This is a genomic window from Aureimonas sp. N4, assembly GCF_001463925.1.
GTDB lineage: Bacteria > Pseudomonadota > Alphaproteobacteria > Rhizobiales > Rhizobiaceae > Aureimonas > Aureimonas ureilytica_A.
This window is the reverse complement of sequence record NZ_BBWS01000057.1, coordinates 54,092-147,800: the sequence shown is the minus strand read 5'-3', so window position 1 is coordinate 147,800 and position 93,709 is coordinate 54,092. Positions and strand designations below refer to the sequence as shown.

88 protein-coding genes, 4 tRNA genes and 1 pseudogene (1 of these 93 only partly in view) are annotated in these 93,709 nt (G+C 65.5%); 51 read left to right on the top strand and 42 right to left on the bottom strand.

Features of this window, described 5'->3' with window-relative positions; translation table 11 throughout:
- The 6 genes from AUL28_RS23100 to AUL28_RS20300 all read left to right on the top strand — a co-directional run.
- A partial coding sequence (locus AUL28_RS23100) for a hypothetical protein (protein WP_192843502.1) occupies positions 1-1,839 on the top strand: 1,839 nt, incomplete at its 5' end.
- Entirely contained in the window at positions 1,836-3,428 is a 1,593-nt protein-coding gene (locus AUL28_RS20320) for a hypothetical protein (RefSeq protein WP_062236371.1), read from the top strand. The genes AUL28_RS23100 and AUL28_RS20320, both read left to right, overlap by 4 nt.
- 3 nt (positions 3,429-3,431) lie before the next feature.
- Positions 3,432-4,319, top strand: a complete 888-nt coding sequence (locus AUL28_RS20315) for a hypothetical protein (protein ID WP_062223071.1) — start codon at positions 3,432-3,434, stop codon at positions 4,317-4,319.
- Positions 4,319-6,019 (top strand): glycine-rich domain-containing protein, encoded by a 1,701-nt coding sequence (locus AUL28_RS20310; RefSeq protein ID WP_062236368.1) that lies wholly within the window; start codon positions 4,319-4,321, stop codon positions 6,017-6,019. The genes AUL28_RS20315 and AUL28_RS20310 overlap by 1 nt, the downstream gene beginning before the upstream one ends.
- Positions 6,019-6,426, top strand: a complete 408-nt coding sequence (locus AUL28_RS20305) for a hypothetical protein (protein ID WP_062236365.1) — start codon at positions 6,019-6,021, stop codon at positions 6,424-6,426. Before AUL28_RS20310 ends, AUL28_RS20305 begins: the two co-directional genes overlap by 1 nt.
- Before the next feature lie 191 nt (positions 6,427-6,617).
- Positions 6,618-11,192, top strand: coding sequence for a hypothetical protein (locus tag AUL28_RS20300; RefSeq protein WP_062236362.1), 4,575 nt, complete (start codon positions 6,618-6,620; stop codon positions 11,190-11,192).
- A gap of 69 nt (positions 11,193-11,261) precedes the next feature.
- Here AUL28_RS20300 and AUL28_RS23585 read toward each other — a convergent pair whose 3' ends face one another.
- Complete coding sequence (locus AUL28_RS23585; RefSeq protein WP_280137300.1) at positions 11,262-11,384, bottom strand: hypothetical protein; 123 nt, start codon at positions 11,382-11,384, stop codon at positions 11,262-11,264.
- Between the two features lie 108 nt (positions 11,385-11,492).
- Here AUL28_RS23585 and AUL28_RS20295 point away from each other — a divergent pair, with 108 nt between their 5' ends.
- The 7 genes from AUL28_RS20295 to AUL28_RS20270 are packed head-to-tail and all read left to right on the top strand — an operon-like array spanning position 11,493 to position 14,239.
- Positions 11,493-11,726: a hypothetical protein gene (locus AUL28_RS20295; protein WP_062223065.1), complete on the top strand. Its 234-nt coding sequence runs from the start codon at positions 11,493-11,495 to the stop codon at positions 11,724-11,726.
- The gene (locus AUL28_RS20290) at positions 11,713-12,351 is read left to right on the top strand and encodes a lysozyme (RefSeq protein ID WP_062236358.1); all 639 of its coding nucleotides are present in this window, start codon (positions 11,713-11,715) and stop codon (positions 12,349-12,351) included. The genes AUL28_RS20295 and AUL28_RS20290 overlap by 14 nt, the downstream gene beginning before the upstream one ends.
- Positions 12,351-12,698 carry a DUF6527 family protein gene (locus AUL28_RS20285; protein WP_062236399.1) on the top strand — a complete coding sequence of 116 codons (348 nt, stop codon included), beginning with the start codon at positions 12,351-12,353 and terminating at the stop codon, positions 12,696-12,698. The genes AUL28_RS20290 and AUL28_RS20285 overlap by 1 nt, the downstream gene beginning before the upstream one ends.
- Positions 12,695-13,144 (top strand): hypothetical protein, encoded by a 450-nt coding sequence (locus AUL28_RS20280; protein WP_156420108.1) that lies wholly within the window; start codon positions 12,695-12,697, stop codon positions 13,142-13,144. The genes AUL28_RS20285 and AUL28_RS20280 overlap by 4 nt, the downstream gene beginning before the upstream one ends.
- Entirely contained in the window at positions 13,035-13,271 is a 237-nt protein-coding gene (lysC, locus tag AUL28_RS23780) for an Rz1-like lysis system protein LysC (RefSeq protein WP_441294091.1), read from the top strand. The genes AUL28_RS20280 and lysC overlap by 110 nt, the downstream gene beginning before the upstream one ends.
- A 46-nt stretch (positions 13,272-13,317) precedes the next feature.
- Entirely contained in the window at positions 13,318-13,647 is a 330-nt protein-coding gene (locus tag AUL28_RS20275; protein ID WP_062236353.1) for a hypothetical protein, read from the top strand.
- Complete coding sequence (locus AUL28_RS20270) at positions 13,640-14,239, top strand: hypothetical protein (RefSeq protein WP_062236350.1); 600 nt, start codon at positions 13,640-13,642, stop codon at positions 14,237-14,239. The genes AUL28_RS20275 and AUL28_RS20270 overlap by 8 nt, the downstream gene beginning before the upstream one ends.
- On the opposite strand, the gene AUL28_RS20265 is transcribed toward AUL28_RS20270, so the two are convergent.
- From AUL28_RS20265 to AUL28_RS20200, 14 genes are all read right to left on the bottom strand, one after another.
- Positions 14,212-15,600, bottom strand: coding sequence for a tyrosine-type recombinase/integrase (locus AUL28_RS20265; protein ID WP_062236347.1), 1,389 nt, complete (start codon positions 15,598-15,600; stop codon positions 14,212-14,214). The two genes, AUL28_RS20270 and AUL28_RS20265, sit on opposite strands and share 28 nt — an antisense overlap.
- Positions 15,601-15,731: 131 nt before the next feature.
- Positions 15,732-15,821, bottom strand: a tRNA-Ser gene (locus tag AUL28_RS20260).
- A 372-nt stretch (positions 15,822-16,193) separates the two neighbouring features.
- Positions 16,194-17,267: an ABC transporter ATP-binding protein gene (locus AUL28_RS20255; RefSeq protein WP_062236344.1), complete on the bottom strand. Its 1,074-nt coding sequence runs from the start codon at positions 17,265-17,267 to the stop codon at positions 16,194-16,196.
- Positions 17,268-17,446: 179 nt separating this feature from the next.
- Positions 17,447-18,265 (bottom strand): carbohydrate ABC transporter permease, encoded by an 819-nt coding sequence (locus tag AUL28_RS20250; protein ID WP_062236341.1) that lies wholly within the window; start codon positions 18,263-18,265, stop codon positions 17,447-17,449.
- Between the two features lie 203 nt (positions 18,266-18,468).
- Entirely contained in the window at positions 18,469-19,395 is a 927-nt protein-coding gene (locus AUL28_RS20245) for a carbohydrate ABC transporter permease (RefSeq protein ID WP_062236338.1), read from the bottom strand.
- Entirely contained in the window at positions 19,395-20,729 is a 1,335-nt protein-coding gene (locus tag AUL28_RS20240; RefSeq protein WP_062236335.1) for an ABC transporter substrate-binding protein, read from the bottom strand. The genes AUL28_RS20245 and AUL28_RS20240 overlap by 1 nt, the downstream gene beginning before the upstream one ends.
- A gap of 70 nt (positions 20,730-20,799) precedes the next feature.
- Positions 20,800-21,477, bottom strand: coding sequence for a GntR family transcriptional regulator (locus tag AUL28_RS20235; protein ID WP_058634470.1), 678 nt, complete (start codon positions 21,475-21,477; stop codon positions 20,800-20,802).
- Positions 21,478-21,491: 14 nt separating this feature from the next.
- Positions 21,492-22,379 carry a dihydrodipicolinate synthase family protein gene (locus tag AUL28_RS20230; protein ID WP_062236333.1) on the bottom strand — a complete coding sequence of 296 codons (888 nt, stop codon included), beginning with the start codon at positions 22,377-22,379 and terminating at the stop codon, positions 21,492-21,494.
- Between the two features lie 115 nt (positions 22,380-22,494).
- Entirely contained in the window at positions 22,495-23,400 is a 906-nt protein-coding gene (locus AUL28_RS20225; RefSeq protein WP_062236330.1) for a DMT family transporter, read from the bottom strand.
- Between the two features lie 119 nt (positions 23,401-23,519).
- Complete coding sequence (locus tag AUL28_RS20220) at positions 23,520-24,251, bottom strand: amino acid ABC transporter ATP-binding protein (protein ID WP_062223787.1); 732 nt, start codon at positions 24,249-24,251, stop codon at positions 23,520-23,522.
- On the bottom strand, positions 24,229-24,888 hold the full coding sequence (locus tag AUL28_RS20215; protein ID WP_062236327.1) for an amino acid ABC transporter permease: 660 nt from the start codon (positions 24,886-24,888) through the stop codon (positions 24,229-24,231). Before AUL28_RS20215 ends, AUL28_RS20220 begins: the two co-directional genes overlap by 23 nt.
- On the bottom strand, positions 24,885-25,556 hold the full coding sequence (locus AUL28_RS20210) for an amino acid ABC transporter permease (RefSeq protein WP_062236324.1): 672 nt from the start codon (positions 25,554-25,556) through the stop codon (positions 24,885-24,887). The genes AUL28_RS20215 and AUL28_RS20210 overlap by 4 nt, the downstream gene beginning before the upstream one ends.
- Before the next feature lie 99 nt (positions 25,557-25,655).
- Entirely contained in the window at positions 25,656-26,444 is a 789-nt protein-coding gene (locus AUL28_RS20205) for a transporter substrate-binding domain-containing protein (protein ID WP_062236320.1), read from the bottom strand.
- Between the two features lie 13 nt (positions 26,445-26,457).
- Positions 26,458-27,177, bottom strand: coding sequence for a GntR family transcriptional regulator (locus AUL28_RS20200; RefSeq protein WP_062236318.1), 720 nt, complete (start codon positions 27,175-27,177; stop codon positions 26,458-26,460).
- Between the two features lie 214 nt (positions 27,178-27,391).
- On the opposite strand from AUL28_RS20200, the gene AUL28_RS20195 reads away from it, so the two are divergent.
- Together AUL28_RS20195 and AUL28_RS20190 are read left to right on the top strand one after the other, a co-directional pair.
- Positions 27,392-32,641 carry a DUF4011 domain-containing protein gene (locus AUL28_RS20195; RefSeq protein WP_062236396.1) on the top strand — a complete coding sequence of 1,750 codons (5,250 nt, stop codon included), beginning with the start codon at positions 27,392-27,394 and terminating at the stop codon, positions 32,639-32,641.
- Positions 32,642-32,976: 335 nt separating this feature from the next.
- Positions 32,977-33,474, top strand: a complete 498-nt coding sequence (locus AUL28_RS20190; RefSeq protein WP_058601632.1) for a DUF3617 domain-containing protein — start codon at positions 32,977-32,979, stop codon at positions 33,472-33,474.
- A gap of 85 nt (positions 33,475-33,559) precedes the next feature.
- Here AUL28_RS20190 and AUL28_RS20185 read toward each other — a convergent pair whose 3' ends face one another.
- On the bottom strand, positions 33,560-34,462 hold the full coding sequence (locus AUL28_RS20185; RefSeq protein WP_062236315.1) for a LysR family transcriptional regulator: 903 nt from the start codon (positions 34,460-34,462) through the stop codon (positions 33,560-33,562).
- A 100-nt stretch (positions 34,463-34,562) separates the two neighbouring features.
- Here AUL28_RS20185 and AUL28_RS20180 point away from each other — a divergent pair, with 100 nt between their 5' ends.
- The 3 genes from AUL28_RS20180 (at position 34,563) to AUL28_RS20170 (ending at position 36,194) form a co-directional block, all read left to right on the top strand.
- Positions 34,563-35,798 (top strand): MFS transporter, encoded by a 1,236-nt coding sequence (locus tag AUL28_RS20180; RefSeq protein WP_062236313.1) that lies wholly within the window; start codon positions 34,563-34,565, stop codon positions 35,796-35,798.
- 199 nt (positions 35,799-35,997) lie between these two features.
- Positions 35,998-36,074 (top strand) — tRNA-Met (locus AUL28_RS20175).
- 43 nt (positions 36,075-36,117) lie between these two features.
- A tRNA-Met gene (locus tag AUL28_RS20170) sits at positions 36,118-36,194 on the top strand.
- 75 nt (positions 36,195-36,269) lie between these two features.
- On the opposite strand, the gene AUL28_RS22860 is transcribed toward AUL28_RS20170, so the two are convergent.
- Together AUL28_RS22860 and AUL28_RS20155 are read right to left on the bottom strand one after the other, a co-directional pair.
- Positions 36,270-37,298, bottom strand: a complete 1,029-nt coding sequence (locus AUL28_RS22860; protein ID WP_156420107.1) for a hypothetical protein — start codon at positions 37,296-37,298, stop codon at positions 36,270-36,272.
- Positions 37,299-37,544: 246 nt separating this feature from the next.
- Positions 37,545-37,730: a hypothetical protein gene (locus AUL28_RS20155; RefSeq protein WP_156420106.1), complete on the bottom strand. Its 186-nt coding sequence runs from the start codon at positions 37,728-37,730 to the stop codon at positions 37,545-37,547.
- A 179-nt stretch (positions 37,731-37,909) separates the two neighbouring features.
- Between AUL28_RS20155 and AUL28_RS20150 the strand changes: the two genes are divergently transcribed.
- From AUL28_RS20150 to AUL28_RS20115, 9 genes and pseudogenes are all read left to right on the top strand, one after another.
- Positions 37,910-38,281 (top strand): hypothetical protein, encoded by a 372-nt coding sequence (locus AUL28_RS20150; RefSeq protein ID WP_062236301.1) that lies wholly within the window; start codon positions 37,910-37,912, stop codon positions 38,279-38,281.
- Positions 38,278-39,165 (top strand): NAD(P)-dependent oxidoreductase, encoded by an 888-nt coding sequence (locus AUL28_RS20145; protein WP_062236299.1) that lies wholly within the window; start codon positions 38,278-38,280, stop codon positions 39,163-39,165. Before AUL28_RS20150 ends, AUL28_RS20145 begins: the two co-directional genes overlap by 4 nt.
- Before the next feature lie 113 nt (positions 39,166-39,278).
- Positions 39,279-40,238, top strand: coding sequence for a TRAP transporter substrate-binding protein (locus AUL28_RS20140; RefSeq protein ID WP_058601650.1), 960 nt, complete (start codon positions 39,279-39,281; stop codon positions 40,236-40,238).
- The gene (locus tag AUL28_RS20135) at positions 40,238-42,091 is read left to right on the top strand and encodes a TRAP transporter large permease (protein WP_062236296.1); all 1,854 of its coding nucleotides are present in this window, start codon (positions 40,238-40,240) and stop codon (positions 42,089-42,091) included. Before AUL28_RS20140 ends, AUL28_RS20135 begins: the two co-directional genes overlap by 1 nt.
- Positions 42,092-42,837: 746 nt before the next feature.
- A pseudogene (locus tag AUL28_RS23725) lies at positions 42,838-43,215 on the top strand (hypothetical protein); the annotation flags it as partial.
- 99 nt (positions 43,216-43,314) lie between these two features.
- Positions 43,315-43,824, top strand: coding sequence for a GGDEF domain-containing protein (locus AUL28_RS23415; protein WP_244493579.1), 510 nt, complete (start codon positions 43,315-43,317; stop codon positions 43,822-43,824).
- 429 nt (positions 43,825-44,253) lie between these two features.
- Positions 44,254-44,796: a TadE/TadG family type IV pilus assembly protein gene (locus AUL28_RS20125; RefSeq protein WP_062236291.1), complete on the top strand. Its 543-nt coding sequence runs from the start codon at positions 44,254-44,256 to the stop codon at positions 44,794-44,796.
- A complete protein-coding gene (locus tag AUL28_RS20120; protein ID WP_062223816.1) occupies positions 44,793-45,368 on the top strand; it encodes a TadE/TadG family type IV pilus assembly protein in 576 nt (191 codons plus the stop codon). Before AUL28_RS20125 ends, AUL28_RS20120 begins: the two co-directional genes overlap by 4 nt.
- Before the next feature lie 22 nt (positions 45,369-45,390).
- Positions 45,391-46,854: a pilus assembly protein TadG-related protein gene (locus AUL28_RS20115; protein WP_062236288.1), complete on the top strand. Its 1,464-nt coding sequence runs from the start codon at positions 45,391-45,393 to the stop codon at positions 46,852-46,854.
- A gap of 348 nt (positions 46,855-47,202) precedes the next feature.
- Here the strand turns inward: AUL28_RS20115 and AUL28_RS20110 are convergent, their stop codons facing one another.
- From AUL28_RS20110 to AUL28_RS20095, 4 genes are all read right to left on the bottom strand, one after another.
- Positions 47,203-48,225: a transketolase family protein gene (locus AUL28_RS20110; RefSeq protein ID WP_202814774.1), complete on the bottom strand. Its 1,023-nt coding sequence runs from the start codon at positions 48,223-48,225 to the stop codon at positions 47,203-47,205.
- An 11-nt stretch (positions 48,226-48,236) separates the two neighbouring features.
- Complete coding sequence (locus AUL28_RS20105) at positions 48,237-49,094, bottom strand: transketolase (RefSeq protein ID WP_058634493.1); 858 nt, start codon at positions 49,092-49,094, stop codon at positions 48,237-48,239.
- 97 nt (positions 49,095-49,191) lie between these two features.
- Positions 49,192-50,067: a sugar phosphate isomerase/epimerase family protein gene (locus tag AUL28_RS20100; RefSeq protein ID WP_062236285.1), complete on the bottom strand. Its 876-nt coding sequence runs from the start codon at positions 50,065-50,067 to the stop codon at positions 49,192-49,194.
- A 127-nt stretch (positions 50,068-50,194) separates the two neighbouring features.
- Positions 50,195-51,118, bottom strand: a complete 924-nt coding sequence (locus AUL28_RS20095) for a LysR substrate-binding domain-containing protein (RefSeq protein ID WP_062236282.1) — start codon at positions 51,116-51,118, stop codon at positions 50,195-50,197.
- Positions 51,119-51,310: 192 nt separating this feature from the next.
- Here AUL28_RS20095 and AUL28_RS20090 point away from each other — a divergent pair, with 192 nt between their 5' ends.
- The 6 genes from AUL28_RS20090 (at position 51,311) to dhaL (ending at position 56,747) form a co-directional block, all read left to right on the top strand.
- Positions 51,311-52,063 (top strand): SDR family NAD(P)-dependent oxidoreductase, encoded by a 753-nt coding sequence (locus tag AUL28_RS20090; protein ID WP_062236280.1) that lies wholly within the window; start codon positions 51,311-51,313, stop codon positions 52,061-52,063.
- 104 nt (positions 52,064-52,167) lie between these two features.
- Complete coding sequence (locus tag AUL28_RS20085; protein ID WP_062236278.1) at positions 52,168-53,172, top strand: TRAP transporter substrate-binding protein; 1,005 nt, start codon at positions 52,168-52,170, stop codon at positions 53,170-53,172.
- Positions 53,169-53,750: a TRAP transporter small permease gene (locus AUL28_RS20080; protein ID WP_082640600.1), complete on the top strand. Its 582-nt coding sequence runs from the start codon at positions 53,169-53,171 to the stop codon at positions 53,748-53,750. Before AUL28_RS20085 ends, AUL28_RS20080 begins: the two co-directional genes overlap by 4 nt.
- Positions 53,747-55,006, top strand: a complete 1,260-nt coding sequence (locus tag AUL28_RS20075; protein ID WP_058601614.1) for a TRAP transporter large permease subunit — start codon at positions 53,747-53,749, stop codon at positions 55,004-55,006. Before AUL28_RS20080 ends, AUL28_RS20075 begins: the two co-directional genes overlap by 4 nt.
- An 86-nt stretch (positions 55,007-55,092) precedes the next feature.
- Positions 55,093-56,091, top strand: coding sequence for a dihydroxyacetone kinase subunit DhaK (locus tag AUL28_RS20070; protein WP_062236276.1), 999 nt, complete (start codon positions 55,093-55,095; stop codon positions 56,089-56,091).
- 14 nt (positions 56,092-56,105) lie between these two features.
- Complete coding sequence (gene dhaL / locus AUL28_RS20065) at positions 56,106-56,747, top strand: dihydroxyacetone kinase subunit DhaL (RefSeq protein WP_062236391.1); 642 nt, start codon at positions 56,106-56,108, stop codon at positions 56,745-56,747.
- A gap of 398 nt (positions 56,748-57,145) precedes the next feature.
- Here dhaL and AUL28_RS20060 read toward each other — a convergent pair whose 3' ends face one another.
- On the bottom strand, positions 57,146-58,159 hold the full coding sequence (locus AUL28_RS20060) for a zinc-dependent alcohol dehydrogenase family protein (RefSeq protein ID WP_082640604.1): 1,014 nt from the start codon (positions 58,157-58,159) through the stop codon (positions 57,146-57,148).
- A 106-nt stretch (positions 58,160-58,265) separates the two neighbouring features.
- On the opposite strand from AUL28_RS20060, the gene AUL28_RS20055 reads away from it, so the two are divergent.
- Complete coding sequence (locus tag AUL28_RS20055; protein ID WP_062236270.1) at positions 58,266-59,252, top strand: LysR family transcriptional regulator; 987 nt, start codon at positions 58,266-58,268, stop codon at positions 59,250-59,252.
- Positions 59,253-59,256: 4 nt separating this feature from the next.
- Here the strand turns inward: AUL28_RS20055 and AUL28_RS20050 are convergent, their stop codons facing one another.
- The gene (locus AUL28_RS20050) at positions 59,257-60,243 is read right to left on the bottom strand and encodes a phosphoribosylaminoimidazolesuccinocarboxamide synthase (RefSeq protein WP_062236267.1); all 987 of its coding nucleotides are present in this window, start codon (positions 60,241-60,243) and stop codon (positions 59,257-59,259) included.
- A 380-nt stretch (positions 60,244-60,623) separates the two neighbouring features.
- Positions 60,624-60,698, bottom strand: a tRNA-Gly gene (locus tag AUL28_RS20045).
- A 313-nt stretch (positions 60,699-61,011) separates the two neighbouring features.
- On the opposite strand from AUL28_RS20045, the gene AUL28_RS20040 reads away from it, so the two are divergent.
- The 5 genes from AUL28_RS20040 (at position 61,012) to AUL28_RS20020 (ending at position 64,300) form a co-directional block, all read left to right on the top strand.
- Positions 61,012-61,608 carry a prolyl-tRNA synthetase associated domain-containing protein gene (locus tag AUL28_RS20040; protein WP_082640599.1) on the top strand — a complete coding sequence of 199 codons (597 nt, stop codon included), beginning with the start codon at positions 61,012-61,014 and terminating at the stop codon, positions 61,606-61,608.
- The gene (gene trxA, locus AUL28_RS20035; protein WP_062236265.1) at positions 61,605-62,594 is read left to right on the top strand and encodes a thioredoxin; all 990 of its coding nucleotides are present in this window, start codon (positions 61,605-61,607) and stop codon (positions 62,592-62,594) included. Before AUL28_RS20040 ends, trxA begins: the two co-directional genes overlap by 4 nt.
- Positions 62,595-62,697: 103 nt before the next feature.
- Complete coding sequence (locus tag AUL28_RS20030) at positions 62,698-63,378, top strand: LON peptidase substrate-binding domain-containing protein (protein WP_058634529.1); 681 nt, start codon at positions 62,698-62,700, stop codon at positions 63,376-63,378.
- A 135-nt stretch (positions 63,379-63,513) separates the two neighbouring features.
- Positions 63,514-63,708 (top strand): Trm112 family protein, encoded by a 195-nt coding sequence (locus AUL28_RS20025; RefSeq protein ID WP_058601609.1) that lies wholly within the window; start codon positions 63,514-63,516, stop codon positions 63,706-63,708.
- A gap of 127 nt (positions 63,709-63,835) precedes the next feature.
- The gene (locus AUL28_RS20020; RefSeq protein ID WP_062223841.1) at positions 63,836-64,300 is read left to right on the top strand and encodes a nuclear transport factor 2 family protein; all 465 of its coding nucleotides are present in this window, start codon (positions 63,836-63,838) and stop codon (positions 64,298-64,300) included.
- Positions 64,301-64,385: 85 nt separating this feature from the next.
- Here AUL28_RS20020 and AUL28_RS22855 read toward each other — a convergent pair whose 3' ends face one another.
- The 8 genes from AUL28_RS22855 to AUL28_RS19985 all read right to left on the bottom strand — a co-directional run bounded on the left by AUL28_RS22855 (position 64,386) and on the right by AUL28_RS19985 (position 72,250).
- Complete coding sequence (locus AUL28_RS22855; RefSeq protein WP_156420105.1) at positions 64,386-64,556, bottom strand: hypothetical protein; 171 nt, start codon at positions 64,554-64,556, stop codon at positions 64,386-64,388.
- On the bottom strand, positions 64,556-66,346 hold the full coding sequence (gene cysN, locus AUL28_RS20015; RefSeq protein WP_062236262.1) for a sulfate adenylyltransferase subunit CysN: 1,791 nt from the start codon (positions 66,344-66,346) through the stop codon (positions 64,556-64,558). Before cysN ends, AUL28_RS22855 begins: the two co-directional genes overlap by 1 nt.
- The gene (gene cysD / locus AUL28_RS20010) at positions 66,346-67,317 is read right to left on the bottom strand and encodes a sulfate adenylyltransferase subunit CysD (protein ID WP_280137301.1); all 972 of its coding nucleotides are present in this window, start codon (positions 67,315-67,317) and stop codon (positions 66,346-66,348) included. Before cysD ends, cysN begins: the two co-directional genes overlap by 1 nt.
- Positions 67,318-67,359: 42 nt before the next feature.
- Complete coding sequence (locus AUL28_RS20005) at positions 67,360-68,139, bottom strand: phosphoadenylyl-sulfate reductase (RefSeq protein ID WP_062236256.1); 780 nt, start codon at positions 68,137-68,139, stop codon at positions 67,360-67,362.
- Positions 68,136-68,654, bottom strand: coding sequence for a DUF934 domain-containing protein (locus tag AUL28_RS20000; protein WP_062236252.1), 519 nt, complete (start codon positions 68,652-68,654; stop codon positions 68,136-68,138). The genes AUL28_RS20005 and AUL28_RS20000 overlap by 4 nt, the downstream gene beginning before the upstream one ends.
- Positions 68,651-70,354, bottom strand: a complete 1,704-nt coding sequence (locus AUL28_RS19995; RefSeq protein ID WP_062236249.1) for a nitrite/sulfite reductase — start codon at positions 70,352-70,354, stop codon at positions 68,651-68,653. The genes AUL28_RS20000 and AUL28_RS19995 overlap by 4 nt, the downstream gene beginning before the upstream one ends.
- An 85-nt stretch (positions 70,355-70,439) precedes the next feature.
- A complete protein-coding gene (locus AUL28_RS19990) occupies positions 70,440-70,778 on the bottom strand; it encodes a DUF2849 domain-containing protein (RefSeq protein WP_062236246.1) in 339 nt (112 codons plus the stop codon).
- A 230-nt stretch (positions 70,779-71,008) separates the two neighbouring features.
- On the bottom strand, positions 71,009-72,250 hold the full coding sequence (locus AUL28_RS19985; RefSeq protein WP_062236243.1) for a ubiquinone biosynthesis hydroxylase: 1,242 nt from the start codon (positions 72,248-72,250) through the stop codon (positions 71,009-71,011).
- A gap of 616 nt (positions 72,251-72,866) precedes the next feature.
- Here AUL28_RS19985 and AUL28_RS19980 point away from each other — a divergent pair.
- From AUL28_RS19980 to AUL28_RS19965, 4 genes are all read left to right on the top strand, one after another.
- The gene (locus AUL28_RS19980; RefSeq protein ID WP_062236241.1) at positions 72,867-73,991 is read left to right on the top strand and encodes a GGDEF domain-containing protein; all 1,125 of its coding nucleotides are present in this window, start codon (positions 72,867-72,869) and stop codon (positions 73,989-73,991) included.
- Between the two features lie 108 nt (positions 73,992-74,099).
- Positions 74,100-74,966, top strand: a complete 867-nt coding sequence (locus tag AUL28_RS19975; protein ID WP_062236238.1) for an acyl-CoA thioesterase — start codon at positions 74,100-74,102, stop codon at positions 74,964-74,966.
- A gap of 242 nt (positions 74,967-75,208) precedes the next feature.
- Entirely contained in the window at positions 75,209-75,547 is a 339-nt protein-coding gene (locus tag AUL28_RS19970; protein ID WP_062223871.1) for a P-II family nitrogen regulator, read from the top strand.
- A 17-nt stretch (positions 75,548-75,564) separates the two neighbouring features.
- Positions 75,565-76,953: an ammonium transporter gene (locus AUL28_RS19965; RefSeq protein ID WP_058601598.1), complete on the top strand. Its 1,389-nt coding sequence runs from the start codon at positions 75,565-75,567 to the stop codon at positions 76,951-76,953.
- 78 nt (positions 76,954-77,031) lie between these two features.
- Here AUL28_RS19965 and AUL28_RS19960 read toward each other — a convergent pair whose 3' ends face one another.
- Positions 77,032-77,343: a GNAT family N-acetyltransferase gene (locus tag AUL28_RS19960; RefSeq protein ID WP_062236234.1), complete on the bottom strand. Its 312-nt coding sequence runs from the start codon at positions 77,341-77,343 to the stop codon at positions 77,032-77,034.
- Between the two features lie 311 nt (positions 77,344-77,654).
- Between AUL28_RS19960 and AUL28_RS22850 the strand changes: the two genes are divergently transcribed.
- The 4 genes from AUL28_RS22850 to AUL28_RS19940 all read left to right on the top strand — a co-directional run bounded on the left by AUL28_RS22850 (position 77,655) and on the right by AUL28_RS19940 (position 83,560).
- Entirely contained in the window at positions 77,655-80,918 is a 3,264-nt protein-coding gene (locus tag AUL28_RS22850; RefSeq protein WP_062236231.1) for a DNA translocase FtsK, read from the top strand.
- A 232-nt stretch (positions 80,919-81,150) separates the two neighbouring features.
- Entirely contained in the window at positions 81,151-82,296 is a 1,146-nt protein-coding gene (locus AUL28_RS19950; protein ID WP_156420103.1) for a hypothetical protein, read from the top strand.
- A 285-nt stretch (positions 82,297-82,581) separates the two neighbouring features.
- Complete coding sequence (locus AUL28_RS19945) at positions 82,582-83,238, top strand: outer-membrane lipoprotein carrier protein LolA (RefSeq protein WP_062236226.1); 657 nt, start codon at positions 82,582-82,584, stop codon at positions 83,236-83,238.
- Positions 83,239-83,302: 64 nt separating this feature from the next.
- Positions 83,303-83,560: a hypothetical protein gene (locus AUL28_RS19940; protein WP_062236223.1), complete on the top strand. Its 258-nt coding sequence runs from the start codon at positions 83,303-83,305 to the stop codon at positions 83,558-83,560.
- Positions 83,561-83,567: 7 nt separating this feature from the next.
- Here AUL28_RS19940 and AUL28_RS19935 read toward each other — a convergent pair whose 3' ends face one another.
- The 4 genes from AUL28_RS19935 to AUL28_RS19920 all read right to left on the bottom strand — a co-directional run bounded on the left by AUL28_RS19935 (position 83,568) and on the right by AUL28_RS19920 (position 85,939).
- The gene (locus tag AUL28_RS19935; RefSeq protein ID WP_062236220.1) at positions 83,568-84,188 is read right to left on the bottom strand and encodes an ATP-dependent Clp protease proteolytic subunit; all 621 of its coding nucleotides are present in this window, start codon (positions 84,186-84,188) and stop codon (positions 83,568-83,570) included.
- A 150-nt stretch (positions 84,189-84,338) separates the two neighbouring features.
- Entirely contained in the window at positions 84,339-84,680 is a 342-nt protein-coding gene (locus tag AUL28_RS19930) for an SRPBCC family protein (RefSeq protein WP_062236217.1), read from the bottom strand.
- Positions 84,677-84,991 (bottom strand): ArsR/SmtB family transcription factor, encoded by a 315-nt coding sequence (locus AUL28_RS19925; RefSeq protein WP_062236215.1) that lies wholly within the window; start codon positions 84,989-84,991, stop codon positions 84,677-84,679. The genes AUL28_RS19930 and AUL28_RS19925 overlap by 4 nt, the downstream gene beginning before the upstream one ends.
- Positions 84,992-85,057: 66 nt before the next feature.
- A complete protein-coding gene (locus tag AUL28_RS19920) occupies positions 85,058-85,939 on the bottom strand; it encodes an alpha/beta fold hydrolase (protein WP_062236212.1) in 882 nt (293 codons plus the stop codon).
- A gap of 144 nt (positions 85,940-86,083) precedes the next feature.
- On the opposite strand from AUL28_RS19920, the gene AUL28_RS19915 reads away from it, so the two are divergent.
- Positions 86,084-86,887 (top strand): exodeoxyribonuclease III, encoded by an 804-nt coding sequence (locus tag AUL28_RS19915; RefSeq protein WP_058636800.1) that lies wholly within the window; start codon positions 86,084-86,086, stop codon positions 86,885-86,887.
- Between the two features lie 46 nt (positions 86,888-86,933).
- Here the strand turns inward: AUL28_RS19915 and AUL28_RS19910 are convergent, their stop codons facing one another.
- Together AUL28_RS19910 and AUL28_RS19905 are read right to left on the bottom strand one after the other, a co-directional pair.
- Entirely contained in the window at positions 86,934-89,261 is a 2,328-nt protein-coding gene (locus tag AUL28_RS19910) for an FdhF/YdeP family oxidoreductase (RefSeq protein WP_062236209.1), read from the bottom strand.
- Between the two features lie 66 nt (positions 89,262-89,327).
- A complete protein-coding gene (locus AUL28_RS19905; RefSeq protein ID WP_062236206.1) occupies positions 89,328-89,888 on the bottom strand; it encodes a L,D-transpeptidase family protein in 561 nt (186 codons plus the stop codon).
- A gap of 79 nt (positions 89,889-89,967) precedes the next feature.
- Here AUL28_RS19905 and AUL28_RS19900 point away from each other — a divergent pair, with 79 nt between their 5' ends.
- Both AUL28_RS19900 and AUL28_RS19895 read left to right on the top strand, forming a co-directional pair.
- Positions 89,968-90,651: a response regulator transcription factor gene (locus tag AUL28_RS19900; RefSeq protein ID WP_058636803.1), complete on the top strand. Its 684-nt coding sequence runs from the start codon at positions 89,968-89,970 to the stop codon at positions 90,649-90,651.
- 252 nt (positions 90,652-90,903) lie between these two features.
- Positions 90,904-91,398: a cyclic nucleotide-binding domain-containing protein gene (locus AUL28_RS19895; RefSeq protein WP_062236184.1), complete on the top strand. Its 495-nt coding sequence runs from the start codon at positions 90,904-90,906 to the stop codon at positions 91,396-91,398.
- A gap of 9 nt (positions 91,399-91,407) precedes the next feature.
- On the opposite strand, the gene AUL28_RS19890 is transcribed toward AUL28_RS19895, so the two are convergent.
- The gene (locus AUL28_RS19890; RefSeq protein ID WP_062236181.1) at positions 91,408-91,914 is read right to left on the bottom strand and encodes a DUF2244 domain-containing protein; all 507 of its coding nucleotides are present in this window, start codon (positions 91,912-91,914) and stop codon (positions 91,408-91,410) included.
- A 284-nt stretch (positions 91,915-92,198) separates the two neighbouring features.
- On the opposite strand from AUL28_RS19890, the gene nth reads away from it, so the two are divergent.
- Positions 92,199-93,014 carry an endonuclease III gene (nth, locus tag AUL28_RS19885; RefSeq protein ID WP_062236178.1) on the top strand — a complete coding sequence of 272 codons (816 nt, stop codon included), beginning with the start codon at positions 92,199-92,201 and terminating at the stop codon, positions 93,012-93,014.
- On the opposite strand, the gene AUL28_RS19880 is transcribed toward nth, so the two are convergent.
- Positions 92,944-93,709, bottom strand: partial view of a sulfate transporter family protein gene (locus tag AUL28_RS19880; RefSeq protein ID WP_058636806.1) — the 3' portion only. The gene runs 14 nt beyond the window's last position; 766 of the gene's 780 nt are visible here — the last part of the coding sequence; its start codon lies off the right edge, out of view; its stop codon occupies positions 92,944-92,946. The two genes, nth and AUL28_RS19880, sit on opposite strands and share 71 nt — an antisense overlap.

The following is a 93,709-nucleotide window of genomic DNA, read 5'->3' as shown; positions in this document are numbered from 1 at the left end:
AAGGCGCGCCGCGCCGCGCAGGATCAGGCGCTTTCGGTGCTCAACCCGCCGAAGGAGCTTTCTGCCGTCGAATCCAACTTCCGCTCGCTTCAAGGGGCCGCGCAGCAGTTGCTGCCGACCCTTCAGAAGCTTGGGATGAACGCGGCGGACGCCGCGCGGCGTATCGGCGAGGAACTGAACAGGGCCCTCGCCAAAATGGCCGCCGACTTCGTCGACGGGTTCGGCCGAAAGATCAACGATCTGACGGGAAAGGGCTATCTGAACGACGTGGCCGACCTCTTCACGGAGTTCGACACGGCGCTCTCGAACGCCTCGCTCCTCAATGTCGATCCGGCCATCGTCAATCGGTGGTTCTCGCTGTCGGCCCAGAAGATCGTTGACGGATCAGAACTGGCAGGTGATGCCTTCGCCGACCTCGTCAGTGTCTTCCCGCGCCTCTCAGGCGTGGTGACGGAAGCCGGGCGATCGATTTCCGCATCGGCATCTGAGATCGAAGCCGCGATCAGGGGCTACGAGGATCGTCTGTTCGACGCCCAGAACGCGGGCGACGAACTGGCGGCTTTCGAGCGCCGGGCGGCGAAGGAGCGGTTGGAAGCGGCGAAGTTCGGCGCGGATGCCGTTGCCAAGCTGGAAAAGGCATTGTCGGCCGAACGCGCCGCCACGGTCCTTTCGGCGGCTCGCAGCAATCTGGATCGCAGCTACCAACACGAAACGGATCGCATCAACGATCTGCTTTCGGCCCGCCGCAACGAGGCGAGCGAACTGGAGTCGACCGTCGGCAGCCTGAAGGACTTTGCGAGCAACATCGCGCAGTTCAGGAAGTCGCTGCTGGTCGATGACAGTCTCTCGACCCTCACCCCGGAAGCGCGGGTGGCGGAAGCCCGCCAGCAATTCCTCGACCTCGCCATGAAGGCGCAGGGCGGGGATGAGGACGCGCGGTCCAAGCTCACGGGTGCCGGCCAGGAATATCTGGCCGAAGCCCGGTCGTTTTATGCCAGTTCCGAGCGCTATCACGACGCCTTCGACGAGGTCCGCAGGATCCTCGACCAGAGCGAAACGGCGGCGCGCGGCCAGCTTTCGACTGCCGAAAGCCAGTTGGTGGCCCTCAAGCGCCAGATCGCGCTCGACGAAGCCCAGCTGGAGCAGAACAAGAAGGACTACGAAGCCCTCCTTGGCATCAACGACGGCATCAAGTCGCTCGCGGTGGCCATGAAGGACTATGCGGCAGCGGCAGCGGCAGCCCGTCAGCAGGGGATCACGGTTCCGGGGACCAACCCGGCGACCACGGAAACCCCGCGCAATGGCGGGTGGACTTACGAAAGCGCCGCCCCCTACCTCGCCAAGAACAAGGACGTCGCGGCGGCCATCGCGGCCGGCGAGACGTTCGGGCTGCCGAAGGGCTACTCGGCCGAGGTCTACGCCTCCGCGCACTACGGTCTCTTCGGCCAGGCGGAAGGCCGGGGCTGGGCGACCGGCGGCTACACGGGCGCCGGTGGCGTCCATGACGTCGCTGGCCTTGTCCATCGCGGCGAAGTGGTCTGGTCGCAGCGCGACGTCGCGTCGTGGGGCGGCCCGGCCGTGGTGGACACCATGCGCATGACGCGGGGTATGCCGACCCTCAACATGCAGGCCGCGCCCCGCGCGGTCATGACGGCCAACGACAACTCAGCCGTCGTTGCGGGTCTCTCTCGCCTGCAAGCTTCCTTCGAAAGCCGCTTTGCCACGCTCGCGAAGGCGACGGCACAGGGCGCGATCGAGGTGAAGGGATCGGTGGACGAAGGCAACCGTCTGACCGGGCGTCAGTCGGCTAGAGAGAAGCGAAAGGCGATGGCAGCATGATCTACCTGGTGGAGTTCGAAGCCTTCGACCCCCACCCGGAGGTCAATGCCGTCGTCGTAGAGCGCCTCGCGACCGACGGCTACACGACCGGAACGAACGACAACCCGCCCCATCGGCATTACGAGGGACGGGTCATCAACCCCGGCAACTTCGAGCAGTCGATCTTCGACGACGGGACAACCTCGGGCGAAGCGCGCGTCGGCTACGGCTTCATCGAGGTGGCGATCGGCGACGACGGCGCGGGGGAAAACCTTGACCGTCTGGCTCGCTACGCCGTCGATGGCCGGCGGGTGACGATCTGGGCATTGGAGGACGTGGACGCGCGCTTCACCTCGCGCGCCCTGGTGCTGACCGGCATCATGGAGCAGATCGAAGTGTCCTGGACCGTCGCCACGATCCGCATTCGCGACCGCCTCGATGACCTGCGCGTCCCGATCCAGACCGAGACCTACAAGGGCACGACGACGGACGGAACGAAGACAGACGCCGAAGGAACGCCCGAGGACCTGAAGGACAAGCCCAAGCCGCTGGCCTGGGGTGTCAACCGAAACGTTCCCGGCATCGTCTCCAATCGCTTCAAGCTGGTGTTCGACTTCGCTTCGAACGGCTGCGAGTTCGACGAGGTGCGGGATGACGGTGTGCCGCTGACGAAGGGGGCGAGCTACTCGACCTTCGCCGCGCTGATGGCCGCTACCATTCCGGAGCGCGCCTATGGGCGGTGTCCGTCCACGGGGCAGATCAGGATAGGCGATAATCCGAAAGGCGCGATCACGGCCGATATCACCGAGGGCGCACCGGGCGCGCGTTCGGTCGGTAAGGTCGCGCGCCGGATGCTCGACGCTTCGGGCTTCGACGCCGGGGCCGACTACAACGCTGATGAACTCGACGCCCTCCACGCGCTGAACGGCGCGGAAGTTGGCATCTGGATCGGTGCCGACACGCGAAACGTCCTGCCGGCCGTCACGGCCGTTCTGGCCTCTATGGGCGCTTGGATATGCCCCGACGCAACAGGCGTGTTCCGGTTCGGCCAAGTGGACGTTGCGGCCGGCGCAAGGGGGCCCGTGCTCGACCTCAGCGTGATCCTCGATCGCGGGCAGGGGATTGAGCGCATCGTCACGAACGACGCGCAGGCTGGCGTGCCGGCCTGGAAGGTGACGGTGACCTATGCGCCGGCCTGGCTCGTCCAATCGGAAGCCGATTTGAACAAGACGGCGGCCACGACGGCTTTGAAAGCGTTCGTCACCAAAGAATCTCGCTCGGTCTCAGTCGAGAACGAGCCGCTGAAGACCGTCCATCTGCGCGCATCGGAACTGACGTTTCCCTCGCTCTTCGCGAGCGAGGCGGCTGCCAAGGCGGAAGCCGGCCGGCAGCTCGCTCTTCGCGGTCAACGACGCCAGCGCTATCGCGTCCCGCTGAAGGACGAGGTGGCCATCGGCATTCGTCTCGGCAGCATCGTAACGCTTCAGCTGCCGCGCTTCGACCTCGACGCTGGCCGGCCGATGCTCGTGATCGGCAAGGAAGTCGTGTTGCCGCGCCGAAGCGGCGACAAGGTGGAGGCCGGCGTCATCACTCTCGACATTTACGGATGACGCATGGACTCGCGGATCACCCTCGGAAGCGAGAACTGGCTTGATACGCTGGACGCGAGCGCACTGTCAGGCGGCTCCTGGCAGCCGACGCTGCCGCTCTCGAACCTTCTCAGCCGGCAATACGCCAAGGTCGCGCGATCCGTGGGTCTTTCCCAGAGCGAGGCGACATTGACGATCAACTTCGGCAAGCCGCGCACGGTCAGCCTGATCTCGCCGATCAACCATGGCGGCACGCTGACCTCGCGCATGCTCGTCGAACTCAGCGAGAAGCCGGATTTCTCGACCTACCTTCATTACGACGTCTACGACCTCTGGCCGGGCCTGTTCTCGTCGCCCTGGAGCCTCGACACTCTGGAATGGGAAGACGACAGCTTCTGGCTAGGCGGCTTCACGGCCGAGGACATCGAAGGGTTCCGCACCTGTCCGGCTATCCTCCTTCCTACGCCCATCACGGCGCAATACATGCGTCTGACCTTCATCGATCCCGGCAACCCGGACCGCTTCTTCAAGCTCGGCCGGCTTTTCGTCGGGCCGACCATCCGCCCACGCATCAACTATAGCTGGGGCGATACGCTGACCTTCGAGTTCGCCACGGCGATCGAGACGGCGCTCAGCGGTGACGAGTTCTTCGACCCGCGCCGGCCGATCCGCGTCCATCGCTTCGGCCTGCAGCATCTCTCGGCAGACGAGGCCTATGGACAGTTCCTCAAGATGGTCCGCCGGCAGGGCGTCCACAGGGAAGTCTTCGTCATCCCCGACCCCACGGATCTCTTCAACGGGATCACACGGAATTTCGTGGGCCGCCTTCGCGCTCCCTCGCCCTTGGAACAGGTGCAGTGGGAGGGCGACGGGCCCGGCCTCTCCATGCCTTTCGAAATCAAGGAACTCTGATGGCGCTCCCGGCTCTCATCCAGGCGGCAATCACCCGCATCCGCGCCGCCAACAATGACCAGTGGGACGCCACGAAGAACCCGTCCGGTCTCGGGCAGGGTGGCCACCGTCAGAACCTTGTGAAGGACTTCAACGCGGTCGCCGATGTCGGCGAGTTCACGGCCGAGAATGCCGAGAGCACGGCCGCCGATGTCGTGAAGACCGCCGCCGATCGCGTGCAGACGGGCAAGGATGTCACGACGGCGGGCACCGCGCGGGATAAGGCAAAATCCTGGGCGAATGCGGCCGAGGGTGTGGAAGTCGAAGCGGGCCTTTTCTCGGCGCTTCATTCGGCGCTGAAGGCGGCGGCCTCGGCCGTGCTCGCCTCGCGCTGGTCCAACGAGGCAGAAGACAGCGAAGTCGCGTCCGGCAAGTTCTCGGCTTATCACTGGTCCCCAAAGGCTTTCGCACAGGCCGAGCGAGCGAAGGGTTTTGCGCAGGGGCTCAACATCCCCGCGCTGAACTCCAGCACGGCCTTACAGTTTCTGCGGTCCAACGCGGCCGGGACCGCTTATGAATTCGCTGCGGTTGATTTCTCTGCGGCCACTGATCTCAACCGGGACGCCCGCACGTCGAACACGGCTCTCACCAAGGCCGACAAGGGCAAGCTGATCGACATCACGGCGGGCACCTTCACGCAGACCTTCGAAGCGGCTGCTTCGCTGGGGAACGGGTGGTGGTGCCGCTACCGGAATGCCGGCACGGGCGACGTGACCTTTGATCCGATCGGCTCGGAGACGATCGACGGTCTTGCATCCTTCGTGTCCTATCCCGGCGAGACCCGAGTGCTCATCTGCGACGGCACGGCACTGCGGTCGTTCGTTCTGACGCCTGGGACGAAGACGTTCTTCGAATCCGGCAACCTGATCTGGCCGCCGGGTGTCAACGGCGCGATCGTGGATTGCTTCGGCGGCGGTGGCGGCGGTGCTCGAATGGAGCCCAACCAAGGCAACGGTGCTTTCGCGCATGGCGGAGGCGGCGGGGCGCGGACGACGGAAATCGTATCGGGTCAGACGCCGGGTCAGGCGATTTCGGCAACCGTGGGAGCCGGTGGAGCCGGCTCGGTGACTAAAGGGGGCAGCGGCCCTCCAGGGGGCGACACGACGCTGGGCAATCTGGTCTGCGCGCGCGGCGGAGGAAACTGGGGATTTGGCGGCACCGCTGGCTTCTTGTCCCTTACCAGCGCCGTCAACAGCCCCAGCGCCGGACATCTGGGAGCTTCCAACAGCTCCTCCATTCCCGCTGCCTGGAACACCGACATGGGAGGCGCCGCTGGCGCGAGCATGGCGGGATATTCCGGTGGTTCGTCCCTTTATGGCGGCGCAGCTGGCGGCGCGGGGGCACCGGGCTCTGACAGCAACCAAACTTCAGGCGGTAATTCTGGCGGAGCTGGGCCTCTTGGCGGCCAGCCGGGCGGTGCTGCAGCAACGTCTGACTCGACCAATGGCAGCGATGGCCGGAATGGAGAGGATGGCGCTTTCGGCCGCGCCGGCAGCGGAGGATCGGGCGGCGGCGGCTCGCGACTGGGGGTCGGAAAGAAAGGCGGGAAAGGCGGGAACGGTGGGTTCCCGAGCGGCGGCGGTGGCGGCGGCGGTGCGGGCAATGATCCCGGCAACGGCGGCAACGGAGGAAATGGCCTTCTGATCGTGAGGTTCTTCTGATGTCTGACCGTTACGCTCTCATCACGAATGGCGTCGTCTCCAATTCGATCGTCGCCGATGCGGACTTCGCCAAGGTGCAGGGGCTGGTTCTCCTGCCCGCCGGGGCTGGCATCGGCTGGCTTTACGACGGCAAGACGTTCTCCGCCCCGCCTGTGCCACCAGAGCCAGTGCCGTCGGCCGTCACCATGCGCCAAGCGCGGATCGCCCTTTCTCGCGCCGGGCTTCTCTCGAAAGCCGAAGCCGCCATCGCGCAGATGGCGGGGCAGGCGGGTGAAGAGGCCCGGATCGAATGGGAATATGCGGCCGAGCTGAAGCGCAATCATCCGCTGATCGCCGCGCTGGGGCAGGCCCTCGGGCTCTCGGCCGAGGCGATCGATGATCTCTTCCGCGAGGCTGCGACCATCTGAAAACAAATCGACCGCGCCACCCTGACACATGAGCCGGGTGGCGCGGTCGGTACATCGCCGGGGAGGAACGGCGCGTCTCGTGGCTGCAAACAGCCGTGAGGGCATTTCAGTTCCCGCCCCTTGCCTGAACCTGACTTCACTCAAGGCCGCCCTGTGCGGCCTTTTTCGTGTCCTGACTTAGGAGGCCCGTCATGGCCCGTACACCTGCGCGCATCAACGCCGCGAAACGCTCTCTGGCCGGCGCGATCGGTGCCGGCATCCTCGTGCCAGGTGGAGGCAAGCGCAACCGCTACATGCTTGCGTCGAACCGCTTCGGTCTGCCAACCGACTATGCCATCAACGACAGCGGTTACGCCTCCAGCGACACGTCTGGCCGATCGGGCGGCAACGGGACGTCCTTCGCCAAGTATCAGTACCGCTCTTGGGCCTTCTCGACCACGTTCGAAGCCCGAAAAGGTTCGTTCCTGTGGGCCAACGTGGTCAACACGATCTTCGGCGTTCGGCCGAACAACTTCCCAGTGACGATCCAGAGGGTGGACGTGCGCCGGTGGTCGGATGGCGCAGTCGTCGCGCAGGTGAAATGGGGCGGCTCAACGTCAAAAATTCTCGCGCCTGCGGAACGCGTCTGGAACGATCCCATGGCGACACTCCCGGCCAATGGTCTCTACTTCCTCGACGTCTATTGGGTCGCCGCCGAGCATGGTGCTTATCCGGCATTGCCGCCGATGTATCAGGCGGGTGAGAACGGCGCGGAAAGTCTGACGAACGACTTTTCGGTGACGGGCCGACCGACCGGATCGGGCACGGCGTCTGCGATCGGAGGCTCGTTCGGCCCTGTCATGTTCGCAGCAGAGGGATGGGAAGGTCAGGTCTGCCCGATCCTGTTTGCAGACAGCATCACGGATCAAACGACGGTCTCGGCCAAGCTTGCAGCCGGTCGCGGGGATGCGGGGTATCTCCAGCAGGCCCTCGGCGACGTCGCCAGCGGTCCCATGAACTGGATGACCACCGCCCGCTATTCGTCCAACTTTTTCGCGACGATGCGCGACGGCGTTAGCTCCGATGCGAACCCGACCGACGCCAAGGGCGTCATCGACTGGATTGCGGACGCCTGCGCCTTGCTCCAGCCCGAGCCCATGTTTGACGTCGCGATCTCGGCTCATGGACGCAATAACCTCGCGACCAACCAGACTTTCGCCGGGATGCAAACCCTGGTCGAAGAGTTCGCCGCCAAGCTGCAATCCCGCTATCCTGGTATGCCGCTGGTGCAGCTTGCGACGCCGCCATCGGTCACCGTTCCGGCGAATAGCTTCATCACCCCTGGCGTAACGCAAACTCCGTCAGGTGCTGGGAATTCGGCTGGCGGGACGATCGAGCGTTGGCGGAACTGGATCGTCGGCAACGGCGGCGGCAAGATCGAAAACACCACCCGCGATGCGCCGATCTTCATCGGCATCGATCCATGGTCGGACAGCCGCGACCCCTCCGACTTTGGGAAATGGGTCGTGGATTCCTGGCAGGCGACGCTCCTCGAGGCGGTCGCGGCCAACAGCACGAATGTCATCCACCTCTCCGACAAGCCGGACGTCGGCGACACCTTGGCCTTCGAGTCTGGGACGTCGAACTTCGAAACGGGCGCTCGCATTTTCACCGTCGCATCTGTCGTGGCACGTCAGGGCGGAGGATGGACGGTGACGGGTGTCGGCGGCGCACGAAACTCGCAGGCCGATGCAACGGCTCCGAATGTCAATGGTAGGCTCGCCAAGGCTCACGACGTTGGCGCGGTCGTCAACCGTGTCGCATCCGCGGACATTCCGGGGGCAGCTATTGTCCACCCCGCGCACAAATACCAGCAACTGGCGAAGACGCGGATCGTACCTTTCAAAGATGCCATCGCGGTCGCTGCTCGCACCTTTTTGCCGGCTGGCAGTTTCGGGCTCGGTCCGGCATCGGCGTCATTCGCGGCCAACTCCACCGCTGGTCTGCCGATCTCCGCCATCGACGGCTTGAACACTGGTGAGACTATCGCCACCATCGCGCCGAACGATGGGAGGCTGACCCTGGACGCTTCGCGCCGCACCCTACTGGTCGGTCTGACGGCCTCGGCCGTCGGCACGATCGCTGCGAGGCTGACGACAACTAGCGGACGCAAGCTCTCGATGTCGATCGCCGTTGCTGCCAGCGCCCCGATTACACTGGGCAACCTGTTCCAGACGGCGCAGGCCAACTCCTATTCCGTGTATGCGGACGAGGCTGAGAACACACCGCTGTTCCGCGTCGCACGACGCGCCATCGGCTCGACCCTTACGCTCACGGTTTCGGGCAACAAGCTGAAGCTCGTGGACGACGGGACGGACGCTTTTGTCGTGAAGGGGCCAGGATCTCTAACCCTCGGAGAATCCATCCCGATCACCGTCACCGAGACGCACCCCAACGCGACCAATAGCGGGTTGCAAAGTTCGTCGCAGGTCGGCGTGAATGCGAAGGGCAACTGGCCCGCCGTGCTCGCGGCTGGCTACAAGAACGTCGCGATGGCGGGGCAGGTGAACAATGCCTCTCGCGGCGCCTTCGGCACCCGCACTCGCACCTATGCGCGCAAGCCGATGAAGCTCGGCCGGCGCTCGCAGAAGTCGCTGTACGTTGGGTTCTCGACCGTTCGGATCGAGGCTTTGACCAGTTCGGAAGAGTTGGCGGGACCGGGGACGCCGATCGCGGCGGCATCGGTCGAAATCCCTGGCGCGCCCACGCCGGTCGTTCGCCTCCTCTTCGGCGGCTCGCAGACCTTCACCATTCCGGGTGGCTGTGACCTCTACTTCGCGGACGAGCTGACGCCTTCCATGTTCGGCCTGACGGAGTTCGAGGACTCGACGGAGGTCATCACGAATACCATCGTGGACATCCCCGATGGCGCGGTCGTCTACACCTGCGGCCAGACCCTCGGCACTTCCTACATTTACGATCCGACCGTGGACACTCGCGCCCCGGCTGATCTTGTGATGATCCAGGGCGGGATCGGCCAGCCTTCGGGCGGCGCCACGCTGCCCGGCCCGGCTCCGGTGATGATCGCCGGCCTTCCGGTTGATGGAAAGACGCAGGTGCCGTCGCTCTTCGTCGCTACCGACTCGATCGGCGACCGCCTGTCGGACGGTGGCGGTGTGGGCGACAATGGCGGCGGCTATGCCAAGCGGGCCGCCTTCGCGGCTGGTATCCCGTTCTTCTCGCACTCGCTCGGTGGCCGTCAGATTGGCCACTGGAATGCCAACAATTACTACAGCCGCGTCTACGCCCGTTTCTGCAGCATGGCCTACTGCAGCCTCGGGACCAACGATGTGGGCGGCGGGCAGACCGATACGCGCATCTGGTCGAGCCTTCAGAAGTTCTACGCCCAGATGCGCTCGCTCGGGCACACGCGGGTCACGCAGGGCACCCTTCCGCCTCGCGTCTCGACCGGCACGCGAAATGGTTCGATGGAGAACATCCTTACGAACTATCGATGCACTGACCTCGCCAACCAGTTCCCCTGGTACACGTCGGGCGTCGGCGGCATCGGCTACGAGCTCGGAGGCTACAAGGATCAGGTCAACACCCGCATTCGCAACGGGATCGGCGCGAGCGGCGGCCCTGACGCGCTTCTCGACCTCGCCGCGCTCTGTTCCGACGCGGACTCGGGTCCGTCGAAGTACAAGCTGCGCTCGTTCACGTCGTCGCTGACATCGGCTTCGGCCGTGGGAGCGACGACGCTGGTCATGGCCGACAAGCCCGATGTGGACGAGACGTTCGTGATTGAGCCCGGCACGGCCAATGTCGAGCCGGTCCCGACGCAGAACTTCCCCTTCAAGGTGGTCAGCGTGACGGGCTCCGGCCCCTACACGGTGACGATCACGGGCGGGACGTTGACGCTGGCGCATCCGGTCGGGTCGGTAATCCGGGCCACGAACTGCAACGACGAGACGCATCCGACGACGCCGATCCACAAGGAAGCGGCGGCGATCCTGCGTGATCAGCTGCTCGCGACATACCCGGCCTACAGCTTCACGAACTCGGAAGCCTCGGCCTATGTCGCGCGCATGACCTCGCCGCCGAGCGACAAGCGGCGCGCGCTGGTGGACAAGCTGTTCGGCGACCTGAAGACGGCGGGCGTTCTGTCCGTTCTGGACGAGTTGCATATCGTGGCGGCTCATACCCAGCAGGCCGCGAACGAGAACCTTGTCTCGTCTGCCTACACGCTGACCTCGACGGCCTTCCCGACCTGGACGAAGGATCGGGGCTACAAGGGCAACGGCTCCAACCAGTTCGCTTCGACCAACTTCAACCCGTCCACCGCGACGGGCGCGAAGCATCAGCAGGATAGCGCCCATATCGGCGTCTTCACGCTGATGGACGGCACCACGGGCGAGGACTACGGCTCGGCCAACGGCCGGACCAACGTCCATTCCCGCGCGTCGGGGCATGGTGGCCGCGTCAGTCAGACCACGGGCGGCCTCGGCGGCTCGGGCTCCACGGCCTCGCCACACCATGTCGTCGCCAACCGCACGGGCGCGAGCGCGTCCGAGCTTCTGGTCGACGGCGCTCAGGCCGCTACGCTGACCACGGCCTCGACCTCGCTCGCGACGGGCCTCGACCTCCTGCGCAACAACAGCTCCTATGGCGACGCGCAGGTGGCCGTGATCCACACGGGCGGCGCGCTCACGTCGACCGCGCAGAAGACCGGGCTTTACAACGCCCTGAAGTCCTACCTGCAGGGCGTCGGCGCGATCGCCGCCTGACCCAACTAGCCCGGCCATAGCGCCGGGCCCTCAACGGAGCGCGGGTGCACCGCGCTACCATCGACGCCGCTACTTAGCCGACTTCCCGCCGGCCAGAACGCCGCCCTTCAGGCTGGGGGCTGCAGCGATCGTCTTCTCGACCGCCTTCTTGGGCTTGCGGCCCTCTTTGGAGCCTTTGCGCTTCTCACCCATGTGCCGATCCTTTCGAGGTTGCCCGGCAGCCTCGCACGCTTCGGCGACTCCACCACCATCAATTCGTCAGCTTGTTTTCACGAGCCCACTTTACGCCCCGGAGACACCATGACCCTCGTCGCCAACTGGCGGGCGGTGATCAGGCGCGCCTGGTCGCTGCGCTTCATCGCGGCCGCCTTCCTCTTTTCCCTTCTCGAAGTCGCGCTGCCGGCCTTCGACGGCGCGCTGCCGATCCAGCCGCGCATCTTCGCGCTCATCTGCGCCTTCGCCTCGGCCGGCGCCTTCGTCGCCCGCATCGTCGCGCAGAACTCGCTGCCGGAGGATGACGATGCCCGTCCATAAGATCGTCGCCACCAAGCGCGGAAAAGCCGCTCTCGCGGGCGCGGCCGTGCTCGCCATCACCAGCGGCTGGACCACCTGGACTGCACGCACGCCGGCCGAAACGCCGGCCACGATCCGCGCCGCGATCGACAAGGGGCTGACCCCGCCGGCCGTCGCGCTGGCCGTCGATCGGCTGATCAAGCCGTGGGAGGGGCTCGCCCTGAAATCCCATTGGGACCGCTACGCCAAGATCTGGGACATCTGCTACGGCGAAACCCGGATCAACGGTCAGCCCGTGAAACCCGGCATGGGCTTCACGCCGGCCGAGTGCGAGGCGATGCTCCGGCGCCGCGTCGCGCGCGACTATTACCTGCCGCTCGTCGATGGGGTTCCGGGGTTTCTGGCCGCGCCGGTCAGCTTGCAGGCATCGATGACGTCGGGTGCCTATAACTTCGGCGCGCCGGCCATGATCCGATCCACGGCCGCCCGGCATCTGACAGCGCGGCGCTACCGGCCGGCCTGCGAAGCGCAGACGGCCTTCAACAAGGCGGGCGGGCAGATCGTCAATGGGCTTGTGAAGCGCCGCGAGATGGGCGACGCGCAGCGCCTCGGCGAGGCCGAGCTTTGCGTGTCGGGGCTCGAATGATGGGCGCGCGGGGTGTGCTGCGCTTCGGAGCGGACGGGCATCTCTTCCTTCAGTGCCCAGGGTGCAATCAACGGCACGGCATTCGGGTGGGAGAGGGGGCCGGGCCGCGCTGGACCTGGAACGGCGACTATGGCCGGCCGACCTTCCAGCCTTCCGTCCTGGTGCAGGGCGTGCAGCCTTTGACCGACGACGAGCATGGGCGTGTGATGGCCGGCGAAGCGATCGATCCCCGTCCGCTCGTCTGCCACTCCTTCATCAGGGACGGACACATCCAGTTTCTGGACGACTGTACCCACGCGCTGGCCGGGCAGACCGCCCCGCTCCTCCCGATCGGGGACGAAGGATGATGGGCCCGCTCGACAGGTTCAAACTCGCCGCGGCCTTCGTCGCCGGCCTCGCGGTCGGTTGCTGCACCGTCGGCGCCTACGGCGTCTTTGTCGCCTTGCCGGCCGCTCGCGAATACGGGCGCAAAGCCGAGAGCCTCGCCAACGCCGAACGGCAGATCGAAGCGACCCAAGCGGCGGCGGCCGACCGGGCCGCCCGGCAGACCAAAATCAACGCGATCGAGGCGGACTATGCCCGACGCACCGCCGAGCAGGAGGCCCGCCTCGTCTCCCTCGAGCAAGCCCTTCAGGAGAAACCCGATGACGCTCCTCCGGCCGGCGGCGCTGCTTGCCGCGTCCTTGTGCCTCGCCGCGTGTCGAACGAGCTCGACCGTATCGGTCGCGCCCCTGCCACTCCCGCCGCCTCGCATCCCGCCCAGCCTGACGCAGCCCTGCCGGCCCGTCGCTGACATTCCGCTGCGCGACCTGACGATGCCCGAGGCCGTGCGCCTTTGGGGGCGGGACCGCCAGTCGCTCGGAGAATGTGGGGCGCGGCACGACGCGCTGGCCGGCGCGGTCCGCGCGGCCGGCTCCTGATCGCGCTCGCCCGTCGACTCAGCCCCAACAGAAGGACGGGCAGCACATGGAATGGCTTTTCAGCGCCGACGCGCGGTTGGCGCTCGGCGGCGCGCTGGGCGGCGCCGTCGGTTGGATGACCCGGCGCGGCAGCTTGACGGATGGCGTCATCCAGGTCGCGGTCGGCGGGATCTGCGCCGTCTATCTCGCGCCCATCGCGATCCCGACGCTCACGGCTCAGCTGGGGCCGATCACCGGCACGACCGAGGAACTGGCTCGCCTGTCGGCCTTTGTCGTCGGCATCGGCGGCGTCTCGTTGAGCGGCTTCATCATCGACCTCTTCCACTTCTGGCGCGTTCGTCGCGGCCGCATCGCAAAGGACACCAGCGATGAATGAGCATCTGCAGGCATTGCGGCGCGCGGCGAAAAGGGCCGTCCTGACGATCGGCTGCGGCGTGGTGGCGCTCGTCGCCTACTTCTCCGCCCAGGGGCTTCGCTATGAGGCCGGCCGGCTCGAGGTGAGCTATGCCCCGGTCCTCGCGCCGGTCACCATCTGCGACGGGCGGGTCAATCCTGACACCGGAGAGTGCTCCGGCTCGGTCGTCGTGTTCGAGGCCTTTACGCAGACGAACGCCGTCTGCGACGGCCGCGACGCGCTGGTCTCGGGCGTCATGAGCAAGGTGCGCTCCGACGCGCGCTATATCGACGGCCGGCAGCAGATCTATTTCGGCGATCCGGCCGGCCGGTTCCGGCGCGCCATGTTCGAATTCGAGGATCAACAGGACGGGACGCCGACCAATCGCCCGCCGGGCGTTCAGGACTGGGGCCCGTGGCGCCTGCGTGGCGGATGCGTGACCGAATTCACGACCTGGTTCACGTCGGTGGAGCATCGGCCGTGGCACGGGTTCTGGCCGTTGCCGACCGTGACCGGGCCGTTTCCGTTGCCGCGTGCGACGATCGATCAGGGCGGCTCGTCCGAACGCCGATAGATCGCGATTTTCTTGATCCATTCGAGCTTCTTTTCAAGCGTCGGTCCGCGTCCATAGTCGGGGCGGTCGAACTTGTGGCCCATCAGTTCAGAATCAATCAGGTCCGGCGCATCGGCCGCTGTCAGCCGATCCTTGAAGGAATGGCGAAACGAATAGAGCGTCTGTCCCTTGACCGCATAGAGGTCGTGGGTCCGGAAAAACTTGCCGACAAGAGACGAGAGGGCGCCGCTTCTGTCTTTGTATTCGCCTGCCGTTTCATGAAGGAGCTTGGCACCTTCTAGGGACGGGCCCACCAATGGCAGATCTCGTTTGGAGAAGGGCGTTTTGAGCTTGCGCCCCTGATAGTCCACGATCGCGATGTGAGGAATTTCGGCCTCCAGACGGATGTCCGCTTTTCGCAATCCGGTGAGCTCACTCGGCCGCGCACCGGTGTTGACCATCGTCAGGATGACGCCTCGCACGGCAGGATTGAGGCGCTCCAGAAGGCCGGGCGCGAGGATGCGATCTCTGATCCATTCGGTCGCAAACGGTACGCGGCCCTCCTCGTCATCATCGGCGGAGAAGCGAAGACCCTGGAAACGTCTTGGAAGGTCGAGATCAAGCCGGTCCGAAAGAAGGGCGATCATCTTCCCGATGTGCGTCACGTCCTTATTCGCAGATTCTGCTTTCAGAACCCGCAAGACCTTCTCACCGTCTGGACCATCGACCAGCTTGCCCACGCTGATCCACTCGAACCATTGATCCCGAAACCTAATGGCATCAGCACGGGTCAGGGAGGTGACGGGCTTGTCGCCAATAACGTCGATCAGGTTGCGAACAGCGCGTGTCAGGGGCAGGCGCCACTTGTGCACCTGCGCGTCCGACATCTTCAAACGCTTGTCCTTGGAAGCCTTCTCGTATTCCTCAACGATGTTCGACAGCAGGATTGGGGGTTCTTCCGCGGTTCCCATAACGGCCGCAAATAGCTGCTGCTGGTCCGCTGCCGCAGCCTTGGTTGACAATTGCCCTTCCAGTCCCGCTGCAGCCCGCTCGAGACGCGCGAACCGTTCCTCTCGGGATACCCCCATGAGATCCTCGGCAGGCACATAGGAGAACCCCTCCAGTCGTGCCCGAGCGACCGTAGATCGGTAGCGCTCTTGAGCGTCAGGGCCGACGCTGTGCACCAGCGAGTGCCAATGCGCTTCGACGATCTTATTCAGCCGATCCCGCGCGATCATGGCTTGGGTCAGGTCGTCGGTCTCGCAGCTGAGGCGGACCATGAGACGCGGATCTAGATGCTTGTAGCGATCGGGAACGCGCCGTTGATAGTACCAGATGCCCTCTCGGAGGGTCAGCCATTTGAGCTTCGCCTTGGTCGCCATCGCGTCCGAATGTACCCCGATTTGTAACCCGGTTTGTGACCCGGTTCGGAGAACAGGGTGGCCGGAAACGCCGCATTTCTGGGGAAATCCCTGTCAGACAGGGGCGGGGAGCGCAAGAAAAGAGTCATAAATGGCGGAGAGGGAGGGATTTGAACCCCCGATACGGTTGCCCGTATGCCGCATTTCGAGTGCGGTGCATTCAACCACTCTGCCACCTCTCCGTTTGAGGTTGGCTCCGAAGAGCCGCAGGCGACGAGCGCCTTGTGTGGTCGACGCCATGTGGCGTTGGAGGCTGATTAATGAAATCGCGGGGGGATGGCAAGGGCCAAACGGCGCTCGTGTCGGAAATCTGTCATGGGTGGTCAGCTTGGCGCAAGCTGCGCCATGGAACTGCCGGACGCGAGGCTGGATGATGGGCGCGCCGTGCTGAAATTTTTTCGGTTGGCGGGCGCGCCGTGGTGGACGCGGGCGATCCTCGAAGCAGACGGAAAGGGGCTTTCCGGCGCATGGAAGGCATTCGCCGGAAGTCGTCCACCAAAAACCTTGCGGGTCGCGGATCGCCCAGCGGTCCGCTCCCTCAGGCGCGTGCTCGGTCAGGCGCGCGCTTCGCCAGCGCCGAGGCGCATGCCGTTGGCGCGGTCGAAGAGATGGCTGGTCTTGGGCTCGACGTGAACCGGCACGATCTCGCCCGGCCGCAAGGTCAAGCGCTCGCGGAAGAGGCAGGAGATCGACTGGTCGCCGAGCTTGCCGGCCACCATGACCTCCGAGCCCGTGGGCTCCACCACCTCGACGCGGATCGGCACGCCGCCTTCGCCGATGCGCACATGCTCGGGGCGCACGCCATAGGTCGCCTCGCCGGGAGGCACCGCGCCGAGCCCGGCGGGGAGGGGGAGGCGCAGGCCATCGCCGGTCACGAATCCGTCACCCTCGACGCGCCCTTGGACGAAATTCATCGACGGCGACCCGATGAAACCGGCGACGAAGGTGTTGGCCGGGCGGTCGTAGAGGTCGAGCGGGGCGCCGACCTGCTCCACACGCCCATCGCGCATGACGACGATCTTGTCGGCCATGGTCATGGCCTCGATCTGGTCATGCGTGACATAGACCGTGGTGGTGCCGAGCCGGCCATGGAGGTTCTTGATCTCGGCGCGCATGGAGACGCGCAGCTTGGCGTCGAGATTGGAGAGCGGCTCGTCGAACAGGAAGACCTGCGGATCGCGCACGATGGCGCGGCCCATCGCGACGCGCTGGCGCTGGCCGCCCGACAGCTGGCGCGGGAAGCGGTCGAGAAGGCTGGAGAGGCCGAGAATGTCGGCCGCCGGCTTCACGCGCTTCTCGATCTCGGCTTTCGGCACGCTCTTGAGCTTCAACGCGAAGGCCATGTTGTCGGCCACCGACATGTGCGGATAGAGCGCGTAGTTCTGGAACACCATGGCGATATCGCGTTCCTTGGCCGGCAGGTCGTTGACGACGCGCCCGCCGATCAGGATGTCGCCGCCCGAAATCTCCTCCAGCCCCGCGAGCATGCGCAGCAGCGTGGACTTGCCGCAGCCGGACGGGCCGACAAGGACGACGAACTCGCCGTCCGCGATGTCGATCGACACGCCATGGATCGTGGTGACGCTGCCGAAGCTCTTCTTCACGTTCCGGATGGTGACGGAGGCCATGAGCGGTTCCTTTTCGAACTGGGGACGAGACCCGCAGGCAAGGGAGAGGCGAGAGACGTTCGCGGTTTCAAACGGGTGCGAAGCTCAAGCGCGGCCTGCGGCGGGCCATGCATTCGTGACAAGGGCGAGGTGGAAAAGACCGGCCGATCCGGCCCGCGTCTTCTCCCCGCGTTTCGAGCTTATTTCACAGCGCCTGCCGTGAGGCCGGCGACGATCTGGCGCTGAGCCAGAAGGGTGAGAATGAGGACGGGCAGGGTGACGACGAGAGCGGCGGCGGCGAGCGGCCCCCAGCTCACCTGCTCGAAGGAAAGCATGTTGTAGACGGCGACGGGCAGGGTGCGCGTTTCGCGGTTGGCCAGCACGATGCCGAAGACGAAATTGTTCCAGGAGAAGATGACGGCGAGGATGAGCGAGACCACGATGCCGGGCCGGGCGATGGGCAGCGCGACCTTGGCGAAGACCTGCCAGGCGGAAGCGCCGTCGATGCGCGCGGCCTCTTCCAGCTCCAGCGGCGTCGTCTCGAAATAGCCGATCATGACCCAGATCACGATGGGCACGGTGACCACGAGGTGGATGATGATCTGCGGCCAGAGCGTGCCGAGCAGGCCGACATTCTGGAACAGGAGGAAGAGTGGAATGAGGAAGGAGAGGCCCGGCGTCATGCGCGCGATCATGATGACGATGGCGGCCTTATCGGCCTTCAGCCGGGCGATGCCGTAGCCGGCGGGCACGCCAACGAGAAGGGCGAGCAGCGTCGCCGTGCCGGTGACGAGAACCGAGTTCCAGAAATAAAGGAGGAAGTCGTTCTCCTGGAAGATCTTGGCGTAATTGCCCCAGGCGATGCGCTCGGGGATCAGGACCGGCGGATAGGCGCCGTTGTCGATCTCGAATTTGAGCGAAAGCGACAGCATCCAGACGAAGAAGAAGACGGCGGGCGAGACGAGGACGAGGCCGAGAAAGAAGAGGCCGATCCGATCGAACTGGCGGCGAAGCGTCATGAGGGTCCTCCGAGCGTCTATCACTACCTCCGGGCGGAGGGTGGTCGAGGGGTTTTCGTCAGTCGTTGCTGCGCGAAGCGCAGTGGATGCCGGGGGCAGGGCCAAGCATTCGGGACAGTCCGAAGGACGGGCGAGATATCAGGCTCGCCCTGGCTGGCGGAAAGACCCGACCAGCCGACACCGCGAGGTGTTGATCGGCGCTCTTAATCGTTCCACTTCGCGCGCTGCTTCAGATGAAGCATGACGAGCGACAGCGCGATGATGACGGCGAAGAAGACGACGGCGATGGCAGACCCGTAGCCGATGTCGTAATAGGAAAAGGCGACGTTGTAGAGATAGATGTTGATCGTCTCCGACGCCGTGCCCGGCCCGCCCTGGGTCATCGCATAGATGATGTCGAAGCTCTTCAGCGCGTCGATCGAGCGGATGATCACGGCGACCATCATGAAGGGCGCGATCAGCGGCAGGGTGATGTAGCGGAACTTCTGCCAGCCATTGGCCCCGTCGATCTCGGCGCCCTCATAGGGCTCGCGCGGCAAGGAGGCGAGGCCGCCCAGCACGATCAGCATGACGAGCGGCGTCCATTGCCAGGTTTCCACCAGCACCAGCGAGGGGATGACGGTGGACTGGTCGTAGATCCAGGACTGCTCGGGCAGGCCGACCACCGACAGGAGATAGTTGAGAACGCCGAGCGAAGGGTTGAACATCATGGTCCAGACCAGCGCGATGGCGACCGGGGTTGCCATCATCGGCATGACGAAGATGGCGCGCAGCACGCCGCGCAGCGGCATCTTGGAATCGAACAGGACGGCCGCGAAGGTGCCGAGCACCAGAGGCGCGACCACCGAGAGGATCGTGTAAAACAGGGTGTGCCCCATCGACTCCCAAAAGCGGGTGTCGGTGAGAAGGCGGCTATAGTTCTCCAGGCCCACGAAGGCGGTGTCGCCGCCGAGCCGCCAGGAATGGGCGCTCATCCAGGCCGTGAAGACCCACGGGAAGACGATCACCGCGCAGGTGACCGCGAGCGCGGGAATGACGAAGGGCCAGTAGAAGGGGCGAAGGCGCTTGGCCTTTCGCGGGGCGGCCGAAGCCGCCCCCGTCTCATCGGCTCGGGAGATCACGGCGCTCATCAGGCCTCGCTTCGCTCCAGAATGGGCTTGAACTGCTCGGTGGCTTTCTTCAACTCGGCCGCCGGATCGCCGCCGCCCAGGAGATTGGTGAGGGCGACGCCGTAGATGTCGCGGAACTCTGTGATCGGGATGATCACCGGCAGCGCGATCTGGCTGACCTTGGCGGAGGCGGCGATCGCGTCGGCCCATTCGGCCGGCATGGTGACGCCCTTGCGCACTTCCGGGTCTTCCACGATCGATGTGCGGAAAGGCACGCCCGCGCCGGCCTGGAACAGGCGCGCGCCCATTTCCTTCGAGACGGCCCATTGGCAATAGAGATAGGCCGCTTCCTTCTTGGTGGAGGCCTCCGTCACCGCGATACCGTCGCCGAGCGTCGGCGCGGCGGCTCCGGCCGGGCCGGCGGGCACGACATGATAGCCGACCTTGCCGACGACGCGGGAGAGTTCGGGGTTCTCCAGCGGCGCGGCGAAGCCGCAGCCGTCGAACCACATGCCGACCTTGCCCTGGAGGAAGGCGGACTGGCATTCGGCCCAGTTGAAGCCGGTGACGCCGCGCGGCGCGCATTGCGTCATGAGGTTCTGATAGAGCTTGGCGGCCTCGACGCCCTTTTCGTCGTCGGCCAGGATCTTGCCGTCCGGCCCGATCGCCTGCTGGCCGAAGCCGAGCATGAGCGAGGTCCAGACCGGTGTGTTGGCGTTCTTCATGCCGCGCGCGACGAAGCCCGATGTGCCGGCCGACTTGTCGGTGAGGGCTTTCGCCGCTTCCAGCATCGCCTCGAACGTCTCGGGGAAGGTGATGTTCTTCGCGCCGAAGAGTTCCTTGTTCCAGTAGACGATCCAGTAGTCCACGGAGAAGGGCAGGGCGCGGATGCGGCCTTCGCGGTCCTTGGCATAGGACAGACCGGCGGGGGCGAAGTCGCTTTCCTTCAGCGAGGCTTCGGTGAGCGTGGGGTCGGCCATGAAGGGCGAGAGATCGGCCAGCCAGCCGGCCTTCTCGTATTGCCGCTTCTGGGCGTGGAAGCTGATATGGATGACGTCGAAGCTCGGCTTGCCGGAGGTCAGCTCGATCACCGCCTTCTGGCGCTGCTGCTGCTCGGGCGTGGCTTCCGCGTTGACCTTGATGCCGGTCAGCGCCTCGAACTCGGCCTGATATTTGCGCAGAAGTTCGCCGCGCGGGTTCTTGGTGAGGTTCACTTCCAGCGTGGTGCCGGCGTGCTTCTTCCAGTCCACACCGGCGGCGAAGCTCGGGCGGACGCCGGCGAGCGCGAAGGCACCGGCGGCAGCGGTGCCGGCCAGGAACTGGCGGCGGGACAGGGCGATCGTGCGATGGGTCATGTGGTCTTCCTCCCCTTTGGTGGCTCCGGGCGGCGTCCTCCAACGACCTGTCCCGGTGCGCTCGTCCGTTTCAGACGGTGAGCGCCAATCGTCTGGCATTGTCGATATGGGCGGCGATCGCTTCCGTGGCGCGCGCCGGGTCGCGGCTTTCGATGGCCGCGATCACCTGGAGATGCTCGCGCATGACGGGCACGACGCGCCCGTCGATGCGATAGCGCTCCTGATGGATGAGGCGCAGTTTCACCGAGTTGACGCGGTAGGCCATGGCGATGATCGAATTGCCGAGCGCGTCGATGAACGTGTCGTGCAGCCGCCAGTCGATCGCCTGCGCCTTGGCCTCTTCCTCTTCCGTCAGCTTGCGCGACAGCGCCAGCGCCAGCATCGCCTCGTGTTCGGCACGCAGGGCGGCGATCGTGGCGTCGCTGGCCTGCGCCGTGAACACGCCGATCGCCTCCTTTTCCAGAAACAGGCGGAACTGAAAGGCCTCGCGGATGAGGTTCAGGTCCACATGGGCGATCTGGATGCCGCGCTGGGGCACAGTGACGAGAAGGCCTTCGGATTCGAGGCGCGGAATGATCTCGCGGATGGCGCCGAGCGGCAGGCCGGTGCGGGCGACGAGCTGGCGCTGCGAGACGAACTCGCCGGGCAAGAAATCCCGCGCCATCAGCTTTTCGATGATGCTCTCGTAAGCTCGCTCGCGCAGCTTGAGAGCATCCCCGCCTCGACCCTTTGCGACGTCGGCGTCCACGCGTCGGCGCTCCGTCAGGCCGCTTGGGACGCGTTGAGCGCGTCGTAAATCGCGCCAAGACGCGCCGCGCCCTCCGCAGGCGTCGAGACGAGCGGCGCGCGCACCCGCGCGAAGCCAGCCTCGCCCGTGCGATGGGCGACCAGCGCCTTGACCGCCGGCGTCACCGGGAAGGTCAGCACCGCGTCCACCAGCTCATGCACACCCTTGTCGTCGCGCCCTTCGCGGATCATCGGCAGAAGCCGCTCGGGCAGGAGATTGGCCATGCCGGAAATCGCGCCTTGTGCGCCGAGCCGCACGCCCGCCGCCAAGCTCCGCTCGTCGCCGATCAGGATGGCGATGTCCTTGTGCTCGGCCAGAAGCCGCTCGGTATAGGGCCAGTTGCCCGAGGAATCCTTGACGCCCGCGATGGCCTTCGGGAAGGCCGCACGAATGCGCCCGATCAGCGGCACGGAGAGTTCCACCGCCGTGACCGAGGGGATGTTGTAGAGGATGATGCCGCGCGCCTTGTCTCCCAGCGCGCCCAAGACCTCGGAGAACCAGGCGAAGACGCCGTCTTCCGACACGTTCTTGAAATAGGAGGGCGGGGCCAGAAGCACACCGCGCGCGCCGGCATCCAGAAGCTCGGCCGCCTGTTCGGTCGCGTCGCCGGCCGCATTGGCCATGACGCAGCCGATCGTCTGGGCGGGTGCGATGCCGGCCTCATGGAAGGCGCGGATGAGGCTGGTGCGCTCCGTGCGCGAGACCGACGAGCCCTCGCCCGTGGTGCCGAACAGCGTGACGCTGGAGCAGCCCTGATCGAGACACCAGCGCGCGTGACGCGCCATGGCGCCGCTGTCGATCGAACCGCTCTCGTCGAATACCGTCACCAGCGCCGCCGACAAACCAAACCCCTGATCGTCCACGAAATCCTCCCGCGTTTCCTAACTGCTAACTGACATGTCAGCATCATGTCAATCTGTGATCGGTCTGCAAATCCTAATTTCCTGTTTCACGTGAAACAGGGTTCGAGCGGATCGATCAGGCGGTGCGGGCGGGACGCCGGGCGGGCAGGGTCATCATCACGACGCTGGCGATGACGAAGACGAGCCCGACCCAGGCGCTCGGCTGCGGCACCTCGCCGAGAAACACCATGGCGATGCCGACGCCGATGGGAACGCGCAGGTAGGCCTGCGCCGTGGTGCCGATCGAGCCGATGCGCGACAGAAGATTGAAATAGAGAACGAAGGCGAGCGCGGTGGAGAAGACTGAGAGTGCCAAGAGTGCCAGGATGGAGCTTTGCGAGGGCGCGAGCGTCCACGGGTGGTCGAGCACGAGGCTGAAAGGCAGGAGCACGATCCCGCCCCAGAGGAGCGAGCCCGCCGCCGGCATCATCGGATCGAGATCCCGAAAGGTGCGTCCGAAGGTGACGGCCGCGCCATAGGCGACGGCGGCGAACACGATGGCGCCTTGCGCCAGCAGCGCCTCGTTCAGCCCGCCGAGCGCCGACGGGCCGATCACCAAACAGATGCCGAGAAGCCCCAACAGGACGCCGACGAGCTTCCGGCCCGTCACCGCCTCGTGCCGCGTGACGAGCGCGTTGATCAGAAAGGCGAAGACGGGCGTCAGCGAGTTCAGGATCGTGACGAGCCCGGCATCCACATATTGCGAGCCCCAGGCGACGAGCGTGAAGGGCACGACCGTGTTCAGCCCCGCCTGGATCAGAAAGCGCTTGGTGTTGCGCCGGTCGGTCGGCAGGCGAAGGCCGCGAAGGTGCAGGATGGCCAGAAGCAGGCTGCCGGCGATCAGCGTGCGCACCGCGATCAGCGTCACCGGGGGAATGGTGGCGACGCCGAGCTTGATGAAGGAATAGGACGCGCCCCAGAGCGTCGCCAGCGACAGCAGCATCAGGAGGCTGACGAAAAGGCGAGGCTGGGTATCAGTCATATCGGGCTCTTTCGGGCATCGGGCGGGGGCGTGCGGGCGGGTCGATCCCGCGCGCCCCGCTCTTGGCCCGAAGGCCTTCGAAATAGCAAGCTTGCCCTATCGCTTCCGCCCGCGCGGCCTCACGCCTGCCCGTGGCCGAGGAAGCGCTGAAGCTCCGGCGTCTTGGGGGTGCCGAACAGCTCTTCCGGCGGGCCGATCTCGTGGACGCGGCCCTCATGCATGAAGACGACGCGCGAGGCGACTTCGCGGGCGAACTTCATCTCATGCGTGACCATCATCAGCGTCATGCCCTCGGCGCCGAGTTCGCGCACCACGGCCAGAACCTCGGCCACGAGTTCGGGGTCGAGCGCCGAGGTGATCTCGTCGCATAGGAGCGCGATCGGCTGCATGGCGAGCGCGCGGGCGATGGCGACGCGCTGCTGCTGGCCGCCCGAGAGTTCGTCCGGATAGGCGTCGAACTTATGCCCCAGCCCGACCCGCTCCAACTGCCGGCGCGCCATGGCCTCGGCTTCTGCCTTGGGCACCTTCTTCACCACGGTCTGGCTCAGCATCACGTTGCGCCCGGCGGTGAGGTGGGGAAACAGGTTGAACTGCTGGAAGATCATGCCGACCTTCAGCCGCAGCGCTTTCAGATGCGTTTCATCCGGCAGAAGCTGCGCGCCGGCCACCAGGATCGAGCCGCCGTCGATCGATTCCAGCCCGTTGATGCAGCGAAGCAAGGTGGACTTGCCCGAGCCGCTCTTGCCGATGATGGCGATGACCTCGCCGGGGGCGACGTCGAGATTGATGCCTTTCAGGACCTCGTTCGAGCCGAAGCGCTTTTTGACCTCAGTGACCGCGATGAGCGACATTGAGCTTCCTTTCGAGGATCTGCGAGGACTTGGACAGCGGCCAGCACAGCGCGAAATAGATGAGCGCGACGAGGCCATAGACGGTGAAGGGCTGGAACGTGGCGTTGGTGACCACCGTGCCGGCCTTGGAGAGTTCGGTGAAGCCGATGATGGAGGTGAGCGCCGTGCCCTTCACCACCTGCACCGAGAAGCCGACGGTGGGCGGCACGGCGACCCGCAGCGCCTGGGGCAGGATGACGTGGCGCATCTGCTGGAGCCGGCCCATGCCGAGGCTGGCGGAGGCCTCCCACTGGCCCTTGGAGACCGATTCCACGCAGCCGCGCCAGATTTCGGCCAGAAACGCCGCGCTCCACAGCGTCAGCGCCGTGCCGGCGGCGAGCCAGGCCGGCACGTCCACGCCGAACATTCCGAGCCCGAAGAAGATCAGAAAGAGCTGCATCAGGAGCGGCGTGCCCTGGAGAAGCTCGATATAGGCCTTGGCCGCGCGCTGGATGGCCTTGCGCGGCGAGATGCGCCCGAACAGGACGAGAAGGCCGACAAGGCCGCCGCCCGCGAAGGAGACGAGCGAGAGAACCACCGTCCAGCGCGCCGCCAGAAGCAGGTTGCGCAGGATGTCCCAGGTCGAGAACTCGATCATGCGGGCCTCCGCTTGGGGAAGAGGGCCGAGCCGAGAAGCCCCATGGCGCGGCGCACGAGAATGGCCAGCACGAGATAGATGAGGGTGGAGACGAGATAGGCCTCGAAGGCTCGGAAATTGCGCGACTGGATGAAATTGGCGACGAAGGTCAGATCCTCGACGGCGATCTGCGAGACCACGGCCGAGCCGAGCATCACGATCACGACCTGCGAGGAGAGCGCGGGCCAGATGCGCTGGAGCGAGGGCACGAGCACGACATGGCGGAACGTTTCCCAGCGCGTCATGGCGAGGCTCGCGCCCGCCTCGTACTGGCCCTTGGGCGTCGCCTCGATGCCGGCGCGGATGATCTCGCAGGCATAGGCGCCGAGATTGATCGTCATGGCGACGTAGGCCGCGCTCATCTCGTCCATCTGGATGCCGAGGCCCGGCAGGCCGAAGAAGATGAAGAAGAGCTGGATCAGGAAGGGCGTGTTGCGGATCATCTCGACATAGGCCGAGACCGGCCAGCGCAGCGCCTTGGGCCCGAGCGCGCGGACCCAGGCGCAGGCGATGCCGACCAGAATGCCCAGCGTGCCGCCCACCAGGATGAGCTGAAGCGTGACCCGCACGCCGTTGAGAAGCGCCGGCGCGTAAGGCGCCAGCCAGGAAAAGTCGAACTGATAGGGCATGAGGCCGGGCCTCTGGAAGCTGAACGAGACGGGAAGCTGAACGGGAACGGCAAAGGCGACCCGCCGCCGAGGCGGATCGCCTTTAGGGTCGGCGTCGGATTACAGACCGGCCGGCAGGTCGGTCTTCAGCCACTTCTGGGCGATGGCGTTCAGCGCGCCGTCCTTCTTGGCATCGGCGATGATGGCGTCCACCTTGGTCTTCAGCGCGTCGGCGCCCTTGGGCAGGCCGATATAGCAGGGCGAGTCCTTGATCAGGAATTTCAGCTCGGGGCGCTTGGGCGGGTTGCGCTCGATGATCGCGGCCGCGACCACGTTGCCCGTGGCGACCAGCGGCACCTGTCCCGACAGGAAGGCCGAGATCGTGCCGTTATTGTCCTCGTAGCGCTTGATGGTGGCGTCGGAGGGCGCGACCTTGGTCAGCTCCAGATCCTCGACCGAGCCGCGCGTGACGCCGATGGTCTTGCCGGCCAGTTCCGCTGCGTCCTTCACCTGGATGTCGGCCGGGCCGAACACGCCGTTGTAGAAGGGGGCGTAGGCGGTGGAGAAGTCGATCACCTTCTCGCGGTCCGGGTTCTTGCCGAGCGAGGAAATCACGAGATCGACCTTGCCCGTCTGGAGGAAGGGCACGCGATTGGCCGAGGTGACGGGCGTCAGCTCGAGCTTCACGCCCATCTTCTGCGCGATCAGCTTGGCCATGTCGATGTCGTAGCCCTGCGGGGTCATGTCAGTGCCGACCGAGCCGAAGGGCGGGAAGTCCTGCGGCACGGCGACCCGCAGCGTGCCTCGGCTCTCGATGTCGGAGAGGGCGTCGGCGCTAGCAGGCAGAGCGAGCGAGACGAGCCCGGCGAGCGCGAGGCCGGCGGCGAGAAGCGAGCGACGATGGATCATGAGGCAGGGTCCTTCAGAGTGTAGGAAAAGCGGGTGAGGCAAGGGCGCCCGTGGGGTCGAGCGAGCGCCGGAGATCGGCGAGAGGGTCGGCCGCCATGTCGAGATCGAGGCCGGCTTCCACCTCGTCGAGATGCCGGATGGCGAGGTCGGACGCGGCCAGCCGGTCGCCGCGCGCCAGCGCCTCGACGATGCGGCAATGGCCGAGATGCGATTCCTCGGCATGGGTCGTGGACTGGTAGAGCATGGAGATCAGGATCGTGCGGGCCGTCAGATCGCGCAGGATTTCGCTGAGCACGGGATTGGCCACGATATCGCCGAGCCGGATGTGGAAGTCGCCCATCAGACAGACGAGGCGGGGATGATCGCCCGCCGCCAGGGCGGCGCGCTCGTCACTCAGATGCGTCTGGAGCAGCGCCAGATGGTCCGGCTCCAGCGCCGGCATGATGCGCATCATGCCGGCTTCCACGGCCCGGCGTGCCTCGAAGACGCGCTTGGCCTCGGCCGACGAGGGCTCCACCACGAACCAGCCCCGGCGCGAGCGCACCTCCACGATATGGCGCGAGGCCAGCCGCATCAGCGCCTCGCGCACGAGGGTGCGCGACACGTTGAACAGGCTCGCCAGTTCCCCTTCGCCCAGCCGCGCGCCGGGGCGCAGACGGCGCGCCAGGATCGAGCGCAGAATCGCGGTGTCGATAGCGGCGGAGGGGGACGGGAGAGAAGGGCGATCTTGCATACAAGACTGAAGTGCAAGCGTCATGCCAAACACTCACGCCTTGCGGCACAGGAACTGTCCACCACGGATGGATGTTTGGCTGCCTATTTTGCAGGCTTTTTGTGCGCTGCATCATCACCTATTGCGGCCCAGCGAAGGGAGCGCGGCGACGCGAGCCCTTCTCAAACGGCGCACGCTGCATAGGATGCGCGCACGAAAGCGAGGGAGCATGGGCATGATGGACGGGACCGAAGGCGTCGAGGGTGAGGATGCCTTGCGGCCGGAGATCGCGGTGGAGGCGCGTGAAAGCCTCACCTACGCCTCGTTCCAGAATGCCGTGCCTCTTCTCTCAAGCCTCGCGCTCCACCATCCCGGCCCGGACGCGCTGGATGGCCTCCGGCTGGAGCTGTCCTCCGTGCCGCCCTTTCTCCGGCCCAAGAGCTGGGCGATCGATCGCCTCGGCGCTGGCGAGACGCTGACGCTCGTCGACCGGCGCGTCGAACTGGACGCCGCCTATCTCGCGGGGCTGAACGAGGCCGAGCGCGGCGAGCTTCGCTTTCGCTTAACGCGCGGCGATGAGATGCTGGCCGAGACGATCCGGCCCGTCCGGCTTCTGGCGCGCGACGAATGGGGCGGGGCGGGCGACATGGCCCAGCTTCTGCCCGCCTTCGTCATGCCGAACGATCCGGCCACCGCGAAGATCCTGCGCGCAGCGGCCGACATGCTGGTGGCGCACGGCCATTCCGGCGCGATGGACGGCTATCAAAGCGGCGATGTCAGGCGCGCCTATATGCTGGCCGCCGCGCTTTATACGAGCGTCGCCGGGCTTGGGCTGCATTATGCCGAACCGCCCGCGAGCTTCGAGCAGCGCGGGCAGAAGATCCGCCGCCCGGCGAGCGCCTTGAGCGACGGGCTCGCCACCTGCCTCGACACGAGTCTGCTTCTGGCCGCCGCGCTGGAGGCGGCGGGGCTGAACGCCGTGGTGGTCTTCGTTTCGGGCCATGCGGCCGCCGGCGTCTGGCTCTCCAAGCGCACCCTGCCGCGCGCGGTGGAGACGGACGCCATGGAACTGCGCAAGGCGCTGGCCGCGCGCGAGCTTCTGGTGTTCGAGACGACGGGGGTGACCTTCCGGCCGGCCATGGGCTTCGAGCAGGCCTGCCGCGACGGCGCGGCGCTTCTGGCGGAGGGCGCGCGCCGCGCCTTTGTCTGCGCGGTGGATGTGGCGCGTTCGCGCAGCGGCGGCATCCAGCCGCTCGCCTCGCACGACCCCGCCGCACCGGGCGAGGCGGAACCAAGCGCCGAGCCCGCCGCGCCGGCCCTGCCCGCCATGCCCGATTTCGGTGCGATGCCGGCGGAAAGCGTCGAGGACAAGCCGACGACGCCGGGCGGGCGCATCGATCGCTGGCAGCGCAAGCTGCTCGATCTCTCCTTGCGCAACAAGCTCCTGAATTTCAGCCAGACCGGCTCCACCGTGCCCTTCCTTTGCCCGGACGCCGCCGCGCTGGAGGATCGGCTGGCGGCGGGCGGGGCCATGCGCCTCGTCTCCATCCCCGAGCAGAATCCAGTGGGCGAGCGCGACGAGACGCTGTTTCGCGAAACGCGCGGCGAGGACTTGCAGGCGCGCTTTGCAGCCGACGCCTTGGCGCGCGGCGAACTCGCCTCCACCCTCGACGCGAAGACACTGGAAGCGCGCCTCACCGCGCTGTTTCGCCAGTCGCGTAGCGACATGGCCGAGGGCGGCACCAACACGCTCTATATCGCAGTCGGCTTCCTGCGCTGGAAGAAGAAGCCCGAGGACGAGCGCGTCTACCGCGCGCCGCTTCTGCTGCTGCCGGCCAAGCTGGAGCGCCGCAGCGCCTCCTCGCCCTTCCGCCTCGTGCACCACGAGGACGATATCCGCTTCAACGCCACGCTGCTCCAGTTTCTGGAGCGCGATTTCGGCCTGAAAGTGCCCTCCCTCCAAGGCGAGTTGCCCACTGATGAGACCGGCATCGACGTGGCGGACGTCCTGTCGCGGATGCGTCAGGCGGTGCGCGACGTGCCGGGCTTCGAGGTGGTGGACGAGACGGCGCTCGGCACCTTCTCCTTCGCCAAATATCTGATGTGGAAGGACCTGACGGAGCGCACCGACGCGCTGCGCCAGAACCGCGTCGTGCGCCATCTCATCGACACGCCCGAAGAGGCCTTCGCCGACCCCGTGCCCTTCCGCGAGGCGCGCGAGATCGACAGGGCCTATGCCCCGGCCGACATCGTGACGCCGCTGCCCGCCGATTCCTCGCAGATCGTCGCGACGCTGGCGGCGGCCGAGGGCAAGGATTTCGTGGTGATCGGCCCGCCGGGCACGGGCAAGAGCCAGACCATCGCCAATATGATCGCCCATTGCCTCGCGCATCGGCGCACGGTCCTCTTCGTCGCGGAAAAGACGGCTGCGCTCGATGTCGTCTATCGCCGCCTGCGCGAGCATGGGCTCGGCGAGCATTGTCTGGAGCTTCATTCCTCCAAGGCCGACCGGCGGCACTTCCTCAGCCAATTGCGCAGCGCCTGGGAAAGCGGCGCGGCGCGAAGCGGGGACTGGGTGGAGCTGAACGGCCGGCTCAAGGTGCAGCGCGACGCGTTGAACAGCTATGCCGAGGCGCTGCACCGCGAGGCGCGCTGCGGCTGGACGCCCTATCGCGCCATGGGGGTGACGCTGCGCGGGGCCGAGCAGCACGCGCCCGCACTTTCCTGGCCCGCCATGGACCAGCACGAGGCCGCCCATTACGCCGCGCTGGAAGACCTCGCCGAGGGGCTGGGCCGCACGGTCGCCGCCGTCGAGGCGCGCCCGAGCCTCGCGCTGGTGGATGTGGACGAATGGACCTCCGCCTGGGCCGAGCGCCTCCTGGCGCAGGCGCGCACCGCGCGCGAGGCGGCCGAGGCGCTGGCGCAGGCCGCCACGGCGTTTCGCGCCCATATCGGCATGGCCCCGGCCGGGTCTCTCAGCCTTCCCGTGACGCGCCGCCTCGCCGCGCTGGCGGCTGCTTTGAAGCCGGGCGAGGGCGCGCTCGCCTTCGACCCCGGCTTTGCGGAGCTGCGCGAGAACTTCGGCGCGCTGGAAGCCGCCGTCTCGGCCTTCCGCACGGAAGAATCGCGCCTCTCGGCCACCTATGAGCGCGAGGAGATGGCGCGCATTCCGGTGGAGGATCTCGACCGCCGTCTGCGCGAGGCCGAGGCGAGCTTTTGGCCCTTCTCCTGGTTCAAGCGGCGCGGCGTCGCCAAGCTCCTGCAAACCTATGCCCGCTCGGGCACGGCCGTTCCGGCGAGCGACCTGCCGATCCTGCGCCGGATGCAGGCCGTCGCGGCCCAAGTGCAGGCGAGCCCGCTCGCCGGGCGGCTCAAGGGCTTTGCCGGGATCGACAGCGATCTTCCGCGCCTGTCCGCCAGCCTCGTCTCGGCCGAGCAACTGCGCGCCGCCGTGATGCGCCTGGGCGAGCCGACGGGGGAAACGGGTGCCATCGTCGCCGCGCTCCTGCGCGCGCTGCCGGAGCTGACCGAGACGAGCCCGCTCAGCGAGGCCGCCCGCGCCGTTGAAGAGGCCCAAGCCGGCTGGCTGGAGGCCGAGCGCCAATGGCGCGAGGTCAGCGGCGGCGTGCCGCTCGGGGCGGCACAAGGCGAGACCTTGGACAGCGTGTCCGCCGCGCTCGCCGATCTCCATGCCAGCGCGGGCCTCCTGCGCGACTGGACCTCCTGGTGCGCCATTCGCCGCCGCGCGCTGGCTGAAGGTCTGGCTCCATTCGTGGCCGATTTGGAAACCGGCGCGGTGCGGCCGGGCGAAGCGCGCGCCGCCTTCGCGCTCGCCTATGCCCGCTGGTGGCTGCCGCTCGCCATCGACGCCGACGCGCGCCTTCGCGATTTCCGCCGCTTCAGCCACGAGCACGCGATCGACGATTTCCGCAAGCTGGACGATCTCGTGCGCAAGGCGGCCTCGCAGCGCATCCGCGAGGCGCTGACCCATGGCCTGCCCGATCCGCAATCGGTGCCGCGCAAATCCGAACTCGGCCTCCTGCGCCATCAGATGGAGCTGAAGCGCCCCAGCCGCTCGATCCGCGAGATGATCGGCGCCATGCCCGAGAGCTTCGCGCGCCTTGCGCCTTGCGTTCTCATGTCGCCACTCTCGATCGCGCAATATCTGCCGCCCGATCAGGCGCTGTTCGATGTCGTGATCTTCGACGAGGCCTCGCAGATCACGACATGGGACGCGGTCGGCGCGGTGGCGCGCGGCCGGCAGACCATCATCGTGGGCGATCCCAAGCAGCTGCCGCCGACCAATTTCTTCGGCCGCACCGAGACGGAGGACGAAGCGCCTGAGTTCGAGCGCGATCTGGAAAGCATTCTGGACGAGGCCAAGGCCTCCGGCCTGCCGGTGCACGATCTTCGCTGGCACTATCGCTCGCGCCACGAATCGCTGATCGCCTTCTCCAACCATCATTATTACGACAACCGGCTGATCACCTTCCCTTCGCCGGTGACGCAGGACCGCGCCGTGTCGCTGCGCCACCTCCCCGACGCCGTCTACGACCGGGGTAAGAGCCGCACCAATCCGACTGAAGCGCGCGCCATCGCGAAGGATGTAGCGAACCGTCTGCGCGCCGCGCTCGATCTGCCGGAGGCCCAGCGGCCGACGCTCGGAATCATCACCTTCAACAGCCAGCAGCAGGGCCTGATCCAGGACCTGCTCGACGAGGAGCGGCGCGACGATCCGGCGCTCGAATGGTTCTTCGAGGACGAGCGGCTGGAGCCTGTCTTCGTCAAGAATCTGGAGAACGTGCAGGGCGACGAGCGCGACGTGATCCTCTTCTCCATGACCTTCGGCAAGGACGCGGCCGGTAAGCTCGCCATGGATTTCGGCGCGCTGAACCGCGAGGGCGGCGAGCGGCGCTTGAACGTGGCGGTGACGCGCGCCCGGCAGGAATTGCAGATCGTCTCCTCTCTCAAGGCCGAGTCGATCGACCTGTCGCGCTCCAAGGCGGCGGGCGTGCGCCATCTCAAGACATTCCTCGACTATGCCGACCGGGGCGCGGTGGCGCTGCCCGCCACGGATCAGGGCTCGCTCGGCGGCGTAGATTCGCCCTTCGAGGCGGCCGTGGCCGAGGCGCTCTCGCGGCGCGGCTGGCAGGTGGTGACGCAGGTCGGCGTGTCCGGCTTCCGCGTCGATCTCGCCATCCGCCATCCCGACCATGCCGGCGCATTCCTGGCTGGAGTCGAATGCGATGGGGCGACCTATCACCGCTCAGCCACGGCCCGCGACCGCGACAAGGTGCGCGAGCAGGTGCTGCGGGGCCTGGGCTGGAATATCCTGCGCGTCTGGTCCACCGACTGGTGGTTCGACCCGATGGGCGCGACCGTGCGGCTCGATCAAGCGCTGAAGGGGCTGGTGGCCGAAAGCCGCGCGCGGGACACGGCGGAGCGGGAGGCGAGCAAGGCGGAGGCGGCCGGCGCGCCCGCTTGAGCGGGGCCTCTCGCAGGAGCCGCCTGTGGAGGGCAACGGCTTATCTCGCCCGCCGCGCTCCGATCGAGAGGGACGTCGTCGCCCTTCTCGCGCCTGTTCCTCGGGCGAATGCGCTTGAGGCGCGAACGCAGGGACAGGCGCGCCCCTCGCGCGTCGGGTCTCGCCGCTCGAAGAGAGCCACGTCGTCGGCTGCGAAGCCTCCCGTCTGAAGGGCAGCGGCCGGTGGCTTCGTAAGGCCAACCTGCAATTTGCCGACGAAATCGGTTGCCGGCTCCGGGCTGTCGCCTAGCTCTGTGTTTCCCCGTGGCTGCGGCCACGCTTTTCAGGGAGTCGTCATGCGAGTTCGCGTCCTTACCGTCTGCCTTGCCGCCACGATCGGAACCATGGGCACGGCTTTTGCCGCCGAAACGCTGCCCATGCGCAAGGCCGGCCTGTGGGAAACCAAGACCCAGTCGCCGGATGGCAACGTCACCGTCCGCCAATGCATCGACGAGAAGACCGACCAACTGGCGCAGGGCGCGTTCGGCGCGTCGCAGAACTGCTCCAAGCGCTCGCTGGTGAAGACGGATACGGGCTACGAGTCCGAGAGCGAGTGCAAGATCGGCACGATCTCGGCCACGGGCAAAGCCCTCATCTCCGGGGATTTCGACAGCAAGATTCACATGAAGGTGGACACGACGCTGACCGGTGTGCCCGACATGAAGGAGCCGGTTCGCCGCCAGATGGAGATCGACGCCACCTATGTCGGCCCCTGCATCGCCGGCCAGAGCCCCGGCGACATCATCATGCCCGACGGCAAGATCGTGAAAATGCCGACCGCGCCCAAGCCATAAAAGGCGCGCGCTCCGGCCCACCTCATCAAACGCGTGGATCAATGCCCGGCCGTGGCGTGTGCCGCGTCGCCGGGCGTCCGTCGTCTTATGCCTCGAACTCGTGCGCGGCCGCGCGAGCCATCTCCGCGAAGTTCATGGCGAGGCGCGAGGGGCGTTGCCGGGGATAGGCGACGGCGAGTTCCACATGCGGCACGGGGGCTTTCAGGTCGCGATAGGCGACGCCCGCGATGCTGAGCTGGCGCAGCGCATCCGGCACCAGCGAGAAGCCGAGTTCGGCCGAGACGAGCGACAGGACGGAGGCGATCTGCGGCGCGGACTGGCCGATACCAGGCTCGAAGCCCGCCGCGCGGCAGGCCTCGATCGCCGCATCGTGCAGGCTGGTGCCGACGCGGCGCGGGGTGAGGAGAAGCGGCTCCTCGCGCAGAAGGCGCAAATCCAGCGGGGTGCTGCCGCTCGCGGCCGGATGGCCCGCCGGCACGGCGGCCACCAAATGCTCGCGCACCAACGCGAAGGCCTGGATGGTGCTCGCCTCCGACAGGGAGGGCCGCAGGATCGCGGCATCCAGTCGGTCCTCCTCCAGCCCACCCAGAAGCACGGCGGAATTGGCCTCCTCCAGGGTCAGTTCGACATCGGGAAAGCGCCGGCGAAAGGCGCGGATGCTGGCGCCGAGCACGGGATGAAGAACCGAGGTGCCGGTGAAGCCGAGCCGCAGCACGCCGGTTTCGCCCCGCTCGGCCCTTCGCGCGGCCTCCGCCGCCTCCAGCGCGCGCTGGGGGATCGGGCGCACCCGCTCAAGGAAGGCTCGGCCCGCCTCCGTCAACTCGGCTCCATGCGGCACCCGGTGAAACAGGCGCGCGCCGATCTCCGTCTCCAGGTCCCGGATCTGAAGGCTGAGCGGCGGCTGGCCGATGCCGAGCCGCGCGGCGGCGCGGGTGAAGTTGCCTTCTTCGGCGACGGCCAAGAAGTAGCGGATGTGGCGAAGCTCCATGCCATTTGCATAAGCTATCGCATTCGCCATTTCCATATATTGGACCGATGGGGAGGGGGAGCCGTATATGCCGGGCATTCCCAGACGAGGTTCGCCCTTCATGGCTTCATCACTCGCCGCCTCAGGCTTTGCCGACCTGACCGCGCCCTCCGGTTTCGTCAGCCATGGCACGCCGGAATATCGAAAGGCGGGCGCGGCGCTCTTTCTTTTGGGGTTTGCCAGCTTCTCGCTGATCTATTGCGTCCAGCCGCTGCTGCCGGCCTTCGCCGAGAGCTTCGGCCTGACACCCGCCGAGAGCGCGCTCGCCCTGTCGCTGACGACGGGCTTTCTCGCGATCTCGATTCTTCTGGCGGGAGCCTTCTCGCAGGCACTCGGCCGGCGCGGGCTCATGTTCGTGTCCATGGCCTTGGCTGCCGTCCTGAACCTTGCCGCTGCGCTCAGTCCCAACTGGCACGGGCTGCTGCTGGCTCGCGCGGCGGAAGGCTTCGTGCTCGGCGGCGTTCCGGCCGTCGCCATGGCCTGGCTCGCGGAAGAGATCGACCCACGCCATCTCGGTCGCACCATGGGCCTCTATGTCGCCGGCACGGCCTTCGGCGCGATGATCGGCCGGGTGGGGCTGGGTGTCGCCACCGAGTTCGTGTCCTGGCGCCTCGCCATGGGCGTTCTCGGCGCGCTGTGTCTTATGGCGGCACTCGGCTTTCTCGCGCTTCTGCCGCCCTCGCGCCATTTCGAGGCCCGGCGCGGCGTCAATGCGCGCTTTCATCTGGCGGCCTGGGGCCGGCATCTCGCCAATCCCGGCTTGCTGCGCATCTATGCGATCGGTTTTCTCCTCACGAGCATCTTCGTCACGCTCTTCAACTACTCGACCTTCCGCCTGATGGGCGCGCCCTATGGGCTGGGGCAGACCGAGGTCAGCCTGATCTTTTTGGCCTACGGGTTCGGCATCGTCTCGTCCTCGCTGGCGGGCCGGCTGTCGGATCGCTTCGGGCGCGGGCCGCTGCTTCTCGCGGGTTTCCTCCTGATGCTGGCCGGCGTCGCGCTGACGCTGCTCGCCTCACTCGTCGCGATCGGGCTCGGTATCGCGCTGGTCACGACCGGCTTCTTCATCGGCCATTCCGTCGCCAGCGGATCGGTCGGCGCGCTGGCGCGGGGCGACAAGGGCCATGCGACCTCGCTCTATCTCCTCATCTATTATCTGGGCGCCAGCGTCACCGGCTGGGCCGGCGGCTGGGTCTGGCAGCATGGCGGCTGGCCCGCCATCGGCGCGATGACGGCGGGTTTCGCCCTGGCCGGCGCACTCCTGGCTGCGACCTTTCTCCGGCGGCGGAGCGCCTAACGGCTTGGGATCGCAAGGGGACTCGCCTTTTGCTCGGTCTGCGATATGATTTCGCCCGTCAGGACATGCCCAGCTCGCAAAACACCTGTTTGGCGAGGCGTCTTCGATTTTTTCATAAAAGCGACATGAGCCTCTTTGCAAAGCCGAAAAGGCCGTCTATATCACCACTCACCGACGGCGACACGCCGACGGGACATGGCGCGGGGTGGAGCAGCCCGGTAGCTCGTCAGGCTCATAACCTGAAGGTCGCAAGTTCAAATCTTGCCCCCGCAACCATTGTATAGAACGGATAGCCGGAGGCTTTGGCCGAAGGTCTTGGCGCGGGGTGGAGCAGCCCGGTAGCTCGTCAGGCTCATAACCTGAAGGTCGCAAGTTCAAATCTTGCCCCCGCAACCAATCCGAGAACACGATACCAGATCACGAGCATCAGCCGCCCAGACCAGGCGGCTTTCTTATGTTCGCAAGTCTTGGTCAATGCGCCCCCGCAACCATCTCGACTTGCGATCGGCCCACCCCTCTGGCAGGCCTTTTGCTTTCGAGCGATACCGCAAGGACACCCGTCAGATCGCCGCGCACGTCGATCTGAAGCTCGCCATTCTCCGGTGTCAGGATGATCTCGCGCCCCAGCGAGCGCAGCACGTCGGCCGCCACCATCCACTTGGCTTCCAAATCCTTCTGAAGCGCCGCGTAGAGTTCGTCGATCTGGATGTGCTGACGGGGCATGTTCGGGTGCGGGAGGGAAGGCGACTCCTTGGCCTCTTGCAGGATTGCCTTCAGGTTCTTCTGACGCCGTTCCAGCCCAACCATCGTCTCATGGAAACGTTCGGCAGCGCCGCCTCCCAGAACGAGATTGAGATGCGTGTCCTGATCTCGGTCGATCTTCTTGATCTCCGCCTCGGCCGCATCGATCGACCCTCCATGAGCAGCCGGTTCATCTCGCGCGTGAACTCGTCGCAAAACTCCTTGCACAGCGCAGGGTCCATCAGCTGATGGCGCAGCGCGTTCAGCACCCGTGCTTCGAGTTGGTCGCGGCGGATCTTCTTTCAGTTGTCTCTGATGCCGTTGTTGCGTGCCATCGAGCAGGCGACCAGATCGGCCGAGATCATCGAATAACCGCCACCGCGGCAGCCGAACCTGGTCAGGCCCGAGAAGAGGATTGGGGACGCCGGCGTTCCCTGACATGGTTCGTGGTGTCGCCGTCGTCGCCGCGATTCCGTTTGGCCGCGCGCTGGCGTTCCTTCGCCATGGCCAGAGGGCGCCATCGAGGATGCGCAGTTCGGGAACGTCCTGCGTGATCCATTCCGGTTCCGGATTCATCCGCCCCTGGCGCTTGCCGGTGTCCCACTTCGGATTGCCGTTGAAGGTGCTGGAGCCCCAGTCACCGCGACCCGGTGTGAGGGTGCCGTCCTTGTTCAGTTCAAAGCGGCTTGCCGGGTTGGTTCTTTGGACGGTGCGGCTCCAACACCGCCCATGCCTCGTCCGATAGCCGAAACAAATCACGCATGATCGCCTCCTATCCGGAAACTCAATTCCGGACGGGATCAATCGGTCTCGGCGATATCTTGGATGCGTCTCGTACCTGTGTCGCCGACCCCACTCGGTCGATCCATTCACCGCGCGAGATGCCGGCTTCCATTGAAGGAGATCGGACGCGCCGAGCCTTGAACCACGCGTCCTGATGCAAAGACCGAACAAGGCAGGAGGTTTCCTCCGAGACCGTCACCCCCCGATCATGGCCTTAGCCCGTCAGCGGCGCGCTGGTCCGTCGCCGTCGAGCGAATGCACACCGCCCGCAAATCGCGCGGCGAGCGCGCCGAAGCGGCGCGCCAGAACGCCGGCCAAACGCCCCATATGCTGAGCCTGCATGCCACGCGCCTCGGCCATGATGTCGGCCTCCCGGCGAAAACTCGACGCTTCAAAGCTCTCACGCATCTCGGTCTCTTTGTACATTCTATTTCTGCTGCGATGCAGCATAGACCTCTCGCCTCCGGGCATCGAGAGGCGAGGCCGCTGTATTTTTACATAGCTGTCATTCGCACAGCGCCAGCTTGGTTTGGCCATCCCATGGGACCCGTCCGTAACTTGTAGGAACGAATGAATCAAATGCATCGATGGTCGAAAAAATCGCGTTTGTCAGATGCATCGGCTCATTGGAGACTGACCGCACATCACGGAGGATTGATGTGTCTTTTCCGCGCCAGATTGCCCTCGTGGCGGGCGTTGCAAGCCTGCCAAATGCTGGTTTTCGCGTAGTCCCTCAGCTCGCCAACCAAGCCGCGCGCGCCGGGGTCGCCGACCTCGACGCCCAAAAAACCGGCGAGTCTCCCGCAAGGTACAAGGGCGACGCCGATATCCGGCTCGTCATCGACGGCTGCTGCCAAGAGATGGGCGATGCCTTTCCGGGGCCAGCCGAGGGCGCGCCGGTGCCGGGGCGTCTGGCGCTTTCCAACTCGGCCTCGCTCACGCGATGGGTCGCAGCATGAGCCCGGCCGAGACGACGATCGGCTTCGTCGGATTGGGCGCCATGGGGCGTCCGATGGCGGCTCATCTTATCGAAAATGGCTTCGTGGTGCAGGGCTTCGACATAAGCCAGGCGGCGCGCGACGCGCTCGAAACGGCAGGTGGCACGCCCGTCTCTTCGGCCGCCGAGGCCGCGACAGGTGCCGACGCGCTCGTCCTGATGGTGGTCAACGCGGATCAAGCCCGCGCTATCTTGTTCGAGGCGGGCGCGCTGGATGCGTTGCGACCGGGCGGCACCGTGGTTCTGATGGCGACGTGCCCGCCCGGTGCCGTCGAATCCATGGCGGAGCGTGTCGTGGCGACAGGCCGCGGTTTCATCGATGCGCCCGTGTCCGGCGGCGTCGCAGGCGCGACGGCGGCAACGCTCACCATCATGGCGGCGGCACCCGCCGACACGCTCGCCGCACTCCGACCCATGTTCGATGCGCTTGGTGGCAAGGTCGTGCATGTAGGAACCCGGCCAGGCCAAGGCGCGCTTGTCAAAGCCGTGAATCAGCTCTTGTGCGGGGTTCATATCGCGGCCGCTGCCGAGGCCTTGGCGCTGGCCGGCAAGGTCGGCGTTGATAGGGCCGTGATGCTCGACATCGTGTGTGGCTCGGCCGCGTCAAGCTGGATGCTGAAGGATCGCGGCCCGCGGATGCTGGAAGCGCAGCCTGTTACGACCAGCGCGGTCGATATCTTCGTCAAGGATCTGGGCATCGTGATCGAGGCCGGGCGGGACGCCAAGGCGGCCGTGCCGCTGGCCGCACTCGCCCATCAGCTATTCCTGGCGACCTCCGGTCAAGGGCACGGGAAGGCCGACGATAGCCAGATCATCAGAACCTATGACGGCTTGAACGGCACCTGAGAGCGCCACGGCCGGCTTCAATCGACAACGGGAGGAATGATACATTGACGACGAAAACACCGAAGGCGGGGCTGAACCGCCGCGCGTTTCTGGCAGGCGCGGCCGCCCTGCCCATGATCACGGTGATCACGAGCCGGAGCTTTGCGGCGGAATTCAGCTACAAGTTCGCGACAGGCCAAGACCCGAGCCATCCCGTCAATGTCAGAGCCGGCGAAGCCTTGAATCGCATTCGGGAGGCCTCAGGTGGTCGACTCGATATCAAGATGTTCCCTGCCAACCAACTGGGCTCCGACACAGACCTTCTGAGCCAGGTACGTTCGGGCGGCGTCGAATTCTTCAATCTCGCGACATCCATCCTCAATACGCTGGTGCCGGCAGCTGGCCTCGTCAACATCGGCTTTGCCTTCAAGGACTATGCCGATGTCTGGAAAGCGGTGGATGGTCCGCTTGGCCAGTACATAGCCGCGCAGATTGCAAAGGTCGGCCTCGTTTCGGTCGTACCGCTCTGGAATAACGGCTTCCGCCAGATCACCTCGTCGACGCGGGATATCATTGCGCCCGCCGACCTTGCGGGGTTCAAAATCCGCGTACCGCCGGCGCCCATTCTGACCTCGCTGTTTCAGGCGCTCGGCGCGTCGCCGACGCCGATCAACTTCAACGAGCTTTATTCCTCCCTGCAGACCAAGATCGTCGAGGGGCAGGAAAATCCCCTGGCCATCATTGCCACGACCAAGCTCTACGAGGTCCAAAAATCCATCAGCATGACGAGCCATGTCTGGGACGGCTACCAGATTCTCGGCAACCGCCGCGCTTGGGAAAGGCTGCCGGCTGATCTCAAGGAGATCGTGCAGCGCGAGCTCGCTCAATCGGGGCAGCAGGAACGCCAGGACATCGTCAAGCTCAGCGAAACGCTGCGCCAGGATCTGACTTCCAAAGGTATGGTATTCCACGACGTCGATCGCGCCAAGTTCCAGGATATGCTCAAGACCACGAGCTATTATAAGGACTGGAAGGCCAAGTTCGGCGATGAGGCCTGGAAGGTGCTGGAGAGCACGGCGGGGAGCCTCACCTGATGGCGGGGATACCCGTCGCGGCAGCGCCCCTTGAGGGGCGCTCGTTCGCATCGGAAGCCGAACGCCTGCTCTTGCGTGCGATGGAGGCACTGGCGGCGATTCTGGTGGTGGCCGAGACGATCATCCTTCTGATGGGCGTCGTGTCGCGATTCGTCTTCGACAATCCCTTGATCTGGAGCGACGAACTTGCGTCGCTCCTGTTCCTGTGGCTCGCCATGGTGGGTTCCGCGATCGCTCTCGCGCGTGGTGCCCATATGCGCCTTTCAACCGTGACCGCCATCATGTCGCCGGTCTGGCAGAGGCGACTGGAGGCTCTTGCGACCATCGTGCCGTTGATTGTCCTGATATTCCTGTTCCAGCCGGCGCAAGACTATGTCGAGGACCAGAGCTTCATCGAGACGCCGGCCCTCGGTTGGCCGGGTTCGGTGCGCGCCTATGCCATGCTGGTCGGTATCGGGTTGATGTTGGCCGTTGCCGCGCTGCGGCTCCTCAAACTGGGGTGGCGCGATGTGGCCCTGTCGGTTCTGGCGCTCGGCGTTCTGGCCGTCGGGCTCTATGCCGCGGCGCCAGTCCTGACGGCGATCGGCAACTGGAACCTCCTTTTTTTCTTCGTCCTGCTTGTGGGCGGCGCGGTTCTTCTCGGGGTTCCGATCGCCTTCGCCTTCGGCCTTGCCACCATAGCCTACCTGTTGACCACCTCCTCGACGCCTCTCTCCGTCGTAGTGGGACGGCTGGACGAAGGGATGAGCTCGCTGATCCTGCTCGCGGTCCCGCTCTTCGTTCTGCTCGGGCAACTCGTGGAGGCGACCGGCATGGCTCGCGCCATGGTGGCCTTTCTGGCCGCTTTGATCGGTCACGTGCGGGGCGGGCTGTCCTATGTGTTGCTTGGCGGTATGCTGCTTGTCTCCGGCATTTCGGGTTCGAAGGCGGCGGATATGGCTGCCGTCGCTCCCGTGCTCTTCCCGGAGATGAAGCGCCGCGGCCTCGACGAGGGCGAGATGGTGTCGCTTCTGGCAAGTTCGGGCGCCATGGCGGAAACGATCCCACCCTCCTTGGTGCTGATCGCCATCGCCTCGGTGACAGGAGTCTCGATCTCAGCGCTCTTCATCGGCGGCCTCCTGCCGGGTGTGGTGCTCGCGGTTGCTCTCGCGATCCTGGCCCGTCATCGCACCATAGAGGCACCCACCGCGCGGGCGCCGCTTGCGGTCGTCGGCAAGACCTTCCTGATCGGCCTGCCGGCGCTGATCCTGCCGGTGCTCGTCCGCACCGCCGTGGTCGAGGGCGTCGCCACCGCCACCGAAGTCTCGACCATCGGCATCGCCTACTGCCTTATCGTGGGCGTTCTCGTCTATCGGCAGTTCGATTGGCGGCGCGCCTATCCCATGCTGATCGACACCGCGACGCTGTCCGGCGCCATTCTGTTCATCATCGGAGCAGCGACGGGTATGGCTTGGGCGCTGACGCAGTCAGGCTTCTCGCACGCTCTAGCGCAGGTCATGGCCAGCGTACCCGGCGAGCAATGGGGCTTCCTCGCGGTGTCCATCCTGGCTTTCATCATGCTGGGGAGCGTGCTCGAAGGCATCCCGGCCATGGTGTTGTTCGGCCCCCTCCTGTTCCCGATCGCGCGAGAGATGGGTGTCAACGAGGTGCATTATGCTGTGGTGATCATCCTCGCCATGGGCATCGGTCTCTTCGCGCCGCCCTTCGGTCTCGGCTACTACACGGCCTGCACGATCGGGAAAGTGAATCCGGATGTCGCCATGCGGAAAATCTGGCCTTATCTCGGCGTTCTCGTACTGAGCCTTCTGCTGCTGGCGGCGGTGCCATGGTTCTCGACGGGGTTCCTGCCGTGACATCTCCGACCACACAGGTCCGGGCGGCTCTTCTCCGTTCGGCCTGTTGAGGTCAAGCGCTCCTGGGCTGGAGATCGGTCTTCAGCTCGGGAATAAGGTGCCGAAGCCTCGCAGGCACGCCAAGCTGCGGGACCACCGGGGGAGGGCCGCGACCCATGCGAACCGGACGTGGGCGACATCGTCCACGACCAACCCGCGACCAGTTGCGACCCTGCGCATCCTGACGGTCATCGACACGTTCTCGCGCGTCCCACCCGCTATCACCCGCGCTTCAGCTACCGTGGCGTGCCGATCATCACCTCCATCATCTCGTCGTCCTGCGGTCGGCCTCGCCTGGCTTCCCAATCGAGGGCGCTGACGATGGAATTTCGCTCCGACAGTTCAACGGCGAATCGCGCCGTTCCCCACCTGTCGTTCAAAGCCGGAATGGCCGGATCGGCCCGCTGCGTTTCTTCTCACCGGCATCGGCTCTGCCGACCCTTCTTTCCGGGGTTCCGTCGCCGTCGCGCCGTCCGGCCGCCGAAGGCGCGATCGAGGCTTCGGCAGCCCAAACCGCTCGCTGGGCTGGGAGCGGCATCCGGAGGCGCAACGCCGGCGATTGGCCATCTCACCAAACTTTAAGGGAATCGTGCCATAATGGATCGTGATGGGCTTGGCGGCACTCTTCCGAAGTGGGTTGAGCGTGCCTGTGTGAACGTCGTCAAGCCAGCCATGACGTGACAGGGATTCAAGCGGGCGTTCAGCCGATGTCGTCGAAGCCGATCGCGAAGTCTCCGGAACCGGATCCGAACGGCGCGACCGCGTCAATGCGCGAGATCGCGCGCCCGGTGTCGCTCTGCGAGCGAAGCCCTCATGATCTCACGGTTCTCAACGCTGCGTTCGCCACCGTGAAGATGGGCGTTTGGGAATGCAGTCTGCCCGACCAGACCCTGATCTGGAGTGATGGGGTCTATGATCTGTTCGATCTCCCCCGTGGCATTCGCCCCGACCGACATTTGATCCTCCAGCAATACGATTCCGAAACGCGCGAGCGGCTGATCGCGCTCCGCGCTCAAGCCATACGAACGGGCTCGGGCTTCGAGTGCGACGCAAGGATCCGGACCGGCACGGGGGCGGAACGCTGGATCCGGATCACCGCCACGGTCGAAATGCGCGATGGCGTTCCCGCTCGCATTTTCGGGGTGAAGCGCGATGTCACGGATGAACTGGCCCTTCTGGAGCGTATGCGCCACCTCGCCGAACACGACGAGATAACCCAGCTTGCCAACCGCCATTCCTTCAATCATCGCCTGCAGGCTCTGTGCGAAGCGGCGGTACGCTGTTCCTCACGCGCCACGCTTCTGCTGCTCGATCTCGACGGATTCAAGCTCATCAACGATCGGCTCGGCCATAGCGCGGGGGACGAGGTCCTGCGCATCGTGGGACAAAGGCTCGCTGACTGCGCCGACGGTCTGGCATTTCCGGCGCGGATCGGAGGAGACGAGTTCGCCTTGTTGACCGACGCCGCGAGCGCCAGGGTCGAGGCCCTGGCCATGCGCGCGATCAGCGAAATCTCGCGGGATATGCGGGTCGAGGGGAGGCTGGCCAAGGTTGGCGCCTCCATCGGCATCGCCACGCGCGGGGATGGTAACGCCATCCAACTCTACCGAGAAGCGGACGCTGCCCTGTATCAAGCCAAAAACGCGGGACGCGGCGTTTATCGGATATTCTCCGGCGTTGCTTCCGCTCGCTGAGAGCATCTGAATCCCCTGGGGTGGAGGGTGGAGGGTGGACGAGGGAATCCCATCAGTCCACGCGAAGCGAAGAGCCATGGATGCGAGGGGCGAGGGCCGAGCATTCGCAGGGCGAATGAGGGATCCTATCTCGACCGGACGATGACCTCCGTTACCCCCGCGGATCCAATTCAGAACCACGAACGCCCCATCCGTCGAACGGCACCAACACGGTCCTTGCGATAAGGGATCCGGGGCACCGCACAATCGAGCAATGTAATAAATATATCAAACAATATACCTTCATCCCTTAGTATTTGCATTTAATCTCAAGTAAATTTCTCGATATAGCTACACGCATAAAGATTTCTTTAATGCAAAGCGCGCTAATTTAGTCTATAGCCACCTATCGATTCAGGCCATCTATCGAACGGTTTCCAAGAGCGAAGTATGTTGGAGTTCCGCGACAGACACCGAGATCGTGCCGCGCGTCGACGCTTTGTGCGAGACAGGCGGGGAGCAACCGCGATCGAGTTCGCCATTCTGGCAGTGCCGTTTTTCCTTCTCATCTTCGCCGTCCTGGAAACTGCAGCGGTTTTCATTGGGGAAATGACGTTGGAGAACGCGACCGCTCAAGTCGGCCGTCAGGTCCGCACGGGCGAGGTCGCGGATGCTCAGGTCTCGGCCCCAGACCTGCGACAGAGGATCTGCGCCACCATGGCCATCCCGATCGACTGCGAGAAATTGCAGATCGATCTGCGCGAGTACGAGCGCTATTCGGACATCTCGTCGGCCGCCCCGGTGAAGAATAACGTGATCGACGTCGACGGCTTGGCTTACGACGAGGGCGAGCCAGGTCGGATCATGGCGTTACGCGCGTTCTACGAATGGCCCATTCACACGGACATCATTCGCCGTTTCCTGTCCAACACACCAAGCGGCAACCACATGCTCGTCGCGGTCGATGTGTTCAAGACCGAGCCGTTTCAATGAAGCCGTTTCGAAGGTTTGCTTGGCAGTTCTCCCAAGCCCCGCTCCTGACAGGTCGTAACGTCGCGAACAGGTCTGGCGTCGCCGCGATCGAGTTCGCGATCATCGCGCCGATCCTGCTCCTGATCTATATCGGCAATATCGAGCTGACGCTGGCCCTGACATGCGACCAAAAGTTGAAGCATGCCACGTCGGTCGTTGGAGATTTGATCAGCCAATCCTCCACTCTCACCTCCGACGACGTTCTGCAAATCTTCACGGCCGCGAACGCCGTGCTCCAGCCCTATTCTCCTAATCCGCTGAAACTCCGGGTTTCCGTTCTATCACCCAAACCGGACGGACAGTCGAAGGTAATGTGGTCCGTAGGGCAGAATATGGATAGAAGAAGCCCGGGAAGCATTTATCAAACTCCGCCCAATCTTTGGACCGACGAGCAGAAGTCTCTCGTCGTGACTGAAACACTTTACGATTACGAGCCTGTGACCAGCGACATTTTCGAGAAGTCGGTCGAGCTCTCCAAAGTCACGTATTCCCGCCCTAGAGGAATGTGGACCATAACCTGTACGGACTGTTGATAGAGCTTTGGGGATCAGCGAGATGCTTTCGAATTTCTCGAGCGATCGGTCTGGAACCTTCGCAATTCTGACGGCGATCATCGTCATTCCGCTGATCTTGATTGTCGGCTTCGCAATCGATGGTACGCGATACTACTCCGCGCGAAGCCAACTCCAAAACGCAACCGATACGGCCGCTCTCGCGCTTGCCGCCTCCATGGAACAGGATCAGCAAAAACTTGAGGCTCTAGCCAAATCCTATCTTCTGGCCAACATGACGGACGCGTCTGTCATAGATCTGAAACTCGACGCCCTCGAAGCAACTTCGAAGGACATCGAACTCACAACATCGGCCGTCCTGCCTTTGACGCTCATGCAGATCGCCAATTTTCACGATCTGGGTCTTCAGACGGCCGCCAAGGCGATACGCGCGCCCGTGCGGAAAGTGGAACTCGCTCTCGTGCTCGACAACACCTGGTCCATGTCAGAAAAGGATCGCAGCGGCATCTCCAAGATCGACACGCTGAAACAGGCTTCTCGCGAACTCGTCGATCAGTTGATTACTGGCGATGACAGTCCGATCCGAATCGGGATCGTGCCCTATGCCGATTACATCAATGTCGGGACGAAGTACCGCAACGAACCCTGGATCGACGTCGGCCGAGACTACACCGAAGCGGCGAAAGACAAAGTCTGCGAAACCAAGACCCAGAAAAAGATCTGTCTTCAGAAGACCCCGGAATATTCTTGCAAGAAATTTGTCGACGGCGTGCCGGAACAATCCACCTGCGGTGGAGACTGTACTGCGTCGGAAATCAGGACGGTCGCGCCTTACGAAGACTGCTCGGGAGGCGGAAAAGGTAAAACCTATAAATGGTTCGGGTGCATCGGTTCGAGAAGGCCGGGAACCTATCGCCTGAACGACCTCGCCAGCACCATTCCCTATCCCGGCTATCTCGAAACGAGCCAGCATTGCCTGAGCCCGATCGTCCCCTTGAGCAACGACAAACCCACCTTGCTCGCTGCGATTCACAACCTCGTCATCAATATAGGAGATAAATACAAGCCCTACACTTATATCCCGGCAGGGATGATTTGGGGCCAGAACGTCCTTTCCGCTACCGAGCCTCTCAGTGAAGCGGCGGACTATGACAAGGACAATATCGATCCGAAGAAGATCTTGGTTCTGATGACCGATGGTGACAATACGCTGCGGTTCGACCCGAATGACGGTCGTCACGTTTCGTTGAGTTCGAAGGCAGACAAGGCCGCGATCGAGGTGAACCAGACAAACAACGATACGTTGTCGATCTGCAGCTACGCGAAGAACAAGAAGATCGAAGTCTACACCATCGCTTTCATGGTGGACAACGCCACCGCCAAGGACATGCTGCGGCGATGCGCGACGGATGCGAAGCATTATTTCGACGCATCGGATCGGAACCGCTTGCTGAGTGCGTTTTCGGGCATCGCGAAGGCCATCAACCAGGTGCGTCTGGCCCAGTAACGTGGAAGGCCGAACCCGAAACGAGTTGAGCGGTTTCAGCGGGCTGTGATTGCATCTGGTTGCGAGGCTTCGTGGCGCCGATCATGCCTTGGACTGAAGCCGCCCGGCGCGATCCGGCGCGTCGAGGGTGGTACTTCAGGTGATCTTCGCGACCGGGAACGGGCGCTGATCTCGCCCCTACCTCAAAGACCGCTCGCCGAACCGACGCCGCTTTTTTGGGTTTCGCGGAGGCGTCGGGTCGTTGAGCGAACGTTCGCGACGGTCCGAAGGACAGGCGAGACATGTGGCCCGCTCTTGGATGGCGAGAAGACCCGACCAGCCGGCCCCGCGAGTTATTGTTGGGTGCTCTTATACCCAGCCCCTGATCTGCTCGGCGATCTTCCCGACGGAGATTCCGTATAGGTCATGAAGCGTCGGCAGGGCACCAGCCTCCAGGAATTCGTCCGGTAGGCCGATCATGCGGAAGGTCGGCGTGACGCCGGCGCGTAGCAGCGTGCCGGCGACGGACTCGCCGAGTCCGCCGACCACCGAGTGGTTCTCGGCGGTGACAACCAGCCGCCCGCCTCGGCCTGCCTCCCGCAAGATCGTCTCCGTGTCGAGCGGTTTGATGGTGGGTGAGTGGAGGACGGCGACGTCGATCCCATCCTTGGCAAGCTGCTCGGCCGCGTCCAGAGCGCGCATCGTCATGAAGCCCGACGAGATCACGAGGACCTGCTTGCCTTCACGGATCACCTGCGCCTTACCAATGGCGAACTGATAGTCCGGCTTCCAGCGGGTCAGCACGGCCGGCACCTTGCCGCGCAGCAGGCGAGAATAGATCGGTCCGGGATGGGCCGCCATGGCTGGCACGGACTGGCGGATGTCCACCGCGTCGCAGGGGTCGATGATCGTCATGTTCGGCAGGCCCCGAAAGATCGCCAGATCCTCGGTCGCCTGATGGCTCGGGCCGTAGCCGGTGGTCAGGCCCGGCAGGGCGCAGACGATCTTGACGGGAAGATTCTCCTCCGCAATCGCCATGGCGATGAAGTCATAGGCGCGGCGGGAGGCGAAAACGGCATAGGTGGTGGCGAAGGGCAGGAAGCCCTCGCGCGCCAGACCTGCCGCCGCCGAGACCATGACCTGCTCGGCCATGCCCATCTGGTAGAAGCGGTCCGGCATCGCTTGGGCGAGGATGTGAAGGTCGGTGTATTTAGCAAGATCCGCCGACAGGCCGACGATCCGTTCGTCCGCCTTCGCCAGTTCCACCAGCGCGTGGCCGAAGGGCGCGTTCTCCGTCTCGTAGCCCTCGGCCGCGAGAGAGGCGATCATGGCGGAGGTCGCCACTCGCTCGCCTTCGGGAGCCGCACGGCGCGGCTGGTACTTGCGGGCCATGGATGCATGGGTCATGCGGGCTTTCCTTCTTCCAGAACGGCCAGGGCCTTCGCCCATTCCTCCTTTTCGACCCGGACGAAATGCGTGATCTCGCGCGTTTCCAGAAACGGCACGCCCTTGCACATCAACGTGTCGAAGATGATCACGCGAGGCTGATCGCCTTGATGCGACCGCGCGGCATCGAGCGCGGCGACGACGGCGTCGAGGTCGTTGCCGTCGACACGCTGGGCATGCCACCCGAAGGCCGTCCACTTGTCGAGAAGCGGTTCGGCCGAGAGCATCTGCGTCGACTTGCCGTCCGCCTGCTGGTCGTTGAAGTCGATCAGGCAGACGAGGTTGTCGAGCTTGTGGTGAGCGCCGGCCATCGCCGCTTCCCAGGTCGAGCCCTCGCCGAGTTCCCCATCCGACATCAGATTGAAGACGAAGCGGTCGCTTGCCTTGCGCTTCAGCCCCATGGCCATGCCGACGGCGATGCCGAGTCCGTGGCCGAGCGAGCCGCCGGTGATCTCCATGCCAGGGGTATAGGAGGCCATGCCGGACATCGGCATGCGACTGTCGTCCATACCGTAGGTCTCGAGTTCATCCTCGGGTAGGATGCCGGCTTCCATCAGAACGGCATAGAGCGCTATCGCATAATGGCCGATCGACAGGAGGAAGCGGTCGCGCCCCTCCCATTCGGGGTCCGTCGGATCATAGCGCAGGGCGTGGAAATAGGAGGCGGCGAGGACATCGGCGATTCCGAGCGCCTGCCCGATATAGCCCTGGCCCTGCACCTCACCCATCAGGAGCGCCTTGCGCCGGATGTTCCAGGCGCGGCGCGCCAGCGAGACGTTGGAAAGGGCGGAAGGGGGGCGGTTGTCATGCTGCATGTGGTCTCCTGTCAGGATGAAGGCCGCGCCGGACACAGCCTCAGCGCAGCGGTGTCATTGGTCGAAACGACCGCCGCAGTTCACTCGACCTTCATCGTCAGACGGCGAGAGCCGTCCGCACGGTGGCGAGGGATCGGGCCACCACCTTCTCTATCTCGGGCAGGGGGACGCGTTCCGCGCGCCGCACCGGCTGTGCATCCGGGCCGCGGTGAAGGCGCAAGGGCAACTCGATACTGACCGGCATCGCGGCAAGGGCAGCCTTGAGGATGCGCTCGCAGCCGATCGTGCCCTCACCGATGGCGGTGAAGTGCCAGCCGGTTTCGCGGCGCACGAGATCCTTGACGTGGATGTGGACGCATGCCGGCATGGCGGCGATCGCGTCGTCGGCGAAGTCCTGCAACTCCGGGCGGTGCGAGGCGGTGTTGGCCGCGTCGTAATTGAGGCCGAGGTGATCGGAGCCGATCCGGCGCACCAGCGCCAATCCGTCTTCGGCGGTGTTCAAGAGATTGTCGCTGCCGTCGCCGGGATTCTCCAGCGCGATCACCACGCCTAAATCCTCTGCCCGACGCAGCAAGAGATCCATATGGGCGAAGAAGGCGTCTTGCCGAACACGGGCTGCGGCGTTGGTGGCGATGATGCGCGCGCCGATCGCGGCGGCAAAGCGCATCCGCCCGGTGAAGACCTCGACGGCCGTGGAGAGGCCTAGATCGATATGCGAAGACATTGCGACGCAACCCAGGCCCTGTTCCTCGATCAGCCGGCGATAGACCCTCGCCCGATCCGGCGCGAAGGCGCTTTCGTCGAACGGCTCCGTGTAGCCCACGATGAACGCGGGCTCGACATGGGTCGCGCCGATCCTCGCCAGGCTCTCGAAGGCCTCGGCCGGACTGTAGCCGTCATAGGGCGCGGCGGACACGGAGACGATTCGTCCACGCGCCCCCGCATCGTTCTGCCCCGGCTCCTTGGTCTCCATCCCCGAACTCCGCACGCTTTGCGGCGTCCATCGCCGCAAACGGGGGTGACGCCTTGACGGCGTCCGGCCCCGTTCTCCCTAGCGCGCAGGATGGGACGGTGGAGCACGCTTCAGCAAACGCGAAGTTCTAAACGTTCGTTGAATGGCATTCATGGATCGCGTCGGCCAGCGGTGCGGGCGTGCCGAGTTCTGCCTGCAACCATTCGACGAAGACACCGACGAGGCGACGTTGCGAGCCGGACTTCGGGTAGCAGAGATAATGGCCGATGTAGCGGAGATCGCGCGTGCGCCCGGCAAGGGGCGCGACGAGCTTTCCCGACAGGATTTCACGCTGGGCAAGGCGGGTCGATTCCAGCGCGACGCCGAGCCCGTCGGCCGCCGCCGCGATGGCGAGAAACGAGCGGTCGAAGCTCATGGCTTGGGTGGCGGGCGCGGTCAGCCCATTGGCGGCGAACCAGTCCGGCCACCGCACGCGCTTGTTGTCGCTGCGGATCAGGATGCGCGTCAGGAGATCGGCCGGCACGCTGATCCCTTCGGCGACCTTGGGCGTGCAGAGCGGCGTGACGATCTCCTCGCCGAGCGGCTCGATCACGAGGTGGTCTCCCTGCGGCTTGCCGTAGACGACGTCGGCGTCGAACTCGCCATCGACGAAGCGGACATATTCGGTGGAGGCGGCGATGCGCACTTCCAGATTCGGATGGGCGGCAAGGAAGGTCGGCAGGCGTGGCGACAGGAACTGGGCGGCGAAGCTTGGCGCGCTGTGCAGCCTCAGAAGGCGGGAACGCCGCGCCGACACGCTTTCGACGCCAATTCGCAGTTCCTCGAAGGCCGCCGATACGTGCCGCATCAAGACCTCGCCGTCGCTCGTCAAGCGGATCGTACGCGCCGAGCGATCGAACAGGGGCTTGCCGAGCTCTCGCTCGAGTTTCACGATCGCGTGACTGACGGCGCTGGGGGACAGGTTCAGTTCGCTGGCGGCGGCCCGGAACGTGCCGTGACGCGCAGCGGCCTCGAAGGTTCGGATGGCGGAAAGCGAGATACCGTTCAACATGCCAATGTTGAACCAGATTCATTCAGGCGTGTAAACTTCGCGTTTGCGGCGCGAATGCAGGCATCTTCTACTCCTCCCCGGAGGCCCCGAACGGCAGGACCGGAACCAGGGGCGGGGAGACGAAGTGCACGGTTGATAGCGGAGGGGGATGGAGCCCTTCCGGCCGGGCCTTACGGTGAGGATGGAAGACGTATGTTGTTGAACGGTAAAACCGCCGTCATCTCGGGTGCGGCCAGCCAGCGTGGCATCGGCCGGGCCACGGCTCAGCTTTTCGCCGAGCACGGCGCGCGTGTGGCGATCCTCGATCTCGACGCCGGGGCGAGCGCCGATGCCGCAAAGGCTTTGCCAGGCGACGGCCATGTCGGCATCGCCTGCGACGTGACGGACAAGTCTTCCTGCGATGCGGCGGCGAAGGCCGCGATCGACGCGTTCGGCCGGGTCGATGTCCTCGTCAACAATGCCGGCATCACCCAGCCGCTGAAGACGCTCGACATCTCACTCGAGAACTGGAGCAAGGTGATCGACGTCAATCTGACGGGCGTGCTGCTGCTCAGCCAGGCCTTCGTGCCGCACATGAAGGAGAAGGGCGGCGGCTCGATCGCCTGCATGTCGTCGGTCTCGGCGCAGCGAGGCGGCGGCATCTTCGGGGGGCCGCACTATTCGGCAGCCAAGGCAGGCGTGCTCGGCCTCGCCAAGGCGATGGCGCGCGAGTTCGGCCCGGCAGGCATTCGTGTCAACTCCGTCACCCCCGGCCTCATCCAGACCGACATCACCGGCGGCAAGCTCACCGACGAGATGCGCACCGACATCCTGAAGGGAATTCCGCTCAACCGCCTGGGCGATGCGGCGGATGTGGCAAAGATCTATCTCTTCCTCGCCTCCGATCTCTCGTCCTACGTCACGGGCGCGACGATCGACGTCAACGGCGGCATGCTGATCCACTAATCAGAACGGAGCCCCGCAGGGGCCCAACCCATCAGATCGCAGGGCCCGGACAGAATGGGAGCCGTCCGGCCCAGACTGCGACTTAGGCTAACGGGAGGATTTCCATGACCATTCACATCACGCGCCGTACGCTCATGGCGGGACTGGGCGCGACGCTTTCCGCACCGGCTCTGCTGAGTCTTCCGACGCGCGCCAGTGCCGCGACGGTTCTGACGCTTGGCCACGGGGCTGCGCCCGGCAATCCGAGAACGCTGGCCGCCGCAAGATTCGCCGAACTCGTGAAGGAAAAGACGAACGGGCGGATCACCATCAATGTCGCCGGCTCCGAGACGTTGGGGTCCGACGCTGCCATGCTCACCAGCCTTCGCACCGGGGCGCTTGACATGACGGCCAACAGCCAGGGCCCCGTCTCGGCGATCGTTCCCGAGATCGCCGTCCTCGGCCTGCCGTTCCTGTTCGAGACCACCGACAAGGCGATCGCAATCCTGAACGGTCCCGTCGGAGAGGCTCTCGCGGCCAAGTTCAAGTCGGTCGGCATCGTGCCGCTCGGCTATTGGAACAACGGCATCCGGCACCTGACGAATTCCAAGCGCGAGGTCACGAAGCCTGGCGACGTCTCGGGCCTGAAAATCCGCACGCCCGCCGATCCGATGACGATCGACATCTTCCAAGCTCTCGGCGCCTCGACCGAGCAGATCGCCTTCGGAGAACTCTATGTCGCGCTCCAGCAGGGCGTTGTGGACGGGCAGGAGAACCCGCTCGTCAACATCGCCAGCTCCAAGCTCTACGAGGTCAACAAGTTCATCGCGCTGACCGCGCACAAGTGGGAATCGACACCATTCCTGATGTCGCAGATCGCAATGGCCCGCATTGGTGGCGACCTCGACGCGGTGCAGGCCGCCGCTGCGGAAGCGGGGAAAATGCAGATCGAACTGTCGGAGAAGGCCGCGAGCGAAGCACTTATCAAATTCAAGGCCGACAAGGCGCTTGTCGTGACCGAAGTCGATCGGGCTGCCTTCGTCGAGGCGACGAAATCGGTCGTGGACATCTGGAAGAAGAAAGACTTCGGCGCTTTCGTCAGTCAGGTAGAGGAGGCGGCGCGCGGATGACCTCCCCCCCGGATCCGGCCGCCCACCCGAGCGGGCCTTTGCGCCCGCTCGGGGTCTCTTTTGTGCTCGCCAACGGGATCGACGCGCTCGTCGGTCAGTTCTCCAAAGCCGTCGTGATCGGGTCGGGTGTGCTGCTGACGGCCATCATGACGGCGAATGTCGTGGCGCGCTACGTCCTTTCGTCTGGTGGATTCCGCTGGGCGCAGGAATTGCCCACCCTCATCTTTCCCTTCTTCATCGTCGCGGGGATCATACTTGCCGCGCAAGGCGGGCTCCATATGGCCGTGGAGTGGCTTTACGACCGCTTCGCAGCGCGCGGTAAGGCGATGCTGTTCGTCTTCAGCCACGTCTGCGTCATCGCGAGCTTCCTGACGCTCGCCTGGCAGGCGCGCGTCGTCGCTGCGATCGCGGGCGTCGAGCGTAGCCCCATCCTCGGCCTGCCCAACAGCATCGGCTATTATGTCGTCTCGGTCGGCGCACTGCTCGTCGCCGTGGTGACGGCCACCGCCACGTTTCGCGTGGCCCGCCTCGGCTGGGACGCTCGTCCGCAGACCAGCGCGGAGGAACTGCCGCTATGACACTCGTCATGATCGGAGTGTTCCTTGTCACCATGCTGCTGGCCATTCCGGTCGGCTACGGCCTCATCATTGCGGCGGGCGCGGCCATTCTCTCGCACGGCTATCTGCCGCTGTCGCTCGTCGCGCAACAGGTCTACGATCAGACCCAATCCTTCCCGATGTTGGCCCTGCCTTTCTTCATGCTGGCCGGCACGCTGATGCTCGGCGGCAAACTCGGGAACCAGCTTCTCGAACTTGCCAGTCACGTCATGCAGCGCTGGCGGGGCGGGGCGCTTTCGACCACGGTCGTCTCCTCCGTCGTCTTCGGCGGTGTATCGGGCTCGGCTGTCGCCAACGCCTCGGCGCTCGGCTCCGTTCTGATTCCCTGGCAGAAGCGGCAGGGCTACCCGGCGCCGCTCTGCGCCGCCAACAACGCGACCTCGGCGGTGATCGACGTCCTGATCCCGCCCTCGATCCCGATGATCCTCTACGCCCTGGTCAGCGGCGTGTCGGTCGCCGACCTCTTTGTCGCCGGCATCCTGCCAGGCATCCTGATGGCGGCCGGTTTCATCGGCGTGTGCTGGTATGTCTCCTGGAGGCGCGGCTACGCGGTCGAGAAGAGCAGCATTCGAAAGCGCGAGCTGGCGCGGCTCGGCCTCAAGAGCTTTCCTGCTATTCTGCTGCCGATCCTCATCATTCTCGGCCTGCGCTTCGGCTTCGCGACGCCAACGGAAGTCGCGGTGCTTTCGGTGGTCTATTCGCTGGTCCTCAGCCTCCTGTTCTACCGCGACCTTACCCTGAAGCGCTTCTGCGACAACATGGTGGAAGCGGGGGTGGCGACCGGCGTTGTGATGCTGGTCATCATGGGCTCGGCCGCCGTCGGCTGGATCTTGACCTTCGATCAGGTGCCGCAGACCTTCGCGGCCTGGGTGTCGGCCAACGTTTCCAACCCGATTCTGATCATCTTGATGATGAACGTCCTGATGCTGATCGTCGGCATGCCACTCGATCTGCCACCGTCGATCCTGCTTCTGGGACCGATCTTCGTACCACTGGCCATGACCATCGGGCTGGATCCGGTACAACTCGGCCTGATGATGGTGATCAATCTCGGCATCGGCCTCTACACACCGCCGATCGGGACGACGCTCTTCATCTCGTCTTCGATAGCCAAGGCACCGCTGGGCGCGACGACAAGGGAGCTTTGGCCGTTCTTCGCCATGGCCATGCTGCTGCTCTTTGCCGTCAGCTACATCCCGGCGCTCACCCTCTATTAAAGAACCCGGCGGACATGCCGCCCCGATTCCGCGACGGTTCCATCGATCCTTCGGGACCGCCGCTTCCGGTTGCCCAGAGAGACCCCATGCAGAGATTCATCAACGATCCCGACAATGTCGTGAACGACACCGTTCGTGGCTTCGTGAAGGCCCATTGCGACATCGTGCGTCTGTCGGAGGCAAACCCGCGCGTCGTGGTCTCGACGCACGCACCGCAGACGGGGCGGGTCGGCGTCGTCACCGGTGGTGGTTCGGGCCACGAGCCGGCCTTCGTGGGGTATACCGGCATCGGGATGGTCGATGCGGTAGCGGTGGGCGAGCTTTTCTCCTCGCCGACCGCCAAGAGCTTCCATGACGCGATCAAGGAAGCCAACGGCGGCGCCGGCGTCATCTGCCTCTACGGCAACTATGCCGGCGACAACATGAACGTGAAGATGGCGCAGAAACTGGCGTCGAAGGATGGTATCGAGGTTGCCGTCGTTGTGGCCAACGACGACGTCTGCTCGGCTTCGGCCACCGAGCGCGAGAAGCGTCGGGGCGTGGCGGGCGAAATCTTCATGTGGAAGATCGGCGGGGCGAAGGCGGCCGAAGGCGCAAGCCTCGAAGAGGTGCGCGCCACCGCACAAAAGGCGATCGACAACTGTCGTTCGATCGGCGTCGGCCTCGGCCCTTGCACGCTGCCGGCTGTCGGCCATCCGAATTTCCAGATCGAGGCCGGCACGATGGAAGTCGGCATCGGCCACCACGGCGAGCCCGGCATTCGGGTGGAGCCGCTGAAGACCGCCGCCGAGGTGGCCCGCGACATGGCGACGATCGTGCTGGACGACCATGCGCTCCCCTCGGGCACGGAGGTTGCGGTTCTCGTTTCGGGCCTCGGCGCGACGCCGCTGAACGAACTCTATATTCTGAACGACACGATCGAGACGGAGATCGCCGCGCGCGGGCTCTCCGTTTATCGCACCTATATCGGCAATTACTTCACGTCGCTGGAAATGGTCGGCGCGACCTTGACCGTCCTCGCGCTCGACGACGAACTGAAACGCCTTCTCGACGCGAAGGCGCGCGCGCCCGGCTTCCAGGCATGACGGAGACCAATGCGATGCAGAGCTTTCCCAACGCGCGCGGTGGGGTGATCGTCGAGGCGATGGCGGCCAGGATCATCGAGAACCGCGACTATCTCTCCGAGATCGACGGCAAGATCGGCGACGGCGATCACGGTGTGAACATGGCAAAGGGCTTCGGCATGGCCGCCGAGCGCCTGAAGAGACGGGACGCTTCGCTTTCCGAAGCCTTCGCGCTGTTGGGCGGAGTTCTGATGGGCGAAATCGGCGGCTCGATGGGGCCGCTCTATGGCATGACCTTCACGGAGTTCGCGGAGGCGATCGAGGGTCGGGAGCGCATCGACGCCAAACTCTTTTCGATCATGCTGCACAAAGGGTTGGAGGGGGTTCAGTCGATCGGTTCGGCGAAGGTCGGCGACAAAACGCTCCTCGACAGTTTCGTTCCTGCGGTGCAGGCCTTCGACGGGGCGACCGCGAAAGGCCAATCGTTTGCCGATGCGCTGAACGCATTGTCGACGGCTGCGGACAAGGGGCGCGACTCGACGATCGACCTCGTTGCAAAGATCGGCCGCGCCAGCCGGCTGGGCGAGCGCTCGCGCGGTGTGCTCGACGCCGGGGCCACCTCCTGCGCCATGATCCTCGGCATCTTGGCGGATGGTGCGAAGGCACGTCTCACCTGATACCGACGAGCGGCGAGTGAGACTCGTATGGGCCTCCCAAGCTGGCGCTGGCGGGCGCAGGGATCTCATGCGGTGGATCTTCCAGGAGTTCTCCATTTCACTGTCGGCGCGCCCGCGTCCTTATGCGCAGAACAAGTTCGAGGTGGAGGCTTTCAAAAAAGTCTCCCCGCCGAATAGAGGTAGAATTTGCCTTTGGCCGTTTGGACTTCGGCGGTGTCTATGTGGACGCAGCCAATCGCACAGTGCTTGAACGTGGAACGCAGGGCCTGTCGGCTTGGACATCAGGCTGGCGGGAGCTGCCGTGGCGTCGAAGACAACGGTGCAACGATGACTCTATCCGGCTCTGACGAGAATGAGGGCAGGGCCAAGGCCACCGCCGTCTGCTTGAGCGATCCGGTCTAGTTCATCTCCACCACGATCTTGCCGAAGGGGCCGCGCTGGAGATGGTCGAGCGCCGCCGGGAGATCGGCCAAACCATAGCGTCGGTCGATGACAGGCTTCAGTCCGGTCTCGTCCACTGACCGCACCAGATCCTCCAAGGCGCGGCGGTGGCCGACGCGGATGCCTTGGATCGTGGCGTTCTTCGTCAGCAGCAGACCTGCGCTTCCCGAGATGTCGAACCCCTCGAACACGCCGATGACGGAAATCCGTCCGCCCACCGCGACGGCCTCCAGCGAGCGGCCGAGATGCGGCCCGCCCACGAGTTCCAGAATATGGTCGATCCCGCGATCGTTTGTGAGGCGGTGAACCGCCTCCACCCAGTCCTCCTGCGTGCGGTCGATGCCATCATCCGCGCCGAGCGCCAATGCTCGTTCCAGCTTGTCGGGGCTGCCGGAGGTCACGACAACGCGTGCGCCGCGCGCCTTGGCGATCTGGAGCGCGAACAGGGCGACGCCGCCCGTGCCCTGCACCAGAACCGTGTCGCCGGCCTCCAGCGATCCGGCTTCCGTCAGCGCGAACCAGGCGGTGAGGCCGGCGCAGGGGAGCGTGCTGGCCTCGCCGAGGTCCAGACTGCCCGGCGCGGCCACCAGCCAGTCGGCCGGCAGGGCGATATACTCCGTCAGCACGCCGGGATAGGAACCGCCGAGCGCGCGCCCGTCCAGCACTTTCGCATTGCCCGGCGCGCGCCCGTCGATCCAGCCCGGAAAGAATGTGGACAGAACGCGGTCGCCCTTGCCAAACCGCGTGACGCCCGCGCCCAGACCCACCACCGTGCCCGCGAGATCGGAGCCCGGCACCAGCGGAAAGGCGAGCGGCATCCCCATGCCGTTCTCGACGATGAGCGTGTCGCGATAGTTCAGCGACGCGGCCTCGACCTGCACCAGAACCTCGCCCGGCCCCGGCTGCGGGCGCTCCACCTCCACTAGGCGAAGGGCCTCGCGGCCATAGCCCGTCATCTCCCAGCGCTTCATTGTCATAACGTCGTCTCCAAAGGGTTCGAGATCGCGCGAAGCTAGCGTTGAACTCGTGTCTTCGGTGGCGATAGATCGGCGCAGGATCGGTGCTTGAGAGGCGACAATGATCGAGCAAGGCGAGATGCTGGCGGACATTCCGCTTTTCGTCGCGGCGGTGGAAGCCGGTGGCTTCGCGCCGGCGGCGGCCCGGCTCAACCTGTCGCGCTCGGCCGTTGGCAAGGCGGTGGCACGCCTCGAAGCACGGCTGGGCGCGAAGCTCCTGCATCGCACGACGCGCACGATCGCTCTGACCGAGGATGGCCAGATCTTTTTCGATCATTGCCGACGTGGGCTGGGCGAGTTGCAGGCCGGCCGCGCCATGCTGGATGCCGGGCGACAGGAGGTGTCCGGTCGCCTGCGCGTGTCGATGCCGGTGCTTTTCGGGCGTCAATGCGTGGCGCCGGTGCTGATACGCCTCGCCAGCGCGCATCCCCGGCTGGAGCTCGATCTGAACTTCAGCGACCGGCTGGTCGATCTTCTGGAGGACGGTTTCGATCTCGTGCTGCGCAACGGGCCGCTTCAGCCCTGGCCCGGCCTCATGGTGCGCCGGGTGGCGCATCAGCATATGCGGGTCTGCGCCGCGCCCTCCTATCTCGACGCGATGGGTGCGCCGAGGGTTCTGGCCGACCTGGAGCGGCATCAGGCCATTCTCTATGGGCGCGCGGGCCGTGTTCTCGGCTGGCGTTTTCCAGGCGAAGCTAGGTCGGCGACCGAGGCCACCCCGCCGAGCCGCCTGCGCTTCGACGATCTCGGCGTGATCCGGGATGCGGCGGTGGCCGGGCATGGGCTGGCCTGGCTGCCCTGCTGGCTGATCCGGCAGGAGCTTCTGGCGGGCCGGCTCGTCACCGTGCTGGAAGACCTGCCCTCGCATGTCTTCGACACGCACGCCCTTTGGCCGCAGACGGCACATCTGCCGCTGCGCGTTCGCTTGGCGCTCGACGCGCTGGCCTCCGAACTCCCCGAGGCGACATCGCCCGTAAGCCTTTGCGGCGATGCGCCCGAGCCGGGTCGGCGCGCTGATCGCGGAGCCGCGCCGGAGGTCTTATCCTAAAGCCTCAGTTGGTGCCCGTCTCCAGATAGGCCGCGAGGTTGCGCTGGATGCGCTCCAGCGGAACTTCTGTCGCATCGGGCAAAACGAACGTCTGGCCGGTGATGATCTCGTAGGCCTGGATATAGACGGCCGCCGCTTCCAGAACGACATCGGCCGGAATTTCCGGGATCGAATCGCGATAGGGGTCGCAGCGCGCCACCACCCAGTTGCGGATGAAGTCCTTGTCGAAGCTTTCGGGCGCTGCCCCTGCCGCAAAGCGCTCGGCATAGCTTTGCGCGAACCAGTAGCGGCTCGAATCCGGCGTATGAACCTCGTCGGCCAAAACAATGTGCCCGTCCGCATCGCGGCCGAATTCGTATTTCGTATCCGCCAGGATTAGGCCCCGTTCGGCCGCCACAGCCTGCCCCCTCGCGAAGAGCGCCAGCGCGGCTTGCGAAACCGTACGCCAATCCTCGGCGGACAGGATGCCGCCCTCGATGATCTCCGCCTCGCTCAAGGGCTCGTCATGGCCGCCATCCATCGCCTTGGTGGTCGGGGTGATGATGGGCTGGGGCAGCTTTTCGTTGGGGCGCAGGCCCTCGGGCAGGCGGTGCCCGTACATCTCGCGGTCGCCGGCGCGGTAGCGCGTCAGGATCGAAGTCGAGGTCGTGCCCGCGAGATAGCCGCGCACCACGATCTCCACCGGCAGAATGTCGAGGCGACGGCCAACCACGACATTGGGGTCGGGATAGGCGAGAACGTGGTTGGGGCAGATCGACGCCGTCTGCTCGAACCAGTAGCGGGCGATCTGCGTCAGCACCTGTCCCTTGAAGGGAATGCTGGCCAGCGGCCGATCGAAGGCGCTGATCCGGTCGGTGGTGATGAGAATGCGCCTGTTGTCCGGCAGGTCGTAATTGTCGCGTACCTTGCCCCGGTAGCGATTCGGCAGGCCGGCGATCTCGGCTTCGGAGAGAACCTGATGGGCATGAGGGGCGAGGGTGGCGGCGTCCATCGGCAATGTTCCGGCTTGCGATTCAAAGGCGAGGCCATCAGCCCCGGATTGCCGGGCAATTGCAATGATTTTTGGTGAGGGCGCGCGTTCTGCGGCGGGCGTTTGGGACCCGGCCTTGAGCCGCCTGTGGTTCGGGAGGTCTCGTCTACGGAATGGAAGGCTACCTGCGCGCCGGCCTTCGCGGCGAGCCGCGCCCTAAAAGGCCAACACCCTGATCGGGCGTCGCGCCATTCACGACCACCATCCGCGAAAAATCTACGCCCCGCCAGAGACGCGTGGAGTCGGGCGTAATGGCATGGCGCACCGCGCCGTCATCACGCAACATACGAACCACGGAGATTGCGTTTTGTCTGATCAGTATGATTTGAATTTGAAGAGACTGGAGCGGGCGATGGGATTCGAACCCACGACCCCAACCTTGGCAAGGTTGTGCTCTACCCCTGAGCTACGCCCGCCCGCTCTGTCGTTCCGTCGCTGCCCGGTGGGCTGCTGCGGATGAGCGGCTTATGAAGGATGGCCCTCGGTTTGGCAAGGAGAAAATTGCAGAAGCGTCGCAATGCTTGAAAACGCGTTCGCGGACAGGGACTTGCGACGGGAGGTGGTCCCCCTGCTCGGCGTGGCTCGCTGTTCGACCGCGCTGGGAAGGGTCGAATCGACTGCCCGGTTTGCGTCGGACATGTCCCGCCTTCGCGAGGCCCGGCGGCTTGACGGGGCACGACCGGCGGTGGCACCAGCGAAGGAGAGGACGAGACGGCACGGAGAGCATCCATGGTCGGGCAGGCGGGTGAGGGGCAGGGCGCGGCGAGCGCGGATTTTCCCGAGCGGGACGATATCCTGCAGGAGCTTGCGCCCGAGTTGGCGGAGCGTTTCGAGGCGCTGGGCCTGCGCTCGCGCACGGTGGCGCACGAGCCGGTCTATACGGTGGACGAATCGCAGGCGCTGCGCGGCACGATCCCCGGCGCTCACACCAAGAACCTGTTCCTGAAAGACAAGAAGAGTCGCCTGTTTCTGGTGGTCGCGCAGGAGGACACGAATGTGGACCTCAAGACGCTGCACACACGCATCGGCGCGCAGGGGCGGCTGTCCTTCGGTTCGCCCGAGCAGATGGGCGAGCGGCTCGGCGTCGAGCCCGGCTCGGTGACGGCCTTCGGCATTGCCAATGACGGGGAAGGCGTGGTCACGCTCGTCCTTGATGAGCGCCTGATGGCGCACGATATTCTGAACTGCCACCCCCTGACGAACCGCGGGACGACCTCTATCTCGCGGGAACATCTCTTCGCCCTGTTCGCGGCGGTGCGGCACGATCCCTTGATCGTGCGCCTTGAAGCGGACGCGGCCGACCTTGCGAGCGGACAGACCTCATGAGCGACAATCCCTACGCTTCGGGACTTATGGGCTTCGGCCGTCAAAGCGTTTCGCCGCGCTCCGCCGCCGGCGCCGCACCGGCCCCGGGCGGTGCTCCGGCCGGTGGCGACCTCGTGAAGGACACGACGACGGCGAATTTCTCGGCCGACGTCATTCGCGAGTCGCGCAACCAGCCGGTTCTCGTGGATTTCTGGGCGCCCTGGTGCGGCCCCTGCAAGCAGCTCACGCCCGTCATCGAGCGCGTGGTTCAGGCGGCCAAGGGCCGGGTGAAGCTCGTGAAGATGAATATCGACGAGCATCCCTCGATCGCCGGGCAACTCGGCGTGCAATCCATCCCGGCGGTCTTTGCCTTCGTCAACGGCCAGCCGGTGGACGGCTTCATGGGCGCGCTACCCGAAAGCGAGGTGAAGGCCTTCGTGGATCGGCTGGTGAAGATGGGCGGGCCGGGTGCGGAGGGCGATCCGCTGGAAGAGGCGATCACGCAGGGCACCGAGCTTCTGGCGGCGGGCGATGCGGGCAATGCCGCGCAGATCTTCTCGGCCGTGCTCCAGCACGATCCCGAAAACGCCAAGGCGGCGGCCGGGCTTGCCGAGTGCTACATCGCGGCGGGCCATCCCGACCGGGCGCAGGCCGTGGTCGATCAGCTGCCGCCGGAGGTCCTGAACGACCCCGCCTTCGCTTCCGTCAAGACCAAGCTGAAGCTTGCCGAGGAACTCGCGGGGCTCGGCGATCAGGCCGAGCTTCAGGCGCGGCTCGAAGGCAATCCGGACGATCATCAGGCCCGCTTCGATCTGGCGCTGATCGCACAGGCCAAAGGCCAGCGGGATGTCGCGGCCGGCCATCTTCTGGAGATCATCAAGCGCGACCGCACCTTCGCGGACGATGGCGCGCGGCGCAAGCTCCTCGAATTCTTCGACGCCTGGGGCCCGATGGACCCGGCGACGAAGGAAGGCCGTCGGCGTCTGTCCTCGCTTCTCTTCCGCTGAGGCGGACGGCGAGGCCGCACGCCGACGGGTGAGGCCGTCGCATGGACCTTGAGTTTGCGCCCCACTGCGCCAATTGCGCGGGATCAACCGGAGAAGAACCTTGGTGCAAGCCGGCAACGTGACCTATAGCTCGGATGCCGATCTGCCGGAAACGGTGGCGGTGTTTCCCTTGTCGGGCGCGCTTCTGCTGCCGGGCGGGCAGATGCCGCTCAACATTTTCGAACCGCGCTATCTCGCGCTGATCGACGATGCCATGTCCGGCGCGCGCGTCATCGGCATGATTCAGCCGCGCCTCGACGGCGCGGTTCAAGAGTCCGGCGAGCCCGAGCTTTGCGCCGTGGGCTGCTTCGGGCGCATCACCTCGCTGACCGAAACGGGCGACGGGCGCTATCTCCTCAACCTTCAGGGCATCGCGCGCTTCCGCGTTCTGGAAGAGCTGGAAAGCGACGAGCCCTATCGCCTTTGCCGCGTCTGCCCCTTCACCGCCGATCTCTCGCCGGGCGAGGGCGAGGAGGTGGTGGACCGCGACGCGCTTCTGAAGGCGTTCCGCTCCTATCTCGAAGCCAACCAGCTGGAAGCCGATTGGGAGAGCGTGTCCAAGGCTTCCAACGAGACATTGGTGAACGCGCTGTCGATGATGTCGCCCTATGGTGCGGCGGAAAAGCAGGCGCTTCTGGAAGCACCCGATCTCAAGACCCGCGCCGAAACGCTGGTCGCCATCACCGAGATCTCGCTGGCGCGCGAGAACAGCGACGATGGCAACGGAACGCCCATCCTCCAATAGCGCACGCCGGACACGGCGGGAGGATGGGGCCTTTCTTGGCAGGGCGTGCGCAGAGGTCTATTCAGCGGGAGACGGGCCGGCTTTGGACTGCCCTGACTTACACGCGGCGCGCAGCCGACATGAAAAGAGATCCGCATGGTCGATGATACCGAGCGCAAGGGCCGCCCCGATCCCAAGCTTCTGGAACTCCTGGTCTGCCCTCTGACCAAGACGGTCCTGAGCTACGACGCGGAGCGCAACGAGCTGGTCTCGCGCGCCGCGCGCCTCGCCTATCCCATCCGCAACGGCATTCCGATCATGCTGCCATCGGAAGCGCGCGAACTCGATTAAGCCGGACACAATCCACAATCGGGTGGGGCGGTCGGAGCGATCCGTAAGGCCTTCCCGGAGGTCTCAGCAGACGTTCCTACGCTTCCATCGGCCAACCAGAGGCCGATCGTTTTGGAAAGGTCCGTGCATGTCCCGTCCGCCCCTGCCTCCGTTCAGCTTCGACGACGCCGTCCAGAAGGCGCGCCTGGCGGAGGATGCCTGGAACAGCCGCGATCCCGAGCGGGTGTCCCTGGCCTATACGATCGACAGCCATTGGCGGAACCGCGCCGAATTCATCACCGGACGCGAAGCGATCGTCGCTTTCCTGACTCGCAAATGGCATCGCGAACTGGATTATCGGCTGATCAAAGAGGTGTGGGCTCAGGCGGATGCGCGTATCGCCGTGCGCTTCGTCTATGAATGGCGCGACGACAGCGATCAGTGGTACCGCTCGCATGGCAACGAAAACTGGCAGTTCGACGCGGCGGGGCTGATGTCGCATCGCCATGCCTCGATCAATGATGTGCGGATCGCAGCCGGGGAGCGCAAGTTCCATTGGCCGCTCGGGCGACGACCGGACGATCATCCCGGGCTGAGCGCGCTGGGTCTTTAGGCAGACCCAAGCCTTTCCGGGAGTTTTCGGGCCTCAACGTCACCTTAAGGCGGAGGCAGCACCGAACTCCGTGCCGCCCCCAATGTCAGATCACGCCGCCGAGCACGACGGCGGCGCAGAGGAGAAACGAGGCGGCGAGCATCGCCGCCTCCAGGATCGGGCGCGGGCGACGCCAAGCGGCGACGCGCTCGGCGCGGGCGCGAAGGGCCGGCGTTTCGCAGGGCGCGTCCGCGCAGGTCGGGCAGGCCGCGCGCATCAGATGCCCTCGCCGTCGCGCACGGTGCTGGGGTCCACCACCACCACTTCGGTTTCGGCCGGCACCATGAGCCGGCGCAGAAGCGGGCGCAGCGCGAAGTCGAGCGCGCCGAGGATGATCGCCTTCCACAGCGCCAAGCCCAAGAGCAGCGCGATGAGACCGATCAGGATGGCCGCCATGGCGCGGAAGATCGTGACGCCTCGAGCCCGCTCCAGGTCGGCGCTGAGCGCGGGGCCGAGCCATTCCGCCTTCACCTGCTCGAAGCGCGTGCGCGGCGCGGCCGGCGCGGCTGCGGCCGGTGCGGACGCCGCGCCCGGGCGCGACGCACTCGCGGCCGGAGCTTCGCCTTCGCGCGGCAGGCCGGTCACGATGCCGAGCGCCACCGTTTCGTTGGTGAGCGGATCGATCAGGATGAAGGCGCCCAGCTCGCGGCTTTCCGAATAGAGCGTTGCCACCGGTGGCTTGTCGAACTGCAGCGTGACGCGGCCGATCTCGTTCATGAGAAGGGCGTTGGCATGGCGCGGCTGGTAGGAATGGATGTCCACCGCCTCGTCCAGCGAGCTCACGTTCACCGGCGTCTGCGCGGTTGAAAGCTTGGCGACGAAGCGCCCGCCCGCAATCAGCGGACGGTCCACCATCCACAAAATCTCAGCGTGGAGAATGCGGTGCGCGGCGATCGGGTCGCCGACCTTGACCAGCACGTCGCCGCGCGAGGCGTCGATCTCGTCGGCCAGCGTCAGTGTGATCGCCTCGCCGTCCTCGGCGCTTTCGACCTGCCCGTTCGGCCCATAGACGGCCTTGACGGTCGAGCGCTTGCGGCTTGGCAGCGACAGGACGGCGTCGCCCTGCGAAATGCGCCCGCCCGCCACCGTGCCGCAAAAGCCGCGGAAGTCAAGATTGGGGCGGTTCACCCATTGCACCGGCAGGCGGAAATGCGGCGAGCCGGCCGCGAAGGTTTGCGGCTCCACGACTTCCAGCGTTTCGAGCAGCGTCGGCCCCTTGTACCAGGGCGTATGGGCGGAGCGCTCGGCGAGATTGTCGCCGTTCTTGGCCGAGAGCGGGATGTAGCGCACATCCGTGAAGCCGAGATGGGGCAGGAGCGCCTGATAGCCCTTGACGATCTCGTTGAAGACGCTCTCGTCGAACTCCACGAGGTCCATCTTGTTCACCGCCACGATGACGGACTTGATGCCGACCATGGAAGTGATGAAGGAGTGACGCCGCGTCTGGGGCAGGATGCCCTTGCGCGCGTCCACGAGGATGATGGCGAGTTCGGCCTGGCTCGCGCCGGTCGCCATGTTGCGGGTGTACTGCTCATGCCCCGGCGTGTCGGCGATGATGAAGGCGCGGTTCTTGGTGTTGAAATAGCGATAGGCGACGTCGATCGTGATGCCCTGCTCGCGCTCGGCCGAAAGCCCGTCCACCAGAAGCGCGAAGTCGAGATCGCTGCCCGTGGTGCCGAACTTCTTGGAGTCGCGCTGAAGCGCTTCCATCTGGTCGTCGAAGACGGAATTGGTGTCGAACAGAAGTCGGCCGATCAGCGTGGACTTGCCGTCATCCACCGAGCCGCAGGTGATGAAGCGCAGAAGCGAGGCCTTGGCCCCGGCAGCGGCCACGGCGGCGGCCTGCGCGCGCAGGTCGGCCTGCTTCACCGCGCCGAGCGTCGGGTCGAGAGGGGCCTCGTCGGGCGCTGGGCCGGCAAAGGTCTGGTCTTCAGTCCGCGCCGCGCCGTTGGTGGCGCTGTCGAGGGCTGCGTCGGCTTCTGCGGAGGAAGGGCGTGCGATGGACATCAGAAATACCCTTCCTGCTTCTTTTCTTCCATGGAGGCGCCGCCGTCGCGGTCGATCACGCGGCCCTCGCGCTCGGACGAGCGGGAGGCGCGCATCTCGGCGATGATCTCGGGCAGCGTGGTGGCGGTGGAGCGCACCGCGCCCGTCAGCGGATAGCAGCCGAGCGTGCGGAAGCGCACCAGCTCGTCCGATGTCGCCTCGCCCTCATTCAGCTTCATGCGCTCGTCATCGCGCATGATCAGCGTGCCGTCGCGCGAGACCACGGGACGATGCTTGGCGAAGTAGAGCGGCACGACGGGAATATCTTCCAGCGCGATATAGTCCCAGACATCCGCCTCCGTCCAATTGGACAGGGGGAAGACGCGGAAGCTTTCGCCCTGGCGTTTGCGGGTGTTGAAGAGGTGCCAGGGCTCAGGGCGCTGGTTCTTTGGCTCCCAGCGATGCTCGGCCGAGCGCAGCGAGAAGACGCGCTCCTTGGCGCGGCTCTTCTCTTCGTCGCGCCGCGCGCCGCCGAAGGCCGCATCGAACTTGTACTTGCCGAGCGCCTGCTTCAGCCCTTCGGTCTTCATCACGTCGGTGTGGAGGCGCGAGCCGGAATCGAACGGGTTGATGCCGGCCTTCAGACCCTCTTCGTTCGTATGGACGAGGAGGTCGAGGTCCCATTCGCGCGCGATACGGTCGCGAAACTCGATCATCTCGCGGAACTTCCAAGTCGTGTCGACATGGAGCAGCGGGAAGGGCAGCTTGCCCGGCGCGAAGGCCTTGCGCGCCAGATGCAGCATGACCATCGAGTCCTTGCCGATGGAGAAGAGCATCACCGGGTTCTCGGCCGTCGCCGCCACTTCGCGGATGATGTAGATCGACTCCGCCTCGAGGCTCTGGAGATGGGTCATGTGCTTCATGGCAGGGGACCTTTGACGCCCGGCAAGCGCGGGCGCGGCTGAGAAGGGGAATAGGTCGGCGCGGTCCAGTCAGGCAGGGCCTGTCAGACGCGGCCGATTAGGACGGGCCGATCAGGAGGGAATCGTCTCGAAGGCGCTGTCGCCGGGGGCGGGGCGGCCATCCTCGGCGCGCACGGGCTGGCCGACCTCGTCCACATGCAGGCCGCATTCGCGCTTGGTTTCCTCTTCCCACCACCAGCGGCCCGCCCGCTCGACCTCGCCGGGGCGGATGGCGCGGGTGCAAGGGGCGCATCCGATGGACAGGAAGCCCTGATCGTGCAGCGGGTTCACCGGAACGGCGTTGTCCACGGTGAAGACGCGGATTTCCTCGCGCGTCCAGTCGAAGAGCGGGTTGGCCTTGATCAGGCCGCGCGCGCCGTCGAAGGACACGAAGTCGAGCCGCTCGCGATTGGCCGACTGGTCGCGGCGCAGGCCCGTGATCCAGCCCGACGCGCCTGCCAAGGCGCGGCCGAGCGGCTCCACCTTGCGCGCGCCGCAGCAGGCTTTGCGCATTTCGGGCGCGAAATAGAAGCCGTTGATGCCCTGATCGTCGATCAGCGCTTCGAGGGCCTGCGCCTGCGGATACTTGGCCTTGATGCGCCGGCCATAGGTCTCTTCCGTCTGCTGCCAGAGAGCGTAGGTCTCGGGAAACAGGCGGCCCGTGTCGAGCGTCACCACGTCGATCGCCAGCTTCTCGCGGAAGATCAGATGGGTGAGCATCTGGTCTTCGATGCCGAGCGAGGTGGTGAAGACGATGCGGCCGGGCAGGCGCTCCGTCAAAAGGCGCAGCCGCTCGGCGGGCTTGAGGCCCGCAAAGCTGTCGTTGAGGTCCTGCGCGAGCTCGGCGCTCATGCGGCCTCTCCCGCGCGGGCGGCGAGGCGCTTCTGCAGGATGCTCTGATCCTCGCCATAGCCGGTTTGGTAATGGTCGCGGACGATGTCCTTGGCCTTCATCCACTGGTCAACAGGCTGGCGCTCGGCCATCTGGTCCGGCAGCCAGACTTCATCGAAGCCGCAGGCCAGCGCCTCGGCGAACTGATCGGCGATCAGCGGGCCGCTGGCGCGCAGCGTGCCGGAAAAGCCCGCGCGGCGCAGGCGCTTGGCCAGCGAGAAGCCGCGCCCGTCCGAGAAGGACGGAAAGCGAACCGAGATCAGCTCCACCTGCCCGAAATAGGGCTCGACGGCGCAGACCGGCGTGTCGCCCGCGACCGCCAGACCCAGCGGCGCGTTGCGCCGGTCGGCGATGGCCTGATCGACGACGGTGAGCGGCACGAGAACCGCGCCTTCGCTCAAGGACAGATCGGCCATGTCCTCGATAACAGTGAACTCGTCGGTCTTCTCTCCGGCGGGGGTGACGAGAAGGCTCATGCGTGCGCTCCTTCCGCCGAAGCGTTGGCCGCGTTGCTGCCCGCGACATAGGCGGTGAAGCCCTGCTTGAAGGGCTCCAGCCCGGCGCGCTTCACCGTGTCGATGAAGGTTTCGCCGGCCTGCCGTTCGCTCATGTAGACGCCGACCAACGCCTCGATCGCGCCCGGCACCTGCTCGGCGTCGATGCCCGGCCCCACGCGCTCACCCAGCGCCGCGTGTTCGGAGGCGTCGCCGCCCACCGTGATCTGGTAGTTCTCGCGGCCCGACTTTTCGAGGCCGAGAATGCCGATATGGCCGACATGGTGATGGCCGCAGGCGTTGATGCAGCCCGAGATCTTGATCTGGAGCGGACCCACGTCCTTCTGCTTGGCCTCGTCGGCATAGAGATTTGAAATGTCCTGCGCGATCGGGATCGAGCGGGCGGTCGCCAGCGCGCAATAGTCGAGGCCGGGGCAGGCGATGATGTCGGTGACGAGACCGGCATTGGCGGTGGCGAGCCCCGCCGCCTTCAGCGCGGCGTAGACCGCCGGCACGTCATCCTTCTTCACATGCGGCAGAACGAGGTTCTGCACATGCGTGACGCGGAATTCGTCGAACGAGTAGCGCTCGGCAATGTCGGCGAAGGCGCGCATTTCCTTGTCGCTCATGTCGCCCGGCACGCCGCCGATCGGCTTCAGCGAAACCGTCAGCGCGATATAGCCGGGCTGGCGATGGGCAAAGCCGTTCTGCTCCACGAAACGGTCGAGTTCGAGGTCGGCCGCGCGGGCGGCCTCCAGCACCGAAGAGGTCTCGGGCAGCGTCTCGTAGGCGGGGGCCGCGAAATAGCGCGCGATGCGCTCCACCTCTTCGGCCGGCGCATTGATCGTCGGGCCGTTGAGCTGAGCATATTCTGCTTCGACGCGGGCCTTGAACTCGTCCGTGCCGATCTCGTGGACGAGGATCTTGACGCGCGCCTTGTACTTGTTGTCGCGCCGGCCTTCCGCGTTGTAGACGCGCATGATCGCCTCGAGATAGGCGAGCAGTTCGGGCTTGGGCAGGAAGTCGCGGATCACCTTGCCGACCATTGGCGTGCGGCCGAGACCGCCGCCCACGACGACTTCGTAGCCGATCTCGTTCGTCTCCGGGTGGCGCAGAATGCGCAGGCCGATATCATGAACCTTGATCGCGGCGCGGTCATGCTCGGCGCCGGTCACGGCGATCTTGAACTTGCGCGGCAGCCAGGAGAATTCCGGGTGCAGGCTCGACCATTGGCGGATCAACTCGCCGGTCGGGCGCGGATCTTCCACCTCGTCGGCCGCGACGCCGGCGAACTGGTCCGCCGTGACGTTGCGGATGCAATTGCCCGAGGTCTGGATGCAGTGCATCTCGACATCGGCCAGAAGGTCCATGATGTCGGGGACATCGCGCAGCTTCGGCCAGTTGTACTGAAGGTTCTGGCGCGTGGTGAAATGCGCGTAGCCCTTGTCGTATTTCTCGGCGATCAGGGCCAGCTGGCGCATCTGCTTGGAGTTCAGCGTGCCATAGGGCACGGCGACGCGCAGCATATAGGCGTGAAGCTGGAGATAGAGGCCGTTCTTGAGGCGCAGCGGCTTGAACTCGTCGTCCGAGAGCGAGCCGTCGAGCCGGCGCTCCACCTGATGGCGAAACTGCTGGACGCGCTCGCGCACGAAGCGCTCATCGAATTCGTCGTACCGATACATGCCTGTCGTCCTCGATCGGTTCCGGCGCTCTTGCGGGCGCCCGGTGGGTGGCGGAAGCGCTCAGAGGCTCCCCATCCCGAAACGCTTAAAATTCAGCCTGCTTGCCGTATTGCGGCAGAATGCTCGGACCTTTCTGGCGGATCGCCTCGCGAAAATGCGTGGCGAGCGGCAGCCCGTTCGGGTCGAGCGTGACCTCAACCAGATAGGGATCGACGACCCGGTTGTTCTTGAAGCCCTTGGCGCCCTCTTCTTCCATAAAGGCGACCGTCTCGGCATCGTTTGCGACCAGCGCGGCCTTGGGGTCGAGGCTCCAGCCCTCGCGGGTCAGGAATACGACGTCGCCGTCCAAGAGGTCGTTGGCGCTCATGATGACGGGGAGCTTGGGCCCCTTGGTCTTCGCACCCGCCTTGACGTCGCTCGCCATTCCCGATGGTCCTTTTCTGCCGGTCTTCCCGGCCACCGGTTGCGCGGCAGCCACGAAGACACCTCCCGACACCCGAAGAGGTGTCGCGGCTCGCTTGTTATCGTTCTAAATAATCCAATGCCAGCCACGTTGCGCCGAAGAGGATTTCCTTCGGTGCGGTTCAAGCGGATGTTTTTGCTCTTCCGGCACAGGGATGCGCAATGAATGCGCTCTGCGTCCGGCCGAACCCGTCAGACGGGCTCGCCGCGCAGGAGGCGGGGCGTCGAGGCGCTGAGGCCGGACGCCTGCTCGATGAAATAGCGCTTGGCGAAGGGCGCGCGGTCCACCAGCGACAGGCCGAAGGAGCGGGCGGCCCGCAGCATCGGATTGTCGTTGGAAAAGAGCCGGTTCAGAACATCGGTCGTGACGCCCATCTGCACCGTGTCGAAGCGGCGCCAGCGCTCGTAGCGCTGCAACGTGTCGAGCGCGCCGATGTCGAGCCCGAGGCGCGCGGCCTCCACCACCGTCTCGACGAGCGCCGCCACGTCCTTGAAGCCGAGATTGAGCCCCTGGCCGGCGATGGGGTGAATGCCGTGCGCGGCGTCTCCCGCCAGCGCGATGCGCGGCTTCACGAAATCGCGCGCCAGCGTCAGTCCCAGCGGAAAGGCGCGAGGCTTACCCTCGACGGTGAGCGCGCCGAGCTTCAGGCCGAAGCGCTGCTCCAGCTCCAGCTCGAACACCATCTCGTCGGCACGCAGCAGGCGCTCGGCCTCGGCCGTGGATTCGGTCCAGACCAGCGAGGAGCGGTTGTTCTTGAGCGGCAGAATGGCGAAGGGGCCGGCGGGCAGGAAGTGCTCCTCGGCGCGGCCCTCGTGCGGGCGCTCGTGCTGGACGGTCACGACGATGCCGCTCTGGCCATAGTCGGTGTGGACGGTGCGAATGCCCGCCATGTCGCGGATGGCCGAGCGTACGCCGTCGGCGGCGACCAGAAGCCGCGCCTCGATCGCGCCCGCGCCGGTCTCCACCATGACGCTGGAGGGGCCGACCTGAAGTCCGGTGACGGCCGCGCCGGAGCGAATGGGAATGCCGAGTTCCGCCGCGCGGGCGCGCAGGGCGCCGTTCAACGCGACATTGGGCACCATATGGGCAAAGGGCTCGCCCGGCTCGGCCTCGCCGCCGAAGGTGAGAAAGACCGGGCGCACGGGATCGTTGGTGCGCGAATCCGTGACGATCATCTCGCGGATCGCTTCGGCTTCCGGCCGGATCGCGTCCCAGACGCCGAGGCGCGTCAACATGCGGATGGCGGCGGCCGCGATGGCCGAGGCGCGTCCGTCCCGCTCCCAGACGCCTTCGGGCGCGGCGTCCACCAGCACCACCGAAAGCTCGGGCGCGGCCTGGCGAATCGCGACCGCGGTTCCGAGCCCGACATAGCCCGCACCGGCCACCACGATGTCGGCGCGCTCGGGCAGGGTCTCACGGCGAGGGTCGGACATGGCTCGGGCTCCGGTTCGGGGCGGGACCGACCCTTCGTGGCGGCAGGTCCCTTGCGCGCTGATCTAGAGCGTCACGCGGCATGGGGACAAGGGTGGTGTGACGCCTTGCGCGTTCAAGGCGGCGTTCCGTTATCCGTCGCGAAGCCCCCGAAAGAACGTGCCGAAGACAGAAAGCCATCTCTTCGTTGTTTTCGGAAGAATGAGGCAGGCGGGATGCGGAACGTCCGGGATCATCCCTTGCACTCGTTCCCTGAAGAAGATTTCAACGTATCCGAGTGAAAAATTTCATCGACGAACGAAGCTTGTATCGCCGGCTACGGAAATATCCATTATTCTGGGTGATATAGGGGCGGCATATCGTCGCTCTTCCAGGATCAGATTTCGCTATGACCCAGCAAGCTTTTCAGATGGCTGTGACTGCGAACGGCAAGAAAGGTAGCATGACCTTGCGGAAATCTGGACGATCCGATCACCATGTATCGGGTCGGTATATCGGGTGTTCGAGCCCTTGGCATCGGCGTCCGGCTCCAAGGTCGCATCTTTCATGGGTTGCGCAACTCAAGGTTACATATCGGAGTCTTGGCACCCATCGGGCTGCCGTTTTGGGGAGGCGAGTTTGACGGCGGGTTCCGAACCCATTCGCGCTCGCAGGCTCTTCCAGCAGGAGATGGACGAAACCTACAAGACGCTCGTATCCGGGTTGGCTTTCAGCCTTTTACCCAGCGCTATCATGGGGGCGACGATCGTCGCTGTCGGCATTTTCGCCTATCTTCAAGTGGGCTCTCCAGCCATTCTGGGCGCAGCGCTCGTCGGCATGGCCGCATCCCTGGCCAAGCTCGTCGTGCTCGTGGCGCATCAGCTCCGGCTGCGGCAGGCCGTTCCGAGCGTGGAGGAGGCACGCCTATGGGAGCTGGTCCATACCGTGACGACCTGCCTCGTCGCCTCATCGGTCGGCGGCCTGTCGGCAGGGCTTTTCGCGCGCCTCGATGCGGGACTTCACGTACTGGGAACGGCTCTCGTCTTCGGCTATTGCTCGGGCGTCGCCATGCGGCTTTTCATCCGGCCGCGTCTGGCCATCGCCGCCGTGGTGATCGCTGCCCTTCCACCCGCCATTTCCACGCTCGTCTTCGGCAGTGGGGCCGACAGGCTGTTGGGTCTGATCCTTCTTGTCTTCCTGTGCGGCAGCTTCGAAAGCATCCGGCATATCTACGACGTGTCCGTGCAGGAGATCGAATCGCGCATCACCATGACGCGCCTGGCGCGAACCGACGCGCTGACCGGCCTCGGCAATCGCCTCGCGCTTCAGGACCTGCGCACGCTCCCACCCGGCAGGGCCGAAGGGTGGATGGCCGTGCATTGTTTCGACTTGGACGAGTTCAAGTCGATCAACGACCGGTTCGGCCATGACACGGGCGACGCGCTTCTGCGGGCCTTGGCGGGGCGCGTCAAACGCCTGATCGGAGAGTACGACATCGCCGTGCGCCTGGGCGGGGACGAGTTTGCCATCATCCAGACCGGGCTCGGCGGCGCCGATGAGGCGGAGTGCTTCGCCATGCGCCTGACCGACCATCTGATGCAGCCCTACGATCTGACCGGGCGCACCGTCACGATGCGCGTGAGCCACGGTTATGCCGCCGCCCCCGCCGCCAGCGTGCGGCTGGACGATATGTTGCGCAGGGCGGACGCGGCCTCCTACCGCGCCAAGTCGCGCGGCGGCGGCGTGGAAGCCGCGCTCGGTTGAGGATCGGGGATAGGCCCCGCCCGGTTTTCCCTTCGCCCAAGTCTGCTACATCTCCCCCGCCGCACCGGTTCATGGGTGGCGAGACGGTGCGCTAGGAAGGGAGGTTCCATGAACGATCTGGTGGCCAAGCTGGTGGAAACGCTGGACCTCGAAACGCTGGAGGAGAACCTGTTTCGCGGCATCAGCCCCGCCAATGGCTGGCAGCGCATCTTCGGGGGCCAAGTCATTGCGCAGGCGCTGGTCGCGGCCCAGCGCACCGCGCCGGCCGAGCGGCAGGTCCACTCGCTGCATGGCTACTTCATGCGCCCGGGCGATCCGCGTGTGCCCGTGATCTACGAGGTGGATCGCCTGCGCGATGGCGGCTCCTTCTCCACCCGCCTCGTCACAGCGATCCAGCATGGGCAGGCTATCTTCACGCTTTCGGCCTCGTTCCAGGTGAAGGAAGAGGGGCTCGATCATCAGATTCCCATGCCCGCGCTGCCGGGGCCGGAAGACCTGCCGTCGGGCGAGAGTCTGGGTGAGGACATTCTGGCCCGCGCGCCCGAGCCGGTGCGGCGCTACTGGATGCGGCCGCGCGCGGTGGAGTTTCGCCCCGTCTCGACCGATCACTATTTCAAGCGCGAGAAACTGCCGCCCGAGCAGCACATCTGGGTGCGGGTGACGGCCGATATCGGCAACGACCCGGCCCTGAACGCCGCCGTCATGGCCTATCTCTCCGATATGACGCTGCTCGACACCTCGCTCTTCGCTCACGGGCTCTCGATCTTCGACGAGCGTATCCAAGCCGCCAGCCTCGACCATGCCATGTGGTTTCACCGCCCGCTGCGGGTCAGCGACTGGCATCTCTACACGCAGGACAGTCCGTCCTCGTCGGGCGGGCGCGGGCTGACGCGCGGCTCGCTCTTTTCGCGCGATGGCATACTCGTCGCCTCGGTGGCCCAGGAAGGGCTGATCCGTCCGCGTCGAATGGATTAAAGAATACTCACATGTCTAAAAAATCGGCGGCGTTCCGAATTCTTCAACGCTACCGCTGACCATCCGAAGGGCAGAAAGCGCTTTCGCACCGCACAAATGCGGCCGAAATCGATCTGTCGCTCAATTGGCACGCATCTTGAATAGGGAGAACTCGTCCCCATCCGGCTCTCGTCGGCATGGGCCGTGTTTCAAGGTCGAACGTGTCGTCCGGCGCGTTCGTTCCCTCCAGGTTCGAGGTGCTCATGAAAATCGTGATGGCGATCATCAAGCCATTCAAGCTGGACGAGGTGCGCGAAGCGCTCACCGCCGTCGGCATCCAGGGTCTGACCGTTACCGAGGTGAAGGGCTATGGCCGCCAGAAGGGCCATACCGAAATCTATCGCGGCACCGAATATGCCGTGAGCTTCCTGCCGAAGCTGAAGATCGAAGTCGCCGTTCCCTCCGACATGGTGGATCGCGCCGTGGATGTCATCGCCTCGGCCGCCAAGACCGGCCAGATCGGCGACGGCAAGATTTTCGTCTACGGCATCGAGCAGGCGGTCCGCATCCGCACCGGCGAAACCGACTCGAACGCGCTCTGAGGGGATACGGTACGAACATGCGTTTTCTGAAGACCTCCCTGGCGACCCTGGCCCTGTCGGGCCTCTCGACGGTCGCAGCCTTCGCGCAGGACACCGGCGTCGCGCCCGCGCCTGAACAGGTGCCGGCGGCTGCCGCCGCCGTTGCGGCCGAAGTCATGGACAAGGGCGACGTCGCCTGGATGATGATATCCACCGTCCTCGTTCTGTTCATGATCCTGCCGGGCCTCGGCCTGTTCTACGGCGGCCTCGTGCGCGCCAAGAACATGCTCTCGGTCTTGATGCAGACCGTGACGATCGCCGCGGTCGTCATGATCATCTACGTCACCTACGGCTATTCCTTCGCCTTCGGCGGCTCCACCAGCGCCTTCTGGGGCGGCACGGGCAAGCTCCTCCTCGCCGGGATCACCAAGGACACGATGTCGGCGACCTTCACCAAGGGCATCGTGATCCCCGAATACGTGTTCATCGCCTTCCAGATGACCTTCGCCTGCATCACGCCGGCGCTGATCGTCGGCGCCTTCGCCGAGCGCATCAAGTTCGGCGCGGTCGTGCTTTTCTCGATTCTCTGGGTCACGATCGTCTACTTCCCGATCGCTCACATGGTCTGGGACGCCAACGGTCTGATCTTCCTTGGCAAGCATGCCGGCGGCGTCGCCGCGCTCGACTTCGCGGGCGGCACGGTGGTTCACATCAATGCCGGCATCGCGGCGCTGGTCGGCGCCTTCATCGTGGGCAAGCGCACGGGCCTCGGCCGTGACAACATGGCTCCGCATTCGATGACGCTGACCATGGTCGGCGCCTCGATCCTCTTCGTCGGCTGGTTCGGCTTCAACGCCGGCTCCAACCTCGAAGCCAATGGCGGCGCGGCGCTCGCCATGATCAACACCTTCACCGCAACCGCCGGCGCGACGGTCGCCTGGGTGCTGATCGAAGCCCTCCTGCGCGGCAAGGCCTCGATGCTCGGCGCCGTGTCGGGCATCATCGCCGGCCTCGTCGCCGTGACGCCGGCAGCGGGTGCGGTCGGCCCGATCGGCGCTATCTTCCTCGGCGCGATCGCCTCGGCCCTCTGCTACTTCTTCGTGGCCGTGGTGAAGCCGAAGTTCGGCTATGACGACTCGCTCGACGTCTTCGGCATCCATGGCGTGGGCGGCATCGTGGGCGCCATCGGCACCGGCATCTTCGCCTCCACCTCGCTCGGCGGCGGCGGCTACCTCGAGGGCGTCACCATGGGCTCCCAGGTCTACAGCCAGATCGTCGCGGTGCTCATCACCGTGGTCTATGGCGGCATCGTCTCCGCGATCCTCTACAAGATCGTCGATGTCGTCATCGGCCTGCGTCCGACCGTGGAAGCCGAGCGCGAGGGCCTCGACCTCACCTCGCATGGCGAGGCGGCCTACCACGCCTAAAAACGGCCGGGTCTCCCGCTCCGAATTCTCGACACGAAGGGCAGGCGGAGCGATCCGCCTGCCTTTTTTCATGCGCTGTCAGATGCGTCCGAAGGGCTTGTCCTCACGCGTGGCGACATCGCCGTAGCGCTCAGGGTGGCGCTGGAACAGCGAGCGGACATAGGAGCAGGCCGGCACCACGCTCATGCCCTGTTCGCGGGCATAGGCGACGGCATGGTCCACCAGCTTCTCGGCGATGCCCTGACCCCGCAGATGCTCGGGAACATAGGTGTGGTCGAACACCAGCGAATTCTGGATGCCGGCCGGCGAATAGGTCAGCTCGGCCCGGTCGTCTCCTTCGCCCGCCGCGAACAGGCCGCCCCGGCCGCGATCCTCGTGCCTGATCTCCATGATCTCTCGCTCCTTTTTCGCGTCTTCATCGCGCCGCTCGGCGCGCCTGCCTTCTTATGTCGCGCGTGCCCCTCGCGGTTCCATCACGCTGGCGGCAGAGGCGGGGGCAAGGCGCTCGGCAGAGAGACTGATGATCCGTCGAATGAGGGTTAAATGCGCTTTAACCAGCTTTCTTTACCTTGGCGCAAAAGGCTGCGTCTTCGACGGCGGGCCGCTTCCCGCCTGTGCGAGAGGGCAGGGCGGGGCGGCCCTTCGAGGCGTGGCACGGGGCACATGCGGGAGCTTTCCCGCCGACTTCAGGGCTCAAGGGCATGGCGATGGCATCGATCGAAGCACGGGAAGAGGGCGCTGGCCGGCTGGGCCGCCCGGCGCAGGTGATGTTGGGCTTGGCGCTGGTCGCCGCGTCCATCTGGCTTGCCCTGTCCTTCGCGAGCTGGACGGTGGACGACCCGTCGCTGAGCTATTCCAACGACCACGCGGTGCAGAATCTCGCGGGCCGCTCCGGCGCGATGATCGCCGATCTCGGGATGCAGCTTTTCGGCCTCGCCGCCGTGCTCTTGCCGGTGCTTCTGACCGCGCGGGGCGTGCTGCTGCTGCTCGGCCGCCGGGTCGGGCGCTCGGGCGCGCGCGCTTGGTGGGCGCTGGCGGGCATGGCGCTGGCCAGCGCCGCGCTGGGCAGCCTTCCCTCGCCCGCGAGCTGGCCGCTGCCGATCGGTCTCGGCGGTGTGGTCGGTGATCTCGTTCTGAAAATCCCGGCGCTCGCCACGGGCACCTATCCGCAGGGCTCGCTCGGCATCGTGCTGGCTGTCGTCTTCGCGCTGCCGGCCGTCTGGTGCGTGTTGAACGGCGCGGGTCTCGTGGCGCGCCAGTCCGACGAGTACGAAGCCGAGATGCATCCGCGTGGCCATGGCGTGGCGCGCGGCCGCCACGACGACGAGCGCGAAGGCGCGATGCAGCTTCTGGCGGGCGCGGCCGGCCACTGGCTTTATTCCGCCCGCTCGGCGCTCGGCCGCAAGATCGGCGACATCGCCGAGGCACGCCGCCTGCGCGACGATCCCTTCGCCCATCGCGACTGGGACCGCGACGCGCCCCTGATGCCGCCCGCGCCCGAAGCGCGGCTGCGCGAGGCGCTGCGCGCGGCCGAGGAAGCCGAAGCCGGCCGCGCGCCGGCCTCGCGCGGCCCGCGCATCGTACAGCCGCCGCGCTTCGACGAGGCGGTGGAGTTCGAGCCCGACGAAACCGAGATGGGCTTCGTGCCCGAGCCCGCCGCCCGGCCCGCGCCGGCCGCACAGCCCCGCGCGGCCGCGCCTGCTCGCCCGCAAGCGCCGGCTCCCGCGCCCGCTGCCCGCGCCCCGGCCCCGACGGTTGCCGCGCCCGAGATGCCGGCGCGCCGCACGGTGGACACGAGCAAGGCCACGGTGCGCCACGGCCGCTCCGACTGGAACGGCTCCTACAAGATGGCCCAGCGCGAAGCGGCGCTGCTGGCGGCGGCAGAAGCCGCGCGCGCGGCCGAACTCGGCCTGCCGGCCCCGGACACGGAGGGCGACTACGACCCCGCGCAGGACTATCACGAGAGCGCCCATGACGAGGCGCATCACGAGCCCCGCTTCGAGACCGAGCGTTACGAGGAAGACGAATTCGAGGACGCGCCGTTCGAGCTGGAAACCCATGCTCATCTCGGTGACGAATCGCGCCCGACCCTGGAAGAGCGCATCGCCGCCGAGGAAGAGGACGAGGACCGCTTCCACGACGAGCCCTATGGCGTCGAGGCCGAGATGCGCCGTGAGCCCGAGCCCGAGGAGCAGGGCGGCTGGCGCGGTTTCATCGCCAACAATATCGTGGCCTTCCCAGGCCTGAAGCGCGCACAGCGCCCCGAGCCGGAGCCTGCGCGCCCCGCGCCCGTCGCCCCGCGTCCCGCCCCGCAGGCCGGTGTCGCCGCGCGCGGCGCCATGGCGGCCGACCCGCGCCCGGTTCGCGTCCAGATGCAGCCCTCCATGGACATGCACGCGCACCAGTCCTCTCGCGCGCGCCTCGCCGAGTTCGGCCATCCCGATCTCAACGAGGAGTTCATCCTGCCGCCGATCGAGCTTCTGGCCCCGCCCAAGCCGCGCAACCGCGACAATTCGCTGACGCCCGAAATCCTGCAGGAGAACGCGCGGCTGCTCGAAGGCGTGCTCGATGATTTCGGCGTGAAGGGCGAGATCATCGAAGTGCGCCCCGGCCCGGTCGTGACGCTCTATGAGCTGGAGCCCGCGCCCGGCATCAAGTCGAGCCGCGTCATCGGCCTCGCCGACGACATTGCCCGCTCCATGTCGGCCATCGCCGCGCGCGTCGCCGTCATCCCCGGCAAGAACGCGATCGGCATTGAACTGCCGAACCAGCGCCGCGAGACCGTCTATTTCCGCGAGATGATCGGCTCAGACACGTTCGCCGGCTCTAAGGCCAAGCTGCCGCTGGCGCTGGGTAAGACGATCGGCGGCGAGGCCGTCATCGCCGATCTCGCCAAGATGCCGCATCTGCTCGTCGCCGGCACCACCGGCTCGGGCAAGTCGGTGTCGATCAACACGATGATCCTGTCGCTGCTCTACCGGATGAGCCCGGCCGAGTGCCGCATGATCATGATCGACCCGAAGATGCTCGAACTCTCGATCTATGACGGCATCCCGCATCTTCTGGCCCCGGTCGTCACCGACCCGAAGAAGGCCGTGGTGGCGCTGAAATGGACGGTCCGCGAGATGGAGGACCGCTACCGCAAGATGTCGAAGGTGGGCGTTCGCAATATCGACGGCTTCAACGCCCGCGTCGCCTCCGCGATCGAGCGCGGCGAGTCGATCTCGCGCACGGTGCAGACGGGCTTCGACCGCGAGACCGGCGAGCCGATCTTCGAGTCGGAGGAGTTCGACCTCCAGCCGCTGCCCTATATCGTCGTGATCATCGACGAGATGGCCGACCTCATGATGGTGGCCGGCAAGGACATCGAAGGCACGGTCCAGCGCCTCGCGCAGATGGCCCGCGCCGCCGGCATCCATGTCATCATGGCGACGCAGCGCCCCTCGGTCGACGTCATCACCGGCACGATCAAGGCCAACTTCCCGACGCGCATCTCCTTCCAGGTGACCTCGAAGATCGATTCGCGCACCATTCTGCAAGAGCAGGGCGCCGAGCAGCTGCTCGGCATGGGCGACATGCTCTTCATGGCCGGCGGCGGTCGCATCCAGCGCGTGCACGGCCCGTTCGTCGGCGACGACGAGGTGGAGGAGATCGTGAAGCACCTGAAGACGCAAGGCGTGCCGGAATATCTGGACGCTATTCTGGAGGACGAGGACGAGGAGGCCCCGGCCGCAGCCGCCGGTGGTTCCACGGCCGGCATGGAAGAAAGCGCCGATCTCTACGATCAGGCGGTGGCGATCGTGCTGCGCGACGGCAAGGCCTCCACCTCCTACGTCCAGCGCCGCCTCCAGATCGGCTACAACCGCGCCGCGTCGATCATCGAGCGCATGGAGCGCGAAGGCATCGTCGGCCCGGCCAACCATGCCGGCAAGCGCGAGATTCTGGTGCCAACCGACAACGCCTGAGCGCGAATAAGGCGCGCGCCGGATAAGGGCGCGTGCTTCGATGGGAGATGATCAGGCGGGCGCGAGCGATCGCGCCCGTCGTCGTATTTCGACCTATTGTCGCCGTCTAGCGACCCCTCGTAGTATCCCCAAAACTGGACATTCGGCGCGATTTGCTTCCGCATGTCTGCGCGCTCCTGCACAGTCGTCCAATGGTAGTGGAGAAATCTGCAGGGGATGTTGGAGACGAGAAATGAAACCGCCACTCAGGCAATCTAGGTTCGATAAAGCTGGCAATGAAGTTGTTCAGGTGTCGCTCTACGTCGCCGCAACGTCTCCACTTACATTGGTGACATTCGACAAGGGAGACGAGCCTTCGTTCACGCTCGATCAGATAAATGGACGGACTTATGATCGACTGAAACTATGTCGAACAACAACTGGTCTGGACCCCACGTTGTCGGCAATGGATGGAATGGCGGTGATAGTGTCGTATACCGGCGCGCTACTGTTCCCTCGGATGCCAGGTGTTCGCGAGGGGGAGGTGTTAGCTTCCGCAAATCGCCTACTGCTGAAACTTACATTTGGAGGCATCGACTTCGACGCACTGGCCCCAAATGACTTGGGCTTTGGTCTTATGTACGGCACGGGATATTTTCTCGCGGCTGGGGGTGCTTGGGGGCCGAACTTCAACACACTCATGGCGCTGCAACATCAAGATGCGGGCAGCTCCGACACAATGAAATTGCTTCATCCAAGAGTGAAGACCGCTTCCGAGATCCATACTGCTGCCCGCGCAGGCACCGCTGTTGTTGACGGCATTCCGGAGATGAGTCCAACCCTGTTCCTCAACGGCCTAACATACTTCCGACAAGGCCAACTGGAGCCAGCACTTGTATTTCTCTGGTCGACGTGCGAGTCGCTAATTGGACGCCTTTGGGATAATCATGTTGTGCCCAAGGGAGCAGGCATTCTCGGCCGTAAACGCTTCTTAGAAGGCAATGGTTGGCAGGCTGCCCATATGGTGGAAGTCCTGTTTCAGATGAGCCTCATTGGGAGTGGCCTCTACACGCATTTGAATCAGGCGCGGACAGCGCGCAACGCTTTGGCGCATCGAGCCACATCTCCCAAATTAGATGACTGCAAGGCCGCGATGCATGGCGCGTTCCAGTTAGTGTCGGCCATCCGCTCGGGAGGAAGCATTCATGATGAGTTTAAACAGTTGGCCGAAAGACTGGCCTCGGCGCATGATCCACATGACGGGCCGCTGAATCCTCAGTACTGGCGAGAAATTCCTTCGGTGCCAGGGGATGAAAAGTGGGAGGGAGAGTACCCTAGGCACCGCGAAATTGAACTCGTGCCAGTTTCAGAGATCGCTCGGAGGCGCGATGGCCGGTAGGTCGGCTTCCTGTTACTTGCGTCCCGAAAGCCGACAGTCTTTTTCCCATCCAATCCCGTCTCCGCGTGACGCATCGGGCGGGCTATTCGACATGCCCAACTCCTCACAGTCCCATCCGGGCTTGGCATCCGTGCAGTGACGCGCCATCTCGCATATCAGGCGCAGGAAAGGCCGATGCCGCATTGCCGCCAGAGCGATGCGCTAGACCGGGCGCGAAGGAACACGAGACGTGAAGCGCGTGGGAGCCTGGCTGCCCCGGCGCGCCGCCAAGGGAAAGAAACGGACATGACGACCAACTTCACCCGGATCGCCAAGGCCGGACTGACCGCCACGCTGCTGATGGGCGCGGGTCTCGCGCCCGCCTTGACCGCCGGGCCGGCCATGGCCCAGGCGGCAGGGGCGGCCGCGACGGCGCAGCGCGTGGCCGATCATTTCTCGGGCGTGCGCTCCATGAAGGGGCAGTTCGTCCAGTTCGACGCGGCCGGCAACCAGACCGAGGGCACGTTCTACATGGAGCGCCCCGGCAAGATCCGCTTCGACTATTCCGGCTCGCCCGTGCGCGTGATTTCGGACGGCTCCCAGGTCGCGGTCAACAATCGCAAGCTCAACACCTGGGACCTCTATCCCCTGTCCAAGACGCCGCTGAAGCTCCTGCTCGACCAGCGCATCGACCTCTCCTCGGCCAATATCCAGAGCGTGAAGGAAGGGCCGGACCTCACCACGATCGTAATGGGCGACAAGTCGATCTTCGGCAATTCGCGCATCACCATGATGTTCGACCCCAACACCTACGACCTGCGCCAATGGACGATCCGCGACGCGCAGGGCAAGGACACGACCGTGATGGTCTACAATGTCGAGGACGGCATATCGGTGAACAACGACCTGTTCGCGATTCCCTATTCTCAGATCGCGACGGGCCAGACCGGCGGCAAGCGCTGAGCGGAGAGGGGTCCGAGGGCGGCGGCGAGCCGCCTCGGGTCAATTCGCTCTCGGGGGAGGAATCATGGCCCTGCGCCCGATCTGGCTTCTTATGCCCTTCCTGGCTCTCGCGGGCTGCACGACCGTCTCGCCCGAGGCGCTGCGGGGGCGGGACGAGGCGCGCTGCGCCGATTACGGCTTCCGGCGCGGCACGGACGGGTTTGCCGCCTGCCTCCAACGCATCGACCTGTCGCGCGAGGCCGACCGGCGCGCCCGGCTGCGGGACGATCCATTTTATGTCGGCGGCGTCGTGCCGGGCGCAGGTTACGGGCGCATCTGGTAGGGGAAAGTCAGAGCGACCCGGTGGCGAGCGCCAGCGGGCGGCGGTGCAGGATGCGGTCGATCAGGCCCCATTCCAGCGCTTCTTCGGCCGACATGAAGCAGTCCCGGTCGAGCTTGCGCTCCACCTCCTCATAGGTCCGCCCGCAATGCTCGGCGTAGAGCCGCGTCATGCGGTGCTTCACCCTCCGCGTTTCCTCGGCATGGATCAATATGTCGGACGCCTGCCCCTGAAAGCCGCCGAGCGGCTGGTGGACGTGGATGCTGGCATTAGGCAGGGCGCAGCGCTCCCCGGCCTCGCCCGCCATCAAGAGGAACGAGCCCATGGAGCGCGCCGTGCCCATGCAGAGCGTATGGACCGGCGCCTGGATGAACTGCATCGTGTCGTACATGGCCAGACCGCTCGTCACCACGCCGCCCGGCGAGTTGATGTAGAGATGGATGGGCTTCTTGGGGTTCTCCGCCTCCAGCAGCAGAAGCTGCGCGCAGACGAGGGCCGAGACCTGATCGTTCACCTCGCCATTGATAAAGATCACGCGCTCGCGCAGAAGCCGCGAGAAAATATCGAAGGCGCGCTCGCCCCGGTTGGATTGCTCGACCACCATCGGGACGAGTTGCATCGCTTCGCGCATGGCGAATTCCTTGGGTTCGGATTGTGGGGACAGGGAAGGAGCCAAGCGGGGACAGCCCGTCCGGTCAAAACCGGATCGGCGAGCAGGCTTCAGCTCGTTAAAAGGCAGCGTGGGTGGGTGCCGGAGCGACAGAGCCCCGGCTGGCGTGCCTCACGCCGCGCGGGTGCGCACTGCCCGGTTGGCGTTGGCGGCCATCATGCGAGGGCCTGCGCCGAGGCGTTCGTGGATGATGCGAAGGCGGGTGCCGCCGGCCTCGTTCAAACTGATGCGGAAGGTGACGGCGCTGGTCTCGAAAGGCGATCCGCCCTCGCGAAGGCAATAGCGCAGTTCCTGACCGGGGACGACGGAGCCGGCGTCCGGCTCGGCTTCAATTACATCAGGCAGCCAGCGCTCGCGAAAGGCGGGGATGCTGAGGGCCCGCCAGACCTTTTGCGGCGGCGCGTCCAGATCGTAGACGAGATCCAGCGTCGCATCGTCCGGGCTGTCGCTCATTGATCCATCTCCTTCAGAAGCGCTTTCAGATCATCGACGCGCGCCGGCCAGAAGGCGCGGTACTTGGCGAGCCACGACGCCACGTATTGCAGCCCCGCCGGGTCCACCTCGTACTGCACGAAACGTCCCTCCCGCTCCTCGCGCACCAGACCCGCCCCGCGCAGCACCGAGAGATGCTGCGACATGGCCGGCTGGCTGATCCCCATGCCCTCGCGCAGGGCGCTGGCATTCCTGCGCCCTTCCGCCAGCTTCTCGAAGATCGCGCGGCGGGTCGGGTCGGCGAGGGCCTTGAAGATGTCGTCTTCGATCATGTCGATACATAAGCATCGACTTATGCGATTCGCAAGCGATTTCGCTTCGAACGGGCGGGAAGGGGATCAGGCGCCGAAGAACCGCATCAATGCCGCCAGCGTCTCCTCCGGCGCTTCCTCCACGAGGAAATGGCCGGCGTCGATCGCCTGGCCCTCCACATCGTCGGCCCAATCCTGCCAGATAGTCAGCGGAGCGCCCTTCTTGGCCGGCGTGCCATCCGTACCCCAGAGGATGAGGGTCGGGCAGGCAAGACGACGGCCGGCCTTGCGGTCTTCCTCGTCGGCGGCGGGGTCGATCGTTGCGCCGGCGCGGTAGTCCTCGCAGGCGCCATGGATGGCGGTGGGGCGCGAGAAGCTCTTGCGGTATTCGGCCAGCGCCTCGGAGGCGAAAGGCGCGGTGGATTTCGCCTTGGTCCAGCTCGCCAGCGTGTGGTCGAGATAGAAGACCGGATCGCTCGCGATGAGCCGTTCGGGCAAGGGGTTGGGCTGGGCGAGAAAGGCCCAGTGATAGGCCGAGATCATACCTGCGGCGTCCACGCGCTCCCACATCTCGAGCGTCGGGATGATGTCGAGAAGCGCCAGACGCATGACCTTCTCCGGATGGTCGAAGGCGAGGCGATAGGCGACGCGCGCGCCCCGGTCATGGCCGGCCAAATGAAAGCGCTCGTGTCCGAGCGCCGCCATCAGCGCCACCATGTCATCAGCCATCCGGCGCTTGGAATAGGCGTCGCCGCCGGTGGATTCGGGCGCGCTGGAGCGGCCATATCCGCGCAGATCCGCCACCACGACGAGGAAGCGCTCGGCCAGTTGGTCGGCGATCGGGGCCCACATCGCGCCCGTCTGCGGGTAGCCGTGGAGCAGGAGCAGCGGTTCGCCCGAGCCCTTGATGCGGCAGAAGAGCGTGGCGTCGCCGCAGTCGATCTCGCGCGTCTCGAAGCCTTCGAACATCAATGCCGCTCCCCCCGGAATTCGACCGGCGACACGCCGGTCTGTCCAGCCGCGTCAACGCGTGGGAGCGCCGTTCCGTTGCCTTGCGGGGCGCGGTCTCTTCGCTTACGCAACAGCCGACCCTGCCGAACGCGAAAGCCCGCCATGTCCTTCACCGTCGCCACATGGAACATCAATTCGGTGCGCCTGCGCCTGCCGATCGTGGAGGAGTTCCTGCGCCAGCAAGGGCCGGATGTCCTGTGTCTGCAGGAAACCAAGTGCCCGAACGAGCTTTTCCCCGAAGAGGCGTTCCGCGCGCTGGGCTACGAGCATATCGCGCTGCACGGGCAGAAGGGCTATCACGGCGTCGCGACGATCTCGCGCCTGCCCTTCCATGATATCCTGCGGCAGGATTTCTGCGCGATCGGCGACGCGCGCCATCTCTCGGTGCGCATCGAGGCGCTGGGCGGACCCTTGCGCATCCACAATCTCTACGTTCCGGCCGGCGGCGACGAGCCGGACCCGGAGATCAATCCGAAGTTCCGCCACAAGCTCGACTTCCTGGAGGAGATGCGCCTGATGCGCGCCGACGCCGAGCCGGGCGTCGCCTCCATTCTGGTCGGCGACCTCAACATTGCGCCCTATGAGGAAGACGTCTGGAGCCACAAGCAGCTTCTCAAGGTCGTCTCGCACACGCCGATCGAGACGGAAGGGCTGATCCGTATCCTGAACGAGGGCAATTGGCGCGATCTCGTGCGCCATCATATCCCACTGCCGCAGAAGCTCTACACATGGTGGAGCTACCGCGCCAAGGACTGGGACGGGGCCGACAAGGGCCGCCGCCTCGACCATGTCTGGGGCTCGGACGGCTTGCCGGCGATGGTGCGGGACGTGCGCGTGCTGCGCGAGGCGCGCGGCTGGGACCGGCCGTCCGACCACGTGCCCATTCTCGTGACGCTGGACGGCTGAGGAGTGGAGCCATGGGACGCCGGATGCGCCCCATGGCTTCGATCGTTTAAGCCGCAGCGGCCGACGCGGCGCTACGCTGGATGCGGATCGGCACGGATTTCGCCGCCGGCACATGCGCCGTCTTCTCGTGGTGCCAGAGCGGAATGAGCTTGTTCAGCTCGGGGTAGTAGCCGCCGACATCGCCCTTCGGCAGCTTGAAGGAGTGGACGCGCAGGCCCTGCACGCGGCGATCCACGCCGTCATCGGCATGGGTTTCGACATCCACGAGATCCTGATCGCGCAGGCCGAGACGCGCCATGTCGTCCTTGTTCATCAGGAGCACCATGCGCGAGCCAGAAATGCCACGCAGGCGATCATCATAGCCGTAGACAGTGGTGTTGAACTGGTCGTTGGAGCGCAGCGTCATCAGCTTGAACACGTCGGGGCCGTTGACGTCGATATCGGGGTCCGTGTCGAAGCCCTCCGGCACGAGGAAATTCGCCTTGCCCGTTTTGGTCTTCCAGATGCGCTTGCAGGCCGGCAAGTCGCGGTGGAAGCCACCCGGCTGGAGGAAGCGCTGGTTGAAGTCCTTGAAGTCGTCGGGATAGGCGCGCTCGATCTCGTCGCGGATGCGAGAATAGTCCGCAACCCATTCGTCCCACGGAATGGTGGAGCGGCCCGGCACCGTCGCCTTGGCGAGTTCCGCCACGATCTTGGGCTCCGACAGAAGCTCCGGCGAGGCCGGCGGCCGCCAGCCCTTGGAGCCGTGGATGCAGGCCGTGGAATCCTCCACTGAGACCGTCTGGTCGCCGGTCTCCTGACGGTCGCGCTCGATGCGGCCGAGGCAGGGCAGGATATAGGTGACCTCGCCCGGCAGGAGATGGTTGCGGTTGAGCTTGGTCGAAATCTGAACGTGCAGGCGCATCTTGCGCCATGCCTTTTCGATCAGTTCGGTTTCCGGCACGGCGCGCGAGAAGTTGCCGCCGAGGCCGATAAAGGCTTTCACCGAGCCGTCGATGATCCCCTCGCAGGCTTCCACCGTCGCCTTGCCCTTTTCGCGCGGCGGCTCGAAACCGTAGAACGCGGCGAATTTGTCGAGCGGGGCGAGTTCGGGCTTTTCGGTGATGCCCACCGTGCGCTGGCCCTGCACGTTGGAATGGCCGCGAATGGGCGAGATGCCCGCGCCCGGCTTGCCGATATTGCCGCGCATCAGGAGGAGGTTCACCAGCATCTGCACGTTCTCGACGCCGTGCCGGTGCTGCGTCAGGCCCATGCCGTAATGGGCGATCACGGCGTTGGAACGGGCATAGACGCGGCCGACCTCTTCCAGGTCCTCGCGCTTCAGGCCCGAGCAGCGCTCAATCTCGGCCCAGTCGGCGGCGCGCAGATAGGCTTCGAACTCTTCGAACCCATGGCCGTGCTCGGCGATGAACGCGACGTCGAGAACGCGCTCGGCTCCCGCTTCCTTGGCCGCATCGTCCAGCGCGAGCACGGCCTTGGCGATGCCCGTCATCGCCGCGATGTCGCCGCCGCAGCGCAGCTGGAAATATTCGGTCGACATCTTGGTGCCCTCGTCGGGCGAGAGCATCTCGTCGGGCGCCTGCGGGTTCTTGAAGCGCATGAGACCGCGCTCCTCGACCGGATTGAACGTATAGACCGGCACGCCGCGCTTGCGCGCCTCTTGAAGCGGATGGAGAAGGCGCGGCGCGTTGGTGCCGGTGTTGTGGCCGAAGAAGAACATCATGTCCGTCTTGGCGAAATCCTCGTGCTGGATCGTGCCGACCGGCGAGCCGATCGACAGCGGCAGGCCGACCGAGGTCGACTCGTGGCACATGTTGGAGGAATCGGGCAGGTTGGCTGAGCCGTAAATGCGCGCGAAGAGCTGGTACATGTAGCTCGTTTCGAGCGAGGCGCGGCCCGAGGCGTAGAAGATCACCGATTTGGGGTCGAGCCTGTTCAGCTCCGCTCCGATCTCCCGGAAGGCGCTCTCCCAGGTGACGGGCACATATTGGTCGAGCGAGGCGTCGTAGCGCATCGGCGTCGTCAGGCGGCCGTGCTTTTCGAGATCGTGGTCCGTCCAGTCCAGAAGCTCGGTGACGCGGTGGCGCGAGAAGAAGTCGCGGTCGGTGCGCTTCTTGGTCTGCTCCCAGATCGTCGCCTTGGCGCCGTTCTCGCAGAATTCGAAGGCATGGCTGTCGGCCGGCTTGGCCCAGGAGCAGGACACGCAGGCAAAGCCGTCGGGCTTGTTCTGCTTGAACAGCGTGTTCCAGATCGTGGAAACCGCCAGCCCTTCCGCGATGCTCTTTTCGGCCAGCGATTTGACCGAGCCCCAGCCGCCGGTCGGCGAATCATAGGGCTCGACCACCGGCAAGCTTTGCTGTTCGCTGCGTTCCATGACCTGACCTCTGCGGAATGCGTCCAAGAGGAGAGGAATCGTGAGCGGGGCGAAGGGTTCCGATCGTCAGCGTCGAACGACGAGGCGCATCCCGCGATGGAGATGGGGAGCCAAGCGGTCGAGATCCCCGCGCGAAAGGGCGACGCAGCCTTCCGTCGGCGCGTAGCCGGGCCGGGCGACATGCAGAAAGATCGCGCTGCCGAGGCCCCGCGCGCGGCGCGTCACGTTCCAGTCGAGCACCACCACGCCGTCATAGAGCCGGTCGCCCCGCATCATGCGCTCGGCGCTTTTCGGGAAGGGCAGGCGGACCGGGCAATTATAGCGCCCGTGGCGTGCCTCGTCGCACCAGCCGTCGCTCGCCCGCGTCAGGCGCGTCGGCAGGGCGAAGCGCGGGCCGCCGCGCCCGCCGGGCCGGCGGTAGGCCGAGAGAAGCCGCATGGAGGCGAGCGGCGTCGCGCCGTCGCCCTCCCGCTTGCGCGTGGAGATGCGGCCCTTGCCGAGCGCGCAGCGCAGCCGCAGCGGCCCCATCTGTAAAAGCCCCTGGCGCGGATCGAGCGGGGAGGGGCGAACCAGAAGGATCGACGTTTTTCCGGCCTTTTCGACTCTCTGGTCTGGAAATCGTCGCATCGTGCTCACAAATTGTTTCAAACGGAACCTCGTAAAATATGCCAATCCCACTCTATCGTCATCTGCACAGGACCCCTTCATGAGCGCACGCAGCATTCTGATCGTGGACGATGACGACGATCTGCGCACGACCCTGGTCGATCAGCTCTCCCTGCACGAGGAATTCCTCGTCTCGCAGGAGAACAACGCCACGAAGGGCATCAATGCCGCGCGCGGCGGTTTGACCGATCTCGTCATCATGGACGTGGGCCTGCCGGACATGGACGGGCGCGAGGCCGTGCGCGTTCTCAGAAAGTCCGGCTTCAAGGCACCCATCATCATCCTGACGGGCCAGGACGCCGATGCCGACACGATCCTGGGCCTTGAGGCGGGCGCCAACGACTATGTGACCAAGCCTTTCCGCTTCGCCGTGCTTCTGGCGCGCATCCGCGCCCAGCTTCGCCAGCACGAACAGTCCGAGGACGCGACCTTCCAGGTCGGCCCCTATGTGTTCAAGCCGAGCCAGAAGGTTCTGGTGGACGACAAGGGCGGCAAGATCCGGCTGACCGAAAAGGAAACCGCGATCATCCGCTATCTCTACCGGGCCGATCGCCGCGTCGTGACGCGCGATGTGCTGCTGGAAGAGGTCTGGGGCTACAATTCGGGCGTCACCACCCACACGCTCGAAACCCATGTCTATCGCCTGCGCCAGAAGATCGAGCCCGAGCCATCCAATGCCCGGCTGATCGTCACGGAGTCCGGCGGATATAAGCTGATGCCCTGACGAAGAGCCTCGGTTCGCCGCCCGTCGCACCCGACAGGTTTCCGAGCAGGGGTATGCGATCTGTGGCCTTCGGGGAACGCCATGCCCCGCTTCGACGCCTGTGCGAGCGCGCCGAGGCCGCAGGGGCTTTCGCATAAGGCGAAATCTTGCGATGTCGGAGATGGCCTTGGCGGATCGTTCGATCCGCCGCTCGGGCCGCCCCATGGTCCCGCCCGCGATGCCGGGCGGCACAGGAGAAGCGAACGGCGTGGCATGAGCCTCGAAAGCGACATGGAGGTTCTGAGCGAAGTGCCCCTGTTTCAGGAGCTCTCGCGCGATCAGCTCCGTCTTCTGGCCTTCGGGGCCGAGCACCGTGTGTTGCGCGCGGGCGAAATCCTGTTCCGTGCCGAAGCGCGCGCCGATGCCGGCTTCGTGGTCGCCTCGGGCGAAGTGCATCTGGTGGAAGGCGAGGGCGAGGCCCGCCATATCGCCATGACGGTGGGCCGCGGCACGCTGCTCGGTGAAATGGCCCTCATGGCCGACACGCGCCGCCCGTCCTCCGCCGTGACGGCGACCGATTGCGACTTCATCCGCATTTCGCGCCCGCTCTTCCGGCGCATGTTGCAGGAATATCCCGAGATCGCCGCACTCCTGCACCAGCGCATCCGCGACGATTTCCTCTCCATGGCGAACCGGATTCTGGCGCTCAGCGAGACCCTGGAGTTCGACCTCGGCGACGACGACGCGCCGGACGACCGGCGGGATTAGCGCACGCCTTTAGCCCCGCTTGGCCTCCGCCAGCGCGCGGCCGAACGCCTTGGCGAAGCTTTCGCGATCCTCCGGGTTCAGGAAACCGCCGATCTCCGTCGCCCGCCCTTCGCCATGGACGCTCATCTGCGTGACGCCGAATTCGGGATGGCGGCGCACGAGAAAGCGCGTCCAGCCCGGATTGTAATGGGCCTCCCGCACCGCCCCGCGCGGTGAAATCTTGCGGATGGACAGATCGGTGCGCGAGACCGACACTTCCTCCCGCGCTCTGGCGGAGTGGAAGGACACGCGCAGCGCCCACCAGAGCAGCAGCACGTCGAGTCCGAAAAAACCCACGATAGGCCAAGCGCCGTTCGCGACGAAGGCGAGGCCCGAGACGAGGCTCGCGCCCCCGAACAGCGCCATGGTAACATGGAAGCCGCGCCGCCCAAGCGAGCGATAGGGCGTCAGCAGCGCTTGGAAGAGCGGGGCGTCCGCGTCGGGCGCGGACGAGGCGTCACGAAGATCGGTCACCATGCGCGGCTCTTGCCTCCCAGCCTGGATTCGTTCCAATGACGCCTTGTTCGACGGGCCAATGCCGTGGCCCGTGGCGATCCTTGCGAAGGCCGAGCATGGCAGAAAACGACGCTCCTCCGAAAGCTCCCGCGCGCAAGCCGAGAGCGGCTGCGACAGCAGGGCGCGCCGCCGGCCAGAGCCAGCCGGGGGAAACCAGCGCAACGCCCGGCCAGCCCGCGCCTCAAGCTGCCAAGGAGCGGGCCGCCACGGCGCCAAGAGCTAAGCCCTCCGCCGCCAAACCCAAGGTGACATCGACCAGGACCCCCACGCGCGCCAAGGCGGCGGGCGAGGCGGTCGCCAAGGCCACGCGCCGGAAGGCGTCGAAGAAGCCGCCGCCCATCCCCTATGCGCCCGACGCCATCGCGGAAATCTTCCGCCGCTTCGCCGTGCAGCGCCCCCATCCGACCTCGGAACTGGAGCATGTGAACGTCTTCACGCTGCTGGTCGCGGTGGTGCTCTCCGCGCAGATGACGGATGCCGGCGTCAACCGGGCGACGCGCGGCCTCTTCGCCCGCGCCTCGTCTTCGCAAGCCATGGCGGCGCTGGGCGAGGACGAAATCCGCGAGGCGATCAAGACGATCGGCTTCTTCCGCACCAAGGCCAAGAACGTTCAGCGCCTGTCGGAAATGCTGCGCGACGAGCATGGCGGCGAGGTGCCGCGCTCGCGCGAGGCGCTGGAAAAGCTGCCCGGCGTCGGGCGCAAGACGGCCAATGTCATCATGAACACGGCCTTCGGCGAAGAGACGCTGGCGGTGGACACGCATATCCTGCGCATCGGCAACCGGCTCAAGATCGCGCCCGGCAAGACGCCCGAGGCGGTGGAGGAAGGCTTCCTCAAGATCATTCCCGAGGGCTTCCTGCGCCACGCCCATCACTGGCTGATCCTGCACGGGCGCTTCGTCTGCAAGGCGCGCAAGCCCGACTGCGAACACTGCATCATCGCCGACCTCTGCCAAGCCGACGAGAAATGGTGCCACCAGCCAGCCCCGCTCATCGCCCTGCCGGATGCTCCACCCGGGCCGCAACCGCTTCCGCCGGGCGCGACGCGCCCAGGCGGGTGAACTCGGGTGAGGTTTCCCGCTGCGAAATGCGCTGGTGCAGATGCACCATGGTCGCCGCCGCAAAGAGCGGCGTCAGAAGGTTGAGGATCGGCACGGCCAGGAAGGCGGCCAGCACGAGGCCGGCGAAGAAGATCGTCCCCCCGTGCCGGTTGCGCAGCGCCCGCGCTTCCTCCTCGGAGCGATAGCGCAGCGCCGCGAACTCGAAATATTCGCGCCCGAGGAGATAGCCGTTCACCAGGAAGAACGCGCCGAAATTCACCACCGGCACCAGAAGCAGCGTGAAGGCGAGGAGATTGCCGAGGATCACCACGCCGAAGAATTTGAGCGAGAGGACGACGCTTCGCCCGAGCGGCATGGCGCGCCCGACCGGCATACCCGGATACTGGTCGCGCTCCACGACCTCGGCCACATCGTCCAGAAACAGCCCGGCGATCACCGCGCTGACCGGCGCGATCAGATAGGCCAGAAGCACCGCCAGAAGCAGCCCCGCCGCCCAGCCGGCGAAGGTCTCGGCATTGTTCATCCAGTCCGGCATATCGGGCGTGAAACCGGCGAAGAAGGGGATCGCCACCGTCTGGAAAAACCAGCGCACCGCGAACCAGAGCGCCACCAGCACCACGGCCGTCAGCCCCAGGCTCTTCCAGAAGACCGCGCGGAAGGGCGGCGAGAACACGTCGCGGATCGCAAGAAAGGCG

Coding starts and splice junctions, on each gene's coding strand:
- AUL28_RS20320 (WP_062236371.1), top strand. CDS start 1,836: ATGATCTACCTGGTGGAGTTCGAAGCCTTCGACCCCCACCCGGAGGTC.
- AUL28_RS20315 (WP_062223071.1), top strand. CDS start 3,432: ATGGACTCGCGGATCACCCTCGGAAGCGAGAACTGGCTTGATACGCTG.
- AUL28_RS20310 (WP_062236368.1), top strand. CDS start 4,319: ATGGCGCTCCCGGCTCTCATCCAGGCGGCAATCACCCGCATCCGCGCC.
- AUL28_RS20305 (WP_062236365.1), top strand. CDS start 6,019: ATGTCTGACCGTTACGCTCTCATCACGAATGGCGTCGTCTCCAATTCG.
- AUL28_RS20300 (WP_062236362.1), top strand. CDS start 6,618: ATGGCCCGTACACCTGCGCGCATCAACGCCGCGAAACGCTCTCTGGCC.
- AUL28_RS23585 (WP_280137300.1), bottom strand. CDS start 11,384: ATGGGTGAGAAGCGCAAAGGCTCCAAAGAGGGCCGCAAGCCCAAGAAG.
- AUL28_RS20295 (WP_062223065.1), top strand. CDS start 11,493: ATGACCCTCGTCGCCAACTGGCGGGCGGTGATCAGGCGCGCCTGGTCG.
- AUL28_RS20290 (WP_062236358.1), top strand. CDS start 11,713: ATGCCCGTCCATAAGATCGTCGCCACCAAGCGCGGAAAAGCCGCTCTC.
- AUL28_RS20285 (WP_062236399.1), top strand. CDS start 12,351: ATGGGCGCGCGGGGTGTGCTGCGCTTCGGAGCGGACGGGCATCTCTTC.
- AUL28_RS20280 (WP_156420108.1), top strand. CDS start 12,695: ATGATGGGCCCGCTCGACAGGTTCAAACTCGCCGCGGCCTTCGTCGCC.
- AUL28_RS20275 (WP_062236353.1), top strand. CDS start 13,318: ATGGAATGGCTTTTCAGCGCCGACGCGCGGTTGGCGCTCGGCGGCGCG.
- AUL28_RS20270 (WP_062236350.1), top strand. CDS start 13,640: ATGAATGAGCATCTGCAGGCATTGCGGCGCGCGGCGAAAAGGGCCGTC.
- AUL28_RS20265 (WP_062236347.1), bottom strand. CDS start 15,600: ATGGCGACCAAGGCGAAGCTCAAATGGCTGACCCTCCGAGAGGGCATC.
- AUL28_RS20255 (WP_062236344.1), bottom strand. CDS start 17,267: ATGGCCTCCGTCACCATCCGGAACGTGAAGAAGAGCTTCGGCAGCGTC.
- AUL28_RS20250 (WP_062236341.1), bottom strand. CDS start 18,265: ATGACGCTTCGCCGCCAGTTCGATCGGATCGGCCTCTTCTTTCTCGGC.
- AUL28_RS20245 (WP_062236338.1), bottom strand. CDS start 19,395: ATGAGCGCCGTGATCTCCCGAGCCGATGAGACGGGGGCGGCTTCGGCC.
- AUL28_RS20240 (WP_062236335.1), bottom strand. CDS start 20,729: ATGACCCATCGCACGATCGCCCTGTCCCGCCGCCAGTTCCTGGCCGGC.
- AUL28_RS20225 (WP_062236330.1), bottom strand. CDS start 23,400: ATGACTGATACCCAGCCTCGCCTTTTCGTCAGCCTCCTGATGCTGCTG.
- AUL28_RS20220 (WP_062223787.1), bottom strand. CDS start 24,251: ATGTCGCTCATCGCGGTCACTGAGGTCAAAAAGCGCTTCGGCTCGAAC.
- AUL28_RS20215 (WP_062236327.1), bottom strand. CDS start 24,888: ATGATCGAGTTCTCGACCTGGGACATCCTGCGCAACCTGCTTCTGGCG.
- AUL28_RS20210 (WP_062236324.1), bottom strand. CDS start 25,556: ATGCCCTATCAGTTCGACTTTTCCTGGCTGGCGCCTTACGCGCCGGCG.
- AUL28_RS20205 (WP_062236320.1), bottom strand. CDS start 26,444: ATGATCCATCGTCGCTCGCTTCTCGCCGCCGGCCTCGCGCTCGCCGGG.
- AUL28_RS20200 (WP_062236318.1), bottom strand. CDS start 27,177: ATGCAAGATCGCCCTTCTCTCCCGTCCCCCTCCGCCGCTATCGACACC.
- AUL28_RS20195 (WP_062236396.1), top strand. CDS start 27,392: ATGATGGACGGGACCGAAGGCGTCGAGGGTGAGGATGCCTTGCGGCCG.
- AUL28_RS20190 (WP_058601632.1), top strand. CDS start 32,977: ATGCGAGTTCGCGTCCTTACCGTCTGCCTTGCCGCCACGATCGGAACC.
- AUL28_RS20185 (WP_062236315.1), bottom strand. CDS start 34,462: ATGGAGCTTCGCCACATCCGCTACTTCTTGGCCGTCGCCGAAGAAGGC.
- AUL28_RS20180 (WP_062236313.1), top strand. CDS start 34,563: ATGGCTTCATCACTCGCCGCCTCAGGCTTTGCCGACCTGACCGCGCCC.
- AUL28_RS20155 (WP_156420106.1), bottom strand. CDS start 37,730: ATGCGTGAGAGCTTTGAAGCGTCGAGTTTTCGCCGGGAGGCCGACATC.
- AUL28_RS20150 (WP_062236301.1), top strand. CDS start 37,910: ATGGTCGAAAAAATCGCGTTTGTCAGATGCATCGGCTCATTGGAGACT.
- AUL28_RS20145 (WP_062236299.1), top strand. CDS start 38,278: ATGAGCCCGGCCGAGACGACGATCGGCTTCGTCGGATTGGGCGCCATG.
- AUL28_RS20140 (WP_058601650.1), top strand. CDS start 39,279: ATGATCACGGTGATCACGAGCCGGAGCTTTGCGGCGGAATTCAGCTAC.
- AUL28_RS20135 (WP_062236296.1), top strand. CDS start 40,238: ATGGCGGGGATACCCGTCGCGGCAGCGCCCCTTGAGGGGCGCTCGTTC.
- AUL28_RS23415 (WP_244493579.1), top strand. CDS start 43,315: ATGCGCCACCTCGCCGAACACGACGAGATAACCCAGCTTGCCAACCGC.
- AUL28_RS20125 (WP_062236291.1), top strand. CDS start 44,254: ATGTTGGAGTTCCGCGACAGACACCGAGATCGTGCCGCGCGTCGACGC.
- AUL28_RS20120 (WP_062223816.1), top strand. CDS start 44,793: ATGAAGCCGTTTCGAAGGTTTGCTTGGCAGTTCTCCCAAGCCCCGCTC.
- AUL28_RS20115 (WP_062236288.1), top strand. CDS start 45,391: ATGCTTTCGAATTTCTCGAGCGATCGGTCTGGAACCTTCGCAATTCTG.
- AUL28_RS20110 (WP_202814774.1), bottom strand. CDS start 48,225: ATGGCCCGCAAGTACCAGCCGCGCCGTGCGGCTCCCGAAGGCGAGCGA.
- AUL28_RS20105 (WP_058634493.1), bottom strand. CDS start 49,094: ATGCAGCATGACAACCGCCCCCCTTCCGCCCTTTCCAACGTCTCGCTG.
- AUL28_RS20100 (WP_062236285.1), bottom strand. CDS start 50,067: ATGGAGACCAAGGAGCCGGGGCAGAACGATGCGGGGGCGCGTGGACGA.
- AUL28_RS20095 (WP_062236282.1), bottom strand. CDS start 51,118: ATGTTGAACGGTATCTCGCTTTCCGCCATCCGAACCTTCGAGGCCGCT.
- AUL28_RS20090 (WP_062236280.1), top strand. CDS start 51,311: ATGTTGTTGAACGGTAAAACCGCCGTCATCTCGGGTGCGGCCAGCCAG.
- AUL28_RS20085 (WP_062236278.1), top strand. CDS start 52,168: ATGACCATTCACATCACGCGCCGTACGCTCATGGCGGGACTGGGCGCG.
- AUL28_RS20080 (WP_082640600.1), top strand. CDS start 53,169: ATGACCTCCCCCCCGGATCCGGCCGCCCACCCGAGCGGGCCTTTGCGC.
- AUL28_RS20075 (WP_058601614.1), top strand. CDS start 53,747: ATGACACTCGTCATGATCGGAGTGTTCCTTGTCACCATGCTGCTGGCC.
- AUL28_RS20070 (WP_062236276.1), top strand. CDS start 55,093: ATGCAGAGATTCATCAACGATCCCGACAATGTCGTGAACGACACCGTT.
- dhaL (WP_062236391.1), top strand. CDS start 56,106: ATGCAGAGCTTTCCCAACGCGCGCGGTGGGGTGATCGTCGAGGCGATG.
- AUL28_RS20060 (WP_082640604.1), bottom strand. CDS start 58,159: ATGAAGCGCTGGGAGATGACGGGCTATGGCCGCGAGGCCCTTCGCCTA.
- AUL28_RS20055 (WP_062236270.1), top strand. CDS start 58,266: ATGATCGAGCAAGGCGAGATGCTGGCGGACATTCCGCTTTTCGTCGCG.
- AUL28_RS20050 (WP_062236267.1), bottom strand. CDS start 60,243: ATGGACGCCGCCACCCTCGCCCCTCATGCCCATCAGGTTCTCTCCGAA.
- AUL28_RS20040 (WP_082640599.1), top strand. CDS start 61,012: ATGGTCGGGCAGGCGGGTGAGGGGCAGGGCGCGGCGAGCGCGGATTTT.
- trxA (WP_062236265.1), top strand. CDS start 61,605: ATGAGCGACAATCCCTACGCTTCGGGACTTATGGGCTTCGGCCGTCAA.
- AUL28_RS20025 (WP_058601609.1), top strand. CDS start 63,514: ATGGTCGATGATACCGAGCGCAAGGGCCGCCCCGATCCCAAGCTTCTG.
- AUL28_RS20020 (WP_062223841.1), top strand. CDS start 63,836: ATGTCCCGTCCGCCCCTGCCTCCGTTCAGCTTCGACGACGCCGTCCAG.
- AUL28_RS22855 (WP_156420105.1), bottom strand. CDS start 64,556: ATGCGCGCGGCCTGCCCGACCTGCGCGGACGCGCCCTGCGAAACGCCG.
- cysN (WP_062236262.1), bottom strand. CDS start 66,346: ATGTCCATCGCACGCCCTTCCTCCGCAGAAGCCGACGCAGCCCTCGAC.
- AUL28_RS20005 (WP_062236256.1), bottom strand. CDS start 68,139: ATGAGCGCCGAGCTCGCGCAGGACCTCAACGACAGCTTTGCGGGCCTC.
- AUL28_RS20000 (WP_062236252.1), bottom strand. CDS start 68,654: ATGAGCCTTCTCGTCACCCCCGCCGGAGAGAAGACCGACGAGTTCACT.
- AUL28_RS19995 (WP_062236249.1), bottom strand. CDS start 70,354: ATGTATCGGTACGACGAATTCGATGAGCGCTTCGTGCGCGAGCGCGTC.
- AUL28_RS19990 (WP_062236246.1), bottom strand. CDS start 70,778: ATGGCGAGCGACGTCAAGGCGGGTGCGAAGACCAAGGGGCCCAAGCTC.
- AUL28_RS19985 (WP_062236243.1), bottom strand. CDS start 72,250: ATGTCCGACCCTCGCCGTGAGACCCTGCCCGAGCGCGCCGACATCGTG.
- AUL28_RS19975 (WP_062236238.1), top strand. CDS start 74,100: ATGAACGATCTGGTGGCCAAGCTGGTGGAAACGCTGGACCTCGAAACG.
- AUL28_RS19970 (WP_062223871.1), top strand. CDS start 75,209: ATGAAAATCGTGATGGCGATCATCAAGCCATTCAAGCTGGACGAGGTG.
- AUL28_RS19965 (WP_058601598.1), top strand. CDS start 75,565: ATGCGTTTTCTGAAGACCTCCCTGGCGACCCTGGCCCTGTCGGGCCTC.
- AUL28_RS19960 (WP_062236234.1), bottom strand. CDS start 77,343: ATGGAGATCAGGCACGAGGATCGCGGCCGGGGCGGCCTGTTCGCGGCG.
- AUL28_RS22850 (WP_062236231.1), top strand. CDS start 77,655: ATGGCGATGGCATCGATCGAAGCACGGGAAGAGGGCGCTGGCCGGCTG.
- AUL28_RS19950 (WP_156420103.1), top strand. CDS start 81,151: ATGAAACCGCCACTCAGGCAATCTAGGTTCGATAAAGCTGGCAATGAA.
- AUL28_RS19945 (WP_062236226.1), top strand. CDS start 82,582: ATGACGACCAACTTCACCCGGATCGCCAAGGCCGGACTGACCGCCACG.
- AUL28_RS19940 (WP_062236223.1), top strand. CDS start 83,303: ATGGCCCTGCGCCCGATCTGGCTTCTTATGCCCTTCCTGGCTCTCGCG.
- AUL28_RS19935 (WP_062236220.1), bottom strand. CDS start 84,188: ATGCGCGAAGCGATGCAACTCGTCCCGATGGTGGTCGAGCAATCCAAC.
- AUL28_RS19930 (WP_062236217.1), bottom strand. CDS start 84,680: ATGAGCGACAGCCCGGACGATGCGACGCTGGATCTCGTCTACGATCTG.
- AUL28_RS19925 (WP_062236215.1), bottom strand. CDS start 84,991: ATGATCGAAGACGACATCTTCAAGGCCCTCGCCGACCCGACCCGCCGC.
- AUL28_RS19920 (WP_062236212.1), bottom strand. CDS start 85,939: ATGTTCGAAGGCTTCGAGACGCGCGAGATCGACTGCGGCGACGCCACG.
- AUL28_RS19915 (WP_058636800.1), top strand. CDS start 86,084: ATGTCCTTCACCGTCGCCACATGGAACATCAATTCGGTGCGCCTGCGC.
- AUL28_RS19910 (WP_062236209.1), bottom strand. CDS start 89,261: ATGGAACGCAGCGAACAGCAAAGCTTGCCGGTGGTCGAGCCCTATGAT.
- AUL28_RS19905 (WP_062236206.1), bottom strand. CDS start 89,888: ATGCGACGATTTCCAGACCAGAGAGTCGAAAAGGCCGGAAAAACGTCG.
- AUL28_RS19900 (WP_058636803.1), top strand. CDS start 89,968: ATGAGCGCACGCAGCATTCTGATCGTGGACGATGACGACGATCTGCGC.
- AUL28_RS19895 (WP_062236184.1), top strand. CDS start 90,904: ATGAGCCTCGAAAGCGACATGGAGGTTCTGAGCGAAGTGCCCCTGTTT.
- AUL28_RS19890 (WP_062236181.1), bottom strand. CDS start 91,914: ATGGTGACCGATCTTCGTGACGCCTCGTCCGCGCCCGACGCGGACGCC.